96 protein-coding genes and 1 pseudogene (2 of these 97 only partly in view) are annotated in these 114,451 nt (G+C 63.3%); 49 read left to right on the top strand and 48 right to left on the bottom strand.

Annotated features, from left to right (window positions below):
- On the bottom strand, nt 1–987 hold the 5' portion of the coding sequence (locus GEV39_RS13875) for an 8-oxoguanine deaminase (RefSeq protein ID WP_173889768.1). Its footprint begins 387 nt before the window's first position; the window shows 987 of its 1,374 coding nt (coding positions 1–987); the start codon lies at nt 985–987; the stop codon falls past the left edge of the window.
- 194 nt (nt 988–1,181) lie between these two features.
- On the opposite strand from GEV39_RS13875, the gene GEV39_RS13870 reads away from it, so the two are divergent.
- A complete protein-coding gene (locus GEV39_RS13870; RefSeq protein WP_173889767.1) occupies nt 1,182–2,393 on the top strand; it encodes an MFS transporter in 1,212 nt (403 codons plus the stop codon).
- On the opposite strand, the gene GEV39_RS13865 is transcribed toward GEV39_RS13870, so the two are convergent.
- Nucleotides 2,363–3,298 carry a LysR family transcriptional regulator gene (locus GEV39_RS13865; RefSeq protein WP_173889765.1) on the bottom strand — a complete coding sequence of 312 codons (936 nt, stop codon included), beginning with the start codon at nt 3,296–3,298 and terminating at the stop codon, nt 2,363–2,365. The genes GEV39_RS13870 and GEV39_RS13865 overlap by 31 nt on opposite strands.
- Before the next feature lie 69 nt (nt 3,299–3,367).
- The gene (locus tag GEV39_RS13860; protein WP_173889763.1) at nt 3,368–4,753 is read right to left on the bottom strand and encodes an APC family permease; all 1,386 of its coding nucleotides are present in this window, start codon (nt 4,751–4,753) and stop codon (nt 3,368–3,370) included.
- A gap of 279 nt (nt 4,754–5,032) precedes the next feature.
- Between GEV39_RS13860 and GEV39_RS13855 the strand changes: the two genes are divergently transcribed.
- Genes GEV39_RS13855 through GEV39_RS13845 form a run of 3 tightly spaced genes read left to right on the top strand, consistent with a single transcriptional unit; the run spans nt 5,033 to nt 8,827 of the window.
- A complete protein-coding gene (locus tag GEV39_RS13855) occupies nt 5,033–5,875 on the top strand; it encodes a helix-turn-helix domain-containing protein (protein ID WP_173889761.1) in 843 nt (280 codons plus the stop codon).
- A 40-nt stretch (nt 5,876–5,915) separates the two neighbouring features.
- On the top strand, nt 5,916–7,298 hold the full coding sequence (locus GEV39_RS13850) for an aspartate aminotransferase family protein (protein ID WP_009685103.1): 1,383 nt from the start codon (nt 5,916–5,918) through the stop codon (nt 7,296–7,298).
- A gap of 35 nt (nt 7,299–7,333) precedes the next feature.
- Nucleotides 7,334–8,827, top strand: a complete 1,494-nt coding sequence (locus GEV39_RS13845; RefSeq protein ID WP_173889759.1) for an aldehyde dehydrogenase — start codon at nt 7,334–7,336, stop codon at nt 8,825–8,827.
- 38 nt (nt 8,828–8,865) lie between these two features.
- On the opposite strand, the gene GEV39_RS13840 is transcribed toward GEV39_RS13845, so the two are convergent.
- Complete coding sequence (locus tag GEV39_RS13840; RefSeq protein WP_173889757.1) at nt 8,866–10,578, bottom strand: FAD-dependent oxidoreductase; 1,713 nt, start codon at nt 10,576–10,578, stop codon at nt 8,866–8,868.
- Nucleotides 10,579–10,773: 195 nt separating this feature from the next.
- Between GEV39_RS13840 and GEV39_RS13835 the strand changes: the two genes are divergently transcribed.
- The 3 genes from GEV39_RS13835 (at nt 10,774) to GEV39_RS13825 (ending at nt 13,579) form a co-directional block, all read left to right on the top strand.
- On the top strand, nt 10,774–11,550 hold the full coding sequence (locus GEV39_RS13835) for an IclR family transcriptional regulator (RefSeq protein ID WP_173889755.1): 777 nt from the start codon (nt 10,774–10,776) through the stop codon (nt 11,548–11,550).
- A gap of 137 nt (nt 11,551–11,687) precedes the next feature.
- A complete protein-coding gene (locus GEV39_RS13830) occupies nt 11,688–12,740 on the top strand; it encodes a Gfo/Idh/MocA family protein (RefSeq protein ID WP_173889753.1) in 1,053 nt (350 codons plus the stop codon).
- Nucleotides 12,741–12,763: 23 nt separating this feature from the next.
- Complete coding sequence (locus GEV39_RS13825; RefSeq protein ID WP_173889751.1) at nt 12,764–13,579, top strand: sugar phosphate isomerase/epimerase family protein; 816 nt, start codon at nt 12,764–12,766, stop codon at nt 13,577–13,579.
- A gap of 84 nt (nt 13,580–13,663) precedes the next feature.
- On the opposite strand, the gene GEV39_RS13820 is transcribed toward GEV39_RS13825, so the two are convergent.
- Together GEV39_RS13820 and GEV39_RS13815 are read right to left on the bottom strand one after the other, a co-directional pair.
- A complete protein-coding gene (locus GEV39_RS13820) occupies nt 13,664–14,953 on the bottom strand; it encodes an MFS transporter (protein ID WP_457254921.1) in 1,290 nt (429 codons plus the stop codon).
- A 234-nt stretch (nt 14,954–15,187) separates the two neighbouring features.
- Complete coding sequence (locus GEV39_RS13815) at nt 15,188–15,601, bottom strand: histone-like nucleoid-structuring protein, MvaT/MvaU family (protein ID WP_173889748.1); 414 nt, start codon at nt 15,599–15,601, stop codon at nt 15,188–15,190.
- A 396-nt stretch (nt 15,602–15,997) separates the two neighbouring features.
- On the opposite strand from GEV39_RS13815, the gene GEV39_RS13810 reads away from it, so the two are divergent.
- The 3 genes from GEV39_RS13810 (at nt 15,998) to GEV39_RS13800 (ending at nt 19,447) form a co-directional block, all read left to right on the top strand.
- Nucleotides 15,998–16,426 (top strand): DUF2231 domain-containing protein, encoded by a 429-nt coding sequence (locus tag GEV39_RS13810; protein WP_173889746.1) that lies wholly within the window; start codon nt 15,998–16,000, stop codon nt 16,424–16,426.
- Nucleotides 16,423–17,715 carry a PQQ-dependent sugar dehydrogenase gene (locus GEV39_RS13805; protein ID WP_173889744.1) on the top strand — a complete coding sequence of 431 codons (1,293 nt, stop codon included), beginning with the start codon at nt 16,423–16,425 and terminating at the stop codon, nt 17,713–17,715. The genes GEV39_RS13810 and GEV39_RS13805 overlap by 4 nt, the downstream gene beginning before the upstream one ends.
- 517 nt (nt 17,716–18,232) lie before the next feature.
- Complete coding sequence (locus GEV39_RS13800; RefSeq protein ID WP_173889742.1) at nt 18,233–19,447, top strand: YeeE/YedE family protein; 1,215 nt, start codon at nt 18,233–18,235, stop codon at nt 19,445–19,447.
- A 121-nt stretch (nt 19,448–19,568) separates the two neighbouring features.
- Here the strand turns inward: GEV39_RS13800 and GEV39_RS13795 are convergent, their stop codons facing one another.
- Nucleotides 19,569–19,898: a hypothetical protein gene (locus GEV39_RS13795; protein WP_047149831.1), complete on the bottom strand. Its 330-nt coding sequence runs from the start codon at nt 19,896–19,898 to the stop codon at nt 19,569–19,571.
- Between the two features lie 74 nt (nt 19,899–19,972).
- Nucleotides 19,973–20,623 carry a DUF998 domain-containing protein gene (locus GEV39_RS13790; protein ID WP_173891709.1) on the bottom strand — a complete coding sequence of 217 codons (651 nt, stop codon included), beginning with the start codon at nt 20,621–20,623 and terminating at the stop codon, nt 19,973–19,975.
- 194 nt (nt 20,624–20,817) lie between these two features.
- On the opposite strand from GEV39_RS13790, the gene GEV39_RS13785 reads away from it, so the two are divergent.
- Nucleotides 20,818–21,567, top strand: a complete 750-nt coding sequence (locus tag GEV39_RS13785) for a FadR/GntR family transcriptional regulator (protein WP_009687013.1) — start codon at nt 20,818–20,820, stop codon at nt 21,565–21,567.
- Between the two features lie 21 nt (nt 21,568–21,588).
- Here GEV39_RS13785 and GEV39_RS13780 read toward each other — a convergent pair whose 3' ends face one another.
- The 11 genes from GEV39_RS13780 to GEV39_RS13730 form a co-directional block, all read right to left on the bottom strand.
- A complete protein-coding gene (locus GEV39_RS13780; RefSeq protein ID WP_173889740.1) occupies nt 21,589–23,169 on the bottom strand; it encodes an aldehyde dehydrogenase (NADP(+)) in 1,581 nt (526 codons plus the stop codon).
- Nucleotides 23,170–23,226: 57 nt separating this feature from the next.
- The gene (gene garD / locus GEV39_RS13775) at nt 23,227–24,780 is read right to left on the bottom strand and encodes a galactarate dehydratase (protein WP_054906141.1); all 1,554 of its coding nucleotides are present in this window, start codon (nt 24,778–24,780) and stop codon (nt 23,227–23,229) included.
- Nucleotides 24,781–24,858: 78 nt separating this feature from the next.
- Nucleotides 24,859–26,223, bottom strand: a complete 1,365-nt coding sequence (locus GEV39_RS13770) for an MFS transporter (RefSeq protein ID WP_173889737.1) — start codon at nt 26,221–26,223, stop codon at nt 24,859–24,861.
- A 104-nt stretch (nt 26,224–26,327) separates the two neighbouring features.
- Nucleotides 26,328–27,239, bottom strand: a complete 912-nt coding sequence (gene kdgD / locus GEV39_RS13765; RefSeq protein WP_110679792.1) for a 5-dehydro-4-deoxyglucarate dehydratase — start codon at nt 27,237–27,239, stop codon at nt 26,328–26,330.
- 578 nt (nt 27,240–27,817) lie between these two features.
- Nucleotides 27,818–28,621 (bottom strand): gamma-glutamyl-gamma-aminobutyrate hydrolase family protein, encoded by an 804-nt coding sequence (locus tag GEV39_RS13760; RefSeq protein ID WP_009687019.1) that lies wholly within the window; start codon nt 28,619–28,621, stop codon nt 27,818–27,820.
- Between the two features lie 466 nt (nt 28,622–29,087).
- The gene (locus GEV39_RS13755) at nt 29,088–29,870 is read right to left on the bottom strand and encodes an amino acid ABC transporter ATP-binding protein (protein WP_173889735.1); all 783 of its coding nucleotides are present in this window, start codon (nt 29,868–29,870) and stop codon (nt 29,088–29,090) included.
- A gap of 21 nt (nt 29,871–29,891) precedes the next feature.
- Complete coding sequence (locus tag GEV39_RS13750) at nt 29,892–31,136, bottom strand: NAD(P)/FAD-dependent oxidoreductase (protein WP_173889733.1); 1,245 nt, start codon at nt 31,134–31,136, stop codon at nt 29,892–29,894.
- Nucleotides 31,137–31,152: 16 nt separating this feature from the next.
- Nucleotides 31,153–31,863: an ABC transporter permease gene (locus tag GEV39_RS13745; RefSeq protein WP_173889732.1), complete on the bottom strand. Its 711-nt coding sequence runs from the start codon at nt 31,861–31,863 to the stop codon at nt 31,153–31,155.
- On the bottom strand, nt 31,860–32,579 hold the full coding sequence (locus tag GEV39_RS13740; RefSeq protein ID WP_173889730.1) for an ABC transporter permease: 720 nt from the start codon (nt 32,577–32,579) through the stop codon (nt 31,860–31,862). The genes GEV39_RS13745 and GEV39_RS13740 overlap by 4 nt, the downstream gene beginning before the upstream one ends.
- A gap of 145 nt (nt 32,580–32,724) precedes the next feature.
- A complete protein-coding gene (locus GEV39_RS13735) occupies nt 32,725–33,477 on the bottom strand; it encodes a transporter substrate-binding domain-containing protein (protein ID WP_173889728.1) in 753 nt (250 codons plus the stop codon).
- Between the two features lie 22 nt (nt 33,478–33,499).
- The gene (locus GEV39_RS13730) at nt 33,500–34,372 is read right to left on the bottom strand and encodes a MurR/RpiR family transcriptional regulator (protein ID WP_173889726.1); all 873 of its coding nucleotides are present in this window, start codon (nt 34,370–34,372) and stop codon (nt 33,500–33,502) included.
- A 142-nt stretch (nt 34,373–34,514) separates the two neighbouring features.
- On the opposite strand from GEV39_RS13730, the gene GEV39_RS13725 reads away from it, so the two are divergent.
- The 9 genes from GEV39_RS13725 (at nt 34,515) to GEV39_RS13685 (ending at nt 49,345) form a co-directional block, all read left to right on the top strand.
- Nucleotides 34,515–35,540, top strand: coding sequence for an Ldh family oxidoreductase (locus GEV39_RS13725; RefSeq protein WP_173889724.1), 1,026 nt, complete (start codon nt 34,515–34,517; stop codon nt 35,538–35,540).
- Between the two features lie 527 nt (nt 35,541–36,067).
- Nucleotides 36,068–37,264 carry an amino acid aminotransferase gene (locus GEV39_RS13720; RefSeq protein WP_173889722.1) on the top strand — a complete coding sequence of 399 codons (1,197 nt, stop codon included), beginning with the start codon at nt 36,068–36,070 and terminating at the stop codon, nt 37,262–37,264.
- A 238-nt stretch (nt 37,265–37,502) separates the two neighbouring features.
- Nucleotides 37,503–38,783, top strand: coding sequence for a serine/threonine transporter (locus GEV39_RS13715; RefSeq protein WP_173889720.1), 1,281 nt, complete (start codon nt 37,503–37,505; stop codon nt 38,781–38,783).
- A gap of 209 nt (nt 38,784–38,992) precedes the next feature.
- Nucleotides 38,993–39,493 (top strand): thiol peroxidase, encoded by a 501-nt coding sequence (gene tpx / locus GEV39_RS13710; RefSeq protein WP_054881982.1) that lies wholly within the window; start codon nt 38,993–38,995, stop codon nt 39,491–39,493.
- 286 nt (nt 39,494–39,779) lie between these two features.
- Nucleotides 39,780–41,099, top strand: a complete 1,320-nt coding sequence (locus tag GEV39_RS13705; protein ID WP_110679796.1) for an MdtA/MuxA family multidrug efflux RND transporter periplasmic adaptor subunit — start codon at nt 39,780–39,782, stop codon at nt 41,097–41,099.
- Entirely contained in the window at nt 41,096–44,194 is a 3,099-nt protein-coding gene (locus GEV39_RS13700; protein WP_173889718.1) for an MdtB/MuxB family multidrug efflux RND transporter permease subunit, read from the top strand. The genes GEV39_RS13705 and GEV39_RS13700 overlap by 4 nt, the downstream gene beginning before the upstream one ends.
- Nucleotides 44,191–47,298, top strand: coding sequence for an efflux RND transporter permease subunit (locus tag GEV39_RS13695; RefSeq protein WP_173889716.1), 3,108 nt, complete (start codon nt 44,191–44,193; stop codon nt 47,296–47,298). Before GEV39_RS13700 ends, GEV39_RS13695 begins: the two co-directional genes overlap by 4 nt.
- Nucleotides 47,295–48,785: an efflux transporter outer membrane subunit gene (locus GEV39_RS13690; RefSeq protein WP_110679799.1), complete on the top strand. Its 1,491-nt coding sequence runs from the start codon at nt 47,295–47,297 to the stop codon at nt 48,783–48,785. Before GEV39_RS13695 ends, GEV39_RS13690 begins: the two co-directional genes overlap by 4 nt.
- 65 nt (nt 48,786–48,850) lie before the next feature.
- Nucleotides 48,851–49,345 (top strand): GNAT family N-acetyltransferase, encoded by a 495-nt coding sequence (locus tag GEV39_RS13685; protein WP_173889714.1) that lies wholly within the window; start codon nt 48,851–48,853, stop codon nt 49,343–49,345.
- Between the two features lie 21 nt (nt 49,346–49,366).
- Here the strand turns inward: GEV39_RS13685 and GEV39_RS13680 are convergent, their stop codons facing one another.
- A complete protein-coding gene (locus tag GEV39_RS13680; protein WP_173889712.1) occupies nt 49,367–50,191 on the bottom strand; it encodes an aldo/keto reductase in 825 nt (274 codons plus the stop codon).
- A gap of 247 nt (nt 50,192–50,438) precedes the next feature.
- Between GEV39_RS13680 and GEV39_RS13675 the strand changes: the two genes are divergently transcribed.
- Complete coding sequence (locus GEV39_RS13675) at nt 50,439–51,317, top strand: DMT family transporter (protein WP_009682408.1); 879 nt, start codon at nt 50,439–50,441, stop codon at nt 51,315–51,317.
- Nucleotides 51,318–51,329: 12 nt separating this feature from the next.
- Here the strand turns inward: GEV39_RS13675 and GEV39_RS13670 are convergent, their stop codons facing one another.
- Nucleotides 51,330–52,238, bottom strand: a complete 909-nt coding sequence (locus GEV39_RS13670; protein WP_009682409.1) for a LysR family transcriptional regulator — start codon at nt 52,236–52,238, stop codon at nt 51,330–51,332.
- Between the two features lie 363 nt (nt 52,239–52,601).
- Between GEV39_RS13670 and katG the strand changes: the two genes are divergently transcribed.
- The 3 genes from katG (at nt 52,602) to GEV39_RS13655 (ending at nt 57,704) form a co-directional block, all read left to right on the top strand.
- A complete protein-coding gene (gene katG, locus GEV39_RS13665; RefSeq protein WP_173889710.1) occupies nt 52,602–54,860 on the top strand; it encodes a catalase/peroxidase HPI in 2,259 nt (752 codons plus the stop codon).
- A 156-nt stretch (nt 54,861–55,016) separates the two neighbouring features.
- Entirely contained in the window at nt 55,017–56,228 is a 1,212-nt protein-coding gene (creA, locus tag GEV39_RS13660; protein ID WP_173889708.1) for a creatinase, read from the top strand.
- A gap of 141 nt (nt 56,229–56,369) precedes the next feature.
- The gene (locus GEV39_RS13655) at nt 56,370–57,704 is read left to right on the top strand and encodes an MFS transporter (RefSeq protein ID WP_173889706.1); all 1,335 of its coding nucleotides are present in this window, start codon (nt 56,370–56,372) and stop codon (nt 57,702–57,704) included.
- A 59-nt stretch (nt 57,705–57,763) separates the two neighbouring features.
- On the opposite strand, the gene cahR is transcribed toward GEV39_RS13655, so the two are convergent.
- Nucleotides 57,764–58,771 carry a transcriptional regulator CahA gene (gene cahR / locus GEV39_RS13650; RefSeq protein WP_173889704.1) on the bottom strand — a complete coding sequence of 336 codons (1,008 nt, stop codon included), beginning with the start codon at nt 58,769–58,771 and terminating at the stop codon, nt 57,764–57,766.
- A gap of 181 nt (nt 58,772–58,952) precedes the next feature.
- On the opposite strand from cahR, the gene pssA reads away from it, so the two are divergent.
- Both pssA and GEV39_RS13640 read left to right on the top strand, forming a co-directional pair.
- Nucleotides 58,953–60,281 carry a CDP-diacylglycerol--serine O-phosphatidyltransferase gene (gene pssA / locus GEV39_RS13645; RefSeq protein ID WP_173889702.1) on the top strand — a complete coding sequence of 443 codons (1,329 nt, stop codon included), beginning with the start codon at nt 58,953–58,955 and terminating at the stop codon, nt 60,279–60,281.
- A gap of 292 nt (nt 60,282–60,573) precedes the next feature.
- Nucleotides 60,574–61,719, top strand: coding sequence for a GGDEF domain-containing protein (locus GEV39_RS13640; RefSeq protein ID WP_173889700.1), 1,146 nt, complete (start codon nt 60,574–60,576; stop codon nt 61,717–61,719).
- A 112-nt stretch (nt 61,720–61,831) separates the two neighbouring features.
- On the opposite strand, the gene ppnN is transcribed toward GEV39_RS13640, so the two are convergent.
- Nucleotides 61,832–63,205, bottom strand: coding sequence for a nucleotide 5'-monophosphate nucleosidase PpnN (ppnN, locus tag GEV39_RS13635; protein ID WP_173889698.1), 1,374 nt, complete (start codon nt 63,203–63,205; stop codon nt 61,832–61,834).
- A 127-nt stretch (nt 63,206–63,332) separates the two neighbouring features.
- On the bottom strand, nt 63,333–64,394 hold the full coding sequence (locus GEV39_RS13630) for a YeiH family protein (protein ID WP_173889696.1): 1,062 nt from the start codon (nt 64,392–64,394) through the stop codon (nt 63,333–63,335).
- Nucleotides 64,395–64,504: 110 nt separating this feature from the next.
- Here GEV39_RS13630 and GEV39_RS13625 point away from each other — a divergent pair, with 110 nt between their 5' ends.
- From GEV39_RS13625 to GEV39_RS13615, 3 genes are all read left to right on the top strand, one after another.
- Nucleotides 64,505–65,377 (top strand): LysR family transcriptional regulator, encoded by an 873-nt coding sequence (locus GEV39_RS13625; RefSeq protein ID WP_173889695.1) that lies wholly within the window; start codon nt 64,505–64,507, stop codon nt 65,375–65,377.
- 758 nt (nt 65,378–66,135) lie between these two features.
- Complete coding sequence (locus tag GEV39_RS13620; protein WP_029887978.1) at nt 66,136–67,488, top strand: MFS transporter; 1,353 nt, start codon at nt 66,136–66,138, stop codon at nt 67,486–67,488.
- A 96-nt stretch (nt 67,489–67,584) separates the two neighbouring features.
- Entirely contained in the window at nt 67,585–68,847 is a 1,263-nt protein-coding gene (locus GEV39_RS13615) for an OprD family porin (protein ID WP_115294230.1), read from the top strand.
- Nucleotides 68,848–69,012: 165 nt separating this feature from the next.
- On the opposite strand, the gene pncB is transcribed toward GEV39_RS13615, so the two are convergent.
- Together pncB and GEV39_RS13605 are read right to left on the bottom strand one after the other, a co-directional pair.
- Nucleotides 69,013–70,212 (bottom strand): nicotinate phosphoribosyltransferase, encoded by a 1,200-nt coding sequence (gene pncB, locus GEV39_RS13610; RefSeq protein ID WP_173889693.1) that lies wholly within the window; start codon nt 70,210–70,212, stop codon nt 69,013–69,015.
- Complete coding sequence (locus GEV39_RS13605) at nt 70,209–70,859, bottom strand: isochorismatase family protein (RefSeq protein ID WP_173889691.1); 651 nt, start codon at nt 70,857–70,859, stop codon at nt 70,209–70,211. Before GEV39_RS13605 ends, pncB begins: the two co-directional genes overlap by 4 nt.
- Nucleotides 70,860–70,997: 138 nt before the next feature.
- Here GEV39_RS13605 and GEV39_RS13600 point away from each other — a divergent pair, with 138 nt between their 5' ends.
- Nucleotides 70,998–71,702: an NUDIX hydrolase gene (locus GEV39_RS13600; protein WP_173889689.1), complete on the top strand. Its 705-nt coding sequence runs from the start codon at nt 70,998–71,000 to the stop codon at nt 71,700–71,702.
- 52 nt (nt 71,703–71,754) lie between these two features.
- Here the strand turns inward: GEV39_RS13600 and GEV39_RS13595 are convergent, their stop codons facing one another.
- Nucleotides 71,755–72,717 (bottom strand): DMT family transporter, encoded by a 963-nt coding sequence (locus GEV39_RS13595; protein ID WP_218581692.1) that lies wholly within the window; start codon nt 72,715–72,717, stop codon nt 71,755–71,757.
- A 424-nt stretch (nt 72,718–73,141) separates the two neighbouring features.
- Nucleotides 73,142–74,554 carry a purine-cytosine permease family protein gene (locus tag GEV39_RS13590; protein ID WP_173889687.1) on the bottom strand — a complete coding sequence of 471 codons (1,413 nt, stop codon included), beginning with the start codon at nt 74,552–74,554 and terminating at the stop codon, nt 73,142–73,144.
- Between the two features lie 329 nt (nt 74,555–74,883).
- On the opposite strand from GEV39_RS13590, the pseudogene GEV39_RS13585 reads away from it, so the two are divergent.
- Nucleotides 74,884–75,007: pseudogene (locus GEV39_RS13585) on the top strand (LysE family translocator); the annotation flags it as partial.
- 107 nt (nt 75,008–75,114) lie between these two features.
- On the opposite strand, the gene GEV39_RS13580 reads toward GEV39_RS13585, so the two are convergent.
- From GEV39_RS13580 to GEV39_RS13540, 9 genes are all read right to left on the bottom strand, one after another.
- Complete coding sequence (locus tag GEV39_RS13580; protein ID WP_047150251.1) at nt 75,115–75,678, bottom strand: NUDIX hydrolase; 564 nt, start codon at nt 75,676–75,678, stop codon at nt 75,115–75,117.
- 22 nt (nt 75,679–75,700) lie between these two features.
- Nucleotides 75,701–76,447, bottom strand: a complete 747-nt coding sequence (locus GEV39_RS13575) for a GntR family transcriptional regulator (protein WP_173889686.1) — start codon at nt 76,445–76,447, stop codon at nt 75,701–75,703.
- 90 nt (nt 76,448–76,537) lie between these two features.
- Entirely contained in the window at nt 76,538–76,927 is a 390-nt protein-coding gene (locus tag GEV39_RS13570; protein WP_009683727.1) for a carboxymuconolactone decarboxylase family protein, read from the bottom strand.
- Nucleotides 76,928–77,078: 151 nt separating this feature from the next.
- The gene (locus GEV39_RS13565; RefSeq protein WP_047150252.1) at nt 77,079–77,564 is read right to left on the bottom strand and encodes a flavin reductase family protein; all 486 of its coding nucleotides are present in this window, start codon (nt 77,562–77,564) and stop codon (nt 77,079–77,081) included.
- Nucleotides 77,565–77,577: 13 nt separating this feature from the next.
- Nucleotides 77,578–79,059, bottom strand: coding sequence for an aldehyde dehydrogenase (locus tag GEV39_RS13560; RefSeq protein ID WP_054912259.1), 1,482 nt, complete (start codon nt 79,057–79,059; stop codon nt 77,578–77,580).
- Nucleotides 79,056–79,889: an alpha/beta fold hydrolase gene (locus tag GEV39_RS13555; RefSeq protein WP_173889684.1), complete on the bottom strand. Its 834-nt coding sequence runs from the start codon at nt 79,887–79,889 to the stop codon at nt 79,056–79,058. The genes GEV39_RS13560 and GEV39_RS13555 overlap by 4 nt, the downstream gene beginning before the upstream one ends.
- A gap of 68 nt (nt 79,890–79,957) precedes the next feature.
- Nucleotides 79,958–80,554, bottom strand: a complete 597-nt coding sequence (locus tag GEV39_RS13550; protein WP_003256068.1) for an amino acid synthesis family protein — start codon at nt 80,552–80,554, stop codon at nt 79,958–79,960.
- 391 nt (nt 80,555–80,945) lie between these two features.
- A complete protein-coding gene (locus tag GEV39_RS13545; protein WP_173889682.1) occupies nt 80,946–81,986 on the bottom strand; it encodes an LLM class flavin-dependent oxidoreductase in 1,041 nt (346 codons plus the stop codon).
- Nucleotides 81,987–82,060: 74 nt separating this feature from the next.
- A complete protein-coding gene (locus tag GEV39_RS13540) occupies nt 82,061–82,546 on the bottom strand; it encodes a flavin reductase family protein (RefSeq protein WP_009683734.1) in 486 nt (161 codons plus the stop codon).
- 316 nt (nt 82,547–82,862) lie between these two features.
- Between GEV39_RS13540 and GEV39_RS13535 the strand changes: the two genes are divergently transcribed.
- From GEV39_RS13535 to GEV39_RS13525, 3 genes are all read left to right on the top strand, one after another.
- Nucleotides 82,863–84,269, top strand: a complete 1,407-nt coding sequence (locus GEV39_RS13535; protein ID WP_173889680.1) for a purine-cytosine permease family protein — start codon at nt 82,863–82,865, stop codon at nt 84,267–84,269.
- A 429-nt stretch (nt 84,270–84,698) separates the two neighbouring features.
- Nucleotides 84,699–84,974, top strand: coding sequence for a hypothetical protein (locus GEV39_RS13530; RefSeq protein ID WP_173889678.1), 276 nt, complete (start codon nt 84,699–84,701; stop codon nt 84,972–84,974).
- Entirely contained in the window at nt 84,964–85,215 is a 252-nt protein-coding gene (locus GEV39_RS13525) for a DUF3077 domain-containing protein (RefSeq protein ID WP_054912262.1), read from the top strand. Before GEV39_RS13530 ends, GEV39_RS13525 begins: the two co-directional genes overlap by 11 nt.
- 101 nt (nt 85,216–85,316) lie before the next feature.
- Here GEV39_RS13525 and GEV39_RS13520 read toward each other — a convergent pair whose 3' ends face one another.
- Both GEV39_RS13520 and GEV39_RS13515 read right to left on the bottom strand, forming a co-directional pair.
- Nucleotides 85,317–86,942 (bottom strand): methyl-accepting chemotaxis protein, encoded by a 1,626-nt coding sequence (locus GEV39_RS13520; protein ID WP_173889677.1) that lies wholly within the window; start codon nt 86,940–86,942, stop codon nt 85,317–85,319.
- A gap of 275 nt (nt 86,943–87,217) precedes the next feature.
- Nucleotides 87,218–88,129, bottom strand: a complete 912-nt coding sequence (locus GEV39_RS13515) for an AraC family transcriptional regulator (protein ID WP_173889675.1) — start codon at nt 88,127–88,129, stop codon at nt 87,218–87,220.
- Between the two features lie 101 nt (nt 88,130–88,230).
- Here GEV39_RS13515 and GEV39_RS13510 point away from each other — a divergent pair, with 101 nt between their 5' ends.
- The 5 genes from GEV39_RS13510 to GEV39_RS13490 all read left to right on the top strand — a co-directional run bounded on the left by GEV39_RS13510 (nt 88,231) and on the right by GEV39_RS13490 (nt 92,719).
- Nucleotides 88,231–88,791: a carboxymuconolactone decarboxylase family protein gene (locus GEV39_RS13510; protein WP_173889673.1), complete on the top strand. Its 561-nt coding sequence runs from the start codon at nt 88,231–88,233 to the stop codon at nt 88,789–88,791.
- A 98-nt stretch (nt 88,792–88,889) separates the two neighbouring features.
- On the top strand, nt 88,890–89,954 hold the full coding sequence (locus GEV39_RS13505; RefSeq protein ID WP_173889671.1) for an acyl-CoA dehydrogenase family protein: 1,065 nt from the start codon (nt 88,890–88,892) through the stop codon (nt 89,952–89,954).
- Complete coding sequence (locus GEV39_RS13500) at nt 89,951–90,772, top strand: ABC transporter ATP-binding protein (RefSeq protein ID WP_173889669.1); 822 nt, start codon at nt 89,951–89,953, stop codon at nt 90,770–90,772. The genes GEV39_RS13505 and GEV39_RS13500 overlap by 4 nt, the downstream gene beginning before the upstream one ends.
- Nucleotides 90,759–91,964, top strand: a complete 1,206-nt coding sequence (locus GEV39_RS13495) for an ABC transporter substrate-binding protein (protein WP_173889667.1) — start codon at nt 90,759–90,761, stop codon at nt 91,962–91,964. The genes GEV39_RS13500 and GEV39_RS13495 overlap by 14 nt, the downstream gene beginning before the upstream one ends.
- Complete coding sequence (locus tag GEV39_RS13490) at nt 91,964–92,719, top strand: ABC transporter permease (RefSeq protein ID WP_009685594.1); 756 nt, start codon at nt 91,964–91,966, stop codon at nt 92,717–92,719. The genes GEV39_RS13495 and GEV39_RS13490 overlap by 1 nt, the downstream gene beginning before the upstream one ends.
- A gap of 65 nt (nt 92,720–92,784) precedes the next feature.
- Here GEV39_RS13490 and GEV39_RS13485 read toward each other — a convergent pair whose 3' ends face one another.
- Nucleotides 92,785–93,471: a GNAT family N-acetyltransferase gene (locus GEV39_RS13485; RefSeq protein WP_173889665.1), complete on the bottom strand. Its 687-nt coding sequence runs from the start codon at nt 93,469–93,471 to the stop codon at nt 92,785–92,787.
- A gap of 81 nt (nt 93,472–93,552) precedes the next feature.
- Nucleotides 93,553–94,494, bottom strand: coding sequence for an N-acetyl-gamma-glutamyl-phosphate reductase (argC, locus tag GEV39_RS13480; protein ID WP_173889663.1), 942 nt, complete (start codon nt 94,492–94,494; stop codon nt 93,553–93,555).
- A gap of 191 nt (nt 94,495–94,685) precedes the next feature.
- Between argC and GEV39_RS13475 the strand changes: the two genes are divergently transcribed.
- The gene (locus GEV39_RS13475) at nt 94,686–95,567 is read left to right on the top strand and encodes a LysR family transcriptional regulator (protein WP_173889662.1); all 882 of its coding nucleotides are present in this window, start codon (nt 94,686–94,688) and stop codon (nt 95,565–95,567) included.
- 15 nt (nt 95,568–95,582) lie between these two features.
- On the opposite strand, the gene GEV39_RS13470 is transcribed toward GEV39_RS13475, so the two are convergent.
- A complete protein-coding gene (locus GEV39_RS13470; protein WP_173889660.1) occupies nt 95,583–96,125 on the bottom strand; it encodes a WYL domain-containing transcriptional regulator in 543 nt (180 codons plus the stop codon).
- Between the two features lie 160 nt (nt 96,126–96,285).
- Nucleotides 96,286–97,194 (bottom strand): LysR family transcriptional regulator, encoded by a 909-nt coding sequence (locus GEV39_RS13465; RefSeq protein ID WP_173889659.1) that lies wholly within the window; start codon nt 97,192–97,194, stop codon nt 96,286–96,288.
- Nucleotides 97,195–97,366: 172 nt separating this feature from the next.
- Here GEV39_RS13465 and GEV39_RS13460 point away from each other — a divergent pair, with 172 nt between their 5' ends.
- Genes GEV39_RS13460 through GEV39_RS13450 form a run of 3 tightly spaced genes read left to right on the top strand, consistent with a single transcriptional unit; the run spans nt 97,367 to nt 100,965 of the window.
- Nucleotides 97,367–98,671 (top strand): MFS transporter, encoded by a 1,305-nt coding sequence (locus GEV39_RS13460; protein WP_173889657.1) that lies wholly within the window; start codon nt 97,367–97,369, stop codon nt 98,669–98,671.
- A gap of 30 nt (nt 98,672–98,701) precedes the next feature.
- Complete coding sequence (locus GEV39_RS13455; protein WP_173889655.1) at nt 98,702–99,943, top strand: Zn-dependent hydrolase; 1,242 nt, start codon at nt 98,702–98,704, stop codon at nt 99,941–99,943.
- The gene (locus GEV39_RS13450) at nt 99,943–100,965 is read left to right on the top strand and encodes a histone deacetylase family protein (RefSeq protein WP_173889653.1); all 1,023 of its coding nucleotides are present in this window, start codon (nt 99,943–99,945) and stop codon (nt 100,963–100,965) included. The genes GEV39_RS13455 and GEV39_RS13450 overlap by 1 nt, the downstream gene beginning before the upstream one ends.
- A gap of 369 nt (nt 100,966–101,334) precedes the next feature.
- Here GEV39_RS13450 and GEV39_RS13445 read toward each other — a convergent pair whose 3' ends face one another.
- Nucleotides 101,335–102,393 carry an IS110 family RNA-guided transposase gene (locus tag GEV39_RS13445; protein WP_173891708.1) on the bottom strand — a complete coding sequence of 353 codons (1,059 nt, stop codon included), beginning with the start codon at nt 102,391–102,393 and terminating at the stop codon, nt 101,335–101,337.
- A gap of 620 nt (nt 102,394–103,013) precedes the next feature.
- Complete coding sequence (locus tag GEV39_RS13440) at nt 103,014–104,438, bottom strand: aminotransferase-like domain-containing protein (RefSeq protein ID WP_173889651.1); 1,425 nt, start codon at nt 104,436–104,438, stop codon at nt 103,014–103,016.
- Nucleotides 104,439–104,763: 325 nt separating this feature from the next.
- Here GEV39_RS13440 and GEV39_RS13435 point away from each other — a divergent pair, with 325 nt between their 5' ends.
- On the top strand, nt 104,764–106,176 hold the full coding sequence (locus tag GEV39_RS13435) for an amino acid permease (protein ID WP_009685581.1): 1,413 nt from the start codon (nt 104,764–104,766) through the stop codon (nt 106,174–106,176).
- 3 nt (nt 106,177–106,179) lie between these two features.
- Here GEV39_RS13435 and GEV39_RS13430 read toward each other — a convergent pair whose 3' ends face one another.
- On the bottom strand, nt 106,180–106,359 hold the full coding sequence (locus tag GEV39_RS13430; RefSeq protein WP_173889649.1) for a hypothetical protein: 180 nt from the start codon (nt 106,357–106,359) through the stop codon (nt 106,180–106,182).
- Between the two features lie 111 nt (nt 106,360–106,470).
- Between GEV39_RS13430 and tam the strand changes: the two genes are divergently transcribed.
- The 4 genes from tam to GEV39_RS13410 all read left to right on the top strand — a co-directional run bounded on the left by tam (nt 106,471) and on the right by GEV39_RS13410 (nt 110,750).
- On the top strand, nt 106,471–107,247 hold the full coding sequence (tam, locus tag GEV39_RS13425; protein WP_173889647.1) for a trans-aconitate 2-methyltransferase: 777 nt from the start codon (nt 106,471–106,473) through the stop codon (nt 107,245–107,247).
- Nucleotides 107,248–107,401: 154 nt separating this feature from the next.
- On the top strand, nt 107,402–108,112 hold the full coding sequence (locus GEV39_RS13420) for a YebC/PmpR family DNA-binding transcriptional regulator (protein ID WP_009685578.1): 711 nt from the start codon (nt 107,402–107,404) through the stop codon (nt 108,110–108,112).
- Between the two features lie 117 nt (nt 108,113–108,229).
- On the top strand, nt 108,230–109,174 hold the full coding sequence (locus GEV39_RS13415) for a LysR family transcriptional regulator (protein ID WP_173889646.1): 945 nt from the start codon (nt 108,230–108,232) through the stop codon (nt 109,172–109,174).
- 163 nt (nt 109,175–109,337) lie between these two features.
- The gene (locus GEV39_RS13410; protein ID WP_173889644.1) at nt 109,338–110,750 is read left to right on the top strand and encodes a DOPA decarboxylase; all 1,413 of its coding nucleotides are present in this window, start codon (nt 109,338–109,340) and stop codon (nt 110,748–110,750) included.
- 33 nt (nt 110,751–110,783) lie between these two features.
- On the opposite strand, the gene GEV39_RS13405 is transcribed toward GEV39_RS13410, so the two are convergent.
- Nucleotides 110,784–112,157: an MFS transporter gene (locus GEV39_RS13405; protein WP_173889642.1), complete on the bottom strand. Its 1,374-nt coding sequence runs from the start codon at nt 112,155–112,157 to the stop codon at nt 110,784–110,786.
- Nucleotides 112,158–112,448: 291 nt separating this feature from the next.
- On the opposite strand from GEV39_RS13405, the gene quiC reads away from it, so the two are divergent.
- Nucleotides 112,449–114,356: a 3-dehydroshikimate dehydratase QuiC gene (gene quiC, locus GEV39_RS13400; RefSeq protein WP_173889640.1), complete on the top strand. Its 1,908-nt coding sequence runs from the start codon at nt 112,449–112,451 to the stop codon at nt 114,354–114,356.
- A 64-nt stretch (nt 114,357–114,420) separates the two neighbouring features.
- Here the strand turns inward: quiC and GEV39_RS13395 are convergent, their stop codons facing one another.
- Nucleotides 114,421–114,451: the 3' portion of a class I SAM-dependent methyltransferase gene (locus GEV39_RS13395; protein WP_173889638.1), read on the bottom strand. It continues 644 nt past the right edge of the window; 31 of the gene's 675 nt are visible here — the last part of the coding sequence; its start codon lies beyond the right edge, outside the window — the gene reads right to left on this strand; it ends in the stop codon at nt 114,421–114,423.

Raw genomic sequence — 114,451 nt, 5'->3', positions numbered from 1 at the left:
GGCCGAACCGTCGACGCCCAGGCCAACCGCAACGCCGTGGTCACGCATCTTGCGCACCGGGGCAATGCCGGAGGCCAGGCGCATGTTCGAGCAAGGGCAGTGGGCAACCCCGGTACCGGTACGGGCGAACAGCTCGATGCCATGCTGGTCGAGCTGTACGCAGTGGGCGTGCCAGACGTCGTGGCCGACCCAGCCGAGGTCTTCGGCATACTCGGCGGGCGTCATGCCGAATTTTTCACGGCTGTAGGCGATGTCGTTGACGTTCTCGGCGAGGTGGGTGTGCAGCGAAACGCCATACTGGCGCGCCAACACCGCAGCTTCGCGCATCAGGTCGCGGCTGACCGAGAACGGCGAGCAGGGCGCCACGACGATGCGGCGCATCGACCCGTGACTGGCATCGTGGTAGTCCTCGATCAGGCGCTGCGACTCTTTCAGAATGTCGGCTTCCTTCTCGACCACCGTATCCGGCGGCAGGCCGCCCTGGCTTTGCCCTACGCTCATGCTGCCGCGCGCGGCATGAAAGCGCATGCCGATCTCGCTGGCGGCATGAATGCTGTCGTCGAGCTTGCAGCCGTTGGGGTAGATGTACAGGTGGTCGCTGGAGGTGGTACAGCCGGACAGCAGCAGCTCGGCCATGGCGGTCTGGGTCGACACCGCGATCATTTCCGGGGTCAGCCGAGCCCAGATCGGGTACAGGTTGGTCAGCCAGTTGAACAGTTCACCGTCCTGAGCCGCCGGTACCACGCGGGTCAGGCTCTGGTACATATGGTGGTGGGTGTTGACCAGGCCGGGGATGACCACCTTGCCGGCCATGTCCAGCACCACGTCGGCGTGCTGTGGCAGGCTGTCGCTGGGGCCCACTTGCTTGATCAGGTTGTCTTCGATGTACAGGCCGCCGTTTTTGATTTCGCGGCGTTCACTGTCCATGGTGACCAGCAGTTGGGCGTTTTTGACGAGGAGGGTCTTCTTGGTAGCGGTAAATGACATGGCTTAAGCCCGTCGCAATACGCCTGGGCGATTACCGAGGTCGTAGGCGAGCGCGTATGTAATCAGGAATCGTTAAAGTTGTATACATCAGCGGCTCATTGGTGAAATCCAGTCATCCGATTAGTGAAATAACACCAGAAATACGAATTCATTTTGCCAATAGACTGGTGACCTTATTTCTGGAGCCTGTCTTGATGTCCGCTTTTGAACCAAGCCCTGGGGTCGCCACCCCGAGCCGGCACGCTGCGATCAGCATTGCCATTCTGGCGTTTTCAGCCTTTTTGATCGTGACCACCGAATTTCTCATCGTTGGCTTGTTGCCCGCGCTTAGCCAGGACCTGGGTATTTCCATATCACTGGCAGGGCAGTTGGTCACCCTGTTCGCATTCACCGTGATGCTGGCCGGCCCGCTATTGACGGCGGCGTTGGCGCACCTGGACCGCAAGCGCCTGTTCATCGGCATTTTGCTGGTCTTCGCCGCAGCCAATGCGCTGGCTGCTGCCTCCGGCAGTTTCTGGGTGCTGGCCGTCGCCAGGGTGATTCCGGCACTGGCGCTGCCGGTGTTCTGGGGCACCGCCAGTGAAACCGCCGGCCACCTGGCTGGGCGCGACAGGGCCGGGCAGGCCATCGCCAAGGTCTACCTGGGTATCTCGGCGGCGATGTTGCTGGGTATCCCGTTGGGGACCGTGGCAGCAACGGCGGTGGGGTGGCGCGGTGCATTCTGGATCCTGGCCGCGTTGTCGCTGCTGATGGCGCTGGCGATGTGGGTATGGATGCCGCACGTGGCGCGCACGGCGAAAGTCGACTTCATGCAGCAGGCGCGCATTTTCAAAGAGCGTTTTTTCCTGGCCAATGTGCTGCTGTCGGTGGTGGTGTTCACGGCCATGTTCACGGGCTACACCTACCTGGCCGATCTGCTGCAGCGGGTAGCGGGCGTGGCCCCGGCGCATACCGGCTGGTGGCTGATGGGCTTTGGCGCGGTCGGCTTGCTCGGTAACTGGATCGGCGGGCGGGCCGTGGACCGCTCACCGCTCAGGGCCAGCGCGCTGTTCCTGGTGCTGTTGGCCATTGGCATGGCGGCGCTGGTGCCGCTGGCCCAGGGGGTAGTGCTGTTCTGCCTGGCGCTGGCGCTGTGGGGCGTTGCCAACACGGCACTGTACCCGGTGAGCCAGGTGCGGGTGATGAGTTCGGTCACCCATGCCCAAGCCCTGGCGGGTACCACCAATGTGTCGGCGGCCAACGCCGGTATCGGCCTGGGGGCCGTGCTGGGTGGCATGACCATCTCCCACCTGGGGGTCGGCTACGTGGGCTACGTGGCGGCTGGCATCGCCCTGCTGGCGCTGGCGTTGGTGCCCGTGGTGGGCCGGCTGGCGCCTCAGCCCGGTGCGCAGGCCCGGCTGCCGTGAGGCGCCAGGCGCGGTAGCAGGTAGTCGAGCAAGGCGCGGACCTTGGGTAGCCCTTCGCGGCTTTTCAGCCACACCAGGTTCATTGGCAAGCCGTCGGTGGCCAGCGCCGGCAATACTTCGACCAGGCGCCCCTGGTCGAGGTACTGCTGGGTCAGCCAGGTGGGTAGCTGGCCGATGCCATGGCCGGCCAGCACCGCTGCCACTTCGCCTTCGCCATCGCCCACGGCAATGCGCGGCTGCACGCTACGCCGCTCCATTTCGCCGGGGTGGCGGCCTTTGAAGTACCACGGGCTGACCAGGCCGTCGGTGTGGCCATAACCCACGCAGTGGTGGTGCTCCAGGTCGCGCTCGTGTTGCGGTACGCCATGCTTTTCCAGGTAGCCAGGCGCGGCACAGAACATCAGGCGCTGGGCACCGAAGTATTGGTGGCCCAGCGCCGCCGGCCAGGCATCCGGGCCACCGATGCGCACCACGATATCGATGCCCTCGTGCACCGGGTCGACGAAACGGTCGGAGAACGACACATGCGGCTGCAGCAACGGGTGCAGACGGATGAAGTCGAGGATCAGCGGCAGCACATGCAGGCGACCGTAAGAGGCGGGCAGTTCGATCCGCACTTTGCCATGGGGCTGGCCATCGCTGGCCGCCAGGGTGTGCTCGACTTCTTCCAGGTCGGCCAGGACCGAGGTGCAGGTGCGATAGAACACCACGCCCGCTTCACTCAGCGACAGGCTGCGCGTGGTGCGGTTGAACAGCCGGGCGCCCAGGCGGGCCTCCAGCCGGGCCACGCTCTTGCTGATGGCCGAGCTGGTCAGGTTGAGCCGCTCGGCAGCTGCCGTGAAACTGCCCAAGTCAGCGACGGCGACGAAAACGTCAATGCCTTTGAGGCGTTCGGAAGAGTACATGGGTGGCTTCTTTGATGAACTGGGTTCCCGGTTCGGGTGTGCCTATTGAAGCCTCGCACGTGGATTTCATCAATGAGTTTCGCCTGGCCTGGCCGGCAACGTTACCCGAAACGCCCGGGTGAGCCCCAGCAGTACCAGCAGGCCCATGCCCATCCAGCACAGGCCAATGCTGAACGACAGGCTGGTCAGGCTACTCCACAGCCACAGCGTGCTGAGAAAACCTAGCCCCGGTATGGCGCCGTACAGCACCACATTACCGGCACCGCGCAGCTTGCGGTCGATGAGGTAGTGCTTGACCACTGCCAGGTTCACCGCCGAAAAGGCGAACAGTGCGCCGAAACTGATCATGTTGGCCACGGTGTCGAGGGTAATGACCAAGGCAATCAGCGACAGCAGGCTGACCACCAGGATGGCGGTGGCCGGTACGCGCTTTTTCGTTGCAAGCTGGCCAAACGCCCGCGGCAGCACGCCGTCACGGCCCATCGCGAACAGCACCCGTGACACGCTGGCTTGCGACACCATGGCCGAGGCGAAGCAGCCGGCCACGTAAGTGGCGGTGAATGCGCTGACCAGCAGTTCGCCGCCTACCCGGCGCATGACGTCCACCGAGGCCGAGTCCGGGTCGGCAAAGCTGCCCCAATCGGGGAAGACCAGTTGTGCGCAGTACGACACCACCAGGAACAGCAAGCCGCCGATCAGGGACACAGCAAGGATCGCCAGCGGAATACGGTAGGTCGGGTTGCTGGTTTCCTCGGCCATGGTCGAGACCGCATCGAAGCCCAGGAATGACAGGCACAGTACGGCCGCGCCGGTCATCACCAACGGCACGCTGAAACCGTCGTGGTGGAACGGCGCCAGCAGCGAAACGGGTTCGGCCTGGCCGCTCAGCCTGAGCACGGCCAGGCCGACGAAAACCACGATGAACACCAGTTGCGTCACCACCAGGATCCAGTTGACGCGGGTGATCGACTCGATGCCGATCAGGTTGAGGAAGGTGACCAGCGCAATGGACCCTGCCACCCACACCCAGGCATGAATGGCCGGGAAGTATTCCGACATGTAGATGCCGATCAGCAGGTAGCTGAGCAGTGGCAGGAAAATGTAGTCGAGCAGCAGGGTCCAGCCGGTGATGAAGCCGATGTGGCTGCCAAAGGCCTTGCGGGTATAGGTGTAGACCGAGCCGGAGTAGGGGTGGGCCTGGACCATGCGGCCGTAGCTGTAGGCGGTCAGCAGCATGGCGGCGAGGGTCACCAGGTAGGCAGTGGGCAGGTGCCCCTTGGTCATCTGGGTGACCAGCCCATAGGTGGTGAAGACCGCTAGCGGCACCATGTATGCCAGGCCGAACAGCACCAGGGCGGTCATGCTCATGGACTGGCGCAAACGCCCGCTGCTGGCGGCAGGTTGCGCGATGGCGGGCGGGGTGGTGGGGTGAGCTGTAGTTGTTGTTGTATGCATTGCTAACTCCTGGAAAGGGATGCAGGCCACCGCGGCAGGCGAGCAGGCTCGTTACCGGGGGTGTCGTGCAAGGAGGTCGAGCGCAAGGCTCGCAGCGCTGGGGCGGGTTGATGCTCCCACACCCCGGCAGCACCCGGAATCACCCTTTGGGGTGAGCCGGCTGGCCGCTGCCTGGGCTCACCCCAAAGGGTGATTCCGCAGGTTCCCCTGCCATGGGAGTATCTGCCCAACCACGCACCGCACTGGCGGCGGTGCCTTACTCCATATGGCAGGCCGACAGTGACTATCCAATTGCTTTCAGAACAGTGGTTCGAGCACCAGGCCAAGGTCACCGAGGCAATCGGCCGGCCTGGCTTCGCCGCCAACCTGTTTGCAGCACTGGGCGTGATCCGGCCGATCCAGGCCACCACGGTGTACCTGTACCCGCACGACGGCATGCCCTGCGCGCTGTTCGAGCAGGACGACAAGGCGCCCTGGCAGCCCGAAGGCAACGTCAGCCGCTACCTGTCGGGTTTCTACCTGCTCGACCCGTTCTACGGTGCTTGCCTGGAGCAGCTGGGGTCTGGCTGCTACGGCCTGTTCGAGGTGGCACCTGACCATTTTGGGGTCAGCGAGTACTACCAGTCGTTCTACCGCCACTCGCACCTGGCAGACGAACTCAACTACATCCTGCAGCTGGCCCCCGGCCAGAGCCTGGCCGTGTCGCTGGCCTTCACCGACAAGCTCGACCCGCAAACCCGTGCGCTGTTCGGGCACATCACGCCGTGGGTGCTGGCGGTACTCGGCAAGCATTTCGCCGGCTTCGACAACCGTGCCGGGCGCTTCGAGAACATCCTTGAGCAGCGTATTCACGCTGCGCTGAACAACTTCGGCAGCTCGTTGCTGACCGAGCGCGAATGCCGCATTGCCCAGCTGATCTTGCGCGGCCATTCGACCAAGTCGCTGGCCGAGCGCCTGGGCGTGTCGGAAGACACCATCAAGTCGCACCGCAAGAATGTCTACGCCAAGCTCGATATCGGCACCCAGTCCGAGCTGTTTTCCCTGTTCATCGACGCGCTGGCCAATGCCCAGGGCGTGCTGGGCAAGGACCCGCTGGAAAGCTATATGGGCAAGCGGCGCTGAGCGCCGCTGCCGTGCACCCCACCGCAAAGGAAAACCAACAATGAATGCGCCTTTCGCCCCGCAACGCCAGACCCGTGACTACCAGGCAGCCGACGCCGCGCACCACATCCATGCCTTCCTCGACCAGAAGGCGCTGAACGCCGAAGGGCCGCGGGTGATCGTCGGTGGCGAGCGCCTGCACCTGTGGGACAGCGAGGGCAAGCGTTACCTGGATGGCATGTCCGGGCTGTGGTGCACCCAGCTCGGTTACGGCCGCCGCGACCTGACCGCCGCTGCCGCCAGGCAGATGGACCAGCTGGCGTACTACAACATGTTCTTCCACACCACCCACCCGGCGGTGATCGAGCTTTCGGAGCTGCTGTTCAGCCTGCTGCCCGGGCACTACAGCCACGCGATCTACACCAACTCCGGCTCCGAGGCCAACGAGGTGCTGATCCGCACCGTGCGGCGTTACTGGCAGGTGGTCGGCCAGCCGAGCAAGACAATCATGATCGGCCGCTGGAATGGCTACCACGGCTCGACCCTGGCGGCCACGGCGCTGGGTGGCATGAAGTTCATGCACGAAATGGGTGGGCTGATCCCGGATGTGGCGCACATCGACGAGCCCTATTGGTACGCCGAGGGCGGTGAGCTGAGCCCGGCCGAGTTCGGCCGCCGCTGTGCCTTGCAGCTGGAAGAAAAAATTCTGGAGCTGGGCGCCGAAAACGTTGCCGGCTTCATTGCCGAGCCGTTCCAAGGCGCAGGCGGCATGATCTTCCCGCCGGAAAGCTACTGGCCGGAAATCCAGCGCATCTGCCGCCAGTACGATGTGCTGCTGTGTGCCGACGAGGTGATTGGTGGCTTTGGTCGTACCGGCGAATGGTTTGCCCACGAATACTTCGGCTTCCAGCCCGATACCCTGTCCATTGCCAAGGGCCTGACCAGCGGCTACGTGCCCATGGGCGGGCTGGTGCTGAGCAAGCGCATAGCCGAAGCCCTGGTGGAGCGGGGCGGGGTGTTCGCCCACGGCCTGACCTATTCCGGCCACCCGGTGGCAGCGGCGGTGGCCATCGCCAACCTGAAAGCCCTGCGTGACGAAGGCATCGTGCGCCAGGTGAAGGACGACACCGGCCCCTACCTGCAGCGCATCCTGCGTGAGGTGTTCGCCGACCACCCGCTGATTGGCCAGGTGCAGGGCGCAGGCCTGGTGGCGGCGCTGCAACTGGCAGAGCACAAGCCTACCCGCAAGCGCTTTGCCAATGAAAACGACCTGGCCTGGCAGTGCCGGACCTTCGGCTTCGAGGAGGGGGTGATCATTCGCTCCACCCTGGGGCGGATGATCATGGCGCCGGCATTGATCGCCAACCACAGCGAGCTGGATGAGCTGGTGGAAAAAACCCGCATCGCCGTTGACCGCACGGCGCGCCTGGTTGGCAAGCTCTGACAGTCAGTCAGCACAACCGCTTGAAAGGAGTACAAATGTACACCCTCGAATTCTGGCAGCAACGCGCGGCGGACCTGTACCTGCCGGCCAGCGCCCTGATCGCTGGCAAAGCCGTGAAGGCACAAAGTGGCGCGACCTTTGCCGCGATCAATCCCGCCACCAACCAGGTGCTGGCGCAGGTCGCCGCCTGCGCCCAGGCCGACGTCGACCTGGCCGTGGCCAGCGCACGGCAGGCCTTCGAGCACGGCCCGTGGGCGCGCATGGCCCCCGGGCAGCGCAAGCAAGTGCTGCAGCGCCTGGCCGAACTGATCATGGCCCACCGCGAAGAGCTGGCATTGCTGGACTCGCTGAACATGGGCAAACCGGTCATGGACGCGTACAACATCGATGTGCCCGGGTCGGCGCAGGTATTTGCCTGGTACGGCGAGGCGCTGGACAAGCTCTACGACCAGGTGGCGCCGACAGCCGCCAATGCATTGGCCACCATCACCCGTGAGGCCCTGGGCGTGGTGGCGGCGGTGGTGCCGTGGAACTTCCCGCTGGACATGGCCGCCTGGAAGCTGGCGCCGGCCTTGGCCGCGGGCAACAGCGTGGTGCTCAAGCCGGCCGAACAGTCGCCGTTCTCGGCCTTGCGCCTGGCCGAACTGGCCCTGCAAGCCGGGTTGCCCGAAGGCGTGCTCAACGTGGTGCCGGGCCTGGGCGAGCAGGCCGGGCAGGCCCTGGGCCTGCACCCAGACGTGGATTGCCTGGTGTTCACAGGCTCCACCCAGGTGGGCAAGTACTTCATGCAATACGCGGCGCAGTCCAACCTCAAGCAGGTATGGCTGGAGTGCGGGGGCAAGAGCCCCAACCTGGTGTTCGAGCACTGTCAGGACCTGGACTTGGCTGCGGAAAAGGCGGCCTTTGGTATTTTCTTCAATCAGGGTGAGGTCTGCTCCGCCAACTCGCGGCTGTATGTGCAGCGTTCCATCCACGATGAGTTCATCGAGCGCCTGCAGGCCAAGGCCCGGCAATGGCAGCCTGGCAACCCGCTGGACCCTTCGAGCCGCGCCGGGGCGATTGTCGATGCCGGCCAGGCAGCGCGTATCCAGGCCGCCATCGACCGCGCGCGGCAAGAGGGCGCGCGGCTGGTGTGTGGCGGTCGGCGGTTGCATATCGGCGGTTCGGACAACTACATCGAGCCGACCATCTTCGCCCAGGTCGATGCCAGCATGAGCCTGGCGCAGGAAGAAGTGTTCGGGCCGGTACTGGCAGTGAGTGCCTTCGACAGTGAAGAGGAGGCGGTGCGCCTGGCCAATGACAGCATCTATGGCCTGGCGGCTTCGGTGTGGAGCGACGACTTCAACCAGGTGCACCGCGTGGCACGGGCGCTGAAAGTCGGTACCGTGTCGGTGAACACGGTCGATGCACTGGATGTCACGGTGCCTTTCGGTGGCGGCAAACAGTCGGGGTTCGGCCGCGACCTGTCGCTGCATGCGTTCGACAAGTACACGCAGCTCAAGACCACTTGGTACCAGCTGCGCGGCTGAACCCGGGCCGGCGGCAAGCACGAACTGCCGCCGGCCGCTCACTCATACGCCTGCACCCCGGCAATATGCCGCCCTGCCACGTAGCCGAAGGTCAACGCGGGCCCCAGGTTGATGCCGCCAGACGGGTACCAGCCACCGAACACACTGGCCATGTCGGTACCTGCCGCGTACAGCCCGCTGATTGGCTGGCCGCTGGCATCCAGTACCCGTGCCTGGCCATCGGTGCGTAACCCGGCAAAGGTGCCAAAGCAACCCGGCTTCACCTTCACCGCGTAGAACGGGCCCTGTTCGATCGGCGCCACACACGGGTTGGGGCCTGGGTGTTGCGGGTCGCCTTGCTTGCGGTTGAATGCAGTGGAGCCGCGGCCGAAGGCCGGGTCCTGGCCGTGGCGTGCATGGCTGTTGAAGGCCTCGACGGTGGCGCGCAAGCCGGCCGCATCGATGCCGCAGGCAACCGCCAACGCTTCGAGTGTGGCGCCACGTTTCAGGTAGCCGCTGCGCACATGCGGCCACACCGGCAGTGGCGCCGGGCGGGCATGGCCCAAGCCATAACGGCGCAAGAAACGGTGGTCACACACAAGCCACGAACACACCTCCTGGTCCGCTGGCACTGCCGCGACCATGGCTGCCACATAGTCATAGTAACCGTGCGCTTCATTGACGAAGCGCTTGCCGTTGGCCAGCACCCCGATGATGCCCGGTTTGCCCCGTTCGATGATGTGCGGGAAATGGCCGACAGTGCCATCGCCATGCGGCACCTGCGAAACCGGCGCCCAGGCCACCGGCGACTGCAGGTCGGTGGCCACCACGCCACCTGCTGCCTCGCCCAGGCGCAGGCCATCGCCAGAGCACCCCTTTGGCGGCAGGGCCAGGGTGTCGTGGCCGCTGGCGTCGCGGGGGAACAGCTGCCGGCGGCGGGCAGCGTCGTGAGGGAAGCCGCCCGCTGCCAGTACCACTGCCTTGGCGCGGATACGCTGCTCGCCCTGCGGGGTCGTCACCAGCGCGCCGCACACCTGGCCCGCTTCGACCAGCAAATGCTTGGCCGGCGCCGACACCTGCAGCTGCACGCCCAGGTCCTGCGCCGACTTGGCCAGCCGCGCTACCAGTGCCACGCCGTTGACCAGGTGCATGGCCCGGCCATGGCGGGCCAGGTGGTACATGTGCCGGCCGAAGCGTTTGCACACGTGCAGCAAGGCTTTGGGCGAACGGGTCATGTTGAGGAACGCGGCAAGGTCGGCGCCGGCCATGATCGGCATGCCCATGAACGAGGTTTCGCGCAGGGTCTGGCGCAGGCGTGGCAGCAGTGCACCCACCTCGCGGGCATCGTACGGTGCGGCAATCACCTGATGCCCACCTTCGGCGGCGCCAGGGGTGTGGCCGTGCATGTCCGGTATCGCATTGCCGTCGGCAAACTGCAGCGCCGTGTGTTTCTCGAAAAACGCCACCATGTGCGGGCAGGCTTCAAGGAAGGCGTCCACCCGTTCGGCATCGTAATGGGCACCCAGCTCATTGCGCAGGTAGGTCCGTGGCTGCTCGATGTCTTCGTCGATGCCGGCGCGGCGTGCCAACGGGTTGCGCGGGACCCAGGCCCAGCCACCGGACCAGGCCGTGGCGCCGCCCAGCACCGGCTCTTTTTCTACCAGAATCACCTTTTGCCCATGCCAGGCAGCTGTCACAGCGGCGGCCAGCCCGGCGGCGCCTGAACCTATCACCAGTACATTGCATTCGGTTTCGAAGGGGGCAGGGGGCATCGCACAAATCCTGTGTTGTTATTGGAACGTTGTTCCATATTCTTATTTGGCCTGCCTGGATCCGCAAGGGCACGGCTGGCCGCCCACTCAACAAGCGGGCGATAATCGAACACTTGGCAGGGCATTGCATCTGTACGCTATCGGGAATATGGAATCATCTTCTAGAATTCGCAAAACGTAGCAAGGACCTGTGTCATGGCTGGTAGTCAGATCGAACGCGCCTTCAATCTTGTTGAGAGCCTTGCCGGTGAGCCTCAGGGCCTGGCATTGCAAACCCTGGCCGAGCGCCTGGAGATCCCTAAAAGCGCCGCACACCGCATGCTGGCCGAGCTGATGCGGCTGGGCTACGTACGGCAGAACCGTGACAACAGCCGCTATCAGCTGTCGGCCAAGCTGGTCGCCCAAGGCTTCCGTTACCTGGCCAGCAGTGGTGCCGATGTTATTCAGCCGATTCTCGACCGCCTGGCCCAGGGCAGTGGTGAGCTGGTGCGCCTTGGTGTCATCGATGGGGGGCGGCAGACCTGGATCGCCAAGTCCCAGGGCGCGCGCTCCGGGTTGCGTTACGACCCGGACATGGGGCGCGACGCGCCGCTGTTCTACACCGCTTCCGGGCACGCCTGGCTGGCCAGCCTGGACGATGAGCAGGCGCTGCAGATGGTGCTGCGCCAAGGCATTGCCGACCCGGGCCAGTTCGGCCCGAATGCGCCGCGCACTACCGACGAGTTGCTTGCCTACCTGCACCGCGCCCGCGAGCGGGGTTATGCGTGGGTCGAACAAACCTCGGCGGTGGGCACCTCGGCGCTGGCTGCGGTGGTGCGGCGCCCGCAAAGCGGCGAGGTGATTGGCGTGCTGAGCATTGCCGGGCCCAGTGCACGCCTGGCGCCAAGCCGTTTGGCCGAGCTGGCCCCTCTATTGCTGGCGGCCACCGAGGAACTATCTGCCGCCAGCCACGCCAGCGAACTGTTTGCCTGAGGGATATTCCGGTCGATTACCGCACAGTCTGTTCAGCAGGCTCTTCTGAAAAGTTGAACCTGGTTCTAAATTGCTGAGGGTGCATTGTGGAACGCTGTTTCATATTCGCACCACAACAATGACAAGAGGACAGGCTGTTGAACGCACCCCTTCGTATCGCCCTGGTCGGCGCTGGCATCATGGGTCGCCAGCATTACCAGCACTTGCGCAATGTACCCCAGGCCCAGTTGTGCGCGGTGGCCGACCCCGGCCCGCAGGCCGAAGCCTTCGCCGTCGACTGTGGCGTGCCGTACTTTGCCGACCATCGGCAGATGCTGCAACGCGTGCAGCCCGAGGCGGTGATCATCGCCAACCCGAACAACCAGCACGTGGCCACTGCGCTGGATTGCGTCGAAGCCGGCGTGCCGGTACTGGTGGAAAAACCGGTCGGCGTGCAGCTGCAGGAGGTGCGGGCGCTGGTCGAGGCGTCGCGGCGGTGCAAGGTGCCGGTATTGGTCGGCCACCATCGTCGGCACAATCCACTGATCGCCAAGGCGCACCAAGTGATCAGCGAAGGCAGGCTGGGCCGGCTGATCAATGTCACCGCACTGTGGCAGTTGCAAAAGCCCGACAGCTACTTCGACACCGCCTGGCGCCGCGAGCCGGGTGCGGGTTTTTTGCTGACCAACCTGATCCATGACCTCGACCTGCTGCGCTACTTGTGCGGCGAGGTGGTACAGGTGCAGGCCTTCACCCGCAACGACGTGCGGGGGTTCGCCAACGAAGACAGTGCCGCCGTGCTGTTGCAGTTCGCCAATGGCGCCTTGGGTAGCCTGACCGGCTCGGACGCCGTAGCGGCGCCCTGGAGCTGGGAGCTCGACTCGGGTGAAAGCCCGGTCTACCCGCGCCAGGATGGCCAGCCGTGTTATCTGCTGGCCGGCACCCAGGGCTCACTGAGCATTCCTCAGCTCAAGCACTGGCACTACGCCGAGCCGGGTTCGGGGTGGCACACACCGTTGTTACAGCACCAGCACAGCATACCCGCCGGTGAAGCATTGACCCTGCAGTTGCAGCACTTCGTGCGGGTCGCCCGCGGTGAACAGCCGCCTTTGGTCGATGCCGCCGACGCGGGCCGCACCCTGGCACTGATCGAAGCGATCCGCCAGGCTGCCGCCAGCGGCCGCGCCTGTGCTCCCGAGCACATTGCCTGATACCCTCTTTCTGGTGACGACGAATGACTGATCGAATATTTTCCCTCGCGGCCCTGACGGTACTCGAACTGTCCCCGCCGGACATGGTTGAGGCTGCTGCCCGCGCTGGCTACAGCCATGTTGGCCTGCGCCTGATGCCGGCCACCGAGCAGGAACAGCACTACCCGCTGGTGGCCGATGCCGATCTGCGCAGGCAGACCCAGGCACGCCTGCGCGATACCGGCATCCAGGTGCTGGACCTGGAGATCCTGCGCCTTAAGCCGGACACCTGCGTGGCGGATCTCGAAGCCATCCTGGCGGTAGGTGCCGAGCTGGGGGGCACCGAACTGCTGGTGGCAGGCAACGACCCGGACGAAGCACGGCTCACCGAGCGCTTTGCCGCATTGTGCGAGCTGGCGGCGGGCCATGGCATCCACCCGCACCTGGAGTTCATGCCCTGGACCGATGTACGCGACTTGCGCCAGGCCATGCGCGTGGTAGCCAACGCCGATCAGGCCAATGGTTGCGTGCTGGTGGACGCGTTCCATTTCAACCGCTCCGGCTCTGCGCTGAGCGACCTGGCGCAGTTGGCGCCGCAACGCATGCGTTATGCCCAATTATGCGACGTGGCGGGGCCTGTGCCGGCCGACATGGACGAAATCCTGCGCCAGGCGCGTAACGAACGGCGCTTCCCGGGTGATGGCGATGCCGATCTGGTCGGGCTGCTGCGTGCGCTACCGGCGACCCTCCCGCTGAGCCTGGAAATCCCTACCCGGCAGTTGCTGGAACAAGGGATCAGCGGCGAACAGCGTGCGCGCATGGCGCTGGACCACGCCAGGGCGGTATTGGCCAAGGTCTGATAGTGGCCAGTGCGCCGCGCCTTCGTTGACCGGGGCGCAAAAAAAGGGCCCGCAAGGGCCCCGTAGAGGTAACTGAGCAGCGCCTCAGGCGCTTTCGACCTGGCGCGGCGCCATGAAGTACATCCACACCAGAGCCAGGAAGTACATGGCCGGGATCATGGTGAACAGCACGGCATAATTATTGTGGGTAGCCGTCAGCACGCTGCCGACGATCTGCGTCATGAACATCCCGCCAATGGCTGCGCACATGCTGCCGAAGCCGAACACGGTGCTCACCAGGTGCTTGGGCGTGTAGTCCATCACCAGGCTCCAGATGTTCGCCGTCCAGGCCTGGTGCGCCCCCACCGCCAGCGAAATGGCCGCCACCGCGACCCAGAGGCCGCTGGCGTTGGCGGCCAATACCACGCTGACCATGGTGCAGGCGAAGACCAGCATGGACAGCAACCGCGCCGTCGTGGCGCGCACGCCGCGGCCGATCAACCATGACGACAGAATGCCACCGCCGATGCTGCCAAAATCTGCCGTCAGCCAGATGATGATCAGTGGGATACCCATCTGGGTCACATTGATGCCCAGGCTGTACTGTTGGTTGAGGAAGGGCGGCAACCAGTACAGGTAGAACCAGAACACCGGTGCGGTGATCGCATAGGCCACCGCGAACGCCCAGGTCCCGCGCAGGCGCAGAATGCGGCTGAACGGCACCCGGGTCGGCTCGGGCTCGACATCTTGCTGGATGTACTGCACCTCGCTCTGGCGCACTGTCGGGTGGCCTTCAGGGTTGTAGTACTTGAGCAGCCACAGCACTACCCACACCAGGCCCAGGCAGCCCATGGCGATGAATGCGGCCTGCCAGCCCCACACGGCTAGAATCAGTGGCAGCAGCGCTGGGGTTACCATGGCGCCGACATTGGTACCGGCGTTGAACAAACCGGTGGCGATAGCCCGCTCGCCGGCCGGAAACCACAGGCGCACGGTTTTCACGCAAGCCGGGTAGTTGGCCGCTTCGGTCAGGCCAAGGATAAAGCGGCAAACCATGAAACCGGCAGCCGAGGTGGCCAGGCCATGGGCGCCGGTGGCCAGGCTCCAGAGCAGCACGGCGAAGAAAAAGGCCCGTTTGACGCCGACCTTGTCGATCAGCCGGCCTTGCAACAGGAAGCCGATGGCGTAACCGACCTGGAACCAAAAGTTGATGTTGGCGTAGTCCATCGCCGTCCAGCTCATTTCCTTGGCCAAGACAGGCTGCATGATGCCAAGGGCGGCGCGGTCGATGTAATTGAGGGTGGTGGCGAAGAACACCAGGGCCAGCATGCCCCAGCGGGTCTTGCCAACGCCGAAGGCGGCGCGAAGCTTGTCGCCGATCGAGCCCTGGGGCATCCGGGGCGCGGCGGGGTGAGTCTTGGAGTTGTTCATGACGGCTCGTTTCTTGAAATTGTATTCAACTGCGGTGCTGCGGGTGCGTGACCATTTCCCAGGCAAGGGGGCATGTAAGGCCGGTGCATGGTGAGCAGTGCGGGCGGCAGCGTCAATTCAAGAGGCGGTCTTATGTTCGGTTACCGAACGCTTGCGTGTGCCGGCCAGGCGTCAGGGCGACCGCTGAGCCGGCGCTGGTTATTCGCGCAGGCTGCGTGGTAGCAAAGCACCTGGTAACACCCAGCTTTCCACTTCGGCGCGGCTGTACTGTTTGATCCACTGGCGCAAGGTCTTGTGCAAGGTGCTCTTGGCTTCGACGACTTCACCGGTATAGGGGTTTTGATAAAACTTGCTGAGCCGCGCCCGGAAACCGGTCGGTGAAACCAGTGCATGGGGTTGCCATGTGAACAGGTCGAAGGTGTGGCGCTGCTCAGGTGCCATGATGCTCAGCACCTGCCTTAAACCGAATTGATATTCGGCCAGCAGGTCGTGCAGTTTGCTTTCGAACTCCAGCTCGCGGCGAAGCTGGGGGTCAACCTTGATGAACTGAAGTTCGTCTTTCTTGTTGGCGAGCAGCCATTCGAGGGCGCGGAACTGGGCAAGATGAGACATGGGGCTTCCTCCAGTGCGTGATGGCACCAGTGTTAGCGCGCCGGTCAGAGCAACGCAAGTGGGGAAATAATTTGAGATTTTTGCAGGGCATTCTTCGTTGTTAGGTTGTACGAAAGTTCGGTTCTGAGTTGGGTTTTCAGTAACTTCCTACAGCGGTGCCTTCAATAACTTCAATAAATGAATGCCTGGGGGTTTTGCCTGTCAGGGCATCTGCTGAGGCGCTGCTGGTTGCTTGAGCCCAATGGTGTGAACGCTGGGGGGCGGTTCTTACAAGATGTTTCATTGCAGCGAAGCGGTGAACTATCGGCGCTGCGCAGGGCTCCTTTGCTAGGCGCACCCTGCGCACGGCTGATGGCCACCCCGTCAGCCTGGGTCACCGAATGAAAAGGAGGCACCGTGACCACATCCGACCACACCCTTTACCGGCGCACCCCCAGCCCGCTGCACGCCCTGCTGTTGGCCGGCAGTGTGCCGTTGTTCCTGGGCGCGCTGCTGAGCGATATCGCCTACTACAACAGCTACCAGATCCAGTGGAGCAACTTCGCCGCCTGGCTGATCGCCGGGGCTTTGGTGTTCTGCGGGCTGGCGCTGCTGTTTGCCTTGGCCAACCTGATCCGCGCCGAGCGCAAAGGCGGGCGCCCGACGCTGTACTTCGTGCTGCTGCTGGTGACCTGGGTGCTTGGCCTGATCAATGCCTTCGAGCATGCCAAGGACGCCTGGGCGGTGATGCCAGCAGGGCTGGTGCTGTCGGTGGTGGTGAGCGTACTTGCACTGGCCGCAGCCTGGACCGGCTTGAGCAACCTGCGTTCTGGAGGTGAAGCATGAAGCCCTTGCACGCGTTGAGTGTATTGAGTGTGGCGCTGCTGTTGAGTGCCTGTGGTGGCGATGGCGAGCCTACCCAGGCCCATGGCCCGGACCCGCGCTTGCCCGAGCCACAACGTGGCTTGTTGCCGAGCATGAAGATCGCTCAGCCGGCGGCCTGGGGTGAGCAGAAACCGACCGTTCCTGAAGGCTACAGCGTCACAGCCATTGCCACCGACCTGAAGATTCCGCGCCAGAGCCTGGTATTGCCCAATGGCGACATCCTGGTGGCCGAAGGCAGGGGCGGCAGCGCGGCCAAGCTCAAGCCCAAGGATGTGATTGCCAGCCAGATCAAGGCCAAGGGCAACACCCAAGTCAAAGGCGGTAACCGCCTGACCTTGTTGCGCGATGCCGACGGCGACGGCAAGTACGAGGTGCAGACGGTATTCGCGGAAAACCTCAACGCGCCGTATGGCCTGGCTTTTGCCGACGGCAAGTTGTACGTGGCCAACCAGGACGCCCTGGTGCGCTTCAACTACACCGAAGGCCAGACCAAGGCCGACGGCCCGCCGACCAAGGTCACCGACCTGCCAGCGCAGATCAACCACCACTGGACCAAGGCGCTGACGATCAGCCCCGATGGGCGCTACCTGTATGTGGGCATCGGCTCGAACAGCAATATCACCGAGCGCGGCCTGGAGGTGGAGATCGACCGCGCCATGGTCTGGCAGGTGGATGCCGAAACCGGCGCGCACCGGCCTTACGCCACGGGCCTGCGCAACCCCACTGCACTGACCATTGAGCCGCAGACCGGGCAGTTGTGGACAGTGGTCAACGAGCGCGATGAGTTGGGGCCCGATTTGGTGCCTGACTACCTCACCTCGGTGCGTGACGGCGGCTTCTACGGCTGGCCCTACAGCTACTGGGGGCAGAACGTCGATGAGCGGGTAAGGCCGCAGGCCCCGGACAAGGTCGCCGCCGCGATCAAGCCAGATTACAGCCTGGGCTCGCACGTGGCGGCATTGGGTGTGGACTTCTCGATCCCGGCCATGGGTGAGGGTTTTGCCGACGGGGTATTCGTGGGCGAGCACGGCAGTTGGAACCGGCCGAACCCGGTGGGCTACAAGGTCATCTTCGTGCCGTTCAGCAATGGCAAACCGGCTGGGGAACCGATTGACTTCGCGACGGGTTTCCGGGGTGAAGATGGCAAGACCCGCGGTCGCCCGGTTGGGGTGACGGTGGACCCACGCGGTGCTTTGATCATTGCGGATGACCTGGCCAATACCGTGTGGCGGGTTACGCGCAATCGGTGAGGGTGGCCGGTTACGCGTGCGGCTCATCGCCGGCAAGCCCACAGGGATCGCATCAGGGCTGACAGGTGTTTGTCAGAAAAGATGCAGCGCCTGTGAGATCGAGCGCCGCCCGCGCGGCGCTTCGCGGGTAAACCCGCTCCTACGTTTGTTTCGGGCCAGTATTGCCTGTGACAGGCGCGCGCGACCGCCTTGTTTGTACGACGCGATATCGTGGTGGGCGCCAGGGCGTTCGCGCGCAAATCCCACAGGCATAATTGGCCCGAAATAAACGTAGGAGCGGGTTTACCCGCGAAGCGCCGCGCGGGCGGCGCTCGATCTCACAGGCGCTGAAGATGCTGCGGCTACCCTTGCCAGAAACCATAGAATCCCCCTCAGGTACGGCGCATGGCTTGAGTGCTGTGCAGTATGTGGGAGCAGGCAGCTTTGAACGGCTTAGCAAATACCCGGACCATACGCAGCCCCGGTTGACAGTTGCGGGTATACTCGCCAACCGTTTCACTGTTATCCGAGTATTTCGATGGGTCTTTCCGCAATCGCAACACCCGCACCGCGCCGCTTCGGCGCGCCCCTTGTCGCCCTGCTTGTGCTGCTGGCCGGTGCCTGGTTCCTGAACCTCAACGCCGGCTTCAAGCAGGCCTTGCTGCTCATGGTCGGCGCCGCACTTGGCCTGACCTTGTACCATGCGGCCTTTGGTTTCACCTCAGCCTGGCGGGTGTTCATCAACGAACGCCGGGGCGCGGGCCTGCGCGCACAGATGCTCATGCTGGCGCTGGCGGTGCTGTTGTTCTTCCCGGCGCTGTCGGCAGGCAGCCTGTTTGGCTCACCCGTGACCGGCCTTGTGGCCCCGGCCGGTGTTTCGGTGGTGTTCGGTGCGTTCATTTTCGGTATCGGCATGCAACTGGGCGGCGGTTGTGCCTCGGGCACGCTGTTCACCGTTGGCGGGGGTAACGCACGCATGCTGGTGACCTTGCTGTTCTTCATCATCGGCTCGGTCAGCGCTACCCACCACGCTGACTGGTGGTTCGCCTTACCGTCGTTCCCGGCCACCTCGATCGTGCAGGCGTGGGGCGTGGCGCCGGCGCTGCTGGTGAGCCTTAGCGTATTCGGCCTGATCGCGTGGGCCAGCGTGGTGCTGGAAAAGCGCCGGCATGGCGGGTTGGAGGCGCCTGTCAGCAGTGCGCAGCGCGGCTTGCGGCGATTGCTGCGGGGCCCCTGGCCGCTGCTGTGGGGCGCCATCGCTTTGGCCGTGTTGAACTACGCGACCCTGGCCCTGGCGGGGCGGCCGTGGGGCATCACCTCGGCCTTCGCCTTGTGGGGCGCCAAGGTGCTTGAAGGCCTGGGCGTGAATGTCGCCAGTTGGGTGTTCTGGCAGGCACCGGCCAACGCCAAGGCGCTGGCTTCGCCGTTGTGGCAGGACATCACCACGGTCATGGACCTGGGCATCGTGCTCGGTGCGCTACTGGCAGCAGGGTTGGCCGGGCGTTTTGCGCCTAGCCTGAAAATTCCGCTGCCGTCATTGCTGGCTGCGGTGATCGGCGGGCTGCTGCTGGGCTATGGTTCGCGCCTGGCCTATGGCTGCAATATCGGAGCGTACTTCAGCGGTATTGCTTCGGGCAGCGTGCATGGCTGGCTGTGGCTGGTGGCGGCTTACGCCGGCAACCTGATCGGGGTGCGCTTGCGCCCGCTGTTCTTTGCCGGGGAACGCCGCCCGGCGGTGTTGAGCGGCTGCTGATTCCGCACTGGGCGCCGTCCGGGGCTGCTTGAAGCTTGCTTCACGGCAGGGGCCCCGTGGCGGCGCTTTTCAATTAATAAAGTGCTTTAGCTTTGATCTATAACCGCTTGAAACAAAACACCTATCTCTTCGCAACTGCATGGTGCACGCACTGCTCGTAATAGGTCTGCCGGATTGCCGCAGGCTTGAGCCTGGAGCGGCTGTTATAGGTTTGTTCAGTAATGCCGAAGGCGGTCATGCGCATCCACGGTTTGGCGAACTTTCGCACCTGAAGCTTCTTGCGCGTAGCGTACAGGGTGACCCCGGCAAGCTTGGCCTGCTGGGCTTCACCGGCTATTTGCGCACCCCACTGGCAGGTGTGGCGATCATTCTGGCTGAGTGCCCTGGCCTGGGCGCCGAAAGCGAATGTGGCGAGCAGGCAGCCGGCCATCGTAGCTAGAAGTACTCGCATATTGCTGTCCTAAGCAATTGAAGGGGAACGAAGTTTGCCTTCACTTGCAAAGGTGGGGGGCCAGCAAATTGCCGTCAGCGGGTGGCCCTGTGCGATGACCCAGCAGCCGGGTTGCGCAGGCTAGCCCAGGCAAGGCAGGCGATCCACAGTACCGACACCCCGTAGTTGAGGCGCTGGTACAGGCCGAACAGCTGCCCGGTTTGTGCCGCTTGGGCCATGAGTGCGACGGTGACGATGGCAAGTATCAGGCTCGTGGCGGACAGCAGCGCGACGGCCTGGCTGCCGGCCAGACGCGTCCCGAGCCACGCCCACAGGGCGCTCGCCAGGGTCAGTGAAAGGAACATCAGCAACCCCGACAGGTTGTGCAGCAGCTGTGAGCTGGAAGGTTGCGCCGCAGCGCAGCCTGGGTCGCAGGCGAACCAGCCTGTGCCCAGGCTACCGAGGCCGTGCATCAATACTAGAGCTGCACTCGACAACGCCACCTTCGAGCCGTGCCAGCGCCGCGCGAGGCCCAAGGCAAACAAGATGAACAAGACCGCGAGAGGATAATTGTTGACCCATGGCGACCAGCGCTGCACGGGCGAGCCAACCGCGCCGAGCTGGCTCATGGCTTGTTGGAAATGGTCGTAGCCGGGGTACGCCAGTGCAGTGAGCCAGACCCCGGCCAAAAGCCACAAGGGGATCAGTAAGCCGCAGCAGAGCAAAAGGCGGTCAAAGGTTTTCATACTGGCAGTTCCTTCCATGGATGCGTGAGGTGGAAACGCACAGTATCTTGCAGCGCAGGCTCTGTGCCAGCACTTCCAGGTGTTGTCGGGTAGGTGCAGCCCCAGACAGGCATTGAAATCCGCACGCGGCATATGTGATCGTACAACTGCTTGCGCTATGATAAGCGCTGTCTTTCAAGGTGAAACACAGGGCGATGACAGAGCAGCAGGTACAGGCAAGGACCCGGCGCAAGCCACGCAGTCTGGCCCAGGAACTGGTTACGGTGCTGACCGAGCGTATTCGCAGCGGCCAGCTCAAGCGCGGCGACAAGCTGCCGACCGAGTCGCAGATCATGGTCGAAGAGGGCGTCAGCCGCACGGTGGTGCGTGAGGCCATTTCGCGGCTGCAAGCCGCCGGGCAGGTGGAAACCCGCCACGGCATCGGTACGTTCGTGCTGGATGCGCCGGCGACCGGGGGCTTCCGGATCGACCCGGCGACCGTCGTTACCCTGCGTGAGGTGCTGGCGGTGCTGGAGTTGCGCATTGCGCTGGAGATCGAATCGGCGGGGCTTGCTGCACAACGCCGCAGCGATGACGAGCTGGCCGGCATGCGCGCGGCGCTGGATGAGCTGAACGAGGGGGCGGCCCACGCTACCGATGCGGTGTCGGCCGATTTCCAGTTTCACCTGCGCATTGCCCAGGCCAGTGGCAACCATTACTTCGCCGACATTCTCAACCACCTGGGCACCAGCATCATCCCCCGGACCCGGTTGAATTCAGCGCGCTTGGCGCGTGATGACCAGGCCCATTACATGAGCCGGCTGCGCCATGAGCATGAAGCCATCTATGAAGCCATTGCACGGCGAGACAGCGAAGGGGCCAAAATGGCCATGCGCATGCACCTGAGCAATAGCCGTGAGCGTTTGCGTCAGGTGCATGAAGAGGCTGAGGCGCAAGGGGCCTGAGGCCCGTGCCGCAAAGGGGCGTCAGATCGCCCCGTCGCGCCACTGCCCATTCACCAACCGCCGCAGCCCCAGTGGGTTGTTGTCACGCAGGGCCGCTGGCAACAGCGCCTGCGGGTAGTTCTGGTAGCACACGGGGCGCAGGAAACGGTCGATAGCCAGGGTGCCGACCGAGGTTCCGCGGGCGTCGGAAGTTGCCGGGTACGGCCCGCCGTGGACCATGGCATCGCACACCTCGACACCTGTCGGGTAACCATTGAGCAGAATCCGCCCGACTTTCTCTTCCAGCAGTGGTACCAGCCAGGCAAAGGCTTCAAAGTCCTCAGGCTCGCCGATCAGTGTGGCGGTCAGCTGGCCGCGCAGGCCAAGCACGGCAGCGCGCAACTGGTCGTTATCCTGAATTTCCACGGCCACGGTGGTGGGGCCGAACACTTCCTCCTGCAGCAATGGGTCGGACTCGACCAGCAACCGGGCATCGGCCTTGAACAACTGGGCATGGGCCTGGCTGCCTTGCTGTGCCTGGCCGGCCAGGTGTTCGATACCGGCGTGGGCGTGCAGGTGCTCCAGGCCAGCGACATAACTGCGCAGGCCGCCGGCGTTGAGCATGACCTGGCCGGCCTGCTGGCCCAGGTGCTGACCCAGCTCAGCCAACAGCTGGCTGTACTGTGGCGATTGCAGCCCGATGACCAGGCCCGGGTTGGTGCAGAACTGCCCTGCGCCCAGGCACACCGAACCGGCCAGCTCACGGGCGATGGCGTCGCCACGCTTGGCCAGGGCGCCCGGCAGGATGATCACCGGGTTGATGCTGGACATCTCGGCGAACACCGGAATCGGCTGGGGGCGCTCTGCGGCCATGCGGCACAGGGCGTCGCCGCCTTTCAGCGAGCCGGTGAAACCTACAGCCTGGATGGCCGGGTGCTTGACCAGCCACTCGCCCACGCCGCCACCGAACACCATGTTGAACACCCCCTTGGGCATGCCGGTACGCTCGGCTGCGCGGGTGATGGCGCAGCCGACCAAGTCGGCGGTTGCCATGTGGCCGCTGTGCGCTTTGAACACCACCGGGCAGCCGGCGGCCAGCGCCGCGGCGGTGTCGCCACCTGCGGTGGAGAACGCCAGCGGGAAGTTACTGGCGCCGAACACCGCGACCGGGCCAACGCCAATGCGCATCTGGCGCAGGTCCACGCGTGGCAGTGGCTGGCGTTCGGGCAAGGCGAGGTCGATGCGTGCGCCAAGGTAGTCGCCACGGCGCAACACCTGGGCGAACAGGCGCATCTGGCCGCTGGTACGGCCGCGCTCACCCTGTATACGTGCGGCGGGCAGTGCGGTTTCGCGGCAGACGATAGCGATGAAGGCATCGTCCAGCTCGTCCAGTTCGGCGGCGATGGCATCCAGAAACTCGGCGCGGCGCGCCGGGGGCAGTTGGCGGAATTCGGCGAAAGCAGCGGCCGCGGCTTTGGCAGCTTGGTCGACTTCGCCCTCGGTAGCCTGAGCAAAGTTGTACGGCAGGGCTTCGCCAGTGCTGGCGTCCAGGCTCTGCAGGCGCTGTGCGCCAGCGGCGCTGCGCTGGCCGGCGATGAAGTTGTGGCCGAGGATATCAGGCATGGGGTGCTCCTGTGAGGGTGGCTGAATGAAGAGTGCTGGGCGAGCCTGCCCAGGGCATCAGGTAATCGGCGCCGGATTGAACAGGGTGATGTCGTTGTGCAAGCGGTGCTGCTCGGCCCAGGTCTGCTTGCGGCCACTGGCGACGTCGAGGTAGTAGTGGAACAGCTCCCAACCCAACTCCTCGATGGTCGCGCGGCCGCTGGCGATGCGCCCGGCGTCGATGTCGATCAAGTCGGGCCAGCGCTGCGCCAGTTCGCTGCGGGTGCACACCTTGACCACGGGCGCCATGGCCAGGCCATACGGCGTGCCGCGGCCTGTGGTGAAGACATGAAGGTTCATGCCTGCGGCCAGTTGCAGGGTGCCACAGACAAAGTCGCTGGCCGGGGTGGCGCAAAAGATCAGGCCCTTGCCCTTGACCCGCTCGCCTGGGCCAAGCACGCCCTGGATGGCCCCGCTGCCGGACTTGACGATCGATCCCAGCGACTTTTCGACGATGTTCGACAGGCCGCCTTTCTTATTGCCCGGTGTGGTATTGGCGCTGCGGTCGGCAGCGCCTTGCTGCAGGTAGCGGTCATACCAGTCCATTTCGCTTACCAGCGCGTCGGCCACTGCCTGGTTTTGCGCGCGCGAAGTCAGCATGTAGATGGCGTCGCGAACCTCGGTCACTTCCGAGAACAGCACGGTGGCACCGGCACGTACCAGCAGGTCGGCGGCATAACCCAGCGCTGGGTTGGCGGTAATGCCCGAAAAGGCGTCGCTGCCACCGCACTGCATGCCGAGGATCAGCTCGCTGGCCGGTACGCTTTCGCGTCGACGCTGGTCGAGTTTCTTCAGGCGGGTTTCGGCCAGCGCCATGATTTGCTCGATCATTTCCACAAAGCCCAGGCTGGCGTCCTGCAGGCGGTACAGCCACGGGTCGCTGAGATCTACCGACGGGTCGTTGTCGTGCATCACCTGGCCGGCTTGCAGCTTTTCGCAGCCCAGGCTGATGACCAGCGCTTCGCCGCCCAGGTTGGGGTTGCGCGCCAGGTTGCGCACGGTGCGGATCGGGATATAGGCGTCGCGGGCGTTGATGGCCACGCCGCAGCCGTAGCTGTGGGTAATGGCTACCACGTCATCGACGTTGGGGTATTTGGGCAGCAGTTCGCTGCGGATGCGCTTGACCGCGTGCTCCAGCACGCCGGTCACGCACTGCACGGTGGTGGTGATGCCAAGGATATTGCGCGTGCCGACCGTGCCGTCGGCGTTGCGGTAGCCTTCAAAGGTGAAACCTTCCAGTGGCGGCAGCGGCTGTGGCACGGCATCGCAGCGTGGCAGGCTGTCCAGTTCCGGTGCAGCAGGCATGGCCAGCTGGCTTTCCTGTACCCAGCTGCCCTGGCGCAGGTCTTCCAGCGCATAACCGATGATTTGCCCGTAGCGGCGCACCGGCTCGCCCTTGGCGATGGTCACGGTGGCAACCTTGTGGCTTTGCGGTACGCCCTCGACCAGGGTCAGGCCGTCGGCAAAACGGGCACCTTCGCCCAGGCCGCCGTCATTGACCACCACCACGACGTTGTCATCGTCGTGCAGGCGCACGTAGCGGGGCGAGTCTGAATGTTCGATCAACTGCATGTTTGGGCCCTACTTGTCAGGTTCTCAGGCTTTTTTGTACATCCGCCCGCACCGAACGAGCCGGCGCGGGCGTGTCACTCAATGGCGCGAGCTGGCCAGTTCGCCGTTGGCAGCAGGCTCAGCCTGTGGCTTCGGGGCGTCGTCGCGCAGTTCGATACGCTTGATCGGGCCAACGATCACCAGGTAGCTGAACACCGCTACCAGGGCGTTGGCGCCGACGTAGACCAGGGCCCACTTGAACGAACCCGTGGCGCTGATGATGTAGCCGATGACGATAGGCGTAGTGATCGAGGCGATGTTGCCGAAGGTGTTGAACAGGCCGCCCGACAGGCCGGCGATCTGCTTCGGCGAGGTGTCTGCCACTACCGCCCAGCCCAGCGCGCCGATGCCTTTGCCGAAGAAGGCCAGGGTCATGAAACCGACGACCATCCACTCGGCGTCTACGTAGTTGCAGAACACCATGGTGGTCGACAACATCAGGCCGCAGACGATCGGCAGCTTGCGCGAGAAGGTCAACGAGTTGCCACGGCGCAGCAGCCAGTCCGAGATCACCCCACCCAGCACGCCGCCGATAAAGCCGCATACCGCCGGCAGCGAGGCGATGAAGCCGGCCTTGAGGATGGTCATGCCGCGTTCCTGCACCAGGTACACCGGGAACCAGGTCAGGAAGAAGTAGGTGATGGCGTTGATGCAATACTGGCCCAGGTATACGCCCAGCAGCATGCGGCTGGTCAGCAGCTGCTTGATGTAACCCCATTTCGGGCCATCGTTGCCGCGCTTCTGGTCCGTGTCGACCAGGCCGCCGTTCTGCTCGATGTGTTCGAGCTCGGCCGGGCTGATGCGTGGATGCTGGCGCGGGTTGTAGATGGTTTTCAGCCACACCATCGAGAAGATGATGCCCAGCGCCCCCATCACCACGAACACGTGCTCCCAGCCGAAGCTGAACACGATCCAGCCCATGATCGGTGCGAACAGGGCGGTGGCGAAGTACTGCGCGGAGTTGAAGATGGCCGAGGCGGTGCCGCGTTCCTGGGTCGGGAACCAGGCCGCGACGATACGGGCGTTACCCGGGAACGACGGGGCTTCGGCAAAACCGACGAGGAAGCGCAAGGTGAACAGGGTCACGACTGCCCAGGCAACCGGAAGGCCGCCCACAAAGCCCTGCAACAGGGTGAACAGCGACCAGGTGAAGATGCTGAAGGCGTAGACGTTCTTGGAACCGAAGCGGTCGAGCAGCCAGCCACCAGGAATCTGGCCAGCCACGTAAGCCCATCCGAAGGCGGAGAAGATATAACCGAGGGTTACGGCGTCAATGCCGAGGTCTTTCTGCAGGCTGGAGCCTGCGATTGCAATGGTCGCGCGGTCGGCATAGTTGATCGTGGTCACCAGGAACAGCATGAACAGGATCAGGTAGCGCACATGCGTCTTTTTAGTCGCTTGCATGCTGGTTGTACTCCCACTAGTTATTTTTGTGCGGGCTCACGAATGGTAACCGGAGCGGGGCAGGCCCACTCCGGGCGCGGCATATGGCAGGCCGCAAGCGGCGCTTACTGCGGGCCCATCTTGTCCATCAGCGCGGCGAGCATTTCGTACTCTTCGGCGGTGAGGTCGGTCAGCGGGGTACGCACCGGGCCTGCGTCGTAACCGGCCAGCTTGGCGCCGGCCTTGACGATGCTCACGGCGTAGCCAGCCTTGCGGTTGCGGATGTCCAGGTAGGGCAGGAAGAAATCATCGATCAGCTTGGCCACGGCAGCGTGGTCGTCGCGGGCGATGGCGTTGTAGAAGTCCATCGCTGTCTTCGGCACAAAGTTGAACACTGCCGAGGAGTAGACCGGTACGCCCAGGGCCTTGTAGGCAGCAGCATACACTTCTGCGGTTGGCAGGCCACCCAGGTAGCTGAAGCGATCACCCAGGCGGCGGCGGATCGACACCATCAGCTCGATATCACCCAGGCCGTCCTTGTAGCCGATCAGGTTAGGGCAGCGTTCGGCCAGTTTCTCCAGCAGGTCGGCGTTCAGGCGGCAGACATTGCGGTTGTACACCACCACGCCGATCTTCACCGATTTGCACACGGCTTCCACGTGGGCGGCAACACCGTCCTGGCTGGCTTCGGTCAGGTAGTGCGGCAGCAGCAGCAGGCCCTTGGCGCCCAGGCGCTCGGCTTCTTGCGCATATTCGATGGCCTGGCGGGTGGAGCCACCCACGCCGGCGAGGATCGGTACCGAAGTGGCGCAGGTATCGACTGCGGTCTTGATGACCTGGCTGTATTCGCTGGCGGCCAGGGAGAAGAACTCGCCCGTACCACCGGCGGCGAACAAGGCACTGGCGCCATAGGGGGCCAGCCACTCCAGGCGCTTGATGTAGCCCGCCGGGTTGAAGTCGCCCTGGGCGTTGAAGTCGGTGACCGGGAAAGACAGCAGGCCGTGGGAGAGGATGGATTTGAGTTCTTGTGGATTCATTGTTGTTGGCATCCTGTGGCGCTTGGGTGGAGGTGTTGTTTTGCGTTAGAGGTAAGTTATCGTACAACCTCGGAGATGACCAGTGCTTTTTGAGATTTTTGTTTTCTGCCAGCGTGCCCGCTTCTACGTGTTCGCCTCGATATGTGTGGTGGGTAGTAGATCGAGCGCCGCCCGCGCGGCGCTTCGCGGCTAAAGCCGCTCCTACGTTTGTTTCGGGCCAATTATGCCTGTGGGATTTGCGCGCGTACGCTTTTGCGCATGGCGCGATATCGCGTCGTACAGACAAGGCGGTCGCGCGCGCCTGGCACAGGCGATACTGGCCAGAAACAAACGTAGGAGCGGCTTTAGCCGCGAAGCGCCGCGCGGGCGGCGCTCGATCTGACAGGCGCTGAAAAACCGACGACCACCACCCGGCAGTCATCGTATCTCTAAAGGCCAAAAGAAAAAAACGATCGCAAAGACAGGCACAAACCCGCCGCCCGATTCCACGGCAGATGTTCTGGGACCAGCAGAGGGTGACCGGGGGAGGCGGGGGCGGCCTTGCGCCGCCCCGCGATCAAAGCAGGGGAAACTGTAGGTCAGGCAGCGCGCTTGACCTGCGCCTTGCGGACCTGGGCGCGGCACGCGTCACCGAAGGCCTGGAAAATCTTGATCGAGTCGGGGTTCTGCGCGGCTTGCCATTCTGGGTGCCATTGCACGGCGAACAGGAACGGCGAAATGCTTGGCGCGTGAATGGCCTCGACCAGGCCGTCTTCAGCATGCGCGATGGCCTCGATGCCGGCGCCGAGCGTGTGCAGGCCCTGGCCGTGCAGCGAGTTGACGCGGATTTCGTCGCAACCCAAAGTGTCGCGCAGCCAGCTGCCTGGCTTGATCTTCACGCTGTGAACCTGGGCGTACTGCACTTCGACCGGGTCTTCCGGGTTTTCCCGGTGGTCGTTGAAACCCGGTTCGGCGTACACCTTCTGGTAAATGTCGCCACCCAGGGCCACGTTGATTTCCTGCATGCCCCGGCAGATGCCGAAGATGGGCAGGCCACGCTTGAGCGCCGCCTTGACCAGCGGAATGTCGAACAGGTCGCGGTTCTGGTCCTGGCCTTTGCCTGGGGTCTGGTTTTCCTGTCCGTACAGCGCAGGGTCGATGTTGCTGCCAGCGCCGGTCAGGTACACGCCGTCGGCCATGTCCAGATAGGTCTCGAGGTCGTCAATGCCGCAGCAAGTGGGCACCAGCACCGGGACACAATCGGCGAACTCGACCAGCGGGGTGATGTATTTGTGGGTCATGACCTGGTAGTCATGGCCTTTGCGCTCTTGGCTGCCCATGGTCATCAGGACGACGGGTTTGCGCAGGGAAGGTTGCTTGTTGCCAATGTTGCTGTTGGACATATGTCACCTTGGGACAGGTTCGACCTGTCGTTGTTGTGCAGGCGCACGGCGCGGGGCTCTGAATGGCGCCTGGAGCCCCGAGCACTGCCGGCTCGTCGAGCTGACGATGCCGGTCGGGGCCTGTAGATAGCTTGCCAGAGCCGTTCGATATGTCAAACGACTGAAAGGGGCTTCGGGGCGGGAAATGCGCCGGTTTTTGGTGGGTTGAACCGATGCGGGCCTGTCGCGGCGTGGGTTTGGCGAGGGGCGCGGTCAATAATATTTAACGACGCAGTTGGGTCTTTGCAGCGGTGCAATGAAATAGGCGGCTTGACGTCAACGCGGTCTTTGTGGGAGCGGCCTTGTGTCGCGAAAGGGCCGCAAAGCGGCCCCCGGATTTCAGCACTGGTGCATGTATTGCCGGGGCTGCTGCGCAGCCCTTTCGCGACACAAGGCCGCTTCCACAGGTTCAGTGACAGGTCTGCAATCAGTGCAGGATCTGCGCCAGGAACCCCTTGGCCCGCTCGGTGCGTGGGTGGTTGAAGAACACCTGCGGCGGGCTGTCCTCGATGATCTGCCCACCCTCCAGGAACAGCACCCGCTCGGCCACCTGCCGGGCAAAGCCCATTTCGTGGGTGACGCAAAGCATCGTCATGCCCGTGCCGGCCAGTTGCACCAGCACATCCAGCACTTCAGCGACCATTTCAGGGTCCAAGGCCGACGTAGGCTCGTCGAACAGCATGATCCGCGGTTTCATGCACAGCGCGCGGGCAATTGCCACGCGCTGCTGCTGCCCGCCGGACAACTGGCTGGGGTACTTGTGCGCCTGGCTTGCGATGCCCACTTTGGTCAGGTACATGCGCGCCCGCTCCTCGGCATCCTTGCGCGATAGCCCACGCACGCTCGTGGGGGCGAGCAGGCAGTTGTCGAGCACGCTCATGTGCGGGAACAGGTTGAAGTGCTGGAACACCATGCCAATGTCGCTGCGTACCTGCGCCGCCTCCCGGGCGTTGGTCGCAAGGTCGACGCCGGCGACCTCGATAGTGCCCTGCTGGGCGATTTCCAGGCGGTTGATGCAGCGAATCAGCGTCGACTTGCCCGAGCCGGAAGGCCCGCACAGGACGATACGTTCGCCTTCGCGTACCTGCAGGTCGATGTCGCGCAAGACATGGAACGCCCCGTAGTGCTTGTTCAAGCCTTCAATGCGGATCAGCACCGCGCGCGGGTCGGTTTCAGGGGTAGCGGTGGCATGGCTCAAGAGTGCGGTCATCGTGTTGTGCTCCCGCGGGGGTCAGTCGAAACGGGTTGCGCTGTAAGGCGCGGGGTCGGTGAAGGGGCGTTCCCCGGTCACCAGTTCGGCCAGCAGGCGGCCGCTGACCGGGCCCAGGGTGAGGCCATGGTGGGCGTGGCCAAAGTTGAACCACAGCCCTGGGTGGCGTGGCGCCGGGCCAATGACCGGGCGCATGTCGGGCAGGCACGGGCGCCGCCCTAGCCACGGTGCGTCGTCCAGGCGCTCGCCCAGCGCGGGGAACAGCTTGCGCGCCAAGGCTTCGCAACGGCCCAGCTGGATCTGGTTGGCGGGCGCATTGGCGGCATCGAACTCGATACCGGTGGTCAAGCGCACGCCGCGCGCCATCGGTGCCAGCACATAACCGCCCTGGGTGTCGCAGATCGCGTGCTCCAGTTGCGCGCCGCCACGGGTGCCGTAGTGCATGTGATAGCCGCGCTTGATCGCCAGCGGTATCCGGTAGCCCAGGCCGCTGAACAGGTCGGCCGACTGGGGGCCCAGGCAGGCGACAACCTCGTCGGCAGTGATCGGGCCACGGCGGCTGTCGACCTGCCACTTGCCGTGGTGCTGACGCAGGCTGCGCGCATCGCCATGCAGGAACTGCCCGCCGCGTTGCTGGAACAAGGCTGCATACCCACGGGTGAGGGCGCCGGGGTTGATGACGGTTTTCGGGTCAAGCCAGTGGATGCCGCCGACCACGGTGGCATCCAGCTGGTGTTCGCGGGCCTGCAACTGGCCGCATTCCAGTATTTCGAACTGCAGGCCGTAACGGCTCAGGCCTTTGGCATCGGCCTTGGCCTGGCTGAACAGCGTCGGATCGCGGAACACCTCGATCCAGCCTTTGGCCTGCACCAGCCCTTGCAGGCCGGCAGCTGCGATCAGCACGTCGTGTTCTTCCACGCAGCGCTGCACCAATGGCAGCATATCGGCGGCGGCACCTGCCAGGCGCCCGGGGGCGGACTGGCGCCAGTAGCGCCACAGCCACGGCGCCGCCTTGGGCAGATGCGCCAGGCTGTAGCGCACGTCGGGCTGGCGGTTCAGGCCATAGCGCAGCAGGGCGCCCAGTTGCCGTGGGAAGGCATAGGGGATGACGCTGGAGCGCTCGATCAGCCCGGCGTTGCCGTGGCTGGTACCGCTGCCCGGTTCGTCGCGGTCGAGCAGTACCACCTGGCGCCCGCGGGCTTGCAAGTGCAGGGCGGTGCTGACGCCGACGATGCCGGCGCCCAGGACTAAGGTCTGGCAATGCATGGAACGTATCCTTCGGTCAGTTCAGGTGGCGGCCCAGGCGGGCTTCCAAGTGTTTCAGCAGGCGCCGCACCACCTCGACGATCACCAGGTAGAGCACTGCGGCCCACAGGTAGATCTGGAAGTCGAAGCTGCGCGAAAAAGCCAGTTTGGTCACGCCCATCAGGTCGTAGATGGTCACCAGCGAGGCAATGGCGCTGGCTTTGATCATCAGGATCAATTCGTTGCCCAGCGGGCCGATGGCAACCAGCAGCGACTGCGGCAGGATCACCTTGAAGAAGGTCGTCGAGCGCTTCAGGTTCAAGGCCCGCGCCGCCTCATACTGGCCCGGGGCGACGGCCATAAGGCTGCCGCGGAAGATCTCGGCCTGATAGGCGGCGGTGTTCAAGGTGAACGCCAGCAAGGTGCAGAACCACGCCTCGCGGAAGAACCACCACAGGCCCACGTCCTGCCAGAAGCTCTTGAACGAGCCCAGGCCGTAGTACAGCAGGAACAACTGGGCCAGCAATGGCGAGCCGCGGAAGAGGTACACATAGCCTGCCGCCAGGCGTTGCAACAGCAGGTTGTGCGACAGGCGCGCCAGCGCCAGCAGCAGGCCCAGCAGCGCGCCCAGGCTGAAGGAAATGGCGACCAGCTTGGCAGTGACCAGCAGGCCGTCGACAAAGCGCGGGCCGTAACGCTCCAGCAGGTCAGGGTCGAGCACCAGCGCCAGCAATTGGTCGAGGCTCATGCGCGCGCTCCTTGCAGGTGGCGGTTGCTCCGCCGCTCGATGTAGGCGAACACGCGCCCGGACAATGCCGCGAACAGCAAGTAGCCCAGGCACGCCACGCCGTAGAAGAACATGGGCTCTTTGGTCACGCTGACGGCCAGGCTGGTCTGGCGCATCAGGTCGACCAACGAGATGGTCGACACCAGCGAGGTGTCCTTGAGCAACGACAGCCAGTTGTTGGACAAGCCGGGCAGGGCAATGCGGGTCAACTGCGGCAGCAGCACCTTGAAGAACCCGGTGCGTTTGCTCAGCCCCAAGGCCGAACAGGCCTCCCACTGGCCTTTGGGCAAGGTCTTGAAAGCGGCCAGCCAGATCTCGCTGGAAAATGCGGCGAACACCAGGCTGAACGCGATCATGGCGGCCACGAAGGTATTGATCAGGAACTCACCTTCATAGCCCAGGGCGGCAAGGACCTTCTGCGCGGCGATCTGGCAGCCGTAATAAATGATCAGCAGTGTCAGCAGCTCGGGCAAGCCGCGGAACACGGTGGAAAACGTGGTGGCCCAGGCCCGTGGCAGGCGTTTGCGCGAGCGGGCCGCCAGGGCAACTACCAGGCCCAGCGGCAGGCCGATGGGCAGGCAGGCCAGGGCCAGTGACACAGTGACCAGCGCGCCGGCCAGCAGCGCCTGGCCCCAGCCACCGCTGGCCAAGGACAGCAAGGACAATTGATCGAGCATGACGAACACCTTGTGTTGACCTCACCGGCCTCATCGGCGGCAAGCCAGCTCTCACAGGTAAACCGCTGTTCTTAAGGTCTGTGGGCAACCTGTGGGAGCTGGCTTGCCGGCGATAGGGCCCGGTGAGGCAATGAGGGCTTGAAGATCAGTTGTAGATATCGAATGCAAAGTACTTGCTGGCGATCTTCTGATAGGTGCCGTTGGCCACGATCTGTTGCAACGCGGTGTTCAGGCGTTGGCGCAAGGCTTCATCATCCTTGCGCACGGCAATGGCGGCATCGGCCTTGGTGTTGGCTACATCACCCAGAATCTTGCAGCAGTCACCGCCGTTCTTGCTGATCCATTCCTGAAGCGGAAATTTGTCGGCAATCACCCCGTCCAGGCGGCCGGCGGCCAGGTCCGCGTTGGCTTCGTCCATGGTCGGGTACAGCTTCACGTCAGCGCCGGCCTTGGCGTAAACGTCCTCGGCATAAATGGCCTGGGTGGACGACGACTGGGCGCCAACCGTGTAGCCGTTGAAGTGGGTTTGGGCATCGGTGATCTTGCTGTCCTTGGCCACGGCCACGGTCAACGGGGTACGGTAGTAATGGTCGGTGAAGGCAATTTTCTTGCGCCGTTCCTCGGTGTCGATCATCGAGGCCACCACCGCGTCGTACTTGCGCGCCATCAGCGCCGGGATGATGCCTTCCCAGTCCTGAGCCACCAGCGTGCACTCGACCTTCATCTGTTCGCACAGGGCATGGGTAATGTCGACGTCGAAGCCATGCAACTGGTTATCGGCGTCGACATAGTTGAACGGCGGGTAGGCACCCTCGGTGGCGAAGCGCAGGGTTTCGGCACTGGCAGCACCTGCCAGCAGCAGGGCGCACGCACCCAGCAAGGCCATGGACTTGTTCATCTCGCACCTCATTGCACTCTTGCTATTGTTGTTTGCCCGCCGACCACGTGGTGTAGCCGACGAACTCGTTATGTAGAGCGGCAGTTGCTTCCAAGCGCTTTTCAACATCCGGCCCGAGTTTCTTGCAGACCTCGTTGACCATCAGGTGTACCCACGACAGCATGGCCGAGGTGGATTCCCAGAACAGATTGAATTCGGTGGGTATGCGGAACACCTCGTCGGCGTTGGCATCGGCCCAGTCACAGAAAGTGTCGGTCACCAAGGTGACCGCAATGCCCGCCTCGCGCGCCTTTTGGCACAGCAACAGGGCATGGCGGGAATAACGGCGCGCCTCGAACACCACCAGGGCGCTGTCTGCGGCGTTACCGAGCAGCACGTCGGCAAAGTGCCCGGCACTGAGGTCGACCAGTTGCACCCCATCGCGCAGGTATTGCAGCAAGTGGCCCATGCACATGGCCACGCCGCGCTCGGTCTGAAAACCTGCAACAAAGACCCGGCGCTTGCTCGCCAAGCGTTGGGCCACGTTGTGCCAGGCCGGGCCTTGGCGGTACTCGTGCACGCGCACCAGGGCGGCCATTTCCAGTTCCAGGCTGCCGCCGTTGTCGCTGGCGTCCTGGCGCTGGCGGTAATCGTGCAAGCGGTCGCCCACCAGCCACGGGCCATCGCCCAGGTCGCTCTGCAGATCTTGCTTAAGTGCCTTGAGGTGGGCATAACCCAGGGAGCGGCAAAACCGCCCGACACTGGATTCGCTGACGCCCAGCTTGGCGGCGATGCTGGCCGAGGTCTGGAACGGCAGTTCGTGCAGGTTGGCGAGCATGTAGGTGGCGATCTTGCGGCCTGACGCTGCGGCCCCGTCGAGGCTGGCTTCCAGGCGTTGCTTGATCGGTTGGCTCATGCTGGGGCTCCAGAAGGTAAGGCTTGGGAAGAAAATGAATGTTTTCTGCCAATAAGTCAACATTTGACAGATAGCTGTCACTCGCGGAAAAGTTTTGCCGTTGCAACGCTGTAGCCACTCCAAAATCAACAAGGAGCTTCAGATGTCCGCACCGTCCACCGGCACCGTCGTGCGCGTGCCGTTTACCGAGCTGCAAGGCCTGCTGCAGGCTATCTTCCAGCGCCATGGCTGCAGCGACAGCGTGGCCAGGGTGCTGGCCCACAATTGTGCCAGCGCCCAGCGCGATGGTGCCCATAGCCATGGGGTGTTCCGCATGCCGGGGTACGTGTCCACGCTGAACAGCGGCTGGGTCGATGGGCGGGCCGTGGCCAAGGTCAGTGACCTTGCCGCCGGCTATGTCAGCGTCGATGCCGCTGGCGGGTTCGCCCAGCCCGCACTGGCGGCGGCCCGCGACCTGTTGGTGGCCAAGGCGCGCAACGCCGGCATTGCCGTGCTGGCGATCCACAACTCGCACCATTTCGCCGCCTTGTGGCCAGACGTGGAGCCGTTCGCTGAAGAGGGCCTGGTGGCCCTCAGTGTGGTCAATAGCATGACCTGCGTCGTGCCGCATGGGGCCCGCAAGCCTCTGTTCGGCACCAACCCTATCGCCTTTGCAGCACCCTGCGCCGAGCATGACCCGATCGTCTTCGACATGGCCACCAGCGCCATGGCCCACGGCGACGTGCAGATTGCCGCGCGTGCCGGCCAGCTGCTTCCCGAAAGCATGGGTGTCGATGCCAATGGCGAACCAACCACCGAGCCCAAGGCGATTCTCGAGGGCGGTGCCTTGCTGCCATTCGGCGGGCACAAGGGCTCGGCGCTGTCGATGATGGTCGAATTGCTGGCGGCAGCACTGACAGGCGGGCATTTCTCCTGGGAGTTCGACTGGTCGGAGCACCCGGGGGCGAAAACGCCATGGACCGGGCAACTGATCATCGTCATCGACCCGAGCAAGGCCGAGGGCGAGCGTTTTGCCCAGCGCAGTCGCGATCTGGTGGAGCAGATGCAGGGGGCAGGGTTGACGCGCATGCCGGGTGAACGGCGTTACCGCGAGCGCGAGGTGGCCGAAGAAGAGGGAGTGGCGCTGACCGAGCAGGAATTGCAAGACCTGAAAGCGTTGCTTGGCTGATCCGGCCTCATCGCCGGCAAGCCAGCGCCCACAGTGGGAGATTCTATGGTTTCTGGCAAGGGTAGCCGTAGCATCTGCAGCGGCTGTTAGATCGAGCGCCGCCCGCGCGGCGCTTCGCGGGTAAACCCGCTCCTACATTTGTTTCGGGCCAGTATTGCCTGTGCCGGACGCGCGCGACCGCCTTGTTTTTACGACGCGATATCGTGGTGGGCGCCAAGGCGTTCGCGCGCAAATCCCACAGGCATAATTGGCCCGAAACAAATGTAGGAGCGGGTTTACCCGCGAAGCGCCGCGCGGGCGGCGCTCGATCTCACAGGCGCTGCATATCTTCTGACAAATACCTGCCAGCCCTGATGCGATCCCTTTGGCTGGCTTGCCGGCGATGGGGCCATCACTGCCAGCATAAAACCCTGGCCATGCAATGTTGCATAGACAACCTTGCACATTAGTGGATGTTCCTGAGCCGTGTGTGCGGGTATGCTCAGGGCTGACTTTTCGTACTGTCCTGATCCAAGGAGCTGCACGCTGTGTTCAAACATGTCGATGCCTATGCCGGCGACCCGATCCTCTCGTTGATGGAAACTTTCAAGGCCGACCCGCGTGCCGACAAGGTCAACCTGAGCATCGGCCTGTATTACGATGAGGCCGGCGTGGTGCCGCAATTGGCGGCGGTGGATGCGGTGGAAAAGCGCATCGCCGGCCAGGACCATGAAGCGTCCCTGTACCTGCCTATGGAAGGCCTGGCCAGCTACCGTCAGGCGATTCAGGCGCTGCTGTTCGGCGCCGATCACCCGGCCGTGACGGGTGGGCGCGTGGCCACGGTGCAGACCGTAGGTGGCTCTGGCGCGTTGAAGGTCGGCGCCGACTTCCTGAAGCGCTACTTTCCGCAGTCGGAAGTCTGGGTCAGCAACCCGACCTGGGACAACCACCGTGCCATCTTCGAGGGTGCCGGCTTCAAGGTAAACACCTACCCGTACTTCGATCAGGCCACCCGCGGCGTCGACTTCGACGGCATGCTGGCCACCCTGCAAGCGCTGCCGGCCAATAGCGTGGTCCTGCTGCACCCGTGCTGCCATAACCCGACCGGTGCCGACCTGGCCCAGAACCAGTGGCAGCAAGTGGTCGAAGTGGTCAAGGCCCGCCAGTTGATCCCGTTCCTCGACATCGCCTACCAGGGCTTTGCCGAGGGCCTGGTCGAAGACGCTTACGCCATCCGCGAAATGGCCCGTGCCGGCGTACCGTGCCTGGTCAGCAACTCGTTCTCGAAAATCTTCTCGCTGTATGGCGAGCGGGTCGGTGGCTTGTCAGTGGTGTGCGACGACGCGGCCACCGCACAGAGCGTGCTGGGCCAGCTCAAGGCCACCGTGCGCCGCAACTATTCCAGCCCGCCCAACTTCGGTGCCCAACTGGTGGCTGGTGTGCTCGGCGATGCCGGCCTGAATGCCCAGTGGGCCGAGGAAGTCGAAGTGATGCGCAAGCGCATTCTGGATATGCGCCAGGCGCTGGTCGATGCCCTGGCCGTGCTGCTTCCAGGCCAGGACTTCCAGTTCTTCCTGCGCCAGCGTGGCATGTTCAGCTACACCGGCTTCAGCGTCGAGCAGGTCCGCCGCCTGCGCGACGAATTTGGCGTGTACCTGATCGATAGCGGCCGCGTGTGCATGTCCGGCCTGCGCCCGGCCAACCTTCAACGGGTAGCCGAGGCGTTTGCTGCCGTCCAGAAGTAACCCTGCATCGGGGTGCTGAGCACCCCGTTCGCGCTGCAAGGCCGCTCCTGCATCCACCGCGCAACACCCGCGATGCCTGCCACTTGTAAAGACAAGTGCAACCGCCCCTCGGAAAAGGGCTTCGCAAGTGCAACCTTTCCGTGCACAATCGCGCCCCTCTTTTCCGGTTGAGTTGGGCGAACGCACTATTTCGCCATTCTCAGCCTGTTGCAGTCTTGCGAGTGGAGCTTCACCCGGAATGAATGAGCAGGCCCCAAGCGTTGAACAACGCTTTGCAGAATCGACCCCCGCCACCCTCGATAACTGGGCGCGGCACGACACCACCTGGATGCTGGGCCTGTTCGGCACCGCCATCGGTGCTGGCACCCTTTTCCTGCCGATCAACGCCGGCCTTGGCGGCTTCTGGCCGCTGCTGATCCTGGCCGTGCTGGCATTCCCGATGACCTATTTCGCCCACCGTGGTCTGACCCGTTTCGTGCTTTCCGGGCGCACCGGTGGTGATATCACCGAGGTGGTCAAGGAGCATTTCGGCAGCACGGCGGGCACCTCGATCACCGTGCTGTACTTTTTCGCCATCTTCCCGATCCTGCTGATCTACAGCGTGGCGCTGACCAACACCGTGTCCAGCTTCATCGAGCACCAGTTGCACCTGCAGCCACCGCCACGGGCCATGCTGTCGTTCGTGCTGATTCTTGGCCTGCTGGCCATCGTGCGCTGCGGCGAGCAGGCCACGGTCAAAGTCATGAGCCTGCTGGTGTACCCGTTCATCGTTGCCCTGGCGCTGCTGGGCCTGTACCTGGTGCCGCACTGGACTGGCGGTATCCTCGATAGCGCCACCCAGGTGCCACCGGCCTCGGCCTTCCTGCACACCTTGTGGCTGGCCATTCCGGTGATGGTGTTTTCCTTCAACCACTCGCCGATCATCTCGGCCTTCGCCGTGGATCAGAAACGCCGCTACGGCGACCACGCCGATGAGCGCAGCGGGCAGATTCTGCGCCGTGCCCACCTGTTGATGGTGGTGATGGTGCTGTTCTTCGTGTTCAGCTGCGTGCTGACCCTGAGCAGCGCCCAGCTGGCTGAAGCCAAGGCGCAGAACCTGTCGATCCTGTCGTACCTGGCCAACCACTTCAGCAACCCCACCATCGCGTTTGCCGCGCCGCTGATTGCCTTCGTGGCCATCGCCAAGTCGTTCCTCGGCCACTACATCGGTGCCAGTGAAGGCCTCAAGGGCATTATCGCCAAGACCGGCGCCCGCCCGGGTGCCAAGTCCCTGGACCGGGTGGTTGCAGGGTTGATGCTGGTAGTGTGCTGGATCGTCGCCACCCTCAACCCGAGCATCCTCGGCATGATCGAATCGCTCGGCGGCCCGATCCTTGCGGTGCTGCTGTTCCTGATGCCGATGTACGCCATCCGCCGTGTACCGTCCATGCGCAAGTACAGCGGCGCGGCGTCCAACGTATTCGTGGTAGTGGTGGGCCTGGTTGCGCTGACTTCGGTGGTGTACGGCCTGCTGGGCTGAGTCACGGCGGGCTATGAAACAAGCCCGGGTTGGCTGGCGCCGCCCGGGTTTTTTTGCGCGTGAAACTCACCCGGCAAGGGGCGAGAAAGCCGGAAGTTTGTTCACAAACATTATCCGGGAATAGAACAAATTCACCCGCCCCCATAGGCACTCGGCCGCCTTCATGCTTAACTCGGTGTCCTTTTCAAACCCCGCATAAGGATTTCGTCATGGCTCAAGTGACTCTCAAAGGCAACCCGGTTCAGGTCAACGGCAACCTGCCACAGGCCGGCGCCCAGGCTCCGGCTTTTTCCCTGGTGGGTGAAGGCCTGGCTGACAAGTCGCTGAAAGACTACGCCGGCAAGCGCAAGGTGCTGAACATCTTCCCGAGCGTCGACACCCCAACCTGTGCCACTTCGGTGCGCAAGTTCAACGCCCAGGCCAACGATGTCGCCAACACCGTGGTGCTGTGCATCTCCGCCGACCTGCCGTTTGCGCAGGCACGTTTCTGCGGCGCCGAGGGGCTGGAGAACGTGAAGAACCTGTCGACCCTGCGTGGCCGCGAGTTCCTCGAAAACTACGGCGTGGCAATCGCCGATGGCCCGCTGGCTGGCCTGGCGGCCCGCGCCGTGGTGGTGCTGGACGAGAACGATAAAGTGCTGCACAGCGAGCTGGTCGGCGAAATCGCTGAAGAACCGGACTACGAGGCTGCACTGGCGGTACTGAAGTAAGCAGCGCCCCTGTAGCGTAGCGCTTGCAGGTCGTGGCAGCCCTGTATAAGCAGGCTTAGCCACGAAGGGGCCGGCGCAGGCTGTGGAACCCCACAGCCCTCAGCGCGCTCCAAGCAACACCCTGTAACGGCCTGGAACACGTTCCGGGCCGTTTTCATTTAAAATTCCGCGTCTTGGCAACGTCAGCCAAAGGTAAACCTCTGGTAAAGGCCCTTTGCTAAAACGATGCCAGTGCTTATCGTTCACCCTCCCCAAGCCGTCATTCCGAACAAGGTTCGTTCAACCCATGCAAGCGTCCAATTCCCGTTCCCCTCGTCGCTGGCTGCTCGGCCTGCTGATCCTGCTGCTGGTGGCTGCGCTGGCCTGGTGGCTGTGGCCTGCAGCAACGCCTGGGCATAAGGACGCCAGCGGCGGGCGTGGTGGCAAAGGCATGGGCATGGGCGGCCGCCCGGGCTTCGGTGGTTCCACCGATCCGGTGCCTGTGCGGGTCGAACCCGTGACCGTGGGTGACTTCCCGCTGTATTACAAGGCGCTGGGTACAGTGACTGCGACCAACACGGTCAACGTGCGCAGCCGCGTGGCAGGCGAGCTGGTCAAAATCCACTTCAAGGAAGGCCAGCAGGTCAAGGCCGGCGACCTGCTCGCCGAAATCGACCCGCGCACCTACCGGATCGCGCTGCAGCAGGCCGAAGGCACGCTGGCACAGAACCAGGCGCAGTTGAAGAACGCCCAGGTCGACTTGGCCCGCTACAAAGGCTTGTACGCCGAAGACAGTATCGCCAAGCAGACCCTCGACACGGCCGAGGCCCAGGTGGCGCAGTTTCAGGGCCTGGTCAAGACCAACCAGGCGCAAGTCAACGATGCCCGGCTGAACCTGGAGTTCACCCAGATCCGCGCCCCGATCAACGGCCGGGTGGGCCTGCGCCAGCTCGATCTGGGGAACCTGGTAGCGGCCAACGACACCAATGCCCTGGTGGTCATCACCCAGACCGAGCCCATCAGCGTTGCCTTCACCTTGCCGGAAACCGAACTGGACACCGTGCTGCAGCGTTACCGCAGCGGCGCCAGCCTGCCGGTCGAGGCCTGGGACCGCAGTGACAGCAAGCTGCAGTCCAAGGGGGTACTGGCCAGTATCGACAACCAGATCGACACCACCACCGGCACCCTGAAATTCAAGGGCCGCTTCGAGAACAAGGACCTGGCCCTGTTCCCCAACCAGTTCGTCAACGTTCGTTTGCTGGCCGACACCCTCAAGCAGGTGGTCATGGCCCCGGCGGCAGCCATTCAGTTCGGTAACGACGGCACGTTCGCCTACGTCGTCAACGACCAGAGTACGGTCAATGTACGCAAGCTCAAGGTCGGCGCCAGTGATGGCGAGCACAGCGTCATTCTCGATGGCCTGAAGGCCGGCGACCGCCTGGTACTGGAAGGTACCGACCGCCTGCGCGAGGGCACCAAGGTAGAGGTGGTCGAAAACAGCTCGCAGGTGCCGACGACCCCAGGCCAGAAACTGCAGGGCCAGGATGCGAAAGGGTCGGCACATGCCGGTGAGGGCCAGCCAGGGCAAGCGCAGCCTGGTGCCGCAGCAGGCAAGGCGGGCGCATGAACCTCTCGCGCCTGTTCATCCTGCGGCCGGTCGCCACCACGCTGAGCATGCTGGCCATCGTGCTGGCCGGCCTGATCGCCTACAAGCTGCTGCCGGTTTCTGCCTTGCCGCAGGTGGACTACCCGACCATCCGTGTCATGACCCTGTACCCCGGCGCCAGCCCGGAGGTCATGACCAGCGCGGTGACCGCGCCACTGGAGCGCCAGTTCGGCCAGATGCCTGGGCTTGAGCAAATGGCCTCGACCAGCTCCGGCGGCGCATCGGTGCTCACACTGCGTTTCAACCTGGACATGAACATGGACGTTGCCGAGCAGCAGGTACAGGCCGCGATCAACGCCGCCAGTAACCTGCTGCCCAGCGACCTGCCGGCGCCGCCGGTGTACAACAAGGTCAACCCGGCCGACACGCCGGTGCTGACCTTGGCCATTTCCAGCAAGACCATGCCGCTGCCCAAGCTCAACGACCTGGTCGATACCCGGGTGGCGCAGAAGCTTGCGCAGATCAGCGGCGTGGGCATGGTGAGCATCGCCGGGGGCCAGCGCCAGGCGGTGCGGATCAAGGTCAATGTCGATGCCTTGGCGGCCAATGGCCTGAACCTTGAAGATGTCCGCACGCTGATCGGCGCGTCCAACGTCAACCAGCCCAAGGGCAACTTCGACGGGCCCACCCGCGTGTCGATGCTCGACGCCAACGACCAGCTGCGCTCCCCCGAGGAATACGCCAACCTGATCCTGGCCTACAACAACGGTGCGCCGCTGCGCCTGAAGGACGTGGCAGAAATCGTCGACGGTGCCGAGAACGAGCGCCTGGCAGCCTGGGCCAACGAAAACCATGCGGTACTGCTGAACATCCAGCGCCAGCCGGGTGCCAACGTGATCGAAGTGGTAGACCGCATCAAGGCGCTGCTGCCGTCGATCACCGACAACCTGCCTGCGGGCCTGGATGTGTCGGTGCTCACCGATCGTACCCAGACCATCCGCGCCGCGGTCAAAGATGTCCAGCACGAACTGCTGATCGCCATCGTGCTGGTGGTCATGGTCACGTTCGTTTTCCTGCGCCGGGCCAGCGCCACCCTCATTCCGTCCATCGCGGTACCGCTGTCGCTGATCGGCACCTTCGGCGTGATGTACCTGGCCGGCTTCTCGGTCAACAACCTCACGCTGATGGCGCTGACCATCGCCACCGGCTTCGTGGTCGACGACGCCATCGTCATGCTGGAGAACATTTCCCGCCATATCGAAGAGGGCGAAACGCCCATGCAGGCCGCGCTCAAGGGCGCCCGGCAAATCGGCTTCACCCTGATATCGCTGACGTTCTCGCTGATTGCGGTACTGATCCCGCTGCTGTTCATGGCCGACGTGGTCGGCCGCCTGTTCCGCGAGTTCGCCATCACCCTGGCGGTGGCCATCCTGATTTCCCTGGTGGTGTCGCTGACCCTGACGCCAATGATGTGCGCGCGCCTGCTCAAACGTGAACCCAAGGCAGAAGAGCAGGGCCGGTTCTACTGTGCCAGTGGCGCCTGGATCGACTGGCTGATCAAACACTACGGCAGCGCCCTGCAATGGGTGCTCAGGCACCAGCCACTGACGTTGCTGGTGGCGGTGGCAAGCCTGGCGTTGACGGTGTTCCTCTACATGGTGGTGCCCAAGGGCTTCTTCCCGGTGCAGGACACTGGGGTCATCCAGGGCATCTCCGAAGCGCCGCAGTCCACTTCGTTCGCCGCCATGAGCGAGCGCCAGCAGGCCTTGAGCAAGGTGATCCTGCAGGACCCGGCCGTACAAAGCCTGTCGTCCTATATTGGTGTCGATGGTGACAACGCCACGCTCAACAGCGGCCGCTTGCTGATCAACCTCAAGCCCCACGGCGAACGCGACGTCACGGCCAGCGAAGTGATCAGCCGGCTGCAGCCGCAAGTCGACCGCCTGGTGGGCATTCGCCTGTTCATGCAACCGGTGCAGGACCTGAGCATCGAAGACCGCGTCAGCCGCACCCAGTACCAGTTCAGCCTGTCGTCGCCCGATGCCGACCTGTTGGCGCAATGGAGCGGCACATTGGTGCAGGCGCTGCAGCAGCGCCCCGAGCTGGCCGATGTGGCCAGTGACCTGCAGGACAAAGGCCTGCAGGTGTACCTGGTCATCGACCGCGACATGGCCAGCCGTTTGGGCATCACCGTGTCGCAGGTCACCAACGCCTTGTACGACGCGTTTGGCCAGCGGCAGATCTCGACCATCTACACCCAGGCCAGCCAGTACCGCGTGGTGCTGCAGGCCAAAGATGCCGCGGTGATCGGCCCGCAGGCGCTGGAGTCGGTCCACGTCAAGGCTGCCGATGGCGGCCAGGTACGCCTGTCGGCATTGGCGCGCATCGAGCAGCGTCAGGCCCAATTGGCGATCTCGCACATTGGCCAGTTCCCGGCCGTGACCCTGTCTTTCAACCTGGCCCATGGCGCGTCACTGGGTGAAGCGGTGCAGGTGATCGAGCAGGTCCAGAAGGACATCGGCATGCCGCTGGGGGTGCAAACCCGCTTCCAGGGGGCGGCGGACGCCTTCCAGGCCTCGCTGTCGAGCACCTTGCTGCTGATTCTGGCAGCGGTGGTTACCATGTACATCGTGCTGGGCGTGTTGTACGAGAGCTACATCCACCCGGTGACCATCCTCTCGACGCTGCCGTCGGCGGCCGTCGGCGCCTTGCTGGCCTTGCTCATCAGCGGCAACGACCTGGGCATGATCGCAATCATCGGCATCATCCTGCTGATCGGCATCGTCAAGAAGAACGCGATCATGATGATCGACTTCGCCCTCGAAGCCGAACGCCATCAAGGCATGAGCCCCCGTGACGCCATCTACCAGGCGGCGCTGTTGCGCTTCCGTCCAATCCTGATGACCACCCTGGCGGCGCTGTTCGGGGCCGTGCCACTGATGCTGGCCACAGGCTCCGGCGCCGAGCTGCGACAGCCGCTGGGCCTGGTGATGGTCGGTGGCTTGCTGGTCAGCCAGGTGCTGACGTTGTTCACCACGCCGGTCATCTACCTGTACTTCGACCGCCTGGCGCGCCGCTGGCGCCCGGCCGATAGTGCGAAGCAGGCCGAAGCATGAATCTGTCGGGTCCGTTCATTCGTCGCCCGGTGGCGACGATGCTGCTGAGCCTGGCGATCATGCTGCTGGGTGGGGTCAGCTTCAAGCTGCTGCCGGTTGCGCCACTGCCGGAAATGGATTTCCCGGTGATCGTGGTGTCGGCCAACCTGGCCGGTGCCAGCCCCGAGGTCATGGCCTCTACCGTGGCCACGCCACTGGAGCGCAAGCTGGGCAGCATCGCTGGCGTGACCACCCTGACCAGCAGCTCCAACCAGGGCTCGACGCGGGTGATCATCGGTTTCGAGATAGGCCGTGATATCGACGGTGCGGCGCGTGAAGTGCAGGCGGCCATCAATGCCACCCGCAACCTGCTGCCCAGCGGCATGCGCAGCATGCCTACCTACAAAAAGATCAACCCATCGCAGGCGCCGGTCATGGTGCTTTCGCTGACCTCGGACGTGTTGCAGAAGGGGCAGCTGTACGACCTGGCCGACACCATTCTGGCGCAGAGCCTGGCCCAGGTGTCCGGGGTAGGGGAGGTGCAGATCGGCGGCAGCTCGTTGCCGGCGGTGCGCATTGCCGTCGAACCGCAATTGCTCAACCAGTACGGCCTGTCACTGGATGAAGTGCGCACCGCGGTGGCCAACGCCAACCAGCGCCGGCCCATGGGTTTTGTCGAAGACGCCGAGCGCAACTGGCAGGTGCGCGCCAATGACCAGTTGGAGAAGGCCAAGGACTACGAGCCCATCGTCATTCGCCAGCAGAACGGGACCATTCTGCGTCTGTCCGACGTGGCTGCGATTACCGACGGGGTCGAAAACCGCTACAACAGTGGCTTCTTCAATGACCAGTCGGCAGTGCTTCTGGTGGTCAACCGCCAGGCTGGCGCCAATATCATCGAGACGGTCGGGCAGATCAAGGCGCAGCTGCCGGCCCTGCAGTCGCTGCTGCCCGCCAGCGTGCAGCTGAACGTGGCCATGGACCGGTCGCCGGTCATCAATGCCAGCCTCAAGGAGGCTGAGCACACCCTGCTGATCGCGGTGGTGCTGGTGATCCTGGTGGTCTACCTGTTCCTCGGCAGCCTGCGCGCCTCGCTGATCCCCAGCCTGGCGGTGCCGGTATCGCTGGTGGGTACTTTCGCTGTCATGTACCTGTGTGGTTTTTCGCTCAACAACCTGTCATTGATGGCGCTGATCCTTGCCACCGGCCTGGTGGTGGACGATGCCATCGTGGTGCTGGAGAACATTTCCCGGCACATCGAAGACGGCCAGCCACCCATGAAGGCGGCCTTCCTGGGCGCCAAGGAAGTCGGCTTCACCTTGCTGTCGATGAACGTCTCGCTGGTGGCGGTGTTCGTTTCCATCCTGTTCATGGGCGGCATCGTGCGCAACCTGTTCCAGGAATTTTCCATCACTTTGGCGGCGGCAATCATCGTGTCGTTGGTGGTGTCGTTGACCCTTACGCCGATGCTCTGCGCGCGCTGGCTCAGGCCGCACAACGCCGAGCAGACCCGCCTGCAACGCTGGAGCGACAAGCTCCACCTGCGCATGGTCGACGCCTATGACCGCAGCCTGGGTTGGGCCCTGCGCCACAAGCGCCTGACCCTGTTCAGCCTGCTGGCAACCATTGGCCTGAATATCGCGTTGTATGTGGTGGTGCCCAAGACGCTGATGCCCCAGCAGGACACCGGCCAACTGATGGGCTTTATCCGCGGTGACGATGGCCTGTCTTTCAGCGTGATGCAGCCGAAGATGGAAACCTACCGTCGCGCCTTGCTCGCCGACCCTGCGGTGCAGAGCGTTGCCGGCTTCATCGGTGGCAACAGCGGTACCAACAACGCCATGATACTGGTGCGCCTGAAGCCGATCAGCGAGCGCAAGCTGGACGCGCAAAAAGTGATCGAGCGCCTGCGCAAAGAGATGCCCAAGGTGCCGGGTGGGCGGCTGTTCCTGATGGCCGACCAGGACCTGCAATTGGGGGGTGGCGGGCGTGACCAGACCTCGTCGCAGTACCTGTACACCCTGCAAAGCGGCGACCTGGCGGCGTTGCGCGAGTGGTTCCCGAAGGTGGTCGCGGCGCTGCGCGCGCTGCCGCAGCTGACTGCCATCGACGCCCGCGATGGGGGTGGCACCCAGCAGGTGACGCTGGTGGTGGACCGCGACCAGGCCAAGCGGCTGGGGATCGACATGGACATGGTCACCACGGTGCTGAACAACGCCTACAGCCAGCGCCAGATCTCCACCATCTACGACAGCCTCAACCAGTACCAGGTGGTGCTGGAAATCAACCCGAAATACGCCTGGGACCCCAGCACCCTCGAACAAGTGCAGGTGATCACCGCTGACGGCGCCCGGGTGCCGTTGTCGACCATCGCCCACTACGAAAATACCCTGGCCAACGACAGGGTCAGCCACGAAGGCCAGTTTGCTGCCGAAGACATCGCCTTCGACATTGCCGAGGGCTACAGCCCCGACCAGGCCCTGGCCGCCGTGGAGCGGGCAGTGGCGACCCTGGGCCTGCCGGAGGGGGTGATCGCCAAGCTCGGCGGCAGCGCCGATGCCTTTGCCAAGACCCAGCAGGGCCAGCCGTTCATGATCCTGGGTGCATTGCTGCTGGTGTACCTGGTGCTGGGTATTCTGTATGAAAGCTACATTCACCCGCTGACCATTCTCTCCACGTTGCCGTCGGCCGGCGTCGGTGCCTTGCTGGCGCTGTACCTGACCGGTGGCGAGTTCAGCCTGATCTCGCTGCTGGGGTTGTTCCTGCTGATTGGTGTGGTGAAGAAGAACGCCATCCTGATGATCGACCTGGCCCTGCAGCTTGAGCGTCATCAGGGCCTGTCTCCGGAGGAGTCGATTCGCCGCGCGTGCCTGCTGCGCCTGCGGCCCATCCTGATGACGACCTTGGCGGCCATCCTCGGTGCCTTGCCGCTGCTGCTGAGCCGGGCCGAAGGCGCCGAAATGCGCCAGCCGCTGGGCCTGACCATCATCGGTGGCCTGGTGTTCAGCCAGATCCTGACCCTTTATACGACGCCGGTGGTCTATCTGTACCTCGACCGCCTGCGCCACCGCTTCAACCGTTGGCGCGGTGTGCGCACCGACGCCGCCATGGAAACCCCGCTATGACATTTGCCCACTCCCCACTGCACCGTGGCCTGCAGGCGTTGACCCGCGGGCGTGGCTCGCGCCTGCTCAGCGCCGGGTTGTGCGTGGCCATGCTCAGTGCCTGTACCCTGAGCCCGGACTACCAGCGCCCGGCGCTGGACAGCACGGCGGCGCAGTTCAAACACGCCGAGGGCTGGACCCAGGCGACGCCGTCCGATGCCATCGCCCGTGGCGCCTGGTGGGAAATCTATGGCGACGCCGGGCTCAATGCGCTGGTCGAGGAACTGAACCGCAGCAACCAGACCGTGGCGCAGTCCGAAGCCCAGTACCGCCAGGCCCAGGCGCTGGTGCGCAGCAGCCGTGCGTCGCTGTTTCCCAGCCTTGACCTGAGTGCCAGCAAGAACCGCTCGGCGCAGGGGACCGGTAGCTCCAGCTCCAGCCTGTCCAACAACAGCAGCGGTATACGCGACACCTACAATGCGCAGTTGGGCGTGAGCTGGGAAATCGACCTGTGGGGCAAGTTGCGGGAAACCCTGAGTGCCAACCAGGCCAGTGCCCAAGCCAGCCTCGCCGACCTCGCCTCGATCCGCTTGAGCCAGCAGTCGGAACTGGTGCAGAACTACCTGCAACTGCGGGTAATCGACGAGCAGAAGCGCTTGCTCGAGGCGACCGTGGCAGCTTATCAGCGTTCGTTGCGGATGAATGAAAACCAGTACCGCGCCGGCGTTGCCGGCCCCGATGCGGTTGCCCAGGCGCGCACCCAGCTGAAAAGCACCCAGGCTGACCTGATCGACCTGATCTGGCAGCGTGCACAGTTCGAGAACGCCATTGCGGTGTTGCTGGGCAAGCCCCCGGCCGACTTCAACCTGGCCGACAGCAAGGCTATCCCTGCGCTGCCGCGCATTCCAGTGTCACTGCCTTCGCAATTGCTTGAGCGTCGGCCAGACATTGCTGCGGCCGAGCGCAATGTAATGGCTGCCAACGCCAATATCGGCGTGGCGCGGGCGGCGTACTTCCCGGACCTCAGCCTGAGCATGAATGGGGGGTATTCCAGCAGCAGTTTCAACAACTGGATCGAATTGCCCAACCGCTACTGGTCGGTGGGGCCGCAACTGGCGCTTACCCTGTTCGACGCCGGCAAGCGCAGCGCCGAGGTTGACCGTACCGTGGCAGTGTATGACCAGACCGTGGCGCAGTACCGGCAGACCGTGCTGGACAGCTTCAAGGAAGTGGAAAACCTGCTGGTGCAGTTGAAGGTCTACGGTGATGAAGCGGTGGTGCGCCAGGAAGCGCTGGATGCCGCCCGCGAATCGCTGCGCCTGACCGAAAACCAGTACCGCGCAGGCTTGATCGGTTACCTGGACGTCGTCAACGTGCAGGCCACCGCGTTGAGTAACGAGCGCAGTGTGCTGAACCTGCTGCAAGGGCGCTTGGTGGCCAGTGTGCAACTGGTGGCCGCGCTAGGCGGTGGCTGGGATGCCGGGCAGGCGTTTGCCGAGCAGGATTGACGGCATATGCAGGCCTGCAATGGCGGGATGATCTAGAATCCGCCGTTTTACCCGAGCGCCGCATCATGCCGCCTATCACGCTATTGCCAACCACCGCCGACCAGGCGCCGCTGATCCGCAACCTGTACCAGTTCTATGCCTATGAATCTTCCGACTGGGAAGAGGAAGATGTGGAACTGGACGGCCGCTTCTACATTCATGACGAACACCTGCAGCGCTATTGGCAGGCTGCCGGCTGGGGTGCCTACCTGGTGCTGGCCGACGGTTTCATCGCCGGTTTCGTGCTGGTCGAGCGCAGCGAGCTGCCTGGCATTCACGCCCTGGAGCTGGCCGACCTGTTCATCTTGAAGAAGTACCGCCGCCAAGGCATCGGCCGGGCAGTGGCGCTGCAGTTGCTCGGCGACGGGGGCGACTGGCTGCTGCGTTGCTATGCCCAGGACCCAACCGCGGTGGCATTCTGCGACGCAGTCCTGGGGAACCTGTCGCGCCCAGTGCGGGCCATTGACCTGGCAGATGAGCCCGCATTAATCAATTACCTGGTGAGTGGCGCCCGCCACTGAGCGCCTCCCGCGCGGCCCTGGTTAGCTATTCCAGTCCGGGGCAAAGGCCGGGCTGACCACTCGCTGGTCTTTCGGTAGCTCGGCAATCGCAGCGCGGTCCTCGTCATCCAGTTGCACGTTCAGCGCCGCCAGGTTGGCCAACTGGTTTTCGCGGCTGCTGGCCTTGGGGATCGCCGCCACACCGTCCTGGTCCAGTAACCATTTGAGCGCCACCTGGCTGGGCAGTACGCCGTGCTTGCCGGCAATAGCCTGGATCACCGGGTGCGCCGCCGCCTGGCCGCGGGCCAGCGGGGTATAGGCGGTGAGCAGCAGATCGTGGCGACGGGCGTAATCGAGCAGCGGCTGCTGGCCGAGCAGCACGTGGTACTCCACCTGGATCGCCGACAACGGCGCCCCGTGCTGTTCCACGACCTCGCGTAGCAACCCCAAGGGGAAGTTGGCCACACCAATGTGGCGTGCCTTGCCTTCTTCACGCAGGGCCACCAAGGTCTCGATACTGCGGGCCAGGTCTTCATGCTGGCCGGGCCAGTGAATATGGAACAGGTCCACCTGCTCGGTGCCCAGTGCCCGCAGGCTGGCTTCCAGCGACGCGCGCATTGCCTTGGGTTGCAGCCGGTCCCACCAGACCTTGGTGGTCAGGTGGACCTGCTCGCGCGGGACCTCGCTGTCGCGCAGAGCCTGGCCGACGGCGGCTTCGTTCTCGTAGGCGGTGGCCGTGTCGATGTGCCGGTAGCCTAACTCCAGTGCCTGGCGCACGGCCTGGGTGCACGCGCTGCCGGTCATTGGCCAGGTGCCCAGGCCCAGGGCAGGCAGTTCCAGGCCGTTACGGGTTGTGAGCCTTTGCATGTCTATTCCTTGTACAGTGTGCCGGGTGAGGCTCCATGGTCGATGATCAATGCGGCACGGGCCATGCGCGCGGCGCGCAAAGTGGTCGATCAGCGAACGGAAATTGCGTTCAGCCCCGGCCTGCGGCAAATGAACTTCCTTATGTTGCGGCATCTCTTCTAGAATCCCAGCTGTTGCATCCGCCAGGCTCCGCTTGCGCGGTCATCCCCCTGGCGCGGCCTATGGCGGCGTCGTCATCGAGAGAGCCATGAGTTCCAGTACACCGTTGTCCGGCGTCAACAAACCCTTGCGTGGCATCGCCCTGGTGGTGGTAGCGACGTTCCTGTTCGCCAGCCACGATGCCTTGTCCAAATTCCTCGGCGGCCTCTACCCGATCGTGATGGTGGTATGGGCGCGCTATGTGGTGCATACCCTGCTGATGGCCGGCATTTTCCTGCCCAAGGCCGGCCTGAACGTCCTGCGTACCCGCCGCCCGCTGTTGCAGACCTTGCGCGCCCTGAGCCTGCTGAGCACCAGCCTGCTGTTCACCACAGGCTTGCAGTACCTGCCGCTGGCTGAGGCAACGGCGGTCAACTTCCTCGCCCCGGTGCTGGTCACCGCATTGTCGGCGCCATTGCTCAAAGAGCGGGTTACCGTGGCGCAGTGGGTGGCCGTGGTGCTGGGTTTCATCGGCGTGCTGGTGGTGGTGCACCCGGGTGGGGCCATGTTCACCCCGGCGATTCTGTACCCGTTCGGCTCGGCGTTGGGCTTCTGCTTCTATCAGTTGCTGACGCGTATTCTCGCCGCGCATGACAGCCCCACCACTAGCAACTTCTATGCGGGGCTGTGCAATACGCTGGCGATGAGTGCGCTGGTGCCGTTCTTCTGGGAAGTGCCGCGCTGGGACCATGCCCTGCTGATGTTGGCGCTGGGCGGTTTCGGCATGACCGCGCACCTGTTGCTGACCCAGGCATTCCGCCATGCGGCACCCGCGTTGCTGGCACCGTTCAGCTACTGCCAGATCGTGTTCGCCGGCTTGCTTGGCCTGGTGGTGTACAGCCAGGTACCGGATACCTTGAGCCTGGTGGGTATCGCGGTGATCTGCCTCAGCGGCCTGGGGGCGGCGTGGATGCAGCGGGGCAAGTAAGCCTGGCCATCGTCAAGGCTGGCTGGCCATGAACTGCATGATGCGCTCGCGCAGCCAGCGCTCGGCCGGGTCGTTGTCCTGGGCGCCACTCCAGACCATCGACAGCTCGGCCTCGGTGATCTCGAACGGTGCAGGGTCGGCGCGTAGACAACTGTCCTCGACCAGTGCACAGGCAGCGTAGTCAGGTACCGTGGCGATCAGTTCGGTGTTGCGCAGCAGGGCGCGCAGGCTGCCGAACTGCGGCACCGCCAGCACCACTTTGCGGGATCGACCGATCCGCGCCAGGTCGAGGTCGATGTTGCCGCTCATGTCACCGGAGAACGACACCATCACATGCGGCCGGGCACAGTATTCGTCGAGTGTCAGTGGCCCCGGGCGATCGTCGGCGCGCAGCACCCGCACGCCGATATCGCGCAGCTTGCGGCGCTTGGCGGTTGCCGGCAGGTCGGTGGTGTAGCTCACTCCCACCGAGATCTCACCGCTGGCCAGCAAGCCCGGCATCAACAGAAAGTTGGCCCGCCGGACCACCACGCTGATGTCCGGCGCTTCTTCACGCAGGGCCTGCAGCAAGGCCGGAAACAGGCCGAACTCGGCATCGTCCGACAGCCCCAGGCGGAAGACGTTGCAACTGCTGGCCGGGTCGAACTCGCGAGCGCGGCTGATGGCCGCGGAAATCACATCCATGGCCGGGCCCAGCTCCGCGAAGATCTGCATCGCCCGTGGCGTGGGCTCCATGGCGCGCCCGCTGCGGATCAGCAGGGGGTCGTCGAACAGTTCGCGCAGGCGGGCGAGGGCGGCGCTGACGGTGGACTGGGTGATGAACAGCTTTTCACCAACGCGGGTGAGGTTGCGTTCGATCATCAAGGCTTCGAACAGCACCAGCAGGTTCATGTCGACGCGGCGCAGGTCGTTGCGGTTCATGAGGCTTGGGTTCCGAAGCTAAGGGGTTTGCGCTGTATTGAAGCACGGGCCGCCGCGTCGTGCCTTGTATGGATGTGCCGGCGGCTTGGTGGCTGAAGCTGCGGCGCTGAAAGAGCCAACCTATCACCGCCAAACAGCTGCTCTATTAGACCTGCGCCCAGGCTGGGCTAGTCTTTCCCCTGGCCCCGCGAATTCCGCGCTCCGGTGGGGGCAGCACCCCTGTGCAAGACCGCACCCACCTGTTGTGACAGCTTCGCAAGGCCCCGTTTACACCTGATCAGGCAAGGCACGTACGCCTGCTCGGCTGAGCGAACATCTGGCACAGACCGGAAAACTGGATAATCGACCCATAGGTACCCGCAGATGTCGAACGAATCGAAATGCCCGTTCCATCAAACCGCAGGTGGCGGCACCACCAACCGTGACTGGTGGCCTGACCAGCTCAACCTCAGAATTCTGCACCAGCACTCGTCCAAGTCTGACCCCATGGACCCGGACTTCGACTATGCCAAGGCCTTCAAAAGCTTGGATTTCCAGGCCCTGAAGCAAGACCTGACCGCGTTGATGACCGATTCGCAGGACTGGTGGCCGGCCGATTTCGGCCACTACGGCCCGCTGTTCATCCGCATGGCCTGGCACAGCGCCGGCACCTACCGCATTGCCGATGGCCGCGGTGGCGCAGGCTCTGGCCAGCAACGCTTCGCACCGCTCAACAGCTGGCCAGACAACGTCAGCCTGGACAAGGCCCGACGCCTGCTGTGGCCGATCAAGCAAAAGTATGGCAACAAGATTTCCTGGGCCGACCTGATCGTGCTCACGGGCAATGTGGCGCTGGAGTCGATGGGCTTCAAGACCTTCGGCTTCTCTGGCGGCCGCGCCGATGTGTGGGAGCCGGACGAAGATGTCTACTGGGGCTCGGAAAAGGTCTGGCTGGGCGGCGATACCCGCTATGGCAAGGAGCAGGCCAAGGCCCAGCCGCCCGGGCAAGGGGACCTGGTGGCAGAGCCCGCCAAGCACCCGCAGGAACAAAGCCGAGACCTCGGTGGCGAGCGCAACCTCGAGAACCCGCTGGCCGCCGTGCAGATGGGCCTGATCTACGTAAACCCGGAAGGGCCGGAGGGCAACCCCGACCCGGTCGCATCGGGCAGGGACATCCGTGAAACCTTTGGCCGCATGGCCATGAACGATGAAGAAACCGTGGCGCTGATCGCCGGCGGCCATGCCTTCGGCAAGACCCACGGTGCCGGCCCTGCCGACAATGTCGGCCCCGAGCCGGAAGCCGCAGGGCTGGAACTGCAGGGCCTGGGCTGGGCCAACAGGTTTGGTACCGGCAAGGGCGGCGACACCATCACCAGCGGCCTTGAAGTGACCTGGACTTCGACGCCGACGAAGTGGAGCAACGAGTACCTGAACAACCTGTTCGACTTCGAGTGGGAACTGACCAAAAGCCCCGCAGGTGCCCACCAGTGGACACCGAAGGAAGGCAAAGGCGCGGGCACCGTACCGGATGCCCACGACCCGGCCAAACGCCACGCGCCGTCGATGCTCACGTCTGACCTGGCGCTGCGCTTCGATCCGATCTATGGGTCTATCGCCAAGCGCTTCAAGGACAACCCTGAGCAACTGGCAGATGCTTTCGCCCGCGCCTGGTACAAGCTGATCCACCGCGACATGGGCCCGCTGGCGCGCTACCTGGGCCCGGAAATGCCCAATGAAGAGCTGCTGTGGCAAGACCCGATCCCGCACGTCGACCACCCGCTGGTGGGCGAGCAGGACATTGCCGCGCTCAAGGCCAAGGTGCTGGCCACGGGCCTGAGCGTGGGCGAGCTGGTGGCCACGGCCTGGGCTGCAGCATCGACCTTCCGGGGCTCTGACAAGCGCGGCGGTGCCAACGGTGGTCGCTTGCGCCTGGCACCGCAAAAAGACTGGGTGGCCAACCAGGGCACCGGCAAGGTCGTTGCGGCGCTTGAGCACATCCAGGCCGAGTTCGCTGCCAGCGGCAAGCACATTTCCCTGGCCGACTTGATCGTGCTGGCCGGTGCCGCTGCCGTGGAGAAGGCTGCCAAGGACGCCGGTCATGACCTGAGTGTGGCGTTTCGCCCGGGCCGTGCCGATGCTACGCAGGCACAGACCGACGTGGAATCGTTCGCCGTGCTGGAGCCGCTGGCGGATGGTTTCCGAAATTTCAGCAAGGGCCGCTACAGCGTCAAAGCCGAGAAGTTGTTGCTGGACAAGGCGCAGCTGTTGACCTTGACCGCGCCGGAAATGACCGTACTGATCGGCGGGCTGCGCGTGTTGGGTGCCAACCATGCGGGGAGTCAACAGGGCGTATTTACCGACAAGGTCGGTACCCTGAGCAACGATTTCTTCCGCAACCTGCTGGACATGGGCGTGGAGTGGAAGCCGACTTCGGCAGACAACGAAGCGTTCGAAGGCCGCGACCGCAAGAGCGGGCAAGTGAAATGGAGCGCAAGCCGCGTTGACCTGGTGTTTGGGTCGCATGCGCAGCTGCGCGCGTTGAGCGAGGTGTACGGCAGCGGTGATGGCGGCGCCAAGTTCGCGCGCGATTTCGTTGCCGCCTGGGAGAAGGTCATGGAACTGGACCGTTTTGACCTGAAGTGAGGAACCTGCGGGGGCTGCTGGGCAGCCCCCTTCGCCATTGGCGATCCCGCCAATTCCAGGTCGGATAGATACAAAAGTGCCCTTGTCGGTTCTGTTGCAATGCTTCTCAGGCGGCCGGCCTGAACAGCGTGCTCACAACGACAAGGAAACCCGACCATGCAAATGCCCAAGACCCTGAAAATCCGCAACGGCAACAAGGTGCAGCCGACCTTTTCTGCCCAGGAATATGCCGCCCGCCACGCCCGGCTGCGGGCGTACATGGCGGAACACGACATCGAAGCGGCCATTTTCACCTCGTACCACAACGTCAACTATTACAGCGACTTCCTCTATTGCTCGTTCGGCCGCCCCTATGCGCTGGTCGTTACCCAGGACAAGGTCGTCTCGGTCAGCGCCAATATCGATGGCGGGCAACCGTGGCGGCGTACGGTCGGCACGGACAATATCGTCTACACCGACTGGCAACGTGACAACTACTTCGTCGCGATCCAGCAGGCGTTGCCCCTGGCCTCGCGCATTGGGGTGGAGTACGACCACCTCAACCTGCAGAACCACGCCAAGTTCGCGGCCTGCTATCCGAAAGCCGAGCTGGTGGATATCGGCGCGCCCTGCATGCGCATGCGCATGATCAAGTCGGCCGAGGAACAGGCGCTGATCCGCCACGGTGCACAGGTAGCCGATATCGGCGGGGCTGCGGTGGTCGAGGCACTGCGTGACCAGGTGCCGGAGTACGAGGTGGCGCTGCACGCGACCCAGGCGATGGTGCGCGAGATTGCCCGACGCTTCCCGGATGCCGAACTGATGGACACCTGGACCTGGTTCCAGTCCGGGCTCAATACCGACGGTGCACACAACCCGGTCACCAGCCGCCGGGTTGGCAAGGGGGAGATCCTGAGCCTCAACTGCTTCCCGATGATCGCCGGCTACTACACCGCCCTGGAGCGTACGCTGTTCCTCGACCACTGCCCGGAGGCGCACTTGCGGCTATGGCAGGCCAACGTCGAGGTGCACGAAGCCGGACTGAAACTGGTGCGCCCAGGCATGCGCTGCAGCGACATTGCCCGTGAACTGAATGACATTTTCCTTCGCCATGACCTGCTGCAATACCGCACCTTCGGCTATGGCCACTCATTCGGCACCTTGAGCCATTACTACGGCCGCGAGGCCGGGCTTGAACTGCGCGAAGACATCGACACAGTGCTGGAGCCGGGCATGGTGGTGTCGATCGAGCCGATGATCATGCTGCCCGAAGGGCGGCCTGGGGCCGGTGGCTATCGCGAGCATGACATCCTGATCGTCAACGACAGCGGTGCCGAAAACATCACTCGGTTCCCGTATGGGCCGGAGCACAACATCATTCGCACATAAGACTGATGCCGGCTTCATCGCCGGCACGCCAGCGCCCTGAGGGCGCCGGTGTGTCGGCGCCAAAGCCACTACACACAACAACAATATCCCGTATGACCACCACACCCTGCCTCCAATTAGAACAACCATGGGGTACCCGTCATGTCCAGCACCACCCTTGACCCATCCGCCGTCGCTGGCGTTTCGCACAGCGCCGAACGCCAAGCCCTGCGCAGGGCTGCCCGGGCCAGTTTCATGGGCAACTTCGTCGAATGGTTCGACTACGCAGCCTATGGCTACCTGGCCACCATCATCGCCGCCACCTTCTTCCCGCAGGCCGACAAGGCCACCAGCCTTTTGGCAACCTTTGCAGTGTTCGCCCTGTCGTTTCTGGTACGCCCATTGGGCGGCATCGTCTGGGGCCATTTCGGCGACCGGTATGGCCGGCGCAAGGCGTTGTCGTGGTCGATCCTGGTCATGTCGCTGTCCACCTTCTGCATCGGCTTGCTACCCGGTTACGCCCAGATCGGTCTATGGGCGCCGGCGCTGCTGTTGCTGATTCGACTGGTGCAGGGGTTTTCCGCTTCGGGTGAGTATGCCGGTGCAGCAGCGTTCCTGGCCGAGTACGCGCCGCCGGGCCGGCGTGGCTTGTACACCAGCATTGTGCCTGCCAGTACCGCGGCGGGCCTGTTGTTCGGGGCAGCGTTCGTCGCGCTGTTGCATGAAGCGCTCAGCAATGAAGCCCTGCACAGCTGGGGCTGGCGCCTGCCGTTCCTGCTAGCGGCGCCGTTTGGCCTGGTGGGGCGCTACATCCGCATCAGTTTGCAGGACACGCCCAAGTTCCTGGAAATGGAGCAGCGCCTGGAAGCCAAGGCCGGCATTGCTCCGGCGCCCTTGCGCGAACTGCTCGGCCAGCATCGTCGCAGCCTGGCTATCGGCATGGGGGTTACCTGCCTGAACGCGGTGGCGTTCTATTTGCTGCTCAGCTACATGCCGACCTATCTGTCCACTGAAATGGGCATGAGCGAGCGGGACTCATTCATTGCTTCGACGGTGTCGCTGGCCACCTATATCGGCCTTGTTTTCCTGATGGGGCGGCTGTCTGACCTGTTTGGACGCAAAACCATGCTGGTGGTGGCATCGCTGTTGTTCCTTGGCCTGACCGTGCCGCTATTCAGCCTGCTGGACGGGCAACCGCTGCTGGTGATCCTGGCGATCCAGATTCTGTTCGGTGCGATGCTGGCCATGAACGACGGGACCTTGCCGTGCCTGCTGGCAGAGCTGTTTCCCACGCGGGTGCGCTTCAGCGGTTTTGCTTTGAGCTTCAATGCGGCCAATGCGCTTTTTGGCGGCACTGCACCGTTCATTGCCACTTGGCTGATCCAGGTGACCGGCAGCAAATTGGCGCCGGCGGGTTACTTGCTGGCAGCGGCACTGGTGGCGCTGGTGGCCATGCTGATGTGCCGGGAAACAGCTCACTCTGCGCTGGAAGATTGACTCACCTGGCTACGCACGTCGCGCAAAGGGTGCGAACCTGACCTAGCCCATGACCCCTGTCAGTGCAGCGAGGCCTGCCGCCGCTCGCCCAGTGGTGACAACCCGAAGAACCGGCTGTAGCTCTTGGAGAAATGCGCTGGCGAACTGAACCCGCACGCCAGCGCCACTTCGCGCACCTGCACATCGCTGCGCAGCAGCAACTCCCGTGCGTGCGACAGGCGCAGTTCCAGGTAGTACTGGCTGGGGGTGCGTTGCAGGTATTTGTGGAACAACCTTTCGAGCTGGCGCACGGTCACCTCGTTGAGGCTGGCCAGCTCCTCCAGGGTCAGCGGTTCCTCGAGGTTGGCCTCCATGATCGCCACCACCTGGCTGAGTTTGGGCTGGGCACTGCCGAGCAGGGTGCGCAACGGCACCCGTTGGCGGTCGCGCTCGCCACGCACGCGATCGCACAGCAGCAGTTCGGCGGCCTTGGCGGCAATAGCCTGGCCACCGGGCTCGCGGGCTACCAGTTGCAGCATCATGTCCATCGCCGCCACCCCGCCCGAGCAGGTATAACGGTCGCGGTCCAGCTCGAACAGCTGGCTGGAGATGACGATGCCGGGAAAGTGCGCTTGCAGGGTTGGTAGGTCTTCCCAGTGGATGGTACAGCGGTAGCCGGTGAGCAGCTCGGCCTTGGCCAGCAGGTAACTGCCGGTGCAGATACCGCCCAGGGGCAGGTGTTGCCGTGCCAGGTGGCGCAGCCACTCGATCAGCGGGCGGTTGCCGCGGCCACGGTCGATCGGGTTGGCGCCTACCACCAGCAGCGTGTCCAGGGCAGGGGCGTTGGCGATGCTGTAGTCGGGTAGTACGCGCATGCCGTTGCTGGCCACCACCGGTGCTTCATCCGCCGCAATCAATACACTGCGAAACAAGGGTTGGTGTGCGGCCAGGTTGGCCATGCGCAGTGTTTCGACGGCCGATGCCAGGCCGATCGTGGTGAAATTGGGCAAAATCAGAAAGCCGAAGGTCTTGACCGAACAACGCTTTACACTAGAAAGCGGCGGGTTTGCAGAAACGGGGTGGACCATTGCGCTGTACCTGTGCAAGCTGAGCCGTGGTTTGTCAGGGGCAGTGAGAAAACAGGGCCTCGCGTGGTGCTTGTTGTTATAGGTCGTTGCCGGGTCGATCTTACACCCAGGGCGCAGCGGCCAGGAATGGCTCTGCCCGTTGGCAGGGCCGACAGTGATCGCATAGAGAAGGTGATTGTCAGTGAACCCCGAAACCTTGCTGGCAAGCCTGCCAGGCTACGCTATCGCACCCGACTCGATTCAGGTGCTGCCCGATGCCAAGGCCTACCGTGCCTGCCTGCTCGAGCGTATCGGCATGGCCACCCGGCGCATTGTCATCGTGGCCCTGTACCTGCAGGAAGACGAGGCAGGCCAGGAAGTACTGGACGCCTTGTACCAGGCCAAGGCCGCGCGCCCAGGCCTGCAAATCACCGTTGTGGTCGACTGGTTCCGCGCCCGCCGCGGGCTGCTGGGGGCCGGGCGTCAGCCGGGCAATGCGGCCTGGTACCAGGCCCAGCGCCAGTTGCACGGGCTGGAGATCGCCATCCATGGGGTGCCGGTGCAGACCCGCGAGCTGTTTGGGGTGTTGCACCTCAAGGGCAGCATCATCGACGACTGTGTGATCTATACCGGTGCCAGCCTGAACAACGTGTACTTGCACCGTTTCGAACGCTACCGCCTGGACCGCTATCACCTGTTCCAGTCACCGGCACTGGCGGATGCCATGGCCGACCTGGTGCAGCGCCTGCTGCATCCGGCCGCCACGCCGCGTCTCGATCTGCCGGCGCCACCTTCTACCCGTAGCCTGCGCGGTGACATCCGGCGCCTGCGCGCCCGGTTGCGGCGCATGGCCTATCAGGCCCCGGCCCCTGAGCCAGGGCAGGGCCTGCGGGTCATACCGCTGCTGGGGGTGGGCCGAGGCAACCGGTTGAACCGGGCCGTGTGTGCGCTGCTGGCGGCGGCGCAGGCGCAGATCATCATCAGTACGCCGTATTTCAACCCGCCACGTGTCGTGATGCGCGAGCTTGACCAAGCGTTGGCGCGGGGGGTGCGGGTGGAGTTGATTGTCGGCGACCGCACAGCGAACGACTTCTATATCCCGCCAGGTGAACCGTTCAGTGCCAGTGGCGCGTTGCCTTACCTGTACGAGGACACCTTGCGCACCTTCGTTCGGCGCCGCCAGGCGGCGATAGCCAGCGGGCAGCTACAAGTGCGCATCTGGAACGATCCGGGGCATACGTTTCATGCCAAGGGGGTGTGGGTCGATCAGCGTTATTCGCTGCTGACCGGCAACAACCTGAACCCGCGGGGGTTCAACCTGGACCTGGAGAACGGCTTGCTGATCGACGACCCGCATGGGCAATGGTTGGCGCCGCGTGAAGCGGAGCTCGACGGGTTGCGCCGGTTCGCGCCGCCGATCGATTCACTGGAGACCTTGGGCGTGAAGGCCGAACACCCCAAGGAAGTGCGTCGGTTCCTGCGGCGGTTGCGTTACAGCCGCCTGGAGCCGTTGATCAAGCGGGTGTTGTGACACCGGCTGGAGCACAGCGCGGTAGCGTAACGATCTGGCGCAAGGAAATGGCTGCCTGGGCCTGACCGTGGGCCTCATGAAGGGAAGGTGGCTGATCGTCAGGTCAGCTATTCAGCCTGCGGTGATATCAATATGATATCGGTGCTGCCGCAGGCGTTCCTGCGGTTGAGCTATGATTTACAGGCTCCCGACCAGAGCCCCTCTGAAAAGTCATCACAAGCGCATACAATCGCGCCCTTTTTCCTTGTTAACCAGATAGGCCCAAGCGTATATGGCGCTAGATCCAGCTACGATGCTGACCATTTCGGTTGCCCTGGCAGCAGCGGCTGCCCTGTATTTGGCAATTGAATGGCGCAGTGTTCGCGAGTCCTCGCTTCTGTTGTGGAGCGCGGGCTTCGCCACCATCACGGTCGGTTGCGTGCTGGCCTTGTTGCGCGGGCTCGGTTTGCTGTTCATCGGCATCTGGTTCGCCAATGGCTTGCTGGTGGTGGCCCATGGGTTTTTCTTGTGGGGTGTGCTGCGCTTTACCCAAGAGCGTTTGTCACGGGCGTGGCTGATCATTGTGCTGGTCTGGTTCGCCTTGCTGCTGTTGCCCGTGGGGCCGCAGTGGTCGAAGGTGATGTTGATGGTCAACTCGTTGCTGGTGGCGGCGCTGACCCTCAAGGCGAGCCTCCTGTTGCGGCCCCATGGCAAGTCGTTGAGCGTTGGCGCGGTGCAGCTGCGCTACGTGCTGTTGCTCCATGGTGTGTTCTATGTGGTCAAGGCAATCATTGCGATTGCACCGGGTACCTTGATTGACCTGGCCACGTTTGGCGGGCTGATCATTCAGGTTTCGCTGGTGGAGGGGGCGATGGCGATCATGCTGATTGCCTTGTCGATGACTGGCACCGTGCGTTACCGACGCGAGGAGCGGATTGCCCGGTTGGCGGCACGCGACCCACTGACCGCGCTGTACAACCGGCGGGCCCTGGAAGTGCGGGCAGCCCCTTTTTTCAAAAACGTCAGCCCCACCCAGCCCGGTGCTTTGCTGCTGATCGACATCGACAATTTCAAGCTGGTCAATGACCTGCATGGGCATATTGCCGGGGATCGGTTGCTGGTTGCCCTGAGCGAGATGATCCGTACGGTGCTGCCGGAGCGGTCGCTGGCAGCGCGTTTGGGCGGGGACGAGTTTGTCATATTGCTCAGTGGCACCAGCAATGAGCGGGTGTTGGACCTGGGTGGGATCTTGCGGGAGCAGTTCCAGCTGTATGCGGGCAAGACGGTGCCGACGCCGGAGGCGGTGACGCTGAGTATTGGCGCCACCTTGTTCGACCAGCCGCCGGCGAGTCTGGCGGCACTGATCGAGCAGGGTGATGTGGCGTTGTATCAGTCCAAGCGGGGTGGGCGGGACAGTATTCGTTTTGTCGAGCGGTCGATGGCGGGGGTTGGCCAGTGAGGCTTCAGCCTTGGTCAGCCCTGAGGCGATCCCTGTGGGAGCTGGCTTGCCGGCGATGGGCCGCAACGCGGCCCCAAGTTGCATGACTGACGCGCATTAGCGCAAGGTGCTGTCAGGTCACAACCTGATAGCACGGTACATACGCCGCCCCGCCGGGCAACTTCATCCGGTGCTGGTCGACGAACGCCTGCAGCAACCGCCCCAGTGGATCGAGCACAGCGCTGTCGCCACGAATCTGATAAGGACCGTGCTCCTCGATCAGGCGGATACCCTTGTCCTTGACGTTGCCGGCGACGATGCCGGAAAACGCCCGGCGCAGGTTGGCCGCCAGTTCGTGCGGTGGCAGATCGCGGCGCAGGTCCAGTTCTGCCATGGCCTGATGGGTAGGGTCGAAGGGGCGCTGGAAGCTTTCCTCGATCTTCAGCAACCAGTTGAAGTGGAAGGCGTCGTTGCGCTCGCGGCGGAACTGCTTCACCGCCTTGAGCCCTTCGACCATGTGCCGGGCAACTTCTGCCGGGTCGTCGATGATGATCTCGTACAAGCGGTGCGCCGCCTCGCCCAGCGTGGCACCGACAAAGGCATGCAACTGCTGCAGGTAGGGTTCGGCACTGCGCGGGCCGGTGAGCACCACCGGGAACGGCAGCTCGTGGTTATCCGGGTGCATGAGGATACCCAGCAGGTAGAGGAATTCCTCTGCCGTACCGGCGCCACCGGGGAAGATGATGATGCCGTGGCCGACACGCACGAAGGCTTCCAGACGCTTCTCGATGTCCGGCAGGATCACCAGTTCGTTGACGATCGGGTTGGGCGCCTCGGCAGCGATGATGCCCGGCTCGGTCAGGCCCAGGTAGCGGCTGCCATGCATGCGCTGCTTGGCATGGGCAATGGTCGCGCCCTTCATCGGGCCCTTCATCACGCCAGGGCCGCAACCGGTGCACACGTCCAGCTTGCGCAGCCCCAGTTCGTGCCCGACCTTCTTGGTGTACTGGTACTCTTCGCTGCTGATCGAGTGGCCGCCCCAACACACCACCATCTTGGGCTCCACACCCGGGCGCAGGGTGCGGGCGTTGCGCAGCAGGTGAAACACGTAATCAGTGATGCCCTGGGAGCTTTCCAGGTCGATGCGCTGGCTGGCCAGTTCGCTTTCGGTGTAAACAATGTCACGCAGGGCGCTGAACAGCATTTCGCGGGTGCTGGCGATCATCTCGCCATCGACAAAGGCGTCGGCCGGGGCATTCAGCAGCTCCAGGCGCACGCCACGGTCCTGCTGGTGGATACGCACCTCGAAGTCCCGGTAAGCCTCAAGGATGGTCTTGGCATTGTCGACATGGGCGCCGGTGTTGAGGATGGCCAGGGCGCACTGGCGGAACAAGGTGTAAAGGCTACCGGTACCAACTTCACTCAGTTGCTGCACTTCACGTTGTGACAGCGTCTCCAGGCTGCCTTTGGGGCTGACGGATGCATTGATGACATGGCGTTGAGGCATCTAAGTCTTTCCTGTGCGGGTAAAACATCCTTCTTTGACAACACCATACCGAGAAATGTGGGCGGCAACGAGGGGGGCGGTGAAAAACCTTTGCAGGGCTGCGCCTGCTTCGCCGCCCGGTTGTCGATCAGCTCAACAACTTCTGCACCCCAAGGGTGATTGCCAGGCCGCCGCCAACCAGCCACAGGTTGAGCAGCGCACCGGTCGCCAGCGCCCGTGGCCCGGCCTGGCGAATCTGGTTCAAGCGCGTTTCCATGCCAAGTGCCGTCATTGCCATGGTCAGGGCGAAGGTATCCAGGCCGTTGAGCGCCTGGGTCACGCTGCCGGGCAGCACCTGCAGCGAGTTCACCAGCACCAGGGCGAGGAAGCCGAAGGCGAACCAGGGCATGGCGATGCGGCCGTTGCCTTTGCCTTGGCCAGCCTGGCGCGAGCGGCTGATCCACAGGCCGACCACCAGCAGCACGGGTACCAGCAGCATGACCCGGGTCATTTTGACGATGGTCGCGATGTGGGTGACCTCCGGGCTGACGTTGCTGGCGGCGCCGACCACCTGGGCCACTTCGTGGATGGTGCCGCCCAGCAACAGGCCGGAACCCAAGGTGTCCAGGTGCAGCCAGCCAGCGTTGATCGCCAAGGGGTAGACAAACATCAACAAGGTGCCGAACAGCACCACGCTGCCTACCGCCATAGCGCTCTTGTGCGGGGCGCTGCGCAGCGCCGATTCGAATGCCAGCACGGCGGCTGCCCCGCAGATGGCGCTACCGGCGGCCGTCAGCAGCGCGGTGTCGCGGTCGAGCTTGAAGACTTTCATGCCGCACCACAGGCCGATCAGCAATGTGCTGCCAACCACCAGCAGCGAGACGATGAGCCCCGACCAGCCTACCTCGGCAATTTCCTGCAGGCTCACCCGCAGGCCGAAGAACGCCACGGCAATGCGTAACAAGCCGCGAGCGGAAAAATGGATACCCGCGGCCCAGCTTGCCGGCACGCCGTCACGCAGCGCGTTGCCATACAGCGCACCGGCGACGATGCCGACAATCAGCGGGCTGATGCCAAGCCTGGCGATGGCGGGTATGGCCGCCAGTTGCGTCACAGCCAGCGCAAACAGCGCGACGAACAGAATGCCATTGAGCCGCCCTTTGGTGGAAAGGGTAGGGGTATAGGCAGGGTGGGACGGTACCGTGGCCATGTGAGTCCTCCGGGCAATGATTCGACGAGGCCTACGTTAATCCGGTTATAACCTTATAAAAAATCGTAATTTAGGATGGCAAGTATCCGTTTAGCTGATATTTTCCGTTAATGACCCCAGAACAGCTGATAACATTCGCCACCGTTGCCGAGCATGGCAACATCAGCCATGCGGCCCAGGCCCTGCACCTGTCGCAGCCTGCGGTTTCCGGGCAGCTCAAGCTGCTGCAGGAGGCGTTCGGCGAACCCCTTTACCAACGTGCCGGTCGCGGCGTGCGGCTGACAGCGGCTGGCGAGCAACTGCTCGCACACGCCGAGCGCTTGCGCGATACCTTCCGCCAAGCCCAGGCCCTGCGCGAGGCCATGCGCGGGTTGGAGCGCGGCACCTTGCGCATTGGCGCCAGCACCACGCCCGCCAGTTACCTGTTGCCTTACCTGATTGCCGATTTTCATCGGCAGTACCCGGACGTGCTGGTAACGACCTCGCATGGCAACACGGCGGAGATCGTGGCGGCATTGGACAGCGTCGATATCGCCCTCATCGAGGGGCCGCCCGGCCAGGACTTGCCCCTTGGCACGCACACCACGCCGTGGCGCGAGGACGAAATCGTGGCGATCGTGCCGCGCGGGCACCCCCTGGCAGGCACGCACGAGCAGTCGTTGGCGGCGCTGGGGGCCTATCCGTTGGTGTTGCGTGAAAGCGGCTCGGGGGTGCGGCAGATCGTCGAGCGGGCATTCGCCCGTGATGGCGTAGCCATGCGTGTGGCGCTGGAAATCGCCGGTGTGGAGGGGGTCAAGGAAGCGGTGCGTGCCGGCATGGGCATCGGCTTTGTTTCAGCCATGTCCATACGCCACGAGGACGGTGCTTTGCAACGCTTGCAGGTGCATCCCCAGGCATTGGTGCGTCGTTTTTCCATATTGATGCCGCACGCCGCTACGCCCTCGCGGGCGGCGGCGCGGTTTCTGGCGTTGTGCATGGCATAGCACAAAACGTCGCCCGCACCGGTACTCCCCCTCACCGCTCTATCACTGCAAGTGCGTGGACAATCCTTCTGAAGTTATCGATCGTGAGTGGCAAATCCGGTCACAGATTTTGGGCGCTTTTACCATTGTCACGCACGTCATTCGAAGGCGATTATTTTTCTGACGCTTCAGCGACTTCTCCCCAATAAGAACAAATCAGAGGGACGCATCGTGATGCCTTGTTACTTTCCTGCGTTACCTAGCTTTGGCTATCAGCATGTTGTTGATCTTCAAACATGTGGACCCTGGTTGTCTGTGGGTGCATGTATTGAACGCTGTGATTGCAATGCTCAAGCTGACCAAAGCGACCTCTTTGGCGAAGGCTCTCACGGTGTCAGTACACACTGCACATTTGAAGACCTGATTGCCCGCACCCGTTTTAATGATTGCTCTCCCAAACGCCCGAATTAGGCGAACTCGACTTCTGCCTCTCCATCATCACCGTTCGAGACCAACAGGCGTGACTTGAGTGGTTGTGGTGGCCGGAAAGAATGTCCCTGCCCGTGTCAGCGCCAAGTGCTGGCTCGCTACCTCGCGTTTATCAAAGTAGTTACCGCAAGTACTTCGGCTTCAGGCATGGGGCGGGTGCGTAAATTGTGCCTGGGCTGAAAGACAGTCCTGGCAGTTTCATGCAGACAGTCGAGCATGTTGGATTGGCCTGCGATCGCGACACGTAAGTACACTTCAGTAGAAAAAAATAAGATTGAAGGAGATACGGTATGAGTGCTTTGAATGTGTTCACGTTGGCCGGAGAGTCTAAGTTCAATCGCTTTCATGGGTTGATTCTTTTTTGGTGCGTGCTGATACTGATCATTGATGGTTACGACTTGGCAGTGGTGGGGGCAGCACTGCCAGCCATCATGGTTGATATGCAAATTGACGCAACCAGTGCCGGCGTTATGGCTGGCTCAGCCTTGTTTGGCACCATGCTGGGGGCAATTTTTCTGGGGACGCTGGCAGACCGTATAGGTCGGCCAAAGATGATTGCAATCTGTGTGGCTCTCTTCAGCCTATTCACTGCTGCCGCTGGTTTCACTGACAATCCGTTAACCTTTAGCATCCTGCGCTTTATCGCAGGGTTGGGAATCGGCGGTGTGTTGCCTATCTGCACGGCGCAGATGGGAGAGTTCTCGCCCATGAAGGTTCGCACCCGCTTGGTGACCCTCGTTTTCGCGGGCTATTCGGTGGGCGGAATTTTGGTAGCGCTCACGGGTAAGCAACTGATCGAAAGCTACGGCTGGCAATATGTTTTCTACGTAGCAGCCCTACCAGTCTTTTTGATTCCTTTCATATTGAAGACCATGCCCGACTCTATCGGCTTCCTGTTGAAGCAAGGTCGGGAAGACGAGTTGAAAATCATTGCACGTCGTCTTCGTCCTGAACTTATGATCAAGGATGACACTACGCTTGTCGGTAACCCTCATATTGTTGCCGAGCAAGACAAGCCTGTACGAAGCCTTTTCCAGGAAGGGCGTGCCTACAGCACCGTCATGATCTGGCTGGCGTTCATTACTGGGCTTTTCATGGTATATGCGCTCAACTCATGGCTCACCAAGCTCATGGCCATGGCGGGTTTCAGCCTCGGTTCCGCCCTGAATTTCGTTATTGTGTTCAACCTCGGGTCGATATTCGGTGCACTTTTCGGTGGCTGGCTCAGCGATAAATTCAGCATCAAGCAGGTGTTGGTGGTGTTTTACGTGGTCGGTGCAGTTGCACTCACGCTAATGGGTTACACGCGTTCTACTGAACTGCTCTTCGTCGTCGTGTTCATCGTGGGTGGCTCCACGCTCGGTACCCAACTTCTGGCCTATGCGTATGCCGGGGATTTTTACCCCCCCACCATCCGTTCAACGGGTGTGGGCTTTGCGTCGGGGGTCGGTCGTATCGGAGCGATAGTCGCGCCAGTTTTGATTGGGGCACTCGTATCGATGGCCTTGCCGCTGGAGCAGAACTTCATGGCAATCGGCCTTGCCGGTCTGGTAGGTGCTGTTGCTGTGACCCTGATCAACCAGTCGCGCGCGGACTCCACGGTGGTGAGGAACAAGGTCATTGTTTCACACGATCTGACCTGATGTCGGCGCTGTAGGCAGGGGGTCGACGTTCATCATTTGCATGGGGGTGACCTGCGGCTCATGCACAAACATACAACAATAATAAGGGTGCCTGTGATGGGTGGTTTTAATAAAAAGTCATTAGCCTGTTCTGCTGCTCTGCTGGTGACGCCTTATGTTTCTGCTGCGTTCGTGGAAGATTTCAAAGGTGGTCTCGAGCTTCGAAACTTTTATTACAATCGCGATTTCCGTAATGATGGGGCTGCGCAGTCCAAGCGCGATGAGTGGGCACAGGGCTTTATCCTGAACCTGCAATCCGGCTTCACAGAAGGCCCCGTGGGCTTCGGTATCGACGCCATGGGCTTGTTGGGGGTCAAGCTTGACGCTAGCCCTGACAGAACGGGATCTGGACTATTGCCCTTCGATTCCGACAGAAACGTGGAAGACGAGTATGGAAAATTCGTGGCCACCGCCAAAGCCAGGGTAGGCAAGACTGAGTTGAGAGTAGGAGGGCTAAGTCCTCTGATGCCTTTACTCTGGAGCAATAACAGTCGCCTGTTGCCTCAGGTTTTTCGCGGGGGTTCTCTGACGGTCAACGATATTGATGCATTGACGGTTACGGCCACAAGGGTCAACGCTGTGAAACAGCGTAACTCTACCGATTTCGAATCACTCACGGTATTTGGCTATGCCCCGGTCGAAGCTGACCATTACAATTACATTGCCTTCGATTACAAAGCTGATAAGGACATGCGACTTAGCCTGCACGCCGCCGAACTTGATGATCTCTACAAGTCCTACTTCGGCGAAATCAAAGTCAGTCGGCCGTTTTTGAAGGGTGATGTCATTGCGGATGTTCGCTTTTTCGATGCCAGCGAAACCGGCGCTAAAAAACTGGGTAGCGTAGATAACCGGACACTGAGTAGCTACGTTGCTTATAGCATAAATGGGCACATCATCGGGGGCGGCTATCAGAAGGCGTGGGGCGACACGCCATTTGCGTTCATAAACGGCACAGATACCTACCTGTTCGGTGAGTCGCTGGTCAGTACATTCACTGCGCCCAACGAGCGTGTCTGGTTCGCCCGATACGATTATGACTTCGCCGCGTTGGGCGTGCCTGGATTGCTTTTCACCACCCGATATACGAAAGGCGATGATATTGATCCTGCTCTGCTAACAACCCGCCAAGCCGCTTCACTTCGTCAAAATGGGAGCGAGGGTGAAGAGTGGGAGCGAGTGACCGACCTCTCTTATGTCATCCAGAGTGGCCCAGCCAAAGGCGTCTCTTTTCAATGGCGTAACGCTACGAACCGATCGACCTATGCGGACAGCGCCAATGAAAATCGATTGATCATGCGTTATACCTTCAATTTCTAACGTGTTAAGGCGGGCCGCACAGATTAGTCGGCCCGTTTCAGCTTATGCCGCCGGAGGGTTTATTGGCAGCTCCCTAGGGTGGGGGATAGGAGGTGGCGCAGGTGGACTGACAGTGCCGGCTTGGTGGGCGCAAGATCACCCGCGATGAAGCCGGCACAGCCGCCATCAATTCACCTTGAAAACGTGTTTCATATAGGCCACGAAATTCTCGTCCCGGCACTGGGTCTTGCCAGGGCTGTCGGAAATTTTCGCCACCGGCGCCCCATTGCACGCGGTCATCTTGATAACCATGTTCATCGGCGCTACCCCCGGGATATCGCACGTCAACTGGGTACCAATGCCGAAGCTCACATTGATCCGTTCATGCAACGCCCGGTACAGCCCCAGCGCTTTGGCAAAATCCAGCCCATCGGAGAAGATCAGGGTCTTGCTCTTTGGGTCGATCCCCAGCCGTTCATAGTGAGCAATGGCTTTTTCCGCCCACACCAGTGGATCGCCAGAGTCGTGCCGCAAGCCATCGAACAGCTTGGCGAAATACAGATCGAAATCGCCGAGGAAGGCATCCATGGTGATGCAGTCGGTCAACGCTATGCCGAGCAGCCCTCGGTACTCCCTGACCCAGCATTCCAGTGCGGCGGCCTGGCTGTCGACCAGGCGCGGGCCCAACTGCTGGTGTGCCATGAACCATTCGTGGGCCATGGTGCCCAGCGGCTTGAGCTCGAACTCACGCGCCAGGTGCACGTTGCTGGTGCCAACGAAGCGCCCCGGGAAATCATGCTTGAGGATATGCACGACTTCTTCCTGCACCCGGTAGGAGAAGCGCCGGCGCGTGCCGAAGTCCGCCAACTGGAAACCGGCCAGCTCTTCGGCACTGGCCTCGGCCTTCAGCCAGTCGAGCTTCTGGTACAGGCGCTCGCCGACTTGTTCGATCACCACGTCACGGTAGCGGTAGCGGTTGCGCACCTCGCTGATGATCGCCAGCAGCGGGATCTCGTAGAGAATCACGTGCAACCAAGGCCCGCGTACGCGCACTGCCAGTTGCCCGGCGGCGTCCAGGCCCACCTGTACATAGCGCAGGTTGAAACGGAACAGGCTGAGAAAGCGGATGAAATCCGGTTTGAGGAAAGGGATTTTCTCCAGATAGGCCAACTGGTCATGGGTCACCGTGACCTCGGCCAGTTGTTCTACCTGGTAGCGGATTTCAGCCAGGTAGGGAGACAAGTCTTCGTCGTTGCGGCAACGAAACTCCCACTCCACTTCGGCGTTGGGGTAGTTGTGCAGCACTGCCTGCATCATGGTGATCTTGTAGAAGTCGGTGTCCAGCAGGTTCTGGATGATGCGGGGGCCGAAAACACTTTCGCTCATGGGCGTTGTTCCTTGAACAGGGCAAGCTGGTGGTCGAGCGCGGCCTCGTCGCCGCAGAGGATGACCCCCTCGGCGGCCAGGGCGCCGCACGCCTCGATAGCGCCTGCTTGAGTCAGCGCGCGGCAGGCCGGCAGGTACAGCAGCACTTCGAAACCGGCCTGGCGCAGTTGCCGGGCGGTGGTCTTGACGCAGTAGTCCAGGGCCAGGCCACCGACGATCACCGCGCCTACCTGCTGTACCTTGAGGTATTCGATGACCCCCGTGGAGCGGCGTTCGGCGAGGTCGTGATAGCAGGCGCCGTAGGGGTGCAGGTCGGGCTCGACACCCTTCCAAACGAAATAGTCGTAATCGATGGGCGCCGGCAGGCCAGGCAGCAGCTCGAACCCAGGGGTGCCGGGGACGCAGTGGCTGACCCAGGTCAGGTCGGCGTTGGCCAGTTGCAGGGGCTGCAGCATGTGCGCCGGGTCGGCGACAACCCAGGCGGCGTTGGCCGGGTGGGCGTCTTTACTGCCCAGGCGCAGGTCCGCGCGCAGGGCCATGGTGTTGAGGTCAACCGCAATTTCATGGCCTTCGGGAACCGGGAGTTCCTGCGGCGCGTTGCCGGTGAAGCCGTTCTGCGCATCGACATCGAAACTGGCGATTTTCATGGCGGTTCTCCTTGCTGGACTGGCTACATAATCTACCTGGTGATCTAAGTGTGTCAAGCGTCTTTCCCCGTGGATTTGCTTATTGATTTACTTAGTGTCTCTGGTGGATTATTAAGCCAGTGAATGAGGAGCAACCCGGTGAGTACAGTTGAAGTCCTGGCCAGTGTCGATATCGTGACCCTGCGCCTGGCCCCCGATGCGCATCATCTGCAAGTGTTGTTGCACCGCCGTGAGCGCGAACCGCATGCCGGTCAGTGGGCGTTGCCGGGGGTGATCGTCAATGGTCGCACCCCTGACATCAGCCTGGAGGCCGCGGCCGAGCGCGCGTTGCGCGAAAAAACCCGGCTGGTGCCGTGCTACATGGAGCAGGTGGGTACCGAGGGCAATGCGTTTCGCGATCCGCGGGGCTGGTCGCTGAGCACCTATTACCTCGCCTTGATCGGCCCTGGGCAGGCAGCCTTGGGTGAGCAGTTGGCCTTTTTCGACCTGGACAGTGTGTTGGCGCGCAAGGTGCTCTTGCCTTTCGACCACACGTTGCTGGTGGAGCGGGCCCGCGAGCGGCTGGCGGCAAAGACCGTGTACAGCAGCTTGCCGCTGTACCTGCTGGCGGAGAAATTCACCGTGCTCGATGCCCTGGGGGCGGTTCAGGCATGCCTGGGGCAGACGGTGAACAGCACCTCGCTGCGTAAACGCCTGGAGCGCTTGCGTGAGCTGGGGTGGGTGAAGGACACGGGCGAGAAGAACCAGCCCAGGCTGGGCCGGCCGCAGCAGTTGTACCAGTACACGCCGCTGGGTGGGCGGGTGTTCATGTTTGATCGCAGCCTGTTGCCCGAGGGGGGCTAGGGTGCAGCTTGAGGGGCAGGCGGCACTGCGACCCAGTGCCCCCCGCGGCCCTTCATCTCAGGGCTGACGCCCGGCCGACCGGAGCGTCACTGCGCGCAGCGGCTGCCTCGCCATGTTCGGCCAGCGGCTTGAGTGCCGCTGCCAGGAGAGTCGCCAGCACAATCAGCGCAGCCCCTGCCATCATGCGCAGGCTCGGTTCATCACCAAACAACCACCACGCCCCGATGATCGCGTACACCGGCTCCAGCGCAATGATCATACCCGCCGTACGCGCTTCCAGCCCTTCGAGGCTCTTGACGAACAGGAACTGCGACAGCCCGGTGCAGAACACACCCAGTAGCGCCAGGTTGACCCAGTCACTGCCCGCCAGGCTGGTAGTACCCAGGTGAGTGAAGGCGAAGGGCCCCACCAGTGCCGCCACCACCACGTTCTGCCAGAACGCTACCTGCAGGGCATTCATGCTCGACTTGGTGCGGCGGTTGGCCACCGCCAGCAGGGCGAACGCCAGGCCCGACCCCAAGCCCCAAAGCAGGCCTAGCGTACCTTTGTCGAGCAGATTGAAGGTGGGCACCACCAGCACCAGCCCGGCACTGACCAGCAACAGCAGCAGGCCTTGCACCGCGCTCATGCGCTGGCCGAACACCCCGCGCTCGATCATGGCGATGAATGCCGGGAAGCTGGCAAAGCCGAGGGTCGCCACTGCAACGCCGCCGACCTTCACGGCGATGAAAAAGGTCACCCAGTGGGTAGCCAGCAGGGCCCCGGTCAGGCCAAGTACCGGCAGGTTGCGCACGGTGAGCGCGTCGAGCAGGCAAGTGCCCTTCAACCCGGCGACGAAGCCCAGGGCGATGAAAGCGAAGGTGGCGCGGCCAAAGGTAATGATGCTAGGGTCAGCCTCGATCAGGTGACCGAGGATACCGGTCAGGCCAAACAGCAAAGCGGCAAGGTGCGCAACGCACAGGGCGTTACGCCGGCCGGCGGCAGCACCGGCAACAGGGATGGAACTGGCGATCATGGCAGTCAAGTCTTCACAATGTCGCGCGCGCATGCACTCCCGGCTGCGCCACGCGGGTCTCGAGTACTGGGAGTTTATCGTTATGAGCCCGGGCGAATTGCACGGTGCAGAGAGGCGCCACAGCGTTGGAATTGTGAAGCGAGGCTGTATTACTCGCGGATACCACGTCGACCAGCCCACGGCGCGGGGCGGGTCGATGTGTGTATTATTTTTGTAGACAGTATTCGCAAGCCGATCGCAGGCGACGTGTACGTGTCAGATCACGACATCGGTCGTTGCCTTGCCGCGCCGTGTCAGCCGTTTGCATCGTTCATGATCGCCAGCAGGCGTGTGGTCAAGCAGCGCTTGAGGCACACCCATTGCAGGAGTGCCCCCATATTCCATTCACCTCCGGGCCAGCCGTAAAAAGGCCCGAAGGAAACCGTCAATGCCCCATGGCCAGCTTGGCACTCATCTGCCGGCGCCGGTAAGCACTGTCACGGCTGGCCAGCCACCAGTACAGCGGCGAAGTCACCGCCAGCCCCACCAGCCACGACAGGTCGGCGCCGTTGATGTGCTCGGAAATCGGCCCCACGTACAGCGGCGTGTTCATGAATGGGATCTGTACCACGATACCTACCGCATAAGCGAGCAGTGCCTGCGGGTTGTAACGGCCATAGATACCGCCATCGACCTGGAAGATCGACTGGATGTCGTAGTCGCCCTTGTGGATGGCATAGAAGTCGATCAGGTTGATCGCCGTCCACGGCACCAGCACCACCAGCAACACCAGCACCATGTCTACGAAGTGGCCAATGAAGTCCGCCGAAGCGAACACGGCGACCACGCAGCACGCCGACAGCACGATCAGCGACAGTACCGCGCGGCTCTTGGCGGTCGGGATCCAGCGGTAGGCGAAGGTTTGCACCAGGGTGATGATCGACAGCACCGCGCCATACAGGTTGAGGGCGTTGTGGCTGATGACACTGAGCAGGAACAGCACCAGCATGACGGGGCCAAGGGTCCCGGTGGCCAGTTTGACCGCATCCATGGTGTCCATGCCGGCCGGAATGGCCAGCACCGCCACGGCGCCGAAGATGAACGACAGGCTCGAACCCAGGGCCGAGCCCAGGTAGGTGGTCCAGAAGGTCGAGCTGACTTTCACGTCTGCCGGCAGGTAGCGGGAGTAGTCCGACACGTAGGGGGCAAAGGCGATCTGCCACAGCGCCGCCAGCGACACGGTGGCCAGCCAGCCGGCCAGGTTGAAGCTACCGCGGCTGAGGAAGTCGTCGCTCTGCACATGGGTAAAGATATAGCCGAAGCCGACCACGATGCCGATACCCAGCACCCAGGTGCCGATGCGGTTGAGGACGTGGATGAAGCGGTAGCCGATGATGCCGATGATGCCCGAACCCAGCGCGCCGATGACGATACCGACCGGCACCGGTACGGCGTCGACCACACCGTGCAAAGACTTGCCGGCGAGCACGATGTTGGAGGCGAAGAAGCCGATGTACATCACCCCGGCAATCACTACTACCAGCAGCGCGCCCAAGGTACCGAACTGGGCACGGCTCTGGATCATCTGCGGGATGCCCATTTGCGGGCCCTGGGCCGAGTGCAGGGCCATCAGCACGCCACCGAGCAGGTGGCCCACCAGGATGGCGACGATGCCCCATATCAGGTTCAGGTGAAACAGCTGCACGCCCAACGCGCCGGTGACGATGGGAAGCGGCGCAATGTTGCCGCCGAACCACAGCGTGAACAGATCCCTTACCTTTCCATGGCGGTCTTGCGGTGGCACATAGCCGATCGTGTGTTTTTCTATCAGGGGTGCCGAATTGGCTGCACTGGTCATGACTGACTCCAAGGCAAGGTAGGGCATTGGCAACTGCCCGGGTGCGTCCCGGCGATGGGCGACGCGTTCTTGTTGGAGCGATGATGCGGGCCGCTGGGGTAACGGGAAATTAGTAAATATGTACCTTTAAGCCTTAAAAAACCTAAGGCTGACAAAAGCTTAAGCGGCTGACTGTAGCAAGGAGGGTGCCAGTTGGCTGAGGGGCTTGGGGTAGAGGGGTTGCGCGTTGTGGGGGCGGTGATGGGTGAGCTTCGCTGGTGCGCCCTGGGCATTTTTGGGGCGCCAGGAAGTGTTGCCTTTTTGCAGTTCGGTAAGGGTTTTTCGATCAGTTGGGGTATGGCGCAAAGGCCGTGCTGAGCACCCGTCCCGGCGCGGCCACGCTGGTAGGGCGGGTGTCCGGGGGGGGCGATGATTACCGTGGCGCTCGGGCTGATAGCCGGGCAAATCAACTGACCCCACTGGCCCTGTCGCCGGCAAGCCAGCTCCCACAGGCACATCAAACCCTTCGATGCTGTGGTGATCCTGTGGGAGCCGGCTTGCCGCGATAGGGCCCGCACAGGCTAACGCATGAAGTGCACCTTGCCGGTATCGTCATTACCCATGTACATGCCATACACCCCAGCCTGCCGCTCCAGGATGTAACGTTCGAGAATCTGCCGGATCGCCGGGTAGTAGATCTGATCCCAAGGGATCTCATCCGGTGCGAAGAACTTGTACGCCAACGTTTCCGGCCCGTATTGCCCGGTTTCTTCGGTCACGATGGCGCGGAAGATGATGTAGACCTCGCTGATTTTCGGCACGCTGAAAATCGAGTACGGGGAAATGATGTCGGCCCGCACGCCGCTTTCTTCCCACACTTCGCGCAGCGCCGCCTGCTCGGTGGTCTCGCCTGCTTCCATGAAACCCGCCGGCAACGTCCAGGTGCCGGGGCGTGGCGGGATGGCACGCTGGCACAGCAGGTACTTGCCGTCGCGCTCGATGATGCACCCGGCGATGATCTTCGGGTTGATGTAGTGGATGTAGCCGCAGCCGCCACAATGCAGGCGTTCGTGGGTGTCACCTGCAGGAACGCCCCGGGCCAGTTCCTTGGTGCAGTGCGGGCAGTAGCGCGGGGCGTTAGGCATGATCAGCGGCCTGTGCGTGGCGTTAAATACGTGGATCCTTCAGCGCAAAGGGCTCGACGATGTCGCGCACCTTGACGTGGTCTTCCTGCTTCTGGCGCAGGTAATCCAGGGCTACCTTGGCAGCCGCACGCACATGGTCGACCGAGGCCTGGTGGGCAACCAGCGGGTCGCCCCCCTTGATCGCCTCGACCATCTTTTCCATCTCGCGGTTGCTGGCGCCACGACGGTTTTCCTGCGACACCGAGGTGGCGCGCAGGTAGCTGATGCGTGCCTGCAACTGGCGCAACTGCTGCGCCGCCACCTGGTTGCCGGAGCCTTCCAGCAGCACGTCGTAGAAGCCTTGAACCGAGTCCAGCACCTGCTGCAACTCGCCTTCTTCCAAGGCTTCGCGGTTGACCTCCAGCGCGCGCTCCAGGGCACGGATGTCCTTCGCCTTGGCGTTGAGGGTGAACAGCTGCACGATCAGGCCTTCGAGTACGCAACGCAGCTCGTAGATGTCGCGGGCGTCTTCCAGGGTGATGATGGCCACCCGTGGGCCCTTGGCGTCGGCGAATTCCACCAGGCCTTCGGATTCCAGGTGACGCAACGCTTCCCGAACCGAGGTACGGCTGACCCCAAGGCGGTCGCAGAGGTCGCGTTCGACCAGGCGGTCGCCAGGCAGCAGGTGGAAGTTCATGATCGCCGCGCGCAGCTTGTCTAGCACGATTTCGCGCAGGGTAACGGGGTTGCGGTTGACCTTGAAGCTGTCGTCGAGTGGCTGGCGTTTCATCAAGTGCGCTCTTAAAGAGGCTGCCCGGCCGCAACCGCAATAGCACCACGAACCTTGGGTGCTCCTTGCGTGGGTTCGAACAGCCCGGTGTTAACGGGTTGGCTCCGCATCGGCTTCAGCGAACGCTTCGCGGGCCAGGCGGAAGCTGTCCACCGCCGCGGGCACGCCGCAATAAATGCCGACCTGGAGCAGGATCTCGCGAATCTGTTCACGGCTCAGGCCATTACGCAATGCGCCGCGAATGTGCAGCTTGAGCTCGTGGGGCCGGTTGAGCGCGGAAATCATGGCCAAGTTTATCATGCTGCGCTCTTTGAGCGAGAGGCCTTCACGGCCCCAGACGTGGCCCCAGCAGTATTCGGTAACCAGTTCCTGCAACGGCTTGGTGAAGTCGTCGGCGTTCTGGATCGAGCGGTTGACGTAGTCTTCGCCCAGTACCTGGGTGCGGATTTGCAGGCCTTTCTCGTACTTGTCATTGCTCATGCGCAGTGCTCCGGAATGAAACAGGGACATCGGCGGTGGCCTCTTAGCGGGCTTGCCCACTCCCACAGGTAATGCACAGGTCTCGGGAACTGCGCCGTCCCTGTGGGAGCGGGCAAGCCCGCGAAGCAGCCAACACCGGCTCAAAGGTCTATCAGCCCAAAGGCGGCAGGGCGCCCAGCTTGCCCTTGTGGTACACCATCGGCGTGACCGGCTGCTCGGGCAGCACCAGGTTCTTCACCGCACCCACGATGATCGCATGGTCCCCGCCGTCATACTCGCGCCACAGTTCGCATTCGATGATCGCCGTGGCCTTCGCCAGCAGCGGGTTGCCCAGCTCGCTCAGGTGCCACTCGATGCCCTTGGCCTTGTCCTTGCCCTTGCCGGCAAACGCATAGGCCTCGGCGGTTTGCTCGGCCGACAGCAGGTGGATCGCGAACTGCTTGCTGTCGCGCAGGATCGGGTAGGTGTCAGAGGCGTAGTTGGGGCAGAACAGCACCAGCGCCGGGTCGATCGACAGGGCGCTGAAGGCACTGGCGGTGATGCCGACGATGCCACCGTCGGCGTCCAGGGTGGTGACAACCGTGACGCCGGACGGGAAGGAGCCCATCACGTCTTTGTAGATGCCAGGTTCGATCATCTCGTGCTACCTCTTAGCGCATCACAAACGGGTCGGGCATGGGCGCGGTGGACAGGTTGATCCACACGGTCTTCAGCTCGGTATAGGCCAGCACCGAATCGATGCCACTCTCACGGCCGTAGCCGCTGTTCTTGAAACCGCCGATCGGGGCCATGGCCGACACGGCGCGGTAGGTGTTGACCCAGATGATGCCCGAGCGCACGTCACGGGCCAGGCGGTGGGCGCGGCCCAGGTCGCGGGTCCAGATACCGGCCGCCAGGCCGAACTGCGAGTCGTTGGCGATCTCCAGCGCCTGCTCCTCGGTCTTGAAGCGGATGACCGCCGCGACCGGGCCGAACACTTCTTCCTGCATGATGGTCATCGAGTTGCTGTCGCACTCGAACAAGGTCGGTTCGTAGAACCAGCCTTCGCCTTCGACCTCGGCCCGCTTGCCACCCATGTGCAGCTTGGCGCCTTCAGCCTTGGCCGCAGCGACCAGGCCTTCGACCACGGCCAACTGCTGCGCGGTCGCCATCGGGCCCATTTCGCTGGCATCGTCCTGCGGGTTGCCGATGCGGATGCGCTTGGCGCGGGCAATCAGGCGCTCGACGAACTCGTCGAAAATCTCGTCCTGCACCAGCAGGCGCGAGCCGGCGACGCAGCTTTGCCCGGAGGCGGCATAGATGCCGGCCACGGCGCCGTTGATGGCGCTGTCCAGGTCGGCATCGGCGAAGATGATGTTCGGCGATTTGCCGCCCAGCTCCAGCGACAGCTTGGCGAAGTTCTCGGCACTGCTGCGCACCACGTGGCGGGCAGTGGCTGCACCGCCGGTGAAGGCGATCTTGCGCACCAGCGGGTGGCGGGTCAGCGCCGCGCCGGTGCTTGGGCCGTAGCCGGTGACCACGTTGACGACACCCGGCGGGAAGCCGGCTTCCAGGGCCAGGCGGGCCAGCTCCAGGATGGTCGCCGAAGCGTGCTCGGACGGCTTGAGCACGATGGTGTTGCCGGCCGCCAGGGCCGGGGCCAGTTTGATCGCGGTAAGGTACAGCGGGCTGTTCCACGGGATGATGCCGGCGACCACACCGATCGGCTCGTGCACGGTGTAGGCGAACAGGTCGGGCTTGTCCAGCGGCAGGGTGCCACCTTCGAGCTTGTCGGCCAGGCCGGCGGTGTAGTGGAAGAACTCGGGCAGGTAACCGACCTGGCCGCGGGTTTCGCGAATCAGCTTGCCGTTGTCACGGCTCTCCAGCTGCGCCAGGTGCTCTTTGTTCTCGGCAATCAGGTCACCCAGGCGACGCAGCAGCTTGCCGCGCGCGGTGGCCGTGATGCTGCGCCACTGCTTGCTGTCGAAGGCACGCTGGGCGGCCTGCACGGCCAGCTCCACATCGGCCTCGTCGGCATCGGGCAACTGTGCCCAGGCCTGGGCGGTGGCCGGGTTGAGGCTGTCGAAGGTCTTGCCGCTCTGGGCATCGCGCCATTGGCCGTCGATGCACATCTGGAAACGAACGAGGGTCATGCAACAATCCCCTTGGCGGATTCGGTAAGGGTGCGGGCTTGCGCGAGGAAGTCCAGCAGCATCTTGTTGACTTCACGCGGTGCTTCCACCGCCATCATATGCCGTTGCTCGGCCAGCACCACACTGTGCGCACCCGGGATGCGCGCCGCGAGCTGGCGGGTCATGGCCGGTGTGGAGCCCGAGTCGAGCTCGCCGGTGGCGATCAGTGTCGGCACCTGAATGCTGCCCAGATCGCTGGCGCGGTACATGTCCTGGGTGGCAAACAGCGAATAAGTGGTGTGGTAGCCCTGCGGGTCATTGCTCGCCAGTACCTGGCGGATAGCAGCGACCTGGGCCGGGTTGGCGGCCTTGTACTCACGGCTGAACCAGCGGTCGAGGGCTGCGTCGACATTGGCGTCGGGGCCCAGTTCAGCGGCCTGGGCGGCGCGGGCGATAACGCCGGCGCTCTGCTCGGGGCTGCGGTTGAACACGCTGTTGAGAACCACCAGTGCCGCCAGGCGCTGCGGGTAGTTGAGCGCAAAAGCCCGGGCAACCAGGCCGCCCATGGAAAAGCCGATTACCGTGGCCTGGGCGATTTGCAGGTGGTCGAGCAGTTCGGCGAGCTGGTCGGCATAGCCTTCCAGCGGGGTATCGGCGGCCGGCACGCGGCTTTGCCCATGGCCGAGCATGTCATAGGCGATGACGCGGTAGTCGTTGGCCAAACCAACGAACTGACCGCCCCACATTTCCTTGTTCAGGCCCACGCCGTGTATCAGTACCACGGGTTGACCCTGGCCGACGGACAGGTAGCTGGTGCCGGCAGGTGTGCGTTCAGCGACAGGCTGAATCATGGAGGGCGCTCCTTGAAGGTCGGGCGCGGCGGGTAAGCACGCCACGCCCCGGCCCGTCTTGGTTGTTGTTATTGAGCGTTGGCTTTTTCGGCAGCCAGTTCTTCCAGGTCGATGTAGCGGTTGCCGATGCGCGGGTGCAGGCGGCCGCCGTCGGCAGCGCCCAGCACCACGACGATTTCATCGGCACGCGGTGCGTCTTCGATCTGCATTTCCAGGGTGATGTAGTGCGAGCGCAGGCCCTCGTCGTCTTTCTGCATCATCGGGATCTGGATCGAGGTGCCTGGGCCACCACGCTTGTTGGTGAAGCTCAGGTAGCTCTTGGCCTGTACCGCTTCGCGGTAGTGGTTGCCAAAGCGCAGGGTGTGGATCACCGCCGAGGCATGCTCGATTTCGCCATCGGCACCCACCACGGCGGCCTTGCCGTAGGCCTCGATCTTGTCGGCCCCACCAATGGCGGCAGTCAGGCGCTCGACCATCAGCGCGCCCAGCTCCGAGCAGTTGGCGCGGATTTCCGGCTTCAGATCTTCAACGAAACCGCGACCGGCCCATGGGTTCTTGATCACCACGGCCAGGCCGACCATGGTCACCGGCTTGTCGGTGGCCTTGCCGCCTTCGATGCGGGTCTCTTCGGAGTAGGTGACGATCTTGCGGATTTCGAAACTCATGGGTGGCTCCTGGTGAGGGTTATCAGCTCTTGTTGTCTGATGGTATACCATAATATTTGTTGTGCAAGAGGGGGCGGGAAATTTCTCTTGCGGGGGGACGGGAGGCTGCTAGTCGTAAGCTGAAAGTCGAAAGTCGAAAGTCGAAAGTCGAAAGTCGAAAGTCGAAAGTCGAAAGTCGAAAGCAGATCTGCTTTTGCTTTTGCTTTTGCTTGTAGCTTGTAGCTTGTAGCTTGTAGCTTGTAGCTTGTAGCTTGTAGCTTGCCGCTTGCCGCTTGCCGCTTGCCGCTTGCCGCTTGCCGCTTGCCGCTTGCCGCTAAAAAAGCCCGCTCGCGCAAGCCGCATGGGCCTACGGGAGCGGGCTGCGTCCCGCAATGTTTCAGGCAATGGGAATTCAGGCGAACGCCGGTACCACTTCCTTGATGAACAGTTCGAGGGACTTCTTCTTCTCGGCGTGGGGCAGGCTGTTGTCGCACCAGAAGCTGAACTCGTCGACACCCAGCTCCTGGTAATAGCGGATACGCGCGATGATCTCTTCCGGGGTGCCGATCATGGTGTTCTTGCGGATGTTCTCCAGCTGGAACGCCGGCACTTCGGCAAACTTGGACTCCGGGCTTGGCTCCAGGAAGCCGTTGACCGGGGTGGTCTTGTTGCCGAACCAGGCATCGAAGGTGCGGTAGAAGCGCGAAATGGCCTGGGCGCCCACCTTCCAGCCGTCCGGCTCGGCCGGGCTATGCACGTGGGTGTGGCGCAGCACCATCAATTGCGGGCGCGGTACGTCGGGGTTGTTGTCCAGGGCGGCCTGGAACTTGTTCTTCAGGTCGAGTACTTCTTCGTCGCCCTTCATCAGCGGCGTGACCATGACGTTGCAGCCGTTGGCCACGGCAAAGTTGTGCGAGTCCGGGTCGCGGGCGGCGATCCACATGGGCGGCGTAGCGTTGAACGGCTTCGGTACGCTGGTGGACGTGGGGAATTGGTAGACTTCGCCGTCGTGGGCATAGTCGCCTTCCCAGAGCTTGCGCACCACCGGCACCATCTCGCGCAGGGCCTTGCCGCCGTCGGTGGCCGGCATGCCACCTGCCATGCGGTCGAATTCGAACTGGTACGCGCCACGGGCCAGGCCCACTTCCATGCGGCCGTTGCTGATTACGTCGAGCAGGGCACATTCACCTGCCACGCGAATCGGGTTCCAGAACGGCGCGATGATGGTGCCGGCACCCAGGCGGATCTTTTCGGTGCGTGCCGCCAGGTACGCCAGCAATGGCATCGGGCTTGGCGAAATGGTGTATTCCATGGCGTGGTGTTCGCCGATCCACACGGTGCTGAAACCGCCGTCTTCGGCCATCAGGGTCAGTTCGGTCAGGTCTTCGAACAACTGGCGGTGGCTAACCTGTTCATCCCAACGTTCCATGTGTACGAACAACGAAAATTTCATGGGGCTTTCCTCAACGCTTGAAAGGGGCTGGCGCCAGGCAGGGGGGCGCCAGCTGTCTCGATTCACAATGGGCTTCAGGCCAAGGCCGGCAGGCTGGCCATCTTGCCGCGGCAATACACCATCGGCCGCGGCGCCTGGGCCGGAACGATCAGGTTGTGCACCTTGCCGACCATGATGGCGTGGTCGCCACCCTCGTATTCGCGCCACAGCTCGCACTCGATGACCGCCGTGGCGCCGGCCAGGATCGGGTTACCCAGCTCGCTGAGGGTCCACTCGATACCGTTGGCCTTGTCTTTGCCTTTCTTGGCGAACGCGTAGGCATGGGCCTGCTGCTCACCCGAGAGCAGGTGAATGGCGAAGCGCTTCTGCTTGATCAGTACCGGGTAGGAATCGGAGCTGTAGTTGGGGCAGAACAGCACCAGCGGCGGCTCCATCGACAGGGAGGAAAATGCGCTGGCGGTCAGGCCGACGACCGAGCCGTCGTCGTCCAGGGTGGTGATGACGGTAACGCCGGACGGGAAGGAGCCCAGGACGTTCTTGTAGACGGTTGCGTCGATCATCGGGTTTACCTCTAAAAGGCTGCGGTGGTCCGCGGTTTTTATCGTTGATGTGTCTGATGGTATACCGTAATACCTATTTTGCAAGCAGAATTTTCAGCCGCACATTTTCACGATAAGCGGCGCAAGGCCACGGAATACAAGGCTTTGCCCGGTGTGGTGGATTGTCGCCGGGGTTTTTCAAACAGAACAGTGGCCGCTTTTTCGTGCGGATCAGTGTTGTCAAAAGTTTGGAATACCATAATATGGTCCGCAGCTGAGAGGCCGCCTAGATGCGGTTTCCTTACAACGATAAAAACGACCTTTCGAGCTGAAAACCATGTCCCAACCGTCGTCGCAACACCAGTTTGTCGAGAATCACACGGTCGATTATGTGCCACCTGCCGAGCGCCATGGGAAGGCGCGCGACCTGTTTACCCTTTGGTTCAGTACCAACATTGCGCCACTGCCGATCGTCACCGGTGCCATGGTGGTACAGGTGTTCCACCTGAACCTGTTGTGGGGGCTGGTGGCCATTGTGCTGGGCCATCTTGTCGGGGGCGTGGTCATCGCCCTGGCCTCTGCGCAGGGACCGCAGCTGGGCATTCCGCAGATGGTGCAGAGCCGTGGACAGTTCGGCCGCTATGGCGCCTTGCTGATCGTGTTCTTCACGGCGTTGATCTATGTTGGCTTCTTCATTTCCAACATCGTGTTGGCCGGCAAGACCATCCACGGCATCAGCCCGAGCGTGCCGATGCCAGGGGCGATCGTGATCGGCGCCTTGAGCGCCACCGCCATCGGCGTGGTCGGCTACCGTTTCATCCACATCCTCAACCGTATCGGCACCTGGGTAATGGGCTCGGCACTGCTGGCCGGCTTCATCATGATGTTCATCCAGGACCTGCCAGCCGATTTCTTCAGCCGCGGCGCCTTCAACCTGTCGGGCTTCATCGCCACCGTCTCGCTGGGTGTGATCTGGCAGATCAGCTTCTCGCCGTATACCTCGGACTACTCACGCTACCTGCCGCGTGAAGTCGGCATTGCCAAGCCGTTCTGGGCGACTTATTTCGGCGCTACCCTGGGCACCATCTTGTGCTTCAGCTTCGGTGCGGTGGCGGTGCTGTGCGTGCCGCAAGGCACCGATGCGATGGACGCGGTGAAGCAGGCCACCGGCTGGCTGGGGCCGATCCTGATGGTGCTGTTCCTGCTCAACATCATCAGCCACAACGCCCTCAACCTGTATGGCGCGGTGCTGTCGATCGTGACTGCAATCCAGACCTTCGTTGCCCAGTGGACCCCCAGCGTGAAGGTTCGGGTGATCCTGGCCTCGGTCATACTGCTGGGCTGCGGTATGGTCGCGCTGAACGCCTCGGCAGATTTCATCGGCCAGTTCATCGGCCTGATCCTGGCGCTGCTGTTGGTGCTGGTGCCGTGGGCCTCGATCAACTTGGTCGACTTCTACCTGATCAAGAAGGGCCAGTACGACATCGCCTCGATCTTCAGTGCCGACGGCGGCATCTATGGCCGCTTCAATCACCATGCGATCGTTGCCTATGCCTGCGGCATCCTGGTGCAGCTGCCGTTTGCCAATACCTCGCTGTATGTCGGGCCGTACTCCAACCTGGTCGAAGGCGCCGACCTGTCCTGGCTGTTCGGCTTGCTGGTGACGGTGCCGCTGTACTACTGCCTGGCCACGCGCAGCAAGGCTGGCGAGAAGGCGGGGCGGGTTTTGAGTGTGAACGACTGATAGTCACGTGTGGCTGCAAGAGGGGCTGCTTCGCAGCCCATCGCAGGCAAGCCAGCTCCCACAGGGGGCGCGCAAGCACTGGGATGGGCGTAGCCCCCGCCAGGGCCATCGACCTGTAAGAAATTTCCGAACATGAAGCAAACTGCTTTAGTTCACCTCGCGCGGCGAATTATCCTACAAGTGCGTCAGAAGTCGCTACGTAGCCGGGAAAGCCCACCCTGAGATAACTTCATTGCGTCGCCTTTTCAGGTGACCGGGCTTGAGACACCCGGACTACATGTGTTGGCACCGCTTCATGGCGGTCGTGCGCGGGCAGGCTTCGGCCTGGCCGGTATTCATGTGTCCCGGGTCTCAAACCGCGCACGACTGCCACCCAAATCCTTGAGACGACGAGGGGGCAGTTCCTGGTTCGTTCAAAGGAGCTCAATCATGAAAAAGCTCGTACCCGATCCACCTGCCTCAGAACTTCTGCAACTCGACCCGCCCAATCTCTCGTTTCAAGATCTTCCTAGCATCGAAGAATGTGAGCAGCTTCTCAGTGCCTTGATTCATACCGTCAATCACACCACGACCGTCCTGATCGACAGCGGTCCCGGCCTTACTCGGGACGCCATGGGAATGAACATTCGTCTGCTGTGTAGAGCCATTCACGCGTTGTCGAACCACACCAGTACCCATATCTTGGAGCAATGTCATGAGCGATGATCCAAGAAACTCCTTCACAGCGGGTTTGGAAACGTTCGATCTCTTCTGCCTGCGACCAAACGTGCCATTCAGTCATGCGTTCACGCAGTTGTCTGTGCTACTTGGCTGCATCCGTCACCTCACGACAGAAGCAGAGATGGAGAATGATCGGATTGCGGGTAGCGCTGCGCGTATTCTCAGTGAGATGGCGAAAGCGTTGATTGATGATATGGAGCGAGGGATGGGCCTTCAAAGAAGATAAATTCACCGGCCCGCCGCCAGGCCCTTCCGAAAGCCCAGCCCCTGCTTTGTAGGAGCTGGCTTGCCTGCGATGGGCCGCGATGCGGCCCCGGCTATCTCAGATCAGACCTTGAACTGTGCCACCATGCCATTCAGGTCCACGGCAAGGCGCGACAGGTCCTGCGCTGCCGCACTGGTCTGGTTGGCCCCCGCCGAGGTCTGCATGGCCAGGTCACGGATATTCACCAGGTTGCGGTCCACCTCACGGGCCACCTGCGCCTGTTGTTCCGAGGCACTGGCTATCACCAGGTTACGCTGGTTGATCGAGGCCATCGCTTCGGCAATCACCTCCAACGCCTGCCCGGCACCCTCGGCCACTTCCAGCGTGCCCGTGGCACGCCCTTGGCTGCTGTGCATCGCGGTCACCGCGCGCTCGGTGCCGTTCTGGATCCCGGCAATCATCTGCTCGATTTCTGCCGTCGACTGCTGGGTGCGGTGGGCGAGGGCACGAACTTCGTCCGCCACCACCGCAAAGCCACGGCCTGCCTCACCGGCGCGGGCCGCTTCGATAGCGGCGTTGAGCGCCAGCAGGTTGGTCTGCCCGGCAATTGCACCGATCACATCCAGCACCCGGCTGATCTCGCTGGCATTGCTGGCCAGCTGTTCGATTTCGCTGGAAGTGCCGGTCACGTCTGCCACCAGGTGCTGGATGGAGGCCAGCGCCTGATTGACCCGGTCGCGGCCATCGCGGGTAGTCTGGTCGGCACCTCTGGAAGCGTCTGCGGTGCTCACCGCGTTGTTGGCCACTTCTTCGACCGCCGCGGTCATCTGGTTGACGGCCGTGGCCGCCTGGTCGATTTCGGCACTTTGCTGGTGCAGGCCTCGGCTGGTGTCTTCGGTGACGGTGTGCAGCTCTTCGGATGCCGAGGCCAGCTGGTCGGACGAGGCGGCTATCTGCCGAATGGTGTCGCGCAGGCTGCTCTGCATGCGGCTCAACGCGCGCAGCAGCAACGCCGGCTCGTCGCGGCCCACCACCTGGATTTCGCGAGTCAGGTCGCCGGTAGCAACGCGTTCAGCCACGGCCACGGCCTCGGCCAGCGGCCGCACGATACTGCGGGTGAGCAGGGTGGCGATGGCAGCAAGCGCCAGCACAATCACCAACAGCGCGCCTATCAGCGCCTTGAACGCTTCGTCAGCCACATCGCTGCTGCGCTGCGAGGCTTGCTCGGCGCCCTTACCGTTGTAGTCGATCAAGGCGGCCATGGCATGCATCATGTTGTCGGCATACTGGCTCAATGGCCCGCTGACTTGCTGCTCGGCTTCGGCAATGCGGTTGGCTGTGATGTCCTGCAGCACCTTGGCCTGCAGGCCCGCATACTGCTGGTAAGCCGCCGTGAAGGCATTGAACAGGGCGCGATCGTCGGCCTCGACGATGGTACTGTCGTAGTTTTTCAGGCTGGTTGTCAGGCGTTGGTTGATGCCTTGTAGCATCTCAAGGTCGCGGGCGCGTTCGCCGGTATCGTTGCTGAGTGTCGCACGCAGGGTGACGGCCCGGGCGCGACCGAGGTCGGTGCTGATTTCGCTGAGGGCCACCACGGCAGGTATCCAAGTGATGCGGATTTCGTCTGTGGCGGTGTCCATCTGCCGGGTCTCGTAAAGTGCGATCAGGCCCATCACCAGCACCAGAATGCCCAACAGGGTGAATGCGCTTGCTGCGCGAATGCCGATCTTCAAATTCCTTAACTGCATGAAGTACTCCTTGATGGTGGCGTGCAGGCCTCGAGAACGCAGGCGGCTGCCGGTGTAAACGCAGTGGCGCCAGGCTCGGGATGCATCGCAAAGTCGGTTGTAGGTCTCACCCTCTTTCTGTTTTTGGATGTGATGATGCCATATGGCCATCATCCTTGAACAGGCATTCAAGTTACGGGATCTGCTGATAAACCCAAGGAAAATTGTCGGTTTTATCCGGGAAATCAGCTTCAACGTGGCGCCTCGCAAGCCGGCTTGCGCCGCAGTAGAGCCGCTTAACGCCCTTCGTGGCCCCGCCGGTAGGCCCCTGGCTGTATGCCTACTGCCTTGGCGAAGGCCCGGGTAAAAGCGGCCACCGATTGGTATCCCACCTGTGCACCCACTTGCTCCACCGTGTTGCCCGCCTGCAGCAACCGGCAAGCATGGCGCATGCGCAACGCCAGCAGCACTTGCCCTGGCGACTGCCCGGCCAGCTCGCTGAAGCGTTTGAAGAAAGCCGAGCGCGACAACCCGGTGCAGGCCGCCATGCTCTCCAGTGTCCAGGCTTGGCCGGGTTGCTCGATCAGTAGCTCGAGCAACCCGGCGAACGCTGGCTGCCGAGCAAGCGCGATCAGCCCGCCCAGGGGCTGCCCGGCATGCACTTGCTGGCGCAGTGCATACAGAAAGAGCAAGTGCGTCAGGCGCTCCAGAAAGGTTTGCGAAGGCCCGGTTTGGCGTTGGCATTCATCCAGGATCAGCCCGAACAACGCCCCTGCCGCGCTCCCGGCGGGGTCTTCGGCACGCAGCAGGATCCAGTCGGCCAGGCCCTCGACAATCAGCGAAGACAAACCCGACTGGAAACGGAAGAAGCCACAGACCAGGCCGACCCCATCGCTGGCGTCGCCGTCCAGCGCCTGCATGGTTTGACGCGGTTGCGCACAGGCGCCTGCCGCGTCCTGGTCGCTGGACAGGCGATAACCCAGGTCGCGCAACAGGAACACGGCGTCGCCTTTTTTCAGGCACACCGGCTGCGCCTGGCCGTCGAGGTGCAGCCAGCAATCGCCCTGCACCACCAAGTGGAAGCTGGCACGGCCCATACCCTGGGTGCTGGCGTGCCAGCCGCCACAGTAGCGGCCGACATGAAACAGGCTGGCATCCAGCTCCAGGCCTTCTAATAACCAATCGACGAGCGCGGCGGACGAAATCATCTAATGCAAAGACTCAGGAGCAAGGAAAGGCGACTGATGAATATGGAGGGTACTTCTTATAACCACCAGACTGTAGTGACATCCATCAGGGAGACCACTCCATGTCCTCGCGCATTACCTTACACACCCTGGAAAGCGCCCCGGAAGCAGCGCGCCCGTTCCTTGAGAACGCGCAGAAGAATTCGGGCTTCATCCCCAACCTGCTCGGGGTGCTGGCCAACGCGCCAGCGGCACTGGAAACCTACGTGACCGTTTCGGCATTGAACGGCAAGTCCGACCTGAGCCTGGCCGACCGCGAAGTGGTGCAACTGATTGCCGCCACCCAACATGGCTGTGATTTCTGTGTGGCGGGGCACACCGCCGTGGCGTTGAACAAGGCCAAGCTGCCGCAGGAGGTGGTCGAGGCCCTGCGGGCCCGCGGCGAGCTGCCCAATGCCCGTTACGAAGCCCTGGCCGCCTTCGCCCGCGAAGTGATCGCGACCCGCGGCAATGTCAGCCAGGCCACCTACCAGGCATTCCGGGATGCCGGCTTCAGCGAGGGCAATGCGCTGGAAGTGATTCTTGGCGTGAGCCTCGCAACCCTTTGCAACTTTGCTAATGTGTTCGCCCAGACGCCGCTCAATGACGAGCTTGGCAAGTACCGCTGGCAGCCCACTGCATGATCTGCCCCTGCTAGCGGCGGTACAGCGGTAGTTGTAGGAGTGGCCATGTGCCGCAAAGGGGCCGCCAGGCGGCCCGGCGTTCTCAAAGGAGCAAGACCATGCAGGATTGTGCATTTCGACAGTGGCTGGATGCCAATGCCGAGGCCATAGATCGGGGCCTGTGCGAGCCGCAGCACGTGCTGGCGCAAATCGCCGAATCGCAACTGCTGCGCGTGGGTGTCGACCCGGCCCTGGGCGGTACGGGCGGGCAGGTGACCGACGCCGTCGAGGCCATCGCTGCCATTGCCAGCCGTTCGCTGGCTGCCGCTTTCGTGTGTTGGGGCCAGCGCGCCTTTATCGAGTACCTGTTGCAAAGCCCCAACCAGCCGCTGCGCGCGCGCTTGCTGCCACAGCTACTGGCCGGTGAGCTGGCCGGTGCCACCGGCCTGTCCAATGCCATGAAGTTCCTCTCTGGCATCGAAGCCCTGCAAGTGCGCGGCCGCCCGGCGGGCGATGGCTGGCACCTTGAGGGCCGCCTGCACTGGGTGACCAACCTGCGCAAGAGCGGGTTCGTGGTAGCGGCGGCCATCGAGGACGACGCGGGCGGTGCTCCGTTCGTACTGGCCATTCCTTCGGATGCCCAGGGCCTGCAACGTTCTGACGACTTGCAGCTGATGGGCTTGCAGTCGAGCAACACCGCTGCCTTGGCCTTCCACCAGGTGCCGCTGGCACGTGACTGGTTGCTGCACGACAATGCCCGCGCGTTCCTGCCGCAGGTCCGCCCGGCCTTCCTGGCGTTGCAGTGCGGCATGGCCATTGGCCTGGCGCGCCGGGCACTGGACGAAGTGCAGGCCCACCTGCAGGGGCGTGCCTCATTCCTGGACGAAGCCCGCCAGGTGCTCAGCGAGCGCCTGGAGAATACCGTCAGCGAGCTCAAGCAAGGTTTGCTCGATGGCCGCTTCCTGCAACAACCGGCGGCCTTGTTCAAGCTGCGCATTACCCTGGCCGAAGGCGCCGCCGACGCGGTGCAACTGGAATTGCAGGCCAGTGGTGGCAAAGCCTACCTCAGCGAGTATGGCGAAGGCTTTGCCCGCCGCTGGCGCGAATCGGCGTTCGTGCCGATCGTCACGCCCAGCCTGGTGCAGCTGCGGGCCGAGCTGCACCGCCAGGCAGGCGCCGCATGAGTGCAACGTTGCTCGAAGCCCGTGACATCAGCCTGGGCTACCCAGGCGAGGGCGGCTGGCAGCAAGTGCTGGCGCAGTTCGACCTGCAGCTGGGGCGCGGCGAGGTGGTGAGCATTCTGGGCCCCAGCGGCGTTGGCAAGTCCAGCCTGTTGCGGGTATTGGCCGGCCTGCAGCAGCCGGGTGGTGGCAGCGTGCGGCTGCATGGCCAGCCGCTGCAGGGCCCACACCCGCGCCTGGCGGTAGCCTTCCAGGACCCCAGCCTGCTGCCTTGGCTGAGCCTGGAGAAAAACGTCGCCTTCGGCCTGGACTTCGCCCGCCAGCCCAAGCTGGCGGCTGCCGAACGCCGTGCACGTATCGACCACGCTATCGCCGCCGTGGGCCTGGGCCATGCCCGCAGCCACTACCCGGCGCAGCTGTCTGGCGGCATGGCCCAGCGGACCGCGCTGGCCCGTTGCCTGGCACGGCAGCCCGAAGTGCTATTGCTCGACGAACCGTTCGGCGCACTGGATGAAGTCACCCGTGCCGACATGCAGCAATTGCTGCTGCAATTGATCGCCACCCACAACACGGCAGCGGTACTGATCACCCACGATATCGACGAAGCCCTGTTGCTGTCCGACCGTGTGCTGCTGCTGGGCGACCATCCAGCGCACATCCTCGGCCAATGGCAGATCGGCCTGCCGCAGCCGCGCACGCAGCGGGTCGAAGAGCTGGGCGCCTTGCGCATCGAAATCCTCAAGACGCTCCGGCGAGCAAGCCGCACGGTCGAACCCACCCCAACCCCACAGGCCTCGGAGGCTGTCCATGTGCATGGATGACTGCTGTTCCTCGTCTTCACGACGTGATTTTCTCAAGCTGGGCGCCATGCTCACCGCCGCCGGTGCACTGCCGTTGCTGTCGAGCCTGCAGGCCCGCGCCGCTGCCGAACCGGACGCGCCGGTACGTATCGGTTACCTGCCGATCACCGACGCCACCCCCTTGCTGGTGGCGCACAACAACGGCCTGTTTGAAGCCGAGGGTATCAAGGCCGAACGTCCGGTATTGCTGCGCAGCTGGGCACAGGTGATCGAGGCGTTCATTTCTGGTCAGGTGAACGTCATTCACCTGCTGTCGCCAATGACCGTGTGGGCGCGCTATGCCAGCAAGGTGCCGGCCAAGGTGGTGGCGTGGAACCACGTTGGCGGTTCGGGCCTGACCGTCGCCCCCGACATCACAGACATGAAGCAGTTGGGTGGCAAGACCGTGGCCATACCTTTCTGGTACTCGATCCATAACGTCGTGCTGCAGCAGATGCTCAATGACAACGGCCTGACACCGGTGTCGAAGCCGGCCAGTGCGGCGTTGGCAGACAATGAAGTGAACCTGCTGGTGTTGCCGCCCTCCGACATGCCGCCGGCCCTGGCCAGCAAGCGCATTGCCGGTTACATCGTCGCAGAGCCGTTCAACGCCCTGGCCGAGAACCTCAAGGTTGGCCGCGTGCAGCGCTTCACGGGCGATGTCTGGCGCAACCATGCCTGCTGCGTGGTGTTCATGCACGAACACGACCTCGACACCCGCCCCGAGTGGTCGCAGAAGGTGGTCAATGCCATCGTCAAGGCCCAGCACTGGACCCGCGACCACCGCGCCGAAGCAGCAGCCTTGCTGTCGCGTGCTGGCGCCAACAAGTACACGCCCCATGACCCGGCGGTGCTGGCCAAGGTCCTTGCCCCGGCGGCCGAGGACCGTGCCGGCTACATCGCCAGCGGCGCTATTCGCCACCAGCAGTGGGACGAAAAGCGCATCGATTTCCAGCCTTACCCGTTCCCGAGCTACACCGAAGCACTGGTCAAGCGCTTGCAGCGCACCCTGATCGAAGGTGACCACGCGTTCCTCGCCGGCCTGGACCCGGCGCAGACTGCCCGCGACCTGGTGGATGACCGCTTCGTGCGTAACGCCATTGCCGCCGTGGGCGGGCCGTCGGTGTTCGGCATAGCCGACAACTACGAGCGCAGCGAGGAGCTCGCCGTCTGATGCGTACGCACGTAGTACATGCCGGGCTTGGCCTGGCCGGTTTGCTGGGCTTGCTGGCACTGTGGTGGGCCGGGGTCGCCGTGTTCGGCCAGGCTGATGGCCTGTCGGCCCGGTTTGCACCGCAGGCCACGTTGGCCAGCCTGGTCGAGCTGCTGGGGCAGGGCGAGGTCTACGGGCATATCTGGGTCAGCCTCAAGCGCATCCTGGTCGGTTTGTTGCTGGCGTTGCTGATCGGTGTGCCGTTGGGGTTGCTGGTAGGTAGCTACCGGCACCTGGAGGCGGCGACCACGCCGGCATTCCAGTTCCTGCGCATGATCTCGCCGTTGTCGTGGATGCCGGTGGTGGTGATGCTGATGGGCGTGGGTGACCAGCCGATCTACTTTTTGCTGGCGTTCGCCGCGTTGTGGCCGATCCTGCTCAACACCGCCGCCGGGGTGCGGCAACTGGACCCGCGCTGGCTGCAGTTGAGCCGCAGCCTGAGTGCCACGCGCTGGGAAACCTTGTGCAAGGTGATTGTGCCGGGGGTGATAGGTCATGTGCTGACGGGCGTGCGCCTGGCCATCGGGATCCTGTGGATCGTGCTGGTGCCCTGCGAAATGCTGGGGGTCAGTGCAGGGCTGGGCTATTTCATTCTCGATACCCGCGACCGCCTGGCGTACTCCGAGCTGATGGCAATGGTGCTGTTGATCGGTGTGCTGGGCTTTCTGCTCGATGCCCTGGCGCGCGGGCTGCACCGGCGCTGGGTGCATGGCTGAGCCGCCGGGCCGCGCCGAGCATGAGCGGTGCGGTGCGGCCCTGAGCGTTGTGCTTGACGGTGCGATCAGTGCACGTGCTGGCGCTGGCGCACACACTCCTGCGCCTGTGCGGTCAGCGCGTCCAGCCGCTCGTCGCGCATCTGCTCCGCTTCGATCATCGCATCTTCGCCTTGCTGGTTGAGCAGGTAGGTATGAATCTGCAGCACCTCGGCGGTCTGGTAGATGGGGGCGATGTCCAGGCGGCCGATCAGAGCCCCGCTGGCCTGGCCGGTGCTGCTCATCAGCACTTGCGGACCATTGGCGGCCACCACCTGCATACCCATGGCTTCGAACCACGGTACCTGGTTGGCGAAGGCGTTCAGCTCGACGCAGGCATGGCGCGCCTGCAGGTCGCCCAACAGCGCCCGGGCGATGCCCTGGCGGCGATGGCTGGCGCGTACGGCCATGAATGCCAGGGCACAGGCCTGCTTATCGTCCTCGGCGGGTAGCGACAGAGCAAAGCCCAACAACTGGTCAGGCGCTTCGGCATCCAGTGCCAGGGTCAGTGCCACGGCCAGGCCGCGGTTACCGTCCAGGGCTTGCAGGTACTGATGCACCTCCATGCCGACGCCGTACTGGTACAGCGGGTACAGCGGGTTGTCTGCAGTGATCGCGACACTGCTCAACTCACCGACGTTGTGAATCACCAGCTCGCGGATCTGGTTCTGGAAAGACTCGGGCGGCACGCTGTCAAGGCGGCTCAGGATGAACATCTGGGGGCAGGCTCCGGCGGTTAGACTGTACAGCCCGCACAGGGAGGGCGCGGGCTGTACAGTCTAACCGGTTTTGACCCATCAGCCGCGCGCCTGTAGTGCGCCGAGCATCAAGTCCAAGTTTTGCACCGCCGCACCCGACGCGCCTTTGCCCAGGTTGTCGAAGATGGCGGTGAGCAGTACCTGGCCGTGTTCAGGGTTGGCGTACAGCGCCAGGCGCAGGTCGTTGCTGTCGTTCAGGGCTTCAGGGTCGAGGTTGGCCGCGCCACCTTGTTGGTGCAGGGGCATTACCTGAACATGGCGGGCTCCCTGGTAATGCTGTTCCAGGCAGGCCTGCAGCTGTTCGGCGCTGACCTGCCCGGGCAGCAGGCGCAATTGCAGCGGGATGCTCAGCAGGATGCCCTGGCGGTAGGCGCCATAGCCAGGCATGAACAGGGGCCGTGCCGAGAGCCCGGCGTGCTGCTGGATCTCGGGCACGTGCTTGTGCGCCAGGTCCAGGCCGTACAGCTGCAAGGCCGGGGCTTTGGCGGCGGCGGGCTGTTCATGCCGTTCTACCGCAGCACGGCCGCCGCCGGAGTAGCCGGAAATGGCGTGGATGTTCAGCGGGTAATCGGCAGGCAGCAGGCCCGCCTTGACCAGCGGGCGCAGCAACGCGATGGCGCCCGTGGGGTAGCAACCGGGGTTGCTGACCCGCTTGCTTTGGGCAATGCGTTCGGCTTGTTGCGGAGCCAGTTCGGGCAGGCCATACACCCAGCCTGGGCTGGTGCGGTGTGCCGAGCTGGCGTCGATCACCCGCACCTGCGGGTTGTGGATGGCGGCCACCGCTTCGCGCGCGGCGGCATCGGGCAGGCACAGCAGGGCGATGTCGGCGCTGTTGATCGCCTCGCCACGCCGTTGAGGGTCTTTGCGTTCGGCTTCGGGCAGGATCAGCAGGCGCAAGTCGGTGCGGCCTTGCAGGCGAGCGTGGATCTGCAGGCCGGTGGTGCCTTGGTCACCGTCGATGAAGACAACAGGGGTATGCATGGTCGGGGGTCCGGATTGAGAAGGGATGGGCTATGTTCGCGGGTGGCGCTGTTAAAGAAAATTTGAATATCATGATCAGCGCATTCAGCTTTTCTGAATGATGCGCTGGCCTTTTGGCGGTGAACCTGCCCCTTGAAGCTGCCTTGGCGTTCAGCCGTCAGTCTTTGTTTTGTGAGGAAGCCGCAGCGACCATGCGCGAAATCAGCCTCGACCGCCTGCGTACGCTGGTGTTCATCAGCGACCTGGGTTCATTTGCCGAGGCGGCTCGCCAGCTCAACCTGGCGCCGCCCACCATCAGCCTGCACGTGGCCGAGCTGGAGGCGCGCGTCGGCGCCCCGTTGCTCAACCGTACCCGCGGCCAGGTACGGCCCACGGCCATCGGTGAAACGCTGCTGGCCCGCGCCCGTCGCTTGCTGGCCGACGCGGACCAAGCGCTGGACGAAGTTCGCCGCCAGGTGCAGGGCCTGAGCGGCCGGGTACGCCTGGGTGCCTCGACCGGGGCCATCGCCCACTTGCTGCCACAGGCGTTGGCCGGCTTGCGGGTGGAGCATCCGGGGATCGATGTGCAAGTGCAGGTGCTCACTTCGCAAGCCTCGCTGGCGCGTTTGCGCGAGGGCACGCTGGATGTCGCGCTGGTGGCGTTGCCGCAGGTGGCAGTCAAGGGGCTGGCCGTAACACCCTGGCGGCGCGACCCGATCCTGGCCTACGTGCCGGCCGACTGGCAGCCCCCGGCCAAGGTCACGCCTGCGTGGCTGGCGCAACGGGCGCTGATCTTGAATGACAGCACTACCCAGCTGTCGCGGGTGACAACCGAGTGGTTTGCGGCGGCGGGGTTGCACCCCGAGCCGCGTATCGAGCTGAACTACAACGATGCCATCAAGAAGCTGGTCGGTGCCGGGTATGGCGCGACGTTGCTGCCGCAAGAAGGGGAGGCCGCCGAGCTTGATCAGCGCATTGCCCACCGACCGCTGCGGCCCGGGCTGTGGCGGCAGTTGGGTATCGCCTGCCGGGAAGGGCAGGTGGAGCGCGCTACCGCGTTCGTGCTGCAGGCCCTGGAGCGGCTGCGCCAGTAACGCCCGCCAACGGTTTCAACCAACCGTTTCGTGCAGGGCCAGGCTCTGGCGCAATTGCGCCAGCATGGCCAGGCGCAGCGCCTTGGGGGCCTGCACGCGGATAGAGCCGGCCTGGGACAGCAGCCAGCTCATCAGTGCCCGGTTGTCGTCTACCGTGGCCACCAGCACAGCGCCACCGTCGCCCTGCGCGGTCAGTTGCATATCTGCCGACAGCGGCGCCTGCTCCAGGCGCCGGGCAAGGGCGTCATCGACCCAGGCGCGCAGCTCCACCTGAGCCGCCGGGCATAGCGCGTCGGGTTGCAACTGGTGCGCTTGCTCCAGGCTCAGGCCCGGTTGCCAGTACCAGCCATAGGGCATGCCCTTGCTGTTGCATTGCAGCGGGAACAGGGCGGCCAGTTCGACCAGGTCGCGCTCTACGGTACGCTTGCTGGTGGTGTGGCCCACGCCGCTCAGGGCACGTTGCAACTGGGTGGAGCTCACGCCCGGGTGGCGGCCTGGCAGCAGCTTGAGCAATTGCCACTGGCGGGCAATGGTATGGCGGGTAGGGTGGCTGGGCAAAGGGTTCGTCCTTGAAGGCAGGCATCGCGCCGGCCTGGGTGATGGCATTTAGCTATGTATCAGCATACCCTTTCCCCTGATCGGATCCAAGTTGCACCACAAGGCGGCCAAGGCCACCGGCGCGATGCGCGCTTGGCAGCGCCGGTGGTGGCGCTGCAGGTCAGTCAAGGCGCTGTTGCAGCCCCTCGATGAACACCTGTTCGGCCCGGCTGAAGCGCTGCTCCCGGTTCCACAACAGGTGAATGTCCACATCGGCAATGCCCTCCAGCGGGTGCAGCTTCCACAGCAGCCCAGCTGCAACATCCGGCGCTACCACGTGCTCGGGCAGGCAGCCGATGCCGAAACCGGCAATTACCAGGCGGCGCACTTCCTCGAGGCTCGGTGACGAGGCCACGATGCGCCCGGCAAAGCCCTGCTGGTCGCGGAAAATGGTCAGTGGCGACAACATGCCGCCAATCTGGTCACTGGTGAAGCTGACGAAGTTCTCCCGCTGCAAGTCGCCCTCGGCCTGGCCGAACAGCGCATGGTGCTTGCCACAGAAAAACGCGTACCGCTGGCGCAGAAACAGTCGTTGCTCCAGCCTGGGCTGGGCGCGCCGGTTCAAGCTCAAGCCTGCGCTGGCGGTTTTCTCTTGCAAGGCTGCGACGATGTCGGAGCTGCGCATCACGTCGATTTCCAGGTCCACCCGTGGGTGCTGGCGATGGAAGTCGGCGAGGAAGGCGTCGAAGCGGTCGCTGACGATGCGGCTGATCATCAGCAAGCGCACCTTGCCCACCAGTTCGTCGGTGGGCTGCGCCAGCAAACTGCCGATCTGCGACATCTGCCCGTACACCTCGCCGGCCAGCTGGAACAGCTGTTCGCCCATTTCGGTCAGCACGAAACGCGGCCCACGGCGGGCGATGAGTTGGCGGCCAAGCTGTTCTTCCAGGCGCTTCAAGGCCTGGCTGACTGCCGGTTGGGTGAGATGCAGGCGGGCAGCGGCGCGGCTGATGGACAGTTCCTGGCCAATGACGCGGAAGGTACGCAGCAGGTTCCAGTCGAGGCGGTCGTTGAGCAAGCGGTCAGACATGGCAAGGCTCTATGATAAGCAGGGTTAATAGTTGGAATAATAAATAGAAAATTGACTAATCATAGCCCTGGCCCGATAAATCACAGGCATCGAGGCCCTCAAGCCAAGCGCCGCCAGAGCGCGACCGTGAATTCCCGTCACTCCTGCCAGAACAACAAGCAAAGGAGCCCCCATGAAGCCCGTCACTTGCGCCCAGCCACGCCGTGCCGCTGCCGCCGCTTTCATCGGTACCATGATCGAATGGTACGACTTTTACATCTATGCCACCGCCGCGGCCCTGGTGTTCGGTGCCTTGTTCTTCCCCTCCGATGACAGCCTGTTCAGCACCATGGCAGCGTTTGGCACCTTCGCCGTGGGCTTTTTCGCCCGGCCGCTGGGCGGAATCGTCTTCGGCCATGTGGGCGATCGTATCGGCCGCAAGAAATCGCTGGTCATCACCTTGCTGATGATGGGCATCGTCACGGTGTGCATCGGCCTGTTGCCGACCTATGCGCAAATTGGCGCCAGCGCGCCGGTGCTGCTGGTCCTGCTGCGCATCGTCCAGGGCATTGCGGTGGGCGGCGAGTGGGGCGGGGCCGTGCTGATGGCCGGCGAGCATGCCCCCAAGGGGCGGCGCAACTTTTTCGCCTCGTTCGCCCAGCTCGGCAGCCCGGCGGGCCTGATTCTGTCACTGCTGGCTTTTGGCGCAGTCACCCGTCTTCCGGAAGAAGACCTGATGAGCTGGGGTTGGCGCGTGCCGTTCCTGGCCAGCGCCTTGCTGCTGTTGGTCGGCCTGGCCATTCGCCTGGGGGTTAACGAGTCGCCCGCGTTCATCGCCAGCCGCGAGCAGGCAGAAACGGCCCGGCGCAAGGAGCAGGCACCGGTCTTCGAGGTGCTGCGCAGCGCCTGGCGCCCGCTGTTGCTGTGCATCGGTGCCAACACCCTGGGCATTGCCGGGGTCTACTTCACCAATACCTTCATGATCAGCTACACCACCCAGCAGCTGCACCTGGAGCGCTCGCTGATCTTGGAGTGCCTGTTCTTCGTGGCGATCATCCAGTTTTGCGTACAGCCCTTGGCTGCCTGGCTGTCGGAAAAGCTCGGCGCCACTCGCTTTCTGGCCTTGGTGGCCGTGCTGGCCATGGCCTCGCCTTACCCTATGTTCACCCTGGTCAGCTCGGGCCAAGGCCCTTTGATCGTGCTCGGCATCGCCTTGGCCGCTGCCTGCATGGCCTCGTTCTACGCGGTCATCGCAGGCTACGTCAGCGGCATGTTCGACACCCGTGTGCGCTATACCGCCATTTCCCTCGCCTACCAGGTGTGTGGCGCCATCGCCGGGGGCCTGACCCCTTTGATCGGCACCTGGCTGGCCCACCATTTCACAGGGCAATGGTGGCCGATGGCAGTGTTCTACACCCTGATCGCCACCCTTTCTCTGATCTGCGTGCTTGCCCTGGCGCGCCAGTACGCGCGCAGCCAGCAGCTCGAGCTGGCCTAAGCGAACCGATTCATTCTGGAGTACCTGCACATGTTGAAAAGCAATGGCGAACGCCTGTGGGCGAGCTTGATGGCCATGGCCGAAATCGGCGCCACCGCCCGCGGCGGCAGTTGCCGCCTGGCCCTCAGCGACGAAGACAAGGCTGGCCGTGAGCTATTCAGCCACTGGTGCCGCGAAGCGGGCCTGACGCTGAGCGTGGATGCCATCGGCAACCTGTTCGCGCGCCGCCCTGGCACCGACCCCGATGCCGCCCCGGTGTTGATCGGCAGCCACCTGGATACCCAGCCGGAGGGCGGCCGTTTCGACGGTGTCTATGGCGTGCTGGCCGGGCTGGAGGTGGTGCGCCGCCTCGACGAGCTGGGCATCAGTACCCGAAAGCCGCTGGAGCTCGCGGTGTGGACCAACGAGGAAGGTGCCCGGTTTACACCGGCGATGTTCGGTTCGGCCGTGTTCACCGGCACCCTGGCGCTGGAGCAAGCCTTGGCCATACGCGATGCGCAAGGCATCAGCGTCGCCGAAGCATTGCAGCGTACCGGTTACGCTGGCCAGCGGCCGCTGGGCGGGCCGGTGGATGCCTATTTTGAAGCGCATATCGAGCAAGGCCCGATCCTTGAAGATAACGCCAAGGCCATTGGTGTGGTCAGTGGTGGCCAGGCTATTCGTTGGCTGGATGTGACCGTCGAAGGCATGGCCGCGCACGCCGGCACCACGCCGATGCCCTTGCGCAAGGACGCCTTGTACGGTGCGGCGCAGATGATTCAGGCGCTCGAGCGGCTGGCAGCAGACTATGCCCCCGAGGCGCTGACCACTGTCGGCGAGCTGACCATCGCCAAGTCGTCACGCAATACCATACCCGGCGTATTGCAATTCACGGTGGACCTGCGCCACCACCGCGATGAAACCATCGAGGCCATGGAGCGCGACCTGACCCTGGCGCTGCAGGCCATCGCCCGCCAGCGCGGGTTGCAGGTGCGTATCGAACGGCACTGGGTCAGCCCGGCCACGCCGTTCGACCTGGACTGTGTAGCCGCTGTTCAGCAAGCGGTGGATGCGCTGGGTTATGCGCAGCAGTCGATTGTCAGTGGCGCTGGGCACGATGCCATCCTGTTGGCTCGCTATTGCCCGACGGCGATGGTGTTCATTCCCTGCATCGGCGGCCTCAGCCACAACGAAGCCGAGGATGTTCTGCCCGACGATGCACGCCAGGGTGCCGATGTATTGCTCAATGCCGTGCTGGCCCGTGCCGGCCGTGTCGAACCAGGAGAGGCCTGATGCGTTGCTACTTCCACCCTGAACAATTGCTGCATCACCCGCGCAGCTACTACTCGCGTGGCGCCATGCGCACCCCCCAAGAGGTGCCCGAGCGCGCCCAGCGCCTGTTGCAGGCTGCCAGGGACCTTGGCTTCGATATCCTCCAGCCAGAGGATGCCGGCCTGCAGCCGCTGGCGGCGGTGCATGGCGAGGCCTACCTGGCCTTCCTCGAAGAAGCCCATGCGCGCTGGAAGGAAGTGCCCGATGACTGGGGCGACGAGGTCATGTCCAATATCTTCGTGCGTGAGCCCAATGCCTTGCGTGGCATTCTCGCCCAGGCCGCGCGCTACCTGGCCGATGGCAGTTGCCCGGTAGGCGAGCGTACCTGGCATTCGGCCTATTGGTCCGCGCAGAGCGCGGTCGCTGGCGCCAAGGCCATTGCCGAGGGTGAGCCCGCGGCTTACGCGCTGTGCCGGCCTCCGGGGCACCATGCGCGGTTCGATGCGGCGGGTGGCTTCTGTTACATCAACAACGCTGCCGTCGCTGCCCAGGCCTTGCGCGGCCGCTACAGCCGGGTGGCGGTGCTCGACACCGACATGCACCACGGGCAAGGCATCCAGGAAATCTTCTACGACCGGCGCGATGTGCTGTATGTGTCGGTGCACGGCGACCCGACCAACTTCTACCCAGGCGTGGCCGGGTTCGAGGACGAGCGCGGCCGTGGTGAGGGGGAGGGGTACAACCTCAACCTGCCGATGCCCCACGGCGCCAGCGAAGCGGACTTCCTGAGCCGGCTGGACGCCGCACTGGCTGCGGTGAAGGATTTTGGTGCGCAAGTGTTGGTGTTGTCGCTGGGCTTCGACATCTACGAGCTGGACCCCCAGAGCAAGGTGGCGGTGACGACCGAGGGCTTTGGCGTGTTGGGTGAGCGTATCCGTGCGTTGCGCTTGCCATGCCTGGTCGTGCAGGAGGGGGGGTACCATCTGCAGAGCCTGGAGGCGAACGCTCGCGCGTTTTTTGCTGACAAAGCGGACTGGCGGTGAGTGCTACCATGCTGTCTGTTTCGCGGGCTTACCGGCGAACAGGGTGTACCGGCAAAGCGCTATGTCAGGCAGAACTCGGCCAGCAGGCCCGGCCCTTTCGCGGGTGAACCCGCTCCTATGTATGGACTCGCCCACACTGTCTAGCTGCTTTTGAACATAGGAACCCGGTTGCATCTATGTATCAGGCCTATTCGAGGAAGCTTTTTGCTTCTGGCCACCATCGTGGTGAGCTCGCAGAGTGCCGTTTACATTGAGGCCACTAACAGGCCTGTAGGAGCGGAGGCATCAATCTGCGACGGTCTTACCAAGGGTCGATGTTCACTAGCAGGGGTTGGAGCGCTCAGCGCCCCGGTGGCATTACTCGGTTGGTCAGAGGCTCATAGCCGCCTCCGGCTTGCTGTTCGGTTTGCGTTGATAAACCTGATCGCTCTGCAACAGCGCCCAGATGATGCGCAGATTCCGATTAGCCAGTCTGATCGCCGCCTCCTTGCGTCCAAGGCGAGACAGCCAGCGTAAGAGGCGGCGATCGTCTGGCTGATCGGAATCAGGCTTTAGCTGACTCAAGACAGCATGCGCGCCCTGAATCATCAGGCTGCGTATGTAGCCATCACCTCGTTTGCTCATCCTGCCCAATCTGACCTTGTTTCCGCTGCTGTGCTGGTCGGGCACGATGCCGAAGAAGGCTGAATACATTCGGCCACTGGCGAAACGGCTGGGTTCTGTCTGCTTCGCGACGATCGCGGTGGCGGTGATGGGACCGACGCCACGAATGGTGATCAGTCTCTGCGCAACCTTGTCCTCGCGAGCTGTCGCTTCCAGCCGCTTACTCAACCGGGCGATGCGCTCACCCAGGGACAGCCAGTCAGCCAACAGCTCATCGAGCAGCTCGCGCAACAAGTCTGGCAAAGGCAAAGAAGCATCCTCCAGGCACCGCGGCACATGCTTGATGATCGCTGCATCGCCCTGCGGCATGGATACGCCGTGCTCAAGCAGCAAGCCACGCATCTGATTACCCAAGGCTGTATGCCGCTTGATGCTGCCGCGCCGAACACGGTGCAGGGCCTGGATGGCCAATGCTGCGGTGCTCTTGATGGGTATCGCCGCGATGCTGCTATCTCGGCCGGCACGCAAAATGGCATGGGTGTCGTTGCGGTCGTTCTTTGCACCGCTGCGGTGTTCGGCAACGCGCTGCGCAGGAAGAATACGCACTGGGTTACCTTGGGTCTGCAACAGCCTTGCCCAGGCTTGTGCACCAGGGCCGCACTCCATCAAGACGGCCACTGTGGAGGGCAATCTGATCAGGAAATCGTGGAAAGCTTGCCGCGATTTAATGCGATCTTCGTAGATAACCCTGCCAGTAGCATCCTCACCTGCCAATTGAAAGACCTGTTTGGCCAGGTCGATCGCAATGGTGGTGCAAGATTCCACATCAGTGGAAGACAGAGAAGCTTGCTTGGAGCTATGCTTTTTCATGGTCTCGCCCTCGCTGCCGTTGGCTTCTTCGAACGCCACCGTGGCACTGTGATGCCTCGGCGGGGGCGAGTCCATCGATTACAACGTGAGGTGCGCCGGTTGTCCTGCGGGGCCGGGCCGGCATCATCGATCGGTGGTCTCGCCCTCGCTTGCGTTGGCTTCTTCGAACGCCACCGTGGCACTGTGATGCCTCGGCGGGGGCGAGTCCATCGATTACAACGGGCGGGGGTGGCCGGTAGTCCTGCGGACCCGGGCCGGCATCATTGATCGATGTAGGAGCGGGTTCACCCGCGAATACGGTGGTACCGGCAACGCACAATGCCTGGCAGAAATCGGCCCGCAGGCCCGGCCCTTTCGCGGGTGAACCCGCTCCTACGACGGGCGGGGGTGGCCTGCGGTCCTGCGGGGCCGGGCCGGCATCATCGATCAATGTAGGAGCGGGTTCACCCGCGAATACGGTGGTACCGGCAACGCATAATGCCTGGCAGAAACTGGCCCGCAGGCCCGGCCCTTTCGCGGGCACGCCCGCTCCCACACGTACTAAGCACACCTCAAGTTCACACGCCCGGTATGGCTTAAAGCCCAGCCCGACGCACATGCTTGACCAACACTTTCTCCAGCAACTCCCACATCGCCGGGTCGGTGCTGAACGCCACGTTGAAGCGCATCCAGCCGGTGGCTTTGGCATCGACCATGAACAACTGCCCAGGCCCGAGCATGATGCCTTTCTCCAGCGCGTCGTCCAGCAATGCCGCGCTGTCCGGGATCGCCGGATGGCGGGTCCAGATGTACATGCCTTCGTCGGACTCAATGAACAGTTCAAAGCCCAATCGATGCAGATGCCGACCAACTTCCTGATGCGCCTCTGCCAGGCGCTGGCGCAGACGCTTGAGGTGCTTGCGCCAGCGGCCGTCGATGACCGCGGCATAGACCACACGCTCCATCACCTGCGATGTGGTCAAGCCCGAACGCATTTTCAGCTGCAGCAGCTTCTGCATCAGCTCGGGGTTGGCCAGCATGAAGCCGACGCGCACGTTGGGCGAAATGCTCTTCGAATAGCTGCCCACGTACACCACCTGCTGCAGGTGGTCGAGGCTGGCCAGGCAGGGCTGGGGCTCGGCGACCATGTCGGCGTACAGGTTGTTCTCGACCAGGCGGAAGCCGTGCTGGCTGGCCAGCTGCAACAGCCGGTGCAGCTGCGGCAGCGGGGTGCGTGAGCAGGTCGGGCTGTGCAGGTGCGGCTGGGTGAAGAACGCCGTCGGGCGGTGATGGGCGAGCAACTGCTCCAGCTGGTTCAGGTCGTAGCCAGCCGGGGTGCGCGGGACGCCGACCAGCGTCGCGCCCAGGGTACGCAAGATGCTCATCAGGTTCGGATAGCCCGGGTCGTCCACCAGCACCACGTCCCCCGGCCGTACCAGCGTGCGTGCGGCCAGGTCCAGCGCCTGGCTGGCGCCGTGGGTCAACATCAGCTGCGCCGGGTTGGCGACGATCGACAATTCCTGCTGCAGGTTCTGTGCGGTCAGTGCACGCAGCTCCGGCAGACCCATGGGGTCGCCGTACCCCGACAGCTCCAGCGGGCTGCCGGCCACCTGGCGCAGGCCACGGCGCAGGCCGTCTTCGTACATCCAGTCGTTGGGCAGCCAGCCACACCCGGGTTTGTAGGGCAACTGACGGATCTCGAAAATCTGTTGCAGGTACCACTCGGAGTTGAACGTTGGTCGACTGGTGTCGGCCTCGGTGTTGTGCTGCTCCAGCAGCTCGGCCGCCGCGCGGTTGACGAAAAACCCTGCATTGCCCCGGCTCACCAGCAAGCCCTGGGCCACCAGGCGATCGTATGCCTCGACCACGGTGAAGGTACTCACCGAGTAGCTTGCGGCAAAGGCGCGAATCGAGGGTACCTTGGCGCCAGGCTTGAGGGTCTGGTTATCGATCAGCTCGCGCAGCGCGTCGATGATCTGGTTCACCAACGGGGTCGAGGAGTCTGGATGTAGTTCGAGCATTCGGGGCCTTCAGGGTGCGTATCGCCAGGCAATTGCAGGGTGTACTGCATAGGCGACCTGTACAGTGCAGTGCGAGTTTGATGCCACTGTGCATGGCTCTCTGCGTCGGACATTTTTACATTAGGTGTCAGATATCGCCACCAATAGCATGTTCAGTTCGCGCCAGGCGCCAGCCCTGGGGCGCGTCAGCAGGCCGCCATGGAAGGCCTGCGTGTGTTCGCGCACACCATCCTGCCCGCATTAGCACTGATGTACAGGTGAAGCCGCCAGCCATCGGGGTTTCACGGTTTTCCTTGGATAAAAAGAAGCACGGGGTACACAACTGATGGACGCAACATCCACTACCACCACCGCGAAAAGCGGGCACGAGAGCAAGCTCAGTGCCTCGCTTAAGTCGCGCCACCTGACGATGATGTCGATCGCCGGGGTTATCGGCGGCGCCTTGTTCGTCGGTTCCGGCAGCGTGATCCACAGCGCCGGCCCAGCCGCTGTCCTGGCCTACCTGGCAGGCGGCATCCTGGTGGTGCTGATCATGCGCATGCTGGGTGAAATGGCAACTTCCTCGCCTGATACCGGCTCGTTCTCCACCTACGCCGACCGTGCCATCGGCCGCTGGGCCGGCTTCACCATCGGCTGGCTCTACTGGTGGTACTGGGTCATTCTGATGGCCTGGGAAGCTTACGTAGCCGGCAAGATCCTGCATGGGTTCTTCCCGGATGTGAGCGTCAACGTGTTCGTGCTGGCCACGACCCTGTTGCTGATCACCGTCAACTTCTTCAACGTCAAGCACTACGGTGAGTTCGAGTTCTGGTTCGCCCTGATCAAGGTGATCGCGATCGTCTGCTTCCTGATCGTGTGTACCGCTGCGGTCACCAACGTCTGGCAGTTCGGTGAAGTCCGTGGCATCAGCCACCTCACCGCCGAAGGGTTCATGCCCAACGGCATTACCACGGTCATTGGCGCCTTGTTGGGGGTGATGTTCGCCTTCCTCGGCGCAGAAATCGTCACCATTGCCGCTTCCGAAGCCAAAGACCCGGCCGCACAGATCGTCAAGGCGACAAACTCGGTGGTGTGGCGGGTGTGCCTGTTCTACGTCGGTTCGATCTTCCTGATCGTCTGCCTGGTACCGTGGAACGACCCGCACCTGGGGGTTTCCGGCTATGGCGCCTACCGCCGTACCCTGGAGCTGCTGGGCGTGCCGTACGCCGAGCTGCTGATGAACTTCGTGGTACTGACTTCGGTCAGCAGCTGCCTGATATCTGGCCATTACACCGCTTCGCGCATGCTGTTCTCGCTGGCCCAGCGGGGCGATGCACCGTCGTTCTTCAAGATCACCCGCGCCGGCACCGGGGTGCCGGTGTACGCGATCATGGGTTCGTGCGCGGTGGCCGTGGTCTGCGCGCTGATCAACTTCAGTGAGACCCTGCGCCCGAAAGACGTGCTGGAAACCCTGATGAACACCACTGGCATGATTGCCCTGCTGGTGTACCTGGTGATCGCTTTCTCGCAACTGCGCATGCGCCGCAAGCTGATCGCTGAGGGTAAGGAAGTGCGCCTGAAAATGTGGCTGTTCCCCTGGCTGACCTACCTGGTCATCGCTTTCATCGTGGCGGCATTGGTCACCATGGCCTTCATGCCTGACTACCAGATCCTGGTGATCTCCACCGGTGTGGCCGCGGCCATCGTGGTGGCCATGGGTGTGGTGCACCAGATCCGCTCTGGCAGCAAGCAGCACTAAGCGTCACTCGCGCTTGGAAACGGCCGGCTCCCGTGGGGACCCGGCCGTTTCGCGTTGTTGGGCCTGGGTTTTTTCGGCGGGCAAGTGAAAGCCCTGGTTCATCCACGGTGAGCCGAGCAGGGCGGCAGCCGCGATCAGGGCCAGGATGGCAATGGCGATATAGGTTTTCAGGGGGGTGCGCATACAGCAGATGACCCTGCAGGCAGCCCAACAGTTCATTGCGCGTGCCGCAGCGACCTAGACGGGCGTCACATGGCGTATGCTCCACGTATCACCCGCCTGGAGGAGCTGCACATGGCCTGGTCCGCCACCCAGTATTCGCTGTTCGAAGACGAACGTACACGCGCCGTGCGCGACCTGCTCGCCGCTGTGCCGTCACGGCCGGTACGCCACGCCACCGACCTGGGTTGCGGCCCTGGCAACTCCACCGAGGTACTGCTGCAGCGTTACCCCGATGCCCAGGTAACGGCGCTGGACAGCGACCCGGACATGATCGCCAAGGCCCGGGAACGCAAACGCCTGTGCATCCCACGGGTGCGCACGGTGGTTGCCGACATCAGCAGTTGGTCGGCCCCGGAGCCGCAGGACCTGATCCTTGCCAACGCCTCGCTGCAGTGGGTGCCCGAGCATGCCGACCTGTACCCGCACCTGGTGCGCCAGTTGAGCGAAGGCGCCAGCCTGGCGGTGCAGACCCCCGACAACCTCGATGAGCCTGCCCACCGGCAATTGCGCGAGATTGCCAGCCAGGGGCCATGGGCCGCGAAGTTCGCCGACCTGCAACTGCCACCCCGGCATGGGGCGGCCTATTACTACGACCTGCTCAGCCCGCTGTGCGCGCGGGTCGATGTATGGCGCACCACCTACCACCACCCGCTGATGGGCGGCGCCGAGGCCGTGGTAGAGTGGTTCAAAGGCTCGGCTTTACGCCCTTACCTGGCCAGGCTCGACGAGCAGGCGCAGGGTGATTTCTTGCAGATGTACCTGCAGGCCATGCAGCGCGACTATCCGCCGGCCACCGATGGCAAGGTGCTGTTGCCGTTCCCGAGGTTGTTCGTGATCGCTACCCGCTAGGGGCAGTTCAGCGCCAGGTGGCTGCCACGGCGGCAGGCAAGGCGGATCAAGGCTGATGAGATTTCTTGTCGAACCCATGCGTGAGGGCGTATAAACTGCACCCACTTTTGGCCGGTCGCTTCCTGAACCGGCCGCTGAAACAAAGAGAGTCGACATGGGCGCACAGTGGAAAGCCAAGCATAGAGAAACAGCTGCCAATGCCAAGGGCAAGATCATGGGCAAGCTGGCCAAGGAAATTCAGATTGCGGCCAAATCTGGCGCCGACCCGGACATGAACCCGCGCCTGCGTCTGGCCATCGTGCAGGCCAAGAAAGCCTCAATGACCCGTGAAACCCTGGAACGCGCCATCAAGAAAGGCGCTGGCCTGGACGGCGAGGCCGTGCAGTACCATGCCGTCAGCTACGAAGGGTTTGCCCCGCACCAGGTGCCGCTGATCGTCGAGTGCCTCACCGACAACGTCAACCGCACCGTTGCGCAGATCCGCGTGCTGTTCCGCAAGGGCCAGCTGGGCGCCAGCGGTTCGGTGACCTGGGACTTCAACCATGTCGGCCTGATCGAAGCCACCCCCGAAGGCGATGCCGACCCGGAAATGGCCGCCATCGAAGCCGGCGCCCAGGACTTCGAAGAAGGTGAAGAAGAGGGCTCGACCCTGTTCATTACCGACACTACCGACCTGGACGCGGTGCAGAAGGCCCTACCCGAGCATGGCTTCACCGTGACCTCGGCGAAAATCGGCTATACCCCGAAAAACCCGGTGAGCGCGGCCAGCCTGAGTGCCGAAGCGCTGGCTGAGGTTGAAGCGTTCCTCGAAGCGATCGACGAGAACGATGATGTGCAGAACGTTTATGTTGGTCTGACCGACTGATCTGTGCAATGGGGGCCGCTTTGCGGCCCATCGCGTCGCAAGGCCGCTTCTGTAGGCACGACCTTGTGTCGCGAAACGAGGGCAATGCCCCTCGCAGCGGTCCGGAGCCGAACCCCGATGAACCCCACCTTCGCCTCCCTCAGCCTCGCCCACCTGCGCACCCTCGACTACCTGCTGCAGCTGAAGAACCTCAGCCATGCTGCCGAGCGTCTCGGCGTCAGCCAGCCGGCCCTGAGCCGCCAACTGGCCCTGCTGCGCGAAGCGTTCGGCGACCCCTTGCTGGTCCGCCAAGGCCGTGGCTACGTGCTCAGCGAACACGCCGAAACCCTGGTCGAGCCCCTGCGGCAAGTGCTTGAAGAGCTACAGGCCCTGCGGCAGCCCGCAGTCTTCGACCCGGCCCGCTGCGAGCGGCGCTTCTGCCTGGCTGCCTCGGACTATGTGGCCGAACACATGCTGCCGTTGCTGGTGGCTGCGCTGGAACAGGAAGCGCCGGGGGTTTCCCTGGAATACCGCACCTGGCAGGCAGGCCAGTATGCCTTGCTGGCCAGCGGCGAGATCGACCTGGCGACCACGCTGTTCGACGAGTCGCCACCCAACCTGCACGGGCGCCTGCTGGGTGAGGACCGCGCGGTGTGCCTGATGCGCCGCGACCATCCGCTGACGGCGCAAGCCACGCTCAGCCAGGCGGACTACCTGGCGCACAAGCACGTGCGTATTTCCGGTGGCGGTGACAAGGACAGCTTCATCGACCGCCACCTGCGCGCCCAGGGCCTGCAGCGGCGGGTCAGCCTGGAGGTGCCGTTTTTCTGCGCCACGGTCAAGGTGGTTGCCGGCAGCCAGGCCGTGGCCACCGTCCCCGAGCACATTGCCCGGCAACTGAGCCGCTTGCATGGCCTGGCCTGGCGGCCGCTGGGGTTTATCGACCATAGCCAGCGCTACTGGGTAGTGTGGCACCAGCGTCTGCAGGCCTCGGCCGAGCACCGCTGGTTACGCAACCGGGTGTTCGAGCTGTGGCGCCAGTCGCAGTTCGGCGTGCAGGGTGGGCATGCGCGTTTGCCATAGCAACTATGCGTGACATGGGGGTATTCGTCTGGGCATAGGTGCCTAGACTGGGGGCATTGTGTTGCCTGTGCTGGCTCTGTCCAAGCCAGCGTCCCGTGCTGTGGGCGCTGGCTTGCCTGCGACAGGGCCATAACAGGCTACGGATGACCAAAGGAGAGCCCGCGTGACCCCCGAACAATTCCGCCAATACGGCCACCAGCTGATCGACCTGATCGCCGACTACCGCCAGACCGTGGGCGAGCGCCCGGTCATGGCCCAGGTCGAACCCGGTTACCTCAAGGCCGCCTTGCCAGGGCAAGCCCCCCAGCAAGGTGAACCCTTCGAGGCCATTCTCGACGACGTCAACGCATTGCTCATGCCTGGCCTGTCCCACTGGCAGCACCCTGACTTCTATGGCTACTTCCCCTCCAATGGCACCTTGTCCTCGGTACTGGGTGACTTCCTCAGTACCGGCCTGGGCGTGCTGGGCCTGTCATGGCAGTCCAGCCCGGCCCTGAGCGAACTGGAAGAGACCACCCTCGACTGGCTGCGCCAGTTGCTGGGTTTGTCCAGCCAATGGAGCGGGGTCATCCAGGACACCGCCTCGACCAGCACCCTGGTGGCGTTGATCAGCGCCCGCGAACGCGCCACCGGTTACGCTTTGGTGCGTGGTGGCCTGCAGGCCGAAGCCAGGCCATTGGTCGTGTATGTCAGTGCCCACGCCCACAGCTCGGTGGACAAGGCCGCGTTGCTGGCCGGTTTCGGGCGTGACAACATCCGCCTGATCCCCACCGACGAACACTACGCGCTGCGCCCGCAGGCTTTGCAGGCGGCCATCGAGCAGGACCTGGCTGCCGGCAACCAGCCCTGCGCCGTGGTGGCCACCACCGGCACCACCACCACCACAGCCCTGGACCCGCTGCGCCCGATCGGCGAAATCGCCCAGGCCCATGGCCTGTGGCTGCACGTCGACTCGGCCATGGCCGGTTCGGCGATGATCCTGCCGGAATGCCGCTGGATGTGGGAAGGTATCGAGCTGGCCGATTCGGTGGTGGTCAACGCGCACAAGTGGCTGGGCGTGGCGTTCGATTGCTCGATCTATTACGTGCGCGACCCGCAGCACCTGATCCGGGTGATGAGCACCAACCCCAGCTACCTGCAGTCGGCAGTGGATGGCGAGGTGAAGAACCTGCGCGACTGGGGCATCCCGCTGGGGCGCCGGTTCCGTGCGTTGAAACTGTGGTTCATGCTGCGCAGCGAGGGCGTGGAAGCGTTGCAGGCGCGGCTGCGACGCGACCTGGACAATGCCCGCTGGCTGGCTGGGCAGGTCAGCGCTGCGCAAGGCTGGGAGCTGTTGGCGCCCGTGCAGTTGCAGACCTTGTGCATTCGTCATCGGCCGCACGGGCTGGAGGGCGAGGCGTTGGACACCTACACCCAGGGTTGGGCGCAGCGGCTCAACGCCAGCGGCGATGCCTACGTGACCCCGGCGACGCTGGATGGCCGCTGGATGGTACGGGTGTCGGTCGGCGCCTTGCCGACCGAGCGGGGTGATGTGGAGCGGCTGTGGGCGCGCTTGCAGGGCGTGGTTCAGGGCTGAAATGGCTGGGGCCGCTTTGCGGCCCCGCGCCTGTCAGTGGCTTACCGCCTGGACGCTGCCTTTACGGCTGGCTTCATAGGCTTGCTTCTCCATCGGCTTGGCCTGCGGGTTACCCAGGTCTTCCATCGCCAGGCGATGGGTTTCCGGGGCAATGTAGGCCGCCAGGGCACACACGCAAGTGATGAAGAACGCCAGCCCACCGATCACCAGCGGGATGTTGTCCGAGCCGGGTGGCGCAACCAGGGCGAACAGCGCCGGCAACATGGCGGTCAGCATGGTGCCGATGTTCTGCGCAATGGCCATGGCCGAAACGCGGTAGCGGGTTTGGAACAACTCAGGGTAGAAGCTTGGGAATACCGCGTTGTAACCCTGGTAGACCATGCCCCACATGACGATCGAGGTGATGAATGCCAGTGGCACGTTCTGAATGCTGATCGCATACAGGTAGACGAACGCCAGCAGGCCCGAGCCCAGGCAGCCGGCAATCATGGTCGGGCGGCGGCCGATCTTGTCCGACAGGTTGCCGACAAACGGAATCACCAGCACCGCGACGATGTTGCCGACCACGGGGATCCACAGGTAGACGCTCTTGTCGAAGCCGATGCCATAGGCCGGCTGCACCGCGTAGGCCGCACCGAAGATGGTGGCGACTACCGGAATCACGTTCATCAGGGCCATGAACATCACCAGCACCATGTGCTTCCAGCTGTGGCGGAACGCTTCGCTGATCGGCGACTTGGCCACTTTGTCCTGTTTCTCTTCCTTCACGAATGCCGGGGTTTCGTGCACTTCCTTGCGGATGATGAAACCGGCGATCAGCACGATGGCGCTCATAAGGAAGGGAATGCGCCAGCCCCAGTCATTGAAGGCTTCGCTGGGCATGAAGTACGCCAGTGGCAGGAAGACCGCCGCTGCCATGACCTGGCCCGCCTGTACACCCTGCAGGGTGAAGCTGGCATAGTAGCCCCTTCGGCCGAAGGGCGCGTGTTCCATGATCATCGAACTGGCGCCGGAGATTTCCCCGGCCACGGCAAAGCCCTGGATCAGGCGCAGCACCACCAGCAAGGCCGGTGCCAGGAAGCCGATGTCGTGGTAGGTGGGCAGCAGGCCCACGGCCATGGTCGACAGGCCCATCAGGAACATGCACAGCAGCAACACGTTCTTGCGGCCACGGGTATCACCCCAGTGGCCCAGCACGAAGGCACCCACCGGGCGCGCCAGGTAGCCCACGCCATAGGTGGCCAGCGAAGCGATGATGGCCATTTTCGGGTCGGTGTTGGGGAAGAAGATCTGCGGGAAAATCAGTGCAGCGGCCTGGGCATAGATGAAAAAGTCGTAGTACTCGAGTGCCGAGCCTATCCATCCACTGGCGGTCGCTTTTTTTGCTTGCGAGCTGGAGTGAGCCATCGTTGTCTCCGTTGTTATTGTTGTTTGCGCAGGTTCCGCCAGGGGTGTTTGCCAAGGCAGGAGGCAGCGGTCGGTGTGCCTGCGTCTGTGGATCATGTTGACCACGGGCCAGTTGACTGGCAATTCGCTAAAACGGGTTTTGTGCGATAATCGAACGCAAAACTAACCATTCCGTACAAAGAGATTGAAGCAGCGACTCTACCTGCGAATAATCGATCGTGCCATAAACTGTGACAGGTCTTTCTGCCTGTCTGGCACTGTATACCTTCCAAACAACAAGGAACTCCCGCCATGCAGCGTTCGATCGCTACCGTGTCCTTGAGCGGCACCCTGCCGGAAAAGCTCGAAGCCATCGCCGCCGCCGGTTTCGACGGCGTCGAGATCTTCGAAAATGACTTGCTCTATTATGCCGGCAGCCCCCGCCAGGTGCGGCAGATGTGCGCCGACCTGGGTATTGCCATTACCTTGTTCCAGCCGTTTCGTGATTTCGAAGGCTGCCGCCGCGACCGCCTGCAGAAAAACCTGGACCGCGCCGAGCGCAAGTTCGACCTGATGCAGGAGCTGGGTACTGACCTGGTGCTGGTGTGCAGCAACGTCCAGGCCGATGCCCTGGGCGATGAACAGGTGCTGGTCGACGACCTGCGGCTGCTTGCCGAACATGCTGGCAAGCGTGGCCTGCGTATCGGTTACGAAGCGCTGGCCTGGGGCCGCCACGTCAACACCTACCAGCAGGTCTGGAACCTGGTGCGTCAGGCTGACCACCCGTCCCTCGGGGTGATCCTCGACAGTTTCCATACCTTGTCGCTCAAGGGCGACCCGCGCGCGATCCGCGACATCCCTGGCGACAAGATTTTCTTCGTACAGATGGCTGACGCACCGATCCTGGCGATGGACGTGCTGGAGTGGAGCCGCCACTTCCGCTGCTTCCCGGGGCAAGGCGAAATGGACATGGCCGGCTTCCTCGCGCCGATCCTGGCCACCGGCTACCGTGGCCCGCTGTCGCTGGAAATCTTCAATGACGGCTTCCGTGCAGCGCCCACCCGGCAGAACGCCGCCGACGGCCTGCGCTCGTTGTTGTACCTGGAAGAGCAAACCCGGCTGCGCCTGGAACAGGAAAATACCCCGATCGAGCCTGGCGTATTGTTCACCCCACCCGCGGCCAGTCGCTATGACGGCGTCGAGTTCCTGGAATTTGCGGTCGATGAGGCCGTAGGCGCGCGCCTCGGCAGTTGGCTGAAGCGGCTGGGCTTTGCCGAAGCGGGCAAGCACCGCAGCAAGGAAGTGCAACTGCTGCGCCAGGGCGATATCAACATCGTGTTGAACGCAGAGCCTTACTCCTTTGGCCACAACTTCTTCGAAGCCCATGGCCCGTCATTGTGCGCCACCGCGCTGCGGGTCAAGGACCAGCAGGCTGCGCTCAAGCGTGCCACTGCCTACCGTGGCCAGCCGTTCCGCGGCCTGGTCGGCCCCAACGAGTGCGAGGTGCCAGCGGTACGCGCACCCGATGGCAGCCTGTTGTACCTGGTAGAGCAGGGCACCGCCGGGCATACCCTGTATGACACCGACTTCAGCCTGGACCCGAGCGCAACCGCCACCGGTGGCCTGCGCCGCATCGACCACATGGCCCTGGCGCTGCCAGCCGAGTCGCTGGACAGCTGGGTGTTGTTCTACAAGAGCCTGTTCGATTTCGCCGCCGACGACGAGGTGGTGCTGCCCGACCCGTACGGCCTGGTCAAGAGCCGAGCCCTGCGCAGCCAGTGCGGCACCTTGCGCCTGCCGCTGAACATTTCGGAAAACCGCAACACCGCCATTGCTCATGCGCTGTCCAGTTATCGCGGTTCCGGGGTGCACCATATTGCCTTCGATTGCGACGACATCTTCAGCGAAGTGGCGCGCGCCAAGCTGGCCGGTGTGCCGTTGCTGGAAATTCCGCTGAACTACTATGACGACCTGGCGGCGCGCTTCGATTTCGACGACGAGTTCCTCAGCGAGTTGGCTTACTACAACGTGCTCTACGACCGCGATGCCCAGGGTGGCGAGCTGTTCCATGTGTACACCGAGCCATTTGAAGAGCGCTTTTTCTTCGAGATCATCCAGCGCAAGGGGGGTTATAGCGGCTACGGTGCGGCTAACGTCGCGGTGCGCCTGGCGGCCATGGCCAAAGCCCGGAGCGGCGCAGTGCGCAAGCCGGTGCTCTGACCACGCGGTGGCGCTGGAGCCTGGGGCGTCATGCGCCCCATGGCGACGCCAGGCCGCGCCAGTTTCAACGGCGCTCGGCTACCAGGAGCAGCGAC

Origin of the sequence: Pseudomonas sp. NY5710, assembly GCF_013305665.1 — a bacterium.
Lineage (GTDB): Bacteria > Pseudomonadota > Gammaproteobacteria > Pseudomonadales > Pseudomonadaceae > Aquipseudomonas > Aquipseudomonas juntendi.
Note: the sequence above shows the minus strand (reverse complement) of the source record. Positions and strands in the feature narration are given on the sequence as shown.

Bases quoted from the DNA above. Each gene is read 5' to 3' on its own strand.
- GEV39_RS13550 (WP_003256068.1), bottom strand. From the start codon at position 80,554: ATGAGTTTCGAAATCCGCAAGATCGTCACCTACTCCGAAGAGACCCGC.
- GEV39_RS13785 (WP_009687013.1), top strand. From the start codon at position 20,818: ATGACAGAGCAGCAGGTACAGGCAAGGACCCGGCGCAAGCCACGCAGT.
- tam (WP_173889647.1), top strand. From the start codon at position 106,471: ATGGCCTGGTCCGCCACCCAGTATTCGCTGTTCGAAGACGAACGTACA.
- GEV39_RS13705 (WP_110679796.1), top strand. From the start codon at position 39,780: ATGCAAGCGTCCAATTCCCGTTCCCCTCGTCGCTGGCTGCTCGGCCTG.
- GEV39_RS13670 (WP_009682409.1), bottom strand. From the start codon at position 52,238: ATGAACCGCAACGACCTGCGCCGCGTCGACATGAACCTGCTGGTGCTG.
- GEV39_RS13495 (WP_173889667.1), top strand. From the start codon at position 90,759: ATGTGCATGGATGACTGCTGTTCCTCGTCTTCACGACGTGATTTTCTC.
- GEV39_RS13815 (WP_173889748.1), bottom strand. From the start codon at position 15,601: ATGTCTCATCTTGCCCAGTTCCGCGCCCTCGAATGGCTGCTCGCCAAC.
- GEV39_RS13640 (WP_173889700.1), top strand. From the start codon at position 60,574: ATGCTGACCATTTCGGTTGCCCTGGCAGCAGCGGCTGCCCTGTATTTG.
- GEV39_RS13545 (WP_173889682.1), bottom strand. From the start codon at position 81,986: ATGAAATTTTCGTTGTTCGTACACATGGAACGTTGGGATGAACAGGTT.
- GEV39_RS13580 (WP_047150251.1), bottom strand. From the start codon at position 75,678: ATGCCTAACGCCCCGCGCTACTGCCCGCACTGCACCAAGGAACTGGCC.
- GEV39_RS13420 (WP_009685578.1), top strand. From the start codon at position 107,402: ATGGGCGCACAGTGGAAAGCCAAGCATAGAGAAACAGCTGCCAATGCC.
- GEV39_RS13750 (WP_173889733.1), bottom strand. From the start codon at position 31,136: ATGCATTGCCAGACCTTAGTCCTGGGCGCCGGCATCGTCGGCGTCAGC.
- argC (WP_173889663.1), bottom strand. From the start codon at position 94,494: ATGCATACCCCTGTTGTCTTCATCGACGGTGACCAAGGCACCACCGGC.
- GEV39_RS13685 (WP_173889714.1), top strand. From the start codon at position 48,851: ATGCCGCCTATCACGCTATTGCCAACCACCGCCGACCAGGCGCCGCTG.
- GEV39_RS13450 (WP_173889653.1), top strand. From the start codon at position 99,943: ATGCGTTGCTACTTCCACCCTGAACAATTGCTGCATCACCCGCGCAGC.
- GEV39_RS13790 (WP_173891709.1), bottom strand. From the start codon at position 20,623: ATGAAAACCTTTGACCGCCTTTTGCTCTGCTGCGGCTTACTGATCCCC.
- GEV39_RS13595 (WP_218581692.1), bottom strand. From the start codon at position 72,717: ATGATCGCCAGTTCCATCCCTGTTGCCGGTGCTGCCGCCGGCCGGCGT.
- GEV39_RS13620 (WP_029887978.1), top strand. From the start codon at position 66,136: ATGAGTGCTTTGAATGTGTTCACGTTGGCCGGAGAGTCTAAGTTCAAT.
- GEV39_RS13845 (WP_173889759.1), top strand. From the start codon at position 7,334: ATGTACACCCTCGAATTCTGGCAGCAACGCGCGGCGGACCTGTACCTG.
- creA (WP_173889708.1), top strand. From the start codon at position 55,017: ATGCAAATGCCCAAGACCCTGAAAATCCGCAACGGCAACAAGGTGCAG.
- GEV39_RS13575 (WP_173889686.1), bottom strand. From the start codon at position 76,447: ATGAAACGCCAGCCACTCGACGACAGCTTCAAGGTCAACCGCAACCCC.
- GEV39_RS13680 (WP_173889712.1), bottom strand. From the start codon at position 50,191: ATGCAAAGGCTCACAACCCGTAACGGCCTGGAACTGCCTGCCCTGGGC.
- GEV39_RS13655 (WP_173889706.1), top strand. From the start codon at position 56,370: ATGTCCAGCACCACCCTTGACCCATCCGCCGTCGCTGGCGTTTCGCAC.
- GEV39_RS13475 (WP_173889662.1), top strand. From the start codon at position 94,686: ATGCGCGAAATCAGCCTCGACCGCCTGCGTACGCTGGTGTTCATCAGC.
- GEV39_RS13615 (WP_115294230.1), top strand. From the start codon at position 67,585: ATGGGTGGTTTTAATAAAAAGTCATTAGCCTGTTCTGCTGCTCTGCTG.
- GEV39_RS13850 (WP_009685103.1), top strand. From the start codon at position 5,916: ATGAATGCGCCTTTCGCCCCGCAACGCCAGACCCGTGACTACCAGGCA.
- GEV39_RS13625 (WP_173889695.1), top strand. From the start codon at position 64,505: ATGACCCCAGAACAGCTGATAACATTCGCCACCGTTGCCGAGCATGGC.
- GEV39_RS13695 (WP_173889716.1), top strand. From the start codon at position 44,191: ATGAATCTGTCGGGTCCGTTCATTCGTCGCCCGGTGGCGACGATGCTG.
- GEV39_RS13530 (WP_173889678.1), top strand. From the start codon at position 84,699: ATGAAAAAGCTCGTACCCGATCCACCTGCCTCAGAACTTCTGCAACTC.
- GEV39_RS13760 (WP_009687019.1), bottom strand. From the start codon at position 28,621: ATGTCCAACAGCAACATTGGCAACAAGCAACCTTCCCTGCGCAAACCC.
- GEV39_RS13715 (WP_173889720.1), top strand. From the start codon at position 37,503: ATGAATGAGCAGGCCCCAAGCGTTGAACAACGCTTTGCAGAATCGACC.
- GEV39_RS13460 (WP_173889657.1), top strand. From the start codon at position 97,367: ATGAAGCCCGTCACTTGCGCCCAGCCACGCCGTGCCGCTGCCGCCGCT.
- GEV39_RS13455 (WP_173889655.1), top strand. From the start codon at position 98,702: ATGTTGAAAAGCAATGGCGAACGCCTGTGGGCGAGCTTGATGGCCATG.
- GEV39_RS13535 (WP_173889680.1), top strand. From the start codon at position 82,863: ATGTCCCAACCGTCGTCGCAACACCAGTTTGTCGAGAATCACACGGTC.
- GEV39_RS13740 (WP_173889730.1), bottom strand. From the start codon at position 32,579: ATGCTCGATCAATTGTCCTTGCTGTCCTTGGCCAGCGGTGGCTGGGGC.
- GEV39_RS13795 (WP_047149831.1), bottom strand. From the start codon at position 19,898: ATGCGAGTACTTCTAGCTACGATGGCCGGCTGCCTGCTCGCCACATTC.
- GEV39_RS13840 (WP_173889757.1), bottom strand. From the start codon at position 10,578: ATGCCCCCTGCCCCCTTCGAAACCGAATGCAATGTACTGGTGATAGGT.
- GEV39_RS13565 (WP_047150252.1), bottom strand. From the start codon at position 77,564: ATGATCGAACCTGGCATCTACAAAGACGTGATGGGCTCCTTCCCGTCC.
- GEV39_RS13435 (WP_009685581.1), top strand. From the start codon at position 104,764: ATGGACGCAACATCCACTACCACCACCGCGAAAAGCGGGCACGAGAGC.
- GEV39_RS13800 (WP_173889742.1), top strand. From the start codon at position 18,233: ATGGGTCTTTCCGCAATCGCAACACCCGCACCGCGCCGCTTCGGCGCG.
- GEV39_RS13745 (WP_173889732.1), bottom strand. From the start codon at position 31,863: ATGAGCCTCGACCAATTGCTGGCGCTGGTGCTCGACCCTGACCTGCTG.
- GEV39_RS13525 (WP_054912262.1), top strand. From the start codon at position 84,964: ATGAGCGATGATCCAAGAAACTCCTTCACAGCGGGTTTGGAAACGTTC.
- GEV39_RS13560 (WP_054912259.1), bottom strand. From the start codon at position 79,059: ATGACCCTCGTTCGTTTCCAGATGTGCATCGACGGCCAATGGCGCGAT.
- GEV39_RS13735 (WP_173889728.1), bottom strand. From the start codon at position 33,477: ATGAACAAGTCCATGGCCTTGCTGGGTGCGTGCGCCCTGCTGCTGGCA.
- tpx (WP_054881982.1), top strand. From the start codon at position 38,993: ATGGCTCAAGTGACTCTCAAAGGCAACCCGGTTCAGGTCAACGGCAAC.
- GEV39_RS13730 (WP_173889726.1), bottom strand. From the start codon at position 34,372: ATGAGCCAACCGATCAAGCAACGCCTGGAAGCCAGCCTCGACGGGGCC.
- quiC (WP_173889640.1), top strand. From the start codon at position 112,449: ATGCAGCGTTCGATCGCTACCGTGTCCTTGAGCGGCACCCTGCCGGAA.
- GEV39_RS13805 (WP_173889744.1), top strand. From the start codon at position 16,423: ATGAAGCCCTTGCACGCGTTGAGTGTATTGAGTGTGGCGCTGCTGTTG.
- GEV39_RS13505 (WP_173889671.1), top strand. From the start codon at position 88,890: ATGCAGGATTGTGCATTTCGACAGTGGCTGGATGCCAATGCCGAGGCC.
- GEV39_RS13510 (WP_173889673.1), top strand. From the start codon at position 88,231: ATGTCCTCGCGCATTACCTTACACACCCTGGAAAGCGCCCCGGAAGCA.
- GEV39_RS13440 (WP_173889651.1), bottom strand. From the start codon at position 104,438: ATGCTCGAACTACATCCAGACTCCTCGACCCCGTTGGTGAACCAGATC.
- GEV39_RS13405 (WP_173889642.1), bottom strand. From the start codon at position 112,157: ATGGCTCACTCCAGCTCGCAAGCAAAAAAAGCGACCGCCAGTGGATGG.
- GEV39_RS13835 (WP_173889755.1), top strand. From the start codon at position 10,774: ATGGCTGGTAGTCAGATCGAACGCGCCTTCAATCTTGTTGAGAGCCTT.
- GEV39_RS13540 (WP_009683734.1), bottom strand. From the start codon at position 82,546: ATGATCGACGCAACCGTCTACAAGAACGTCCTGGGCTCCTTCCCGTCC.
- GEV39_RS13520 (WP_173889677.1), bottom strand. From the start codon at position 86,942: ATGCAGTTAAGGAATTTGAAGATCGGCATTCGCGCAGCAAGCGCATTC.
- GEV39_RS13555 (WP_173889684.1), bottom strand. From the start codon at position 79,889: ATGATTCAGCCTGTCGCTGAACGCACACCTGCCGGCACCAGCTACCTG.
- GEV39_RS13465 (WP_173889659.1), bottom strand. From the start codon at position 97,194: ATGTCTGACCGCTTGCTCAACGACCGCCTCGACTGGAACCTGCTGCGT.
- GEV39_RS13515 (WP_173889675.1), bottom strand. From the start codon at position 88,129: ATGATTTCGTCCGCCGCGCTCGTCGATTGGTTATTAGAAGGCCTGGAG.
- GEV39_RS13780 (WP_173889740.1), bottom strand. From the start codon at position 23,169: ATGCCTGATATCCTCGGCCACAACTTCATCGCCGGCCAGCGCAGCGCC.
- katG (WP_173889710.1), top strand. From the start codon at position 52,602: ATGTCGAACGAATCGAAATGCCCGTTCCATCAAACCGCAGGTGGCGGC.
- GEV39_RS13490 (WP_009685594.1), top strand. From the start codon at position 91,964: ATGCGTACGCACGTAGTACATGCCGGGCTTGGCCTGGCCGGTTTGCTG.
- GEV39_RS13825 (WP_173889751.1), top strand. From the start codon at position 12,764: ATGACTGATCGAATATTTTCCCTCGCGGCCCTGACGGTACTCGAACTG.
- GEV39_RS13700 (WP_173889718.1), top strand. From the start codon at position 41,096: ATGAACCTCTCGCGCCTGTTCATCCTGCGGCCGGTCGCCACCACGCTG.
- kdgD (WP_110679792.1), bottom strand. From the start codon at position 27,239: ATGAATCCACAAGAACTCAAATCCATCCTCTCCCACGGCCTGCTGTCT.
- garD (WP_054906141.1), bottom strand. From the start codon at position 24,780: ATGCAGTTGATCGAACATTCAGACTCGCCCCGCTACGTGCGCCTGCAC.
- GEV39_RS13485 (WP_173889665.1), bottom strand. From the start codon at position 93,471: ATGTTCATCCTGAGCCGCCTTGACAGCGTGCCGCCCGAGTCTTTCCAG.
- GEV39_RS13870 (WP_173889767.1), top strand. From the start codon at position 1,182: ATGTCCGCTTTTGAACCAAGCCCTGGGGTCGCCACCCCGAGCCGGCAC.
- GEV39_RS13860 (WP_173889763.1), bottom strand. From the start codon at position 4,753: ATGCATACAACAACAACTACAGCTCACCCCACCACCCCGCCCGCCATC.
- GEV39_RS13570 (WP_009683727.1), bottom strand. From the start codon at position 76,927: ATGAGCAATGACAAGTACGAGAAAGGCCTGCAAATCCGCACCCAGGTA.
- GEV39_RS13430 (WP_173889649.1), bottom strand. From the start codon at position 106,359: ATGCGCACCCCCCTGAAAACCTATATCGCCATTGCCATCCTGGCCCTG.
- GEV39_RS13675 (WP_009682408.1), top strand. From the start codon at position 50,439: ATGAGTTCCAGTACACCGTTGTCCGGCGTCAACAAACCCTTGCGTGGC.
- cahR (WP_173889704.1), bottom strand. From the start codon at position 58,771: ATGGTCCACCCCGTTTCTGCAAACCCGCCGCTTTCTAGTGTAAAGCGT.
- ppnN (WP_173889698.1), bottom strand. From the start codon at position 63,205: ATGCCTCAACGCCATGTCATCAATGCATCCGTCAGCCCCAAAGGCAGC.
- GEV39_RS13725 (WP_173889724.1), top strand. From the start codon at position 34,515: ATGTCCGCACCGTCCACCGGCACCGTCGTGCGCGTGCCGTTTACCGAG.
- GEV39_RS13415 (WP_173889646.1), top strand. From the start codon at position 108,230: ATGAACCCCACCTTCGCCTCCCTCAGCCTCGCCCACCTGCGCACCCTC.
- GEV39_RS13590 (WP_173889687.1), bottom strand. From the start codon at position 74,554: ATGACCAGTGCAGCCAATTCGGCACCCCTGATAGAAAAACACACGATC.
- GEV39_RS13500 (WP_173889669.1), top strand. From the start codon at position 89,951: ATGAGTGCAACGTTGCTCGAAGCCCGTGACATCAGCCTGGGCTACCCA.
- GEV39_RS13605 (WP_173889691.1), bottom strand. From the start codon at position 70,859: ATGAAAATCGCCAGTTTCGATGTCGATGCGCAGAACGGCTTCACCGGC.
- GEV39_RS13865 (WP_173889765.1), bottom strand. From the start codon at position 3,298: ATGTACTCTTCCGAACGCCTCAAAGGCATTGACGTTTTCGTCGCCGTC.
- GEV39_RS13690 (WP_110679799.1), top strand. From the start codon at position 47,295: ATGACATTTGCCCACTCCCCACTGCACCGTGGCCTGCAGGCGTTGACC.
- pncB (WP_173889693.1), bottom strand. From the start codon at position 70,212: ATGAGCGAAAGTGTTTTCGGCCCCCGCATCATCCAGAACCTGCTGGAC.
- GEV39_RS13820 (WP_457254921.1), bottom strand. From the start codon at position 14,953: ATGCCCCAGGGCTCGATCGGCGACAAGCTTCGCGCCGCCTTCGGCGTT.
- GEV39_RS13770 (WP_173889737.1), bottom strand. From the start codon at position 26,223: ATGCAAGCGACTAAAAAGACGCATGTGCGCTACCTGATCCTGTTCATG.
- GEV39_RS13755 (WP_173889735.1), bottom strand. From the start codon at position 29,870: ATGACCGCACTCTTGAGCCATGCCACCGCTACCCCTGAAACCGACCCG.
- GEV39_RS13630 (WP_173889696.1), bottom strand. From the start codon at position 64,394: ATGGCCACGGTACCGTCCCACCCTGCCTATACCCCTACCCTTTCCACC.